Source organism: Streptomyces longwoodensis, from assembly GCF_001514125.1.
Taxonomy (GTDB): Bacteria; Actinomycetota; Actinomycetes; order Streptomycetales; family Streptomycetaceae; genus Streptomyces; species Streptomyces longwoodensis.
Window position 1 is genome coordinate 1 of sequence record NZ_KQ948550.1, and the last position, 115,343, is coordinate 115,343.

A 115,343-nucleotide genomic window follows, 5' to 3' on the forward strand; every position below is an offset into this window, starting at 1 on the left:
CCCCCTACGCGTGAGGACCCCCGTGACCGACCCCCTGCACACCGAGCTGCTGGAGATCGCCCAGGAGGCCGCCCGCAGGGCCGGCGCCCTGCTGCGCGACGGCCGGCCCGCCGACCTCGCGGTCGCCGCGACCAAGTCCAGCCCCATCGACGTGGTCACCGAGATGGACATCGCCGCCGAGAAGCTGATCACCACCCTGATCGCCGACCGGCGCCCCGACGACGGCTTCCTCGGCGAGGAGGGCGCCTCCGGCGACGGCACCAGCGGCGTCCGCTGGGTGATCGACCCGCTCGACGGCACGGTCAACTACCTCTACGGCCTGCCCACCTGGGCCGTGTCCATCGCCGCCGAGCAGGACGGCGAGACCGTCGCCGGCGTCGTGGAGATCCCGATGCGCGGCGAGTCGTACCACGCGGTGCGCGGGGGCGGGGCGTGGGCCACCGGTGCGTGGGAGGGCACCCGCGCCCTCGCCTGCCGTCCGGCCCCGCCGCTGGACCAGGCACTGGTGTCCACCGGCTTCAACTACGTCACCGAGGTCCGCACCCGCCAGGCCGAGGTCGCCGCCCGCCTCGTCCCGCTGCTGCGGGACATCCGGCGCGGCGGCTCCGCGGCGGTCGACCTGTGCGACGTGGCCGCAGGCCGCCTGGACGGCTACTACGAGCGCGGGCTGCACCCCTGGGACCTCGCGGCGGGGGACCTCATCGCCCGGGAAGCGGGCGCCCTGACCGGTGGACGCCCCGGAGAGCGTCCCTCGCACGACCTGACGATCGCCGCCACCCCGGGCGTCTTCGAGCCCCTCCAGCGGCTCCTGGAGGACTTCGGGGCCTGGCGGTAGCCGCCCGGAACGCCGACGGGCCCCCGGTGCTGGATTCACCGGGGGCCCGTCGGTCCACGAACTGGTCAGAAGCTGATCGCGCCGACCTCCACACCGTGCTCGGCCGCGAGGCGGCGCAGGTCGTCGAGCTCGCCCTGCTCCACCTCGACGAGGAAGTCGTCGCCTTCGTCCCTAGCCCGCGTCAGGTCGGACTCGGTCGTCTTTATGCGCTGCAGAAGTCCCGTAGTGAATGCGTCCATGCTGCGCCCCCTCGTCCTGGGTCGTGGGTCGATGGCACGGGGGTGTGCCGTACGGAAGGGGCGATCACGTCTCCAACAGGGTGCCCAGCGCTGCCCTGCCGGGCGGCGACGGTGCCGGACACCCACGCCCACTCTGCGTAGCAGCGGATGAGATGCACCGCATGGTGGTGCGGCACGTGCAGAGCGTGATCGCGGGGTGTAAAGCGTCCTCCCCCCGCTCCCTTCCACGGAAACCTCAACCCCCGGAGAAAATCCGGCATTCCCGTGACCCACACCCCGTTCGGGAGCGGCCCTCACCCGCCCCTCACCCGTCTTACTGCCGACTTATGGCCGAAAAGGGCAGGATGGAGGCCACACCCCCAGCAGACGCTGCCCGCGTGCGCCCCACGCGCTACGCGGGTGGACACAGGAAGGACATGCCACGTGCGCGTACTCGTCGTCGAGGACGAGCAGCTGCTCGCCGATGCGGTGGCCACCGGACTGCGCCGGGAGGCCATGGCCGTCGACGTCGTGTACGACGGTGCGGCCGCCCTGGAACGCATCGGCGTCAACGACTACGACGTGGTCGTCCTCGACCGCGACCTCCCGCTCGTGCACGGCGACGACGTGTGCCGCAAGATCGTCGAGCTGGGCATGCCCACGCGCGTGCTGATGCTCACGGCCTCCGGCGACGTCAGTGACCGCGTGGAGGGACTGGAGATCGGCGCCGACGACTACCTCCCCAAGCCCTTCGCCTTCAGCGAGCTGATCGCACGCGTGCGGGCCCTCGGCCGGCGCACCAGCGTGCCGCTGCCGCCCGTGCTGGAGCGCGCCGGGATCAAGCTCGACCCCAACCGCCGCGAGGTCTTCCGCGACGGCAAGGAGGTCCAGCTCGCGCCGAAGGAGTTCGCCGTGCTGGAGGTGCTGATGCGCTCGGAGGGCGCCGTCGTCTCCGCGGAGCAGCTGCTGGAGAAGGCCTGGGACGAGAACACCGACCCGTTCACCAACGTCGTGCGGGTCACCGTGATGACGCTGCGCCGCAAGCTCGGCGAGCCCCCGGTGATCGTCACCGTGCCCGGCTCCGGCTACCGGATCTGATCCCGTGGCCACCACCCCCGCGCCCCCTCAGGCGCCACCGAAGCCCACCTGGGACCCCCGGCGAGCGGACCCCCCGTTCCCCTGGCTGCGCCCCACCATCCGCATACGGCTCACGCTGCTGTACGGCGGCATGTTCCTGATCGCCGGCATCCTGCTGCTGTCGATCATCTACCTGCTGGCCGCACAGGCGCTGAGCACGGGGAACGAACCCCTGTTCAAGATCGCGGGTGGCACGGACATCAAGGTCACCAGCGACAACTGCCCCGCCGTCACCACGGGCAACCTGACGCTGCCCGAGTTCAACGATGCGATCAGTGCCTGCGTCGACAGCCAGCGCCAGGTCGCCCTGGACCACCTGCTCAGCCGCTCCCTGCTGGCCCTGCTCGGCCTCGCGGTCATAGCGTTCGCGTTCGGGTACGCCATGGCCGGCCGGGTGCTCTCCCCGCTCGGCCGCATCACGCGCACGGCACGCGCGGTGGCGGGCTCTGACCTGTCCCGCCGCATCGAGCTGGACGGCCCGGACGACGAGCTCAAGGAGCTGGCCGACACCTTCGACGACATGCTGGAGCGCCTCCAGCGGGCCTTCACCGCCCAGCAGCGCTTCGTCGGCAACGCCTCGCACGAGCTGCGCACGCCCCTGGCGATCAACCGCACGCTGCTCGAGGTGCACCTGTCCGATCCGCACGCGCCCGTGGAGCTCCAGCAGCTCGGCAAGACGCTGCTGGCCACCAACGAGCGCAGCGAACAGCTCGTCGAAGGGCTGCTGCTGCTCGCCCGCAGCGACAACCAGATCGTCGAGCGCAAGCCCGTCGACCTCGCCGAGGTCGCCGGACAGGCCATCGACCAGGTGCACGGCGAGGCGGAGGCCAAGGGTGTCGACCTCCGCGGCAAGCGGGAGACCGCCGTCGTCCAGGGCAACGGCGTCCTGCTGGAGCGCATCGCGCTGAACCTGGTGCAGAACGCGGTGCGCTACAACGTCCCCGAGGGCGGCTGGGTCGAGGTCACCACGGAGGTGCAGCACGGCCAGGCGGTGCTGGTCGTCTCCAACACGGGGCCGGTCGTGCCGGCGTACGAGATCGACAACCTCTTCGAGCCCTTCCGGCGTTTGCGCACGGAGCGGACGGGCAGCGACAAGGGTGTCGGACTCGGCCTGTCGATCGTCCGGTCCGTGGCACGGGCCCACGGCGGACACATCGCGGCACAGCCGAGGGAAGGGGGAGGTCTCGTGATGCGGGTCACACTGCCCCTCTGAATTCGTCGCGCCGACACCCAGGGGACTGTTCGCTTCGAGCGGAATTCTCGCGGCCTCCGCTCGAGCCGCCCGTGTGTGATCGATCACAAGCGCGAATTTCCGGCCATCTACTCTCCGTGATCATGTGGGCTGCCCGGAAGCCGGGAAAGTCCCCGTTTTCGGGGGTGCATATCACGGGAAGTACACGGTGAGACGCCTTTGAAGTGCGGCATGGGAACCGTGTACGGTCCGCTTCGCCATCCAAGCCGATCACTCTTGAGGGGTCCGGTTGGGTGTCGATTGAGTAACAGACCTTGATGTGAGGCAAAATCTCCGCCTCAGGTCGGGCACAAGTCCGGCCTCTCACGCGTTACGTGCGCTGGAGACACCGCAGACACCCAGAGGGGGAGAGCGACATGGCTACCGACTACGACACTCCACGCAAGACCGACGACGACGTCGACTCCGACAGCCTCGAAGAGCTGAAGGCCCGGCGGAACGACAAGTCGGCGTCCTCCGTCGACGTCGACGAGTTCGAGGCCGCCGAAGGCCTCGAGCTGCCCGGAGCCGACCTCTCGAACGAGGAGTTGGCCGTCCGAGTGCTGCCCAAGCAGCAGGACGAGTTCACGTGCATGAGCTGCTTCCTGGTGCACCACCGCAGCCAGCTGGCCAGGGAGAAGAACGGCCAGCCGATCTGCCGCGACTGCGACTGAGGGCGGGTCGGCCGTGACTGGCTCGACCCCTCCTCGGAAGCGCCGCTTCCACCTTCGGGGAGCGGACAAGGGGGCCGTGGAAGGCCCCCACGGCGTGCGTGACGACGAGCGAGGCCCCACCGGCAAGGGAGCGGTCCCTGCGGGAGCGGCCTCGCTCGAACCGGCGGACGACCGGGACGACGTCCCGGCGCCGACGGCGAGCCCCGCGCCCGTCGCACGGCGACGGGCCGTGGCGATCCGCGAGAAGGCCCGGGACCTGGCCCGCGAAGGCGCCCGCAAGGGCGGCAACCGCGCCAGGGCGGCCCTGGGGCACCTCGCCGACCGGATCATCGACATAGCCCCCAGGATCCCCGTACGGGACCTCGAGGCGCTGCGCAGGCAGTTCCCCGGCCTCGGGCCCGAGCAGCTCGCCGACAAGCTCGTGGCGGGCGCCGCGGCCGCCAGCGCCACCGTGGGAGCCGGCGTCGGCGCGGCGGCGATGCTTCCCGTGCCCCCGGCCATGCCCACCGAGCTGGCCGCGGAGATCACCGGCGTGGCCGCGATCGAGCTGAAGCTGATCGCCGAACTCCACGAGGTCTACGGCCTGCGACCGCCGGGCGGTCTGAAGGACCGCAGCACCGCCTACCTGCGCTCCTGGTCGGGCGAGCGCGGCGTCGACGTGCTCAAGCCCGCCTCCTTCAACGCCGCGCTCGGCGGCCCCATGAAGCGCGAACTGCGCCAGCAGATCATGAAGCGCATGGTGCGCGACCTGCCCAACCTGATGCCGTTCATGGTCGGCGCCGCCGTCGGTGCCGTGATGAACCGGCGGGACACCAGGAAGCTCGCCGCCAAGGTCCGCGCCGACCTGCGCCGGCTCCAGGTGCCCTGGGACGCCCTGCCCGCACTGCCGCCGCTGGAGACACCCGCCGACCCCGTGACCCTGGGCGACGTCACCAGGGAACTCGGCCGCGGAAAGACTTCGTAAAGACGGAGCGGACGCCCGCCGCCCACTCGCCCGGCGACCCATCCCGCACGCACGCGCGAGGACGCACCCCGGGCGAACGCGCGACGACATGCCCGGCGAGCACGCGCACGCGTGCGCGGGGACGACCTAGGCGACGGCCTCGCGCGCCGCCTCCAGCGCCTGCGCCAGCCGCTGCGGGTCCCGGGTCGACAGGTAGAGGTACGGCGTCGGGTCCTCGGGGTCGGTGACCTCGACCTTCAGCGCCGTGGGGATGTAGGAGCGCAGCAGCAGGAAGGCGCGGGTGTCGGCCTTGTACGTGCGCCAGGCGCGGGCCTCCTCCGCGTCCAGCACCTCCGTCGCGCCCAGGGCGGTGACCGGGATCCTGGCCTCGCCCGCGATCAGCGAGTCACCCACCACGCGGATGCGCAGCGAACCGTAGGAGCTGGCCATGACGGCCGCCACGGCGGTGCCGCCGACCAGGCCGCCCAGCAGCGGCAGGGTCCCGAACGGCAGCAGGACGAGGGCCATCGCGAGGCCCACGAGGAACGAGATCAGCCACCACGAGCGCGGTGCGGTGAGACGTTCTTCGTACGGGGTGGCGGAGGACTGCATGGAACCAAGCTTGGCACGGTGTCCGGGGATCGCCGACGCGCGGGTAAGGTCTGCGCCTGTGAGTGGTACTTCCCCAGCTCTTCAGCCCCCGGCCGACGCCGTTGCACCGGTACGGCACCCCGACGCCCCCGCGCCCGGGGAGCTGCTCGGTGCCCACTACGAACACTGTTTCGGATGCGGTGGCGGTCAGCCCCACGGGCTGCACCTGGAGGCACGGGCCGGCGAGGGCGTGACCATCGCCGCCGAGTTCACCGTGCGGCCCGCCCACCAGGGGGCGCCCGGTCTCGCGCACGGCGGTGTGCTCGCCTCCGCGCTGGACGAGACGCTCGGCTCGCTGAACTGGCTGCTGCGCACCATCGCGGTGACCGGCCGGCTGGAGACCGACTTCGTCCGCCCGGTGCCCGTCGGGACCACGCTCCACCTCCAGGCGGAGGTCACCGCGGTCGCCGGACGCAAGATCTACGCCACGGCGACCGGGCGGATCGGAGCCCCCGACGGACCGGTCGCCGTGCGGGCCGACGCCCTCTTCGTCGAGGTGAAGGTCGACCACTTCGTGCAGCACGGGCGCGAGGAGGAGATCCAGGCCGCCATGAGCGACCCGGACCAGGTCAGGCGGGCCCGAGCGTTCGAGGTGAACCCGTGAGCCGCGCCCCCCTGGAGGTGCTGCTCCGGCGCGTGGACCCCGACGTACCGCTTCCGGCGTACGCGCACCCCGGGGACGCGGGAGCCGATCTGCGCACCACCGAGGCCTGTGAGCTGGAGCCGGGTGAACGGGCCGTTCTGCCCACGGGGGTGTCCATCGCCCTGCCCGAGGGGTACGCGGCCTTCGTGCACCCGAGGTCGGGGCTCGCCGCCCGGTGCGGCGTCGCCCTCGTGAATGCCCCGGGGACGGTTGATGCCGGGTACCGTGGGGAGATCAAGGTGATCGTGGTGAATCTCGACCCGCGCGAGACCGTGCGGTTCGAGCGCTTCGACCGGATCGCCCAACTGGTCGTCCAGCAGGTCGAGAGGGTCCGCTTCCGCCAGGTCGCGGAGCTTCCCGATTCGGCGCGGGCCGAGGGGGGCTTCGGGTCCACCGGTGGCCATGCCGCCGTGGCCGGCACGAACAGCACAAGCGGTGACGCCGCCGAGGGCGGCACGACGGGTGGGTATCGATACGCTTCGGTCGTATCCGACCGGGAAGGACAGTGACGTGTTCGGACGTCGCAACAAGAAGGGTGCCGCCGAGGACGCGGCCGGCGAGGCCGAGCAGGTCGTCGACAGTGTCGACACTGAGGCGGACGACGAAGGGGCCGAGCGCGAGCGCGTACGCCTCGAGCCCGAGCCGCGGCCGGACGGGCCCTGGGACAGCACCGAGGTGCGCGACCCCGCCGAGGGGCGCGTGGACCTGGGCGGACTGTTCGTGCCGGGTGTCGACGGCATGGAGCTGCGGGTGGAGGTCGCGGGCGACGCCATCGTCGCGGCGACCGTCGTCCTGCGCGACAGCGCCGTCCAGCTGCAGGCCTTCGCCGCACCCAAGCGCGAGGGCATCTGGGGCGAGGTGCGCGAGGAGATCGCCGCGGGCATCACCCAGCAGGGCGGCATCGTCGACGAGGTCGAGGGACCGCTGGGCTGGGAGCTGCGCGCCCAGGTGCCGGTGCAGCTGCCGGACGGCACGGGCGGCTTCCAGGTCGTGCGGTTCGTCGGCGTGGACGGCCCGCGCTGGTTCCTGCGCGGGGTCATCTCCGGCCAGGGCGCGGTCCAGCCGCAGGCGGCGGGACTGCTCGAACAGATCTTCAGGGACACGGTCGTGGTCCGCGGCGAGGGCCCGATGGCGCCCCGCGACCCGATCGTGCTGAAGCTGCCCAACGACGCCCAGATGGTGCCGGAGGGTGTCCAGCAGCAGGACGAGGGCTCCCGCTTCGCCGGGGGCATGGGCCAGTTGCAGCGCGGACCGGAGATCACCGAGGTCCGCTGACCGCGAGCGACACGGAGGGCCGCACCCCGCACGGGGTGCGGCCCTCCGCCGCGTTCCCGTGGTCGCCGAATTTGTCATGCGCGCGTCCTTGACGGCCTTTTGGTCCGTACCTAGGGTCTCCGCTCAACGCGGCGTTCACAAGAACGCCTTGCGTTCACGTATGAGAACGGAGTCGCCATGCGTCGGACCGCTCTGCTCGGCGCCGTCAGCGCCCTGGCCCTCGGCCTCCTCGCCCAGCCCGTCACCGCACCGCGCGCCGAGGCCGCCCCCACCACGTTCGCCCACCCCGGAGTCACCGTCTCCCGGGCCCAACTCGACTTCGCGCGCAGCAAGGTCGAGGCCGGCGCCCAGCCCTGGAAGAGCGCCTTCGACCAGCTGCTGGCGAGCAAGTACGCCAGCCTCGACCGCACGCCCAAGCCCCGCGCCGTCGTGGAGTGCGGCTCCTACTCCAACCCCAACTACGGCTGCACCGACGAGCGCGAGGACGCGATCGCCGCGTACACCGACGCCCTCGCCTGGTACGTCACGCGCGACGACCGGTACGCCAAGAAGGCCATCCAGCTGATGGACGCCTGGTCCGCCGTGATCCAGGACCACACCAACAGCAACGCGCCCCTGCAGACCGGCTGGGCCGGCTCCTCCTGGCCCCGGGCCGCCGAGATCATCAAGTACACGTACACCGGCGGCTGGCCCAACTCCGGCCGCTTCGCGACCATGCTGCGCACCGTCTACCTGCCCGAGGTGATCAACGGCTCGAACTCCAACGGCAACTGGGAGCTGTCCATGATGGAGGCCGCCGTCGGCATCTCCGTCTTCCTCGAGGACCGGGCGTCGTACGACAAGGCCATGGCGACCTTCCGCACGCGCACCGCCGCCTACGTCTACCTCGCCTCGGACGGCGACCTGCCGAAGACCGTGCCGAGCCAGAACCTCACCACCCGGGACAAGATCGTCGCCTACTGGCAGGGGCAGTCGACCTTCGTCACCGGCCTGACCCAGGAGACCTGCCGCGACTTCACCCACACCGGGTACGGCATCTCCGCCATCTCGCACATCGCCGAGACCAGCCGCATCCAGGGGCAGGACCTGTACGGCACGGACGTCGGCGAACGGCTGCGGCAGGCCCTCGGCTTCCAGTCCAAGTACGAACTCGGCACGGCCGTCCCCAGCTGGCTGTGCGGCGGCTCCCTGAACCTCGGGCTCGGGCCGGTCACCGAGGTCGGCTACAACGCCCTGCACAACCGGCTGGGCATCGCCATGACGAACACCCAGACGCTGAACCAGCGCAACCGGCCCGCCGGCAGCAACAACCTGTTCGTGGCCTGGGAGACGTTGACCCACGGCGACAATCCGGCGTGAGGAACGGTGGGCCGGCGCCGTGACCTGGTGGAACCGGCCGCGGGACCGCTGGGACGATCCCCGGCAATCGAGGGACCGATCCGCCGGGCGATCCGTGAACCGATCCCGGGGGCTCGTCCGATGAAGAGGTGAAGGCGGGCACGGCCGTCGAGGGGCCGGGCGGACGTCGCGATACTGACGCCCGGCCCGCGGGGCCACGGGGGACCAACGGAACTGCTGCGGGCCGTCGTGCGCAGCGAGGGCGTCACCGCCCTGGTCGCACGCACGACGCGACCCTGCTGGACCTGGCCGACCGGGTGCCGGAGCTGAGCGACGGGGAGATAGCGGAGCGGGGGGAGCGGGGGGAGCGGGCGGAGACGGTCGGGGCGGGGTGACGACTCGGGCGCCGCCGCGGGGAGCGGGAGTGGAGGCGGGCGCCGGGAAGCGGGGCGGAGGGGTCGGTGTGGGGCGCGTGGGGGTGGCGGGGTTCCGGGGCGGGCCCGGGGGCCGTGGAGCTGAGAGGCCGTGGGGTCGGCGGGGCGCGTCAGGGTTGCGTCAAGGACGCCCCGCGGGACGGTCCGCGTCCCGTTCGCCGGGGTCCGTGGTCGTAAGGTCGACGCTGCGTGGGCGGGAAGCACGGGAAGACAATGGGGCCATGGCACGCGGCAAGCTTCGGATCTACCTCGGTGCGGCACCGGGCGTCGGCAAGACGTACGCCATGCTGTCGGAGGCGCACCGCCGGGTGGAGCGGGGCAAGGACTGCGTGGTGGCGTTCGTCGAGCACCACGGCCGGCCGCGCACCGAGGTGATGCTGAGCGGTCTGGAGCAGGTGCCCCGCAAGGAGCTGGCGTACCGGGGCACGGCGTTCACCGAGATGGACGTGGACGCGGTGCTGGCCCGCCGCCCCCGGGTGGCCCTGGTGGACGAACTGGCCCACACCAACGTCCCCGGCTCCCGCAACACCAAGCGGTGGCAGGACGTCGAGGAGCTGCTCGCGGCGGGGATCGACGTGGTCTCCACCGTGAACATCCAGCACCTGGAGTCCCTGGGCGACGTCGTGGAGTCGGTCACGGGCGTACGGCAGCAGGAGACCGTGCCCGACGAGGTGGTGCGCCGCGCCGACCAGATCGAGCTGGTCGACATGTCGCCCGAGGCCCTGCGACGGCGCATGGCGCACGGGAACGTCTACCAGCCGGACAAGGTCGACGCGGCCCTGTCGAACTACTTCCGGCCGGGCAACCTCACCGCGCTGCGCGAGCTCGCGCTGCTGTGGGTGGCCGACCGGGTCGACGAGTACCTCCAGCGCTACCGCAGCGAGCACCGGGTCTCCAAGATCTGGGGGTCACGCGAGCGGATCGTCGTCGGGCTGACCGGGGGTCCGGAGGGGCGGACGCTGATCCGGCGGGCGGTCCGGCTGGCGGAGAAGGGCGCCGGCGGCGAGGTCCTGGCCGTGTACGTCGCCAGCAGCGACGGTCTGACCTCCGCCTCGCCGAAGGAACTCGCCGTGCAGCGCACCCTGGTCGAGGACCTGGGAGGCAGCTTCCACCACGTGGTGGGCGACGACGTCCCGGCCGCGCTGCTGGACTTCGCCCGCGGGGTGAACGCCACCCAGATCGTGCTCGGCTCCTCGCGCCGCAAGACCTGGCAGTACGTCTTCGGGCCCGGCGTCGGGACCACGGTGGCGCGGGACTCGGGCCCCGACCTGGACGTGCACATCGTCACCCACGACGAGGTGGCCAAGGGGCGCGGGCTGCCGGTGGCGCGCGGGGCGCGGCTCGGGCGGGCGCGCGTGGTGTGGGGCTGGCTGGTCGGTCTGGGCGGGCCGGTGGCCCTGGCGCTCGGGCTGAACGCCGTGGACCTCGGGCTCGCCAACGACATGCTGCTGTTCCTGACGGTGACCGTGGCGGCGGCGCTGCTCGGCGGACTGCTGCCCGCGCTCGGCTCGGCGGCGCTGGGCTGTCTGCTGCTGAACTACTTCTACACACCGCCCCTGCACCGCTGGACGGTCGCCGACCCCAAGAACATCGTCGCCATAGTGATCTTCGTCGGGGTCGGGGTGTCGGTGGCGTCCGTGGTGGACCTCGCGGCCCGGCGCACCCACCAGGCGGCGCGGCTGAGGGCCGAGTCGGAGATCCTGTCCTACCTCGCGGGCCACGTGCTGCGCGGTGAGACCAGCCTGGAGGCGCTGCTGGAGCGGGTGCGGGAGACGTTCGGGATGGAGTCGGCGGCGCTGCTGGAGCGGACCGACGACCTGGCGCCGTGGACCTGCGCGGGACGCGCGGGTGTCGGCGGTCCGGTCGAGCGGCCCGAGGACGCGGACGTCGACGTGCCGGTGGGGGACCACATGGCGCTGGCGCTGACCGGGCGGGTGCTGCCCGCGGAGGACCGCCGGGTGCTGGCCGCGTTCGCCGCGCAGGCCGCGGTCGTGCTGGACCGGCGGCGGCTGCGGGAGGAGGCCGACCGGGCCCGGGCGCTGGCCGAGGGCAACCGGATCCGCACGGCGCTGCTGGCGGCCGTCAGCCACGACCTGCGCACCCCGCTGGCGGGCATCAAGGCGGCCGTGTCGAGCCTGCGCTCGGACGACGTGGCGTGGTCCGAGGAGGACCAGGCGGAGCTGCTGGAGGGCATCGAGGCGGGCGCGGACCGGCTCGACCACCTCGTGGGCAACCTGCTGGACATGTCCCGGCTCCAGACCGGCACGGTCACCGCGCTGGTGCGGGAGATCGACCTGGACGAGGTGGTGCCGATGGCGCTCGGCGGGGTGGCCGAGGACAGCGTGGAGCTGGACGTCCCGGAGACGCTGCCCATGGTCGCGGTGGACGCCGGGCTGCTGGAGCGGTCGGTGGCCAACCTGGTGGAGAACGCCGTGAAGTACAGCCCGCCCGGCCGGCCCGTCCTGGTCGCCGCCAGTGCCCTCGCCGACCGGGTGGAGGTGCGGATCGTCGACCGGGGGCCCGGAGTGCCGGACGAGGCCAAGGAGCGGATATTCGAGCCGTTCCAGCGCTACGGCGACGCCCCGCGCGGGGCCGGGGTCGGCCTCGGCCTCGCGGTGGCCCGCGGCTTCGCCGAGGCGATGGGCGGCACGCTCACGGCGGAGGACACGCCGGGCGGGGGGCTCACCATGGTGCTGACCCTGCGGGCGGCGGGCGCGGGGGAGGGTGCCGTGGGGGCGGCAGAGCCCGCCGAGCGCGCCGACGACCCGACCGGCGCCCGCGCCGCCGGCCCCCGGGCCTCCGGCGGCCCTCAGGCCCCCGGTGACCCCCGGACTCCCGGCCGCGCCGGCCGCGTCGACCCCCCTGACCGCCCCGGCCGGCGTGATCCGGCCGGGCGGACCCCGGCTCCCTCGGAAAGGCAGGCTTCATGACCCGGGTGCTCGTGATCGACGACGAGCCGCAGATCGTGCGGGCCCTCGTGATCAACCTCAAGGCCCGTAAGTACGAGGTCGACGCCGCCCACGACGGCGCCACCGCCCTGCGGCTCGCGGCCGCTCGCCACCCGGACGTGGTGGTCCTGGACCTGGGACTGCCCGACATGGACGGCGTCGAGGTGATCAAGGGGCTGCGCGGCTGGACCCGGGTGCCGATCCTGGTGCTGTCCGCGCGGCACTCCTCGGACGAGAAGGTCGAGGCGCTGGACGCGGGCGCCGACGACTACGTCACCAAGCCCTTCGGGATGGACGAGCTGCTGGCCCGGCTGCGCGCCGCCGTCCGGCGTGCCGAGCCTGCCGGGGGCGAGGAGGAGGACGTGATCGTGGAGACGGCCGAGTTCACCGTGGACCTGGCCGCCAAGAAGGTCGACCGGGGCGGGCGGGACGTCCGGCTCACGCCGACCGAGTGGCACCTGCTGGAGGTGCTGGTGCGCAACACCGGCCGGCTGGTCGGCCAGCGCCAGCTCCTCCAGGAGGTGTGGGGGCCGTCGTACGGGACGGAGACCAACTACCTGCGGGTCTACATGGCCCAGCTGCGCAGGAAGCTGGAGGCGGACCCCTCGCACCCGAAGCACTTCATCACCGAGCCGGGGATGGGGTACCGGTTCGAGCGGTAGCCCCGGGCTGCCACCGGGGCTACGGCCGGGTGGGCGGCCCCCGGTACGCTTCAGATATGAGTGCTGTTCCTCGTTCCGAAAAGCCGGTGGGCCGGTTCCGGCGCATGCTAGACCGGCTCTCCTCGTCGCAGGAGGACCTGGAGTCCGAGGAGCTGCGGGAGGACGCCGAGACCGTCGGTTGCACCCGTATCGGCGACTGTCAGGACCGCCAGATAGTGACGGTTACTGGTACCTTGCGCACGGTCACCCTGCGGCCGCGTGCCGGAGTCCCGGCCCTGGAGGCCGAGCTGTTCGACGGCTCCGCCGCGTTGGACGTGGTGTGGCTGGGCAGGCGTTCGATAGTCGGCATAGAGCCGGGGCGCAAGCTGCTCGCATCGGGCCGGATCTCGATGAGCCGGGGCCGCCGGGTGCTGTTCAACCCGAAGTACGAACTGAGACCCCTCGGTAGGGAGTAGCCGGTGACGTCGCTCGACAAGCCGACCGACAACACATCCGCGGACGACGCCCGGGCGGTGACGGAGGCCGCGCTGTTCGAGGCGTTCGGCGGCGTGCGGGGTATGGTCGAGACGGTGCTGCCCGGCCTCCTCTTCGTCACCATCTTCACGATCAACAAGGACCTGCACTGGTCGGCGATCGCCGCACTGGCCGTGTCGCTGGTGCTGGTGGTCGTGCGGCTCGCGATGAAGGACACCGTCAAGCACGCGTTCAGCGGGGTCTTCGGGGTCGTCTTCGGTGTGGTGTTCGCCATGTTCACGGGCAACGCCAAGGACTTCTACCTGCCGGGCATGCTCTACACGCTGGGGCTGGCGCTCGCGTACATCGTCACCACGCTGGCCGGGGTGCCGTTGATCGGGCTGATCCTCGGGCCGGTGTTCAAGGAGAACCTGTCCTGGCGCAAGCGCAATCCCGGGCGGAAGAAGGCGTACGCCAAGGCCAGTTGGGCCTGGGGTCTGATCCTGCTGGCCAAGTGCGCGGTGCTCTTCCCGCTGTACTGGTGGGCGGACACGACGCAGCTGGGCTGGGTGCTGGTGGCGCTGAAGATCCCGCCGTTCCTGCTGGCGGTGTGGCTGACGTGGGTGTTCCTGGCGAAGGCGCCCGCGCCGATCGACGTGTTCGCGGAGATGGAGGCGGCGGAGAACGCTGCGCGGGCCGAGGAGGAGTCGGCGTCCCCCGGCGTCGGCGGTCGGCACCGTCGGGACGGCTGAGCGTCCCTGGGGGCTCCGCCCCCAGACCCCCGGCCCCTGCCCACCCACCACCCGACTCGGTGGGTCAAAAGTGCAAGTACGAGAAGGGCGCCCCGCGGCTCGCGGGGCGCCCTTCTCGGCGTGTCACGCCTCCGGGGCGTCCTCGCGGCGGACCGAGAGGAGGTCCTCCAGTTGTTCCTCGCGGGCCTGGGCCGCGACGAAGAGGAGTTCGTCGCCCGGCTCCAGGGAGTCCTCGCGGGACGGGGTGAGGACGCGGGTGCCGCGGATGATGGTGACCAGGGACGTGTCCTCGGGCCACTCCACGTCGCCGACCTGCGTGCCGGCCAGGGCCGACTCCTCGGGCAGGGTCAGCTCGACCAGGTTGGCGTCGCCGTGGCTGAAGCGGAGCAGTCGGACCAGGTCGCCGACGCTCACCGCCTCCTCGACCAGGGCGGACATCAGGCGGGGGGTCGACACGGCGACGTCCACGCCCCAGGACTCGTTGAAGAGCCACTCGTTCTTCGGGTTGTTCACCCGGGCGACGACGCGCGGGACGCCGTACTCCGTCTTGGCGAGGAGCGAGACGACGAGGTTGACCTTGTCGTCGCCCGTCGCGGCGATCACGACGTTGCAGCGCTGGAGCGCGGCCTCGTCGAGGGAGGTGATCTCGCAGGCGTCGGCGAGCAGCCACTCCGCCTGCGGGACGCGCTCGACCGAGATCGCGGTCGGCGCCTTGTCGATCAGCAGGACCTCGTGGCCGTTCTCCAGCAGCTCGCCCGCGATCGAACGGCCCACGGCGCCGGCTCCGGCGATGGCGACCCTCATCAGTGACCGCCTTCCTCGGGACCCTTGGCGAACGCCGCCTCGACCGTTTCGACCTCGTCGGTGCGCATCATCACGTGCACCAGGTCCCCCTCCTGCAACACCGTCTGCGAGGTGGGGAGGACCGCCTCGCCGAGGCGGGTGAGGAACGCCACGCGGACGCCGGTCTCCTCCTGGAGCCTGCTGATCTTGTGGCCGACCCAGGCGGGCGAGGTGTGCACCTCGGCGAGCTGGACGCCGCCCGTCGGGTCCGTCCACAGCGGCTCGGCCCCGGACGGCAGCAGCCGGCGCAGCATCTGGTCCGCGGTCCAGCGGACCGTGGCCACCGTCGGGATGCCCAGGCGCTGGTAGACCTCGGCGCGCCGGGGGTCGTAGATGCGGGCGGCGACGTTCTCGATGCCGAACATCTCCCGGGCGACCCGGGCGGCGATGATGTTGGAGTTGTCGCCGCTGGACACGGCCGCGAAGGCACCGGCCTCCTCGATGCCGGCCTCGCGCAGGGTGTCCTGGTCGAAGCCGACCCCGGTGACCCGTCGGCCGCCGAAGGAGGAGCCGAGGCGCCGGAAGGCGGTGGGGTCCAGGTCGATCACGGCGACCGTGTGCCCCTGTTGCTCCAGGGTCTGGGCGAGAGCGGAACCCACTCTGCCGCAGCCCATGATGACGATGTGCACGACCGTCCTTCCGGTGTCAAGAGTTGTCGACGTGGCTTTGACCAGGGTCTCAGACCGGCGACAAAGCTACACAGGTGCGGTGGCGCGTGGGCACCCCTATGACGGGTTACCCGGGGTCCGGGACCGCGCGGTCGGTCCTCGCCCGGACGCGGGCGCCGTTTACGGGGGTGGCCGGTGGGCGGCCTCCAGTTCGAAGGCCTACGATCCTCTGTTGTGTCCAAACTGACCGACGTGCCCAAACGGATCCTGATCGGGCGCGCACTGCGCAGTGACCGGCTGGGCGAGACCCTCCTGCCGAAGCGCATCGCCCTCCCCGTCTTCGCTTCCGACCCGCTGTCCTCCGTGGCGTACGCGCCCGGGGAGGTGCTGCTGGTCCTGTCCATCGCGGGCGTGTCGGCGTACCACTTCAGCCCGTGGATCGCCGTCGCGGTGGTCGTGCTGATGTTCACCGTGGTCGCCTCCTACCGGCAGAACGTGCACGCCTACCCCAGCGGCGGCGGTGACTACGAGGTGGCGACGACCAACCTCGGTCCGCGGGCCGGCCTGACGGTGGCGAGCGCGCTGCTCGTCGACTACGTCCTCACGGTCGCGGTCTCGATCGCCTCGGGCATCGAGAACCTGGGCTCGGCGATCCCGTTCGTCGTCGAGCACAAGACGGCGTGCGCCGTCGCGGTGATCGTGCTGCTGACGCTGATGAACCTGCGCGGGGTGAAGGAGTCCGGCAAGCTCTTCGCGATCCCGACGTACGTCTTCGTCTCCGGCGTCTTCATCATGATCCTGTGGGGCGCTTTCCGGGGGCTGGTGCTCGGGGACACCATGCGGGCGCCGACGGCGGAGTTCCACATCGAGGCCGAGCACCAGGGGCTGGCCGGGTTCGCGCTGGTGTTCCTGCTGCTGCGGGCGTTCTCCTCCGGCTGTGCCGCGCTCACCGGTGTCGAGGCGATCTCGAACGGCGTCCCGGCCTTCCGCAAGCCCAAGTCGAAGAACGCGGCGACCACGCTCGCGATGATGGGCCTGCTGGCCGTCACCATGTTCTGCGGGATCATCGTGCTCGCCCTGGTCACGGACGTCCGGATGGCGGAGAACCCGGCGACGGACCTGCTGAAGAACGGGTTCCCGGTCGGTTCCGGTTACGTCCAGAACCCGGTGATCACCCAGGTCGCCGAGGCCGTCTTCGGCAAGGGCAGCTTCCTGTTCCTCGTGCTCGCGGCGGCCACCGCGCTGGTGCTGTTCCTCGCGGCGAACACCGCATACAACGGCTTCCCGGTGCTCGGCTCGATCCTCGCCCAGGACCGCTACCTGCCCCGCCAGCTGCACACCCGGGGCGACCGCCTCGCCTTCTCCAACGGCATCGTGCTGCTGGCCGGCGCCGCGACCTTCCTGGTGTGGATCTACGGCGCCGACTCCACGCGGCTGATCCAGCTCTACATCGTCGGCGTGTTCGTGTCCTTCACGCTCAGCCAGACCGGCATGGTCCGCCACTGGAACCGCCACCTGGCCACCGAGACCGACCCGGCCAAGCGCCGCCACATGATCCGCTCCCGCGCGATCAACACCTTCGGCGCCTTCTTCACCGGCCTGGTCCTGGTCGTGGTCCTCGCGACCAAGTTCACGCACGGCGCCTGGGTCGCCCTGCTCGGCATGATGATCTTCTACGCCACGATGACGGCGATCCGGCGCCACTACGACCGGGTCGCGGCCGAGATCGCCGCGCCCGAGGGCCCCAGCGACGACAGCGTGCGCCCCTCCCGCGTCCACTCCGTGCTGCTGATCTCCAAGATCCACCGGCCGACGCTGCGGGCGCTCGCCTACGCCAAGCTGATGCGCTCGGACACCCTGGAGGCGCTCACCGTCAACGTGGACCCGGCCGAGACCAAGGCCCTGCGCGAGGAGTGGGAGCGCCGCGGCATCGACGTACCGCTGAAGGTGCTGGACTCCCCGTACCGGGAGGTCACCCGGCCGGTGATCGAGTATGTCAAGAGCCTGCGCCGGGAGTCGCCGCGCGACGCGGTGTCGGTGATCATCCCCGAGTACGTGGTCGGCCACTGGTACGAGCACCTGCTGCACAACCAGAGCGCGCTGCGCCTGAAGGGCCGGCTGCTGTTCACGCCCGGCGTGATGGTGACGTCGGTGCCGTACCAGCTCCAGTCGTCCGAGGCCGCCAAGCAGCGCGCCCGCAAGCGGCAGGAGTGGAGCGCCCCGGGTTCGGTGCGACGCGGCCCGGCGACGGAGCGCGCCAAGGAGCACAGCGGCCGGGAGTGAGACGGCGGGGGCGGGCGGCACGGGGCAGGGGGCGCGGCCACGTAGACTGGTGGGCTGTTGTCGGCGGTCGTCCGCGCGGCCGTCGGTGGTCACCCGCGGTCGTGAGGTCGTCGGTGGTCGCCCGCGGTCGTGAGGTCGTCGGTGGTCGCCCGTGGCCCCGCGCGGGCCGCGCCGCCTTCCGTGCGCCCGTCCGCCGCCTTCCCGCCCCGTCCGCCCCCTTTCGTCATCTGGAGTCACCCCACCATGCAGGCAGAACCGAAGACGTCGCTGGTGGGGGAGGAGTACGAGGTCGAGATCGGCCCCGTCGCCCACGGCGGCCACTGCATCGCCCGTACGTCCGAGGGGCAGGTGCTGTTCGTCCGGCACGCGCTGCCCGGTGAGCGGGTGGTGGCCCGGGTGACCGAGGGCGAGGAGGGCGCCCGGTTCCTGCGCGCGGACGCGGTACGGGTGCTGGAGGCGTCCAAGGACCGGGTCGAGCCGCCCTGCCCGTTCGCCGGGCCCGGCCGCTGCGGCGGCTGCGACTGGCAGCACGCCAAGCCGGGCGCCCAGCGGCGGCTCAAGGGCGAGGTGATCGCCGAGCAGCTGCAGCGGCTCGCGGGGCTGACCCCCGAGGAGGCCGGCTGGGACGGCACGGTGATGCCCGCCGAGGGCGACAAGGTACCCGCGGGGCAGGTCCCGCAGTGGCGCACGCGCGTGCAGTACGCCGTCGACGCCTCCGGCCACGCCGGGCTGCGCCGGCACCGTTCGCACGAGGTCGAGCCGATCGACCGCTGCCTGATCGCGGCCGAGGGCGTGAGCGAACTGGGCGTCGAGAAGCGCGACTGGTCCGGGATGGAGTCGGTCGAGGCGATCGCGGCCACCGGCTCCCAGGACCGGCAGGTCATCCTCACGCCGAAGCCGGGCGCCCGGCTTCCGATCGTCGAGCTGGACCGGCCGGTGTCGGTCATGCGGGTCGGCGAGAAGGACGGCGGCGTGCACCGCGTCCACGGGCGGCCCTTCGTCCGCGAGCGGGCGGACGGCCGGACCTACCGGGTCGGCAGCGGCGGCTTCTGGCAGGTGCACACGAAGGCCGCGGACACCCTGGTGACCGCCGTGATGCAGGGCCTGCTGCCCCGCAAGGGCGAGACGGCCCTCGACCTGTACTGCGGCGCCGGCCTGTTCGCGGGCGCGCTCGCCGACCGGCTGGGCGAGCAGGGCGCGGTCCTCGGCATCGAGTCCGGCAAGCGGGCCGTCGAGGACGCCCGGCACAACCTCGCCGACTTCCCCCGGGTGCGCATCGAGCAGGGCAAGGTCGAGTCGGTCCTGCCGCGCACCGGCATCACCGAGGTCGACCTCGTCGTCCTGGACCCGCCCCGCGCGGGAGCGGGCCGCAAGACCGTGGAGCACCTGTCGTCCCTCGGCGCCCGCCGCATCGCGTACGTCGCCTGCGACCCGGCCGCGCTGGCCCGGGACCTGGCGTACTTCCGCGAGGGCGGGTACCGGGTGCGGACGCTGCGGGCGTTCGACCTGTTCCCGATGACGCACCACGTGGAGTGCGTGGCGATCCTGGAGCCCGCTGCGAAGGGCGTCTGAGCTGCTGCGGACGGTACGGCACCGTCCCTCTCCGCGGAGGGACGGCCGGGACGAGCCGCACCACCTGCTCCCTGGGTGTTCCGCCCCGGCCGCGACAATATCTGTACCCGCCGGCTGAGGTTTGAAAGAAAATCGCGGACAGATTCCCTGCCGTAAAAACAGAGCGGAATTGCGGCAGCGCGCATCGGCCCCTGAGGCGTGCTACTGTCGTTCTCAGTTGCAGTTGTGGTTCCCAAAACTTCAGTGCCTCCGCCCGGTTCTGTTCAGGCGGAAGCACTTTCGTGTGCCCGGTCTTTTTCCGGTGGGGTGATCATCGCGGCGACACGGCGGCCGTACAGTGCGGGCGCCGATGCACTGCCCCGAAGGAGAAATGACATGGCTGCCGGTACCGTGAAGTGGTTCAACGCGGAAAAGGGCTTCGGCTTCATCGAGCAGGACGGCGGCGGCGCCGACGTCTTCGCCCACTACTCGAACATCTCCGCCCAGGGCTTCCGTGAGCTGCTCGAGGGTCAGAAGGTGACCTTCGACATCGCCCAGGGCCAGAAGGGCCCGACGGCCGAGAACATCGTTCTCGCCTGACGCTCACGCACAATCTGTAGCTGGGGCCCGCATCCTTCGGGGTGCGGGCCCCAGCTGCTCGCGTTTTCGCTCGAATAGTGCGCCCTCTCGGCGCCGCTCGCATCCAGCGCGTATGCGCCCGCACGGATTTCACCGTCGGCCGGATTCGCTTTCGCATTCCACCGGCCTGTTCTTGCAATTCTCCAAGCTGCTCGATGCTGCGGGAATTCCTTGATATGCGCCGTCTCGAGGAAGGTTCCCGCATGAACCGCACACGCACGAACGACCGCTTCGCCCGCACCCGTTCCGGGGGGTTCGGCCGTCGGCCCGCCGCGGTCCAGGGGGAGTTCGCCCTCCCTGAGACGAAGACTCCCGCGCTTCCCGCCGTGGAGGTGTTCGCCGACCTCGGCATGCCCGGGGCGCTGCTGGCCGCGCTCGGATCGCAAGGCGTGACCGTGCCCTTCCCGATCCAGGCCGCAACGCTGCCGAACACCCTCGCCGGCCGGGACGTGCTCGGCCGTGGCCGCACAGGCTCCGGCAAGACCCTCGCGTTCGGGCTGGCGCTGCTGGCCCGTACGGCCGGGCAGCGTGCCGAGGCCCGGCAGCCGTTGGGACTGGTCCTCGTGCCCACCCGTGAGCTGGCGCAGCAGGTCACCGACGCGCTGGCCCCGTACGCCCGTTCCGTGAAGCTGCGGCTCGCCACGGTGGTGGGCGGGATGCCGATCGGCAGGCAGGCGAGCATGGTGCGCGGTGGCGCCGAGATCGTCGTCGCCACGCCGGGACGCCTCAAGGACCTCATCGACCGCGGCGACTGCCGACTGGACCAGGTGTCCATCACCGTCCTCGACGAGGCCGACCAGATGGCCGACATGGGCTTCATGCCGCAGGTCACCGAGCTGCTCGACCAGGTCCGTCCCGAGGGCCAGCGCATGCTGTTCTCCGCCACCCTCGACCGCAACGTCGACCTGCTCGTGCGCCGCTACCTCACCGACCCCGTCGTGCACTCCGTCGACCCCTCGGCCGGCGCGGTCACGACGATGGAGCACCACGTGCTGCACGTCCACGGCACCGACAAGCAGACGGCCACCACCCAGATCGCCGCCCGGGACGGTCGCGTGATCATGTTCCTCGACACCAAGCACGCCGTCGACCGCCTCACCGAGCACCTCCTGAACAGCGGGGTACGGGCTGCCGCCCTGCACGGCGGCAAGTCGCAGCCGCAGCGCACCCGTACGCTGACGCAGTTCAAGACCGGTCACGTCAATGTCCTGGTGGCCACCAACGTCGCGGCTCGCGGCATCCACGTCGACCACCTCGACCTCGTGGTCAACGTCGACCCGCCGACCGACCACAAGGACTACCTCCACCGCGGTGGCCGTACGGCCCGCGCCGGAGAGTCGGGCAGCGTCGTCACGCTGGTCACCCCTGACCAGCGCCGTGGCATGACACGCCTCATGGCAGCGGCCGGCATCGTCCCGCAGACCACCCAGGTCCGTACCGGCGGAGATGCACTGCGCCGCATCACCGGCGCCCAGGCACCCTCCGGCATCCCGGTCGTCATCACCACACCGGTGGCCGAGCGCCCCAAGAGGCGCGGTACCGCTGCACGCGGCCGAGGCCGTGCCGTCCCTGCGGCCCGCCGCGCACCCGTCCGTGAGCAGTCCGTCGCCGGCGCGGCGGCCTAGGGCCGGTGGATCACCCTGTCCCGCTCTCCGGGTACCGTCAGGGTATGAGCCATCCGCACCCCGAGCTGAAGTCCGCCCCGCCCCTTCCCGAAGGAGGGCTGCGGGTCATCGCCCTGGGTGGCCTCGGCGAGATCGGGCGCAACATGACCGTGTTCGAGCACGCCGGCAAGCTGCTGATCGTCGACTGCGGCGTGCTGTTCCCCGAGGAGACCCAGCCCGGCGTGGACGTGATCCTGCCGGACTTCACCTCGATCCGGGACCGGCTGGACGACGTCGTGGGCATCGTCCTCACCCATGGTCACGAGGACCACATCGGCGGCGTCCCGTACCTGCTGCGCGAACGGCGCGACATCCCCGTCATCGGGTCCAAGCTGACGCTGGCGTTCCTGGAGGCGAAGCTCAAGGAACACGGGATCCGGCCGCGCACGGTGCGGGTACGGGAGGGCGACCGGCGCGGCTTCGGGCCCTTCGACTGCGAGTTCGTGGCGGTCAACCACTCCATCCCGGACAGCCTGGCGGTCGCGATCCGTACCCGGGCCGGGATGGTGCTGCACACCGGCGACTTCAAGATGGACCAGTTCCCCCTCGACGACCGCATCACCGATCTGCGCGCCTTCGCCCGTCTCGGCGAGGAGGGCGTGGACCTCTTCCTCACCGACTCCACCAACGCCGAAGTACCCGGCTTCACCACCTCCGAGCGGGAGCTGAACCCGGCGATCGAACAGGTGATGCGCACCGCGCCGCGCCGGGTCATCGTCTCCAGCTTCGCCAGCCATGTGCACCGGATCCAGCAGGTTCTGGACGCCGCCCACCAGCACGGCCGCAAGGTCGCCTTCGTCGGCCGGTCGATGGTCCGCAACATGGGCATCGCCCGTGACCTGGGCTACCTGAAGGTCCCGTCCGGTCTGGTCGTGAGCACGAAGGAGCTGGAGAAGCTCCCGGACCACAAGATCGCCCTGGTGTGCACCGGTTCCCAGGGCGAACCGATGGCCGCACTCTCGCGGATGGCCAACCGCGACCACATGATCCGCATCGGCGAGGGCGACACCGTCCTGCTCGCCAGCTCGCTCATCCCCGGCAACGAGAACGCCATCTACCGCGTGATCAACGGGCTCACCCGGTGGGGGGCCCACGTGGTCCACAAGGGCAACGCCAAGGTGCACGTCTCGGGGCACGCCAGTGCCGGCGAACTCGTCTACTGCTACAACATCGTCAAACCCCGCAACGTCATGCCCGTGCACGGCGAATGGCGCCACCTGCGGGCCAACGGCGACCTCGCGATCCGTACCGGTGTCGACCCCGAACGGGTCGTCATCGCCGAGGACGGCGTCGTCGTCGACCTGGTCGACGGGCGCGCGTCCATCACCGGCAAGGTCGCCGCGGGCAACGTCTACGTGGACGGGATGGAAGTCGGCGGCGCCACCGAGGCCTCCCTCAAGGACCGCCTCACCCTCGCCGCCGAAGGCGTGGTCACGGTGGTGGCGATCGTCGACGCGGACACCGGCGCCCTCGCCGAGCCCCCCGACTTCCTGGCCCGGGGCTTCGTCCACGACGACGCCACCTTCGAGCCGGTCGTCCCCGTCATCGAGAAGACCCTGGCCACCGCAGCCGAGGAAGGCGTCGGGGACGGGCGCCAACTCGAACAACTCCTGGCCCGCGCCGTGGCGAACTGGGCGTTCCGCACCCACCGCCGCAAGCCCCTCATCATCCCCGTCGTCATCGACGCCTGAACGAACGGTCCATGGGGGTCGGGCCCATACGCATCGCGCCGGCGTTCGTCGTCAGCGGGCCGGACGGAGCCGTGGCCGTGGTGCCGTGGTCGAGATGCGCGGGGGCTCGGCCCGTCGGATGGTGGAGACATGAACCACCACCGCCAGTCCCAGAGGACGATCGACATCAACACGCGGCTCGTGACGACCGGCGTCGTGCTCACCGCGGCCGGTGCCGTGGTCGCGTGGGCCGGCATGGCCATCGCGGCCGCCGCCGTGGCCGCGGCCGGCCGTCGGCTGATCCGCGAGATGGACGTGCCCCCGAGCCAGCAGGCGGCCATGAAGTTGCACCAGGCCAAGGAGGCGTCGCGGGCCGGCCTCCAGGCGTGGCACGCCACGTCCGAACCGCGCGGCTGAACCGGGCGGCTGAACCGGGCGGCTGAGCCGGGCGTCCGAACCGCGCGGCTGAGCAGGGCCGTCCGCGGTCGGTGGCGCGGCGCCGTGACGCCGCCAAGCGACTGACGCCCGTGGCGGGTCGCCGTACGGGCGCGCGCGTGGCTGCCACCATGCGGCCATGGCACCTCCCGCGGACGTTGCCGCGCAGCCGGCGAGCGAGCGGCTCGTCCTGCTGACGCTGGCGTCGGGTCAGTTCCTGATGGCCCTCGACAGCTCTGTCATGAACGTGTCGATCGCGACCGTGGCCCAGGACCTGGACACGCAGGTGACCGGCATCCAGGGCGCGATCACGGCGTACACCCTCGTGATGGCGATGTTCATGATCCCCGGGGGCAAGATCGGCGCGCTGATCGGGCGCAGGCGCGCCTTCATGATCGGCTGTGCCGTCTACGGCTGCGGCTCCCTGACGACGGCGCTCGCGCCCGACCTGACCGTCCTGCTGATCGGCTGGTCGTTCCTCGAGGGCATCGGGGCGGCGCTCATCCTGCCGGCGATCGTGACGCTCGTGGCGAGCAACTTCGCCGTGGAGCGCCGTCCCGCCGCCTACGGTCTCGTCGCGGCCGCGGGAGCCGTGGCCATCGCGCTGGGACCCCTCATCGGAGGACTCGCGACCACCTACTTCTCCTGGCGCTGGGTCTTCGCCGGCGAGGTCGTGATGGTGCTCGTCATCCTGGTGTTCGCCCGTCGCATCACCGACGCGCCGCTCGGCGAACGCGCTCGGATCGATCTCTTGGGGGTCCTCCTCTCCGCCCTTGGACTCGGGACCTTCGTCTACGGGGTGCTCCGCTCGGACGAGTGGGGCTGGTTCCGGCCCAAGCCCGACGCCCCCTCCTGGCTCGGCGTCTCCCTGGTCGTGTGGCTGGTGCTGGTCGGCCTGCTGCTGATCTGGCTCTTCCTGCGCTGGGAGGCCCGCACGGCGCGGCAGCGGCGGGACCCGCTCGTCGACCCGGCCATGTTCCACAACAGGCAGCTCACCGGCGGCCTGACGATGTTCTTCTTCCAGTACCTGGTGCAGATGGGTGTCTTCTTCGTCGTACCGCTGTACCTGTCCGTCGCGCTGGGACTGTCCGCGCTGAAGACCGGCGCGCGCATCCTGCCCCTGTCGGTGACGCTCCTGGCGGCGGCGATCCTGATCCCGCGGTTGCTCCCGGACGTCTCGCCGCGCCGGGTGGTGCGGTGCGGGGTGCTCGCGCTGCTCGCGGGCGCGGTGATCCTGATGGCCGCGCTCGACGCGGACGCCGGCGGGGAGATCGTCACCGTTCCGCTGCTGCTCATCGGGCTCGGCATGGGCGCCCTGGCCTCCCAGCTCGGTTCGGTCACCGTGTCCGCCGTGCCGGAAGCGCAGAGCGCGGAAGTCGGCGGCGTCCAGAACGCCGTCACCAACCTCGGCGCCTCCCTCGGTACCGCACTCGCCGGGTCCATCATGATCGCCGCGCTCACCTCGTCGTTCCTGACGACCGTCGAGCAGAATCCGGCCATCCCCGACCAGGCCAAGAGCCAGGCGTCCGTCCAGTTGCAGAGCGGAGCGCCCTTCCTGTCGGACGCCCAGCTGGAGAAGGCGCTCGACGACGCCGGGGTGAGTGAGCAGACGTCCCAGGACGTGCTGGACGCGAACGCCGAGGCACGGCTCGACGGCCTCCGGGCGGCCCTCGCCGCCCTCGCGCTCGCCGCTCTCCTCGCCCTGTTCTTCACCTCGCGGATCCCGGCGACGCAGCCCCGGGCGCCGAGGGCTTAGCGCTGGGAGCGGCGGTCACGGTCGCCTTCGAAACATTCGAGTGATGGGGACCGCCTTGCGCTGTGATGCCTGTTCGCCAGGTGGTTCGGCTATGGGGTAGCCACGGTAACAGGTTGTTGAACTGCGGTGATGGGCAACTCCCTGGCGCCTTCAGGCTCGACTTGTTTCCGAAACAATGTCGAAACTGTTGACGAGAGCATGACGTCATACGAACACTGTGGCCACCGAGCGACAGCCACTCATCGGGAGGACCCATGCAGTACGACGGCTCGCAGCAGGACCAGGTCCAGCAGAGCCCCGCCCCCTTCAGCAGCCTGAGCCGGCGAGGCTTCCTCGGTGGCGCCGGCACCGTCGCCCTCGCCACCGCGTCGGGGCTGCTGCTGCCCGGCACCGCCCACGCCGCCACCACCATCACCACCAGCCAGACCGGCTACGACGGCCTGTACTACTCGTTCTGGACCGACGGCGGCGGCTCCGTCTCCATGACACTCAACGGCGGCGGCAGCTACAGCACCCGGTGGACCAACTGCGGCAACTTCGTCGCCGGCAAGGGCTGGAACACCGGCGGGCGCCGGACGGTCCGCTACACCGGCTACTTCAACCCGTCGGGCAACGGCTACGGCGCGCTGTACGGGTGGACGTCCAACCCGCTGGTCGAGTACTACATCGTCGACAACTGGGGCAGCTTCCGGCCCACCGGCGAGTACCACGGCACCGTCTCCAGCGACGGCGGCACGTACGACATCTACCGGACGACGCGCTACAACGCCCCCTCCGTCGAGGGCACCCGCACCTTCAACCAGTACTGGAGCGTCCGGCAGACGAAGGTGACCAGCGGCTCGGGCACCATCACCACCGGCAACCACTTCGACGCCTGGGCGCGGGCGGGCATGGGCCTGGGCCAGTTCAAGTACTACATGATCCTCGCCACCGAGGGTTACCAGAGCTCCGGAAGCTCGACCATCACGGTCAGCGGCTGACTTCCGCCCACACCGTCTTGCCCGGCGCGCCCTCCCGCGGGGCGACCGCCCAGCGGGCCGCCAGCCCCGCGACGATCAGCAGGCCGCGGCCCGACTCCGCGTCGCCGGGCGGTTCCTGGCCGGAGAGCAGGGGGACGCGCTCGGCGCGGGTGTCGGTGACCTCCACGCGCACGGTGTCCGTGCCGTGGAGGAGCCGGACGTGGAAGTCCCGCCCCGCCACGTGCCCGTGCCGGACGGCGTTGGCCGCCAGCTCCGCCGTGATCAGCGTGACCGCGTCGTTGACCCGGCCGCCGTACGGGTGCCCCCACGCGTCGAGTCGGTGGGCCACGAGTCTCCGCGCGAGGCGCGCGCCCCGCGGTGAGGAGGTGAACGCCATCGCGAACTCGTGGTGTGCGGGCACCCGGGGGGTGGAGATTCGGCTGTTCATGTGGCCCACGGTGCCGGTGCCGCCCTAGCGTGAACAGCTACGGCCCGCACACGAGGAGTTGCTGTACGTGGCGTGTGTGCGGGTGTAGGCGGCGCGGGGCGTGACGGTCGGCGTGGGGGTGCGTTGGCCGGGGGAGGTGGTGTGCGATGGCCGAACCGGCGGGACGGGTGGACGGGACGTCCAGCGACGCTGACGAACCGGAGGCCGGCGGCTCCGGGGTTCTGCGGGTCTTCGGGCGCCAGTTGAAGCGGTTCCGGGTGCGGGCCGGTCTGGAACGGCCGGAGTTCGGCTCCCTGACGGGCTACTCCGTCTCCACCATCGCCGCGTACGAACAGGGACGCCGGGTGCCTCCGCCCCGGTTCATCGACCAGGCCGACGAGGTGCTGGACGCGGGCGGGGTCCTCCAGGAGATGAAGGAGGAGGTGGCCCGGGCACAGTACCCGGCGTTCTTCCGGGACGCGGCGCGGTTGGAGTCGGAGGCGGTGGAGTTGCACGTCTACGACACCCACCTCATCAACGGACTCCTGCAGACCGAGGAGTACGCCCGGGCCGTGTTCACGATGCGACGGCCGTTGCTCAGTGACGAGACGATCGAGGAGCGGGTCGCCGCACGTCTGGCACGGCAGAAGATCTTCAGCCGCTTGCCGATGCCGACCATGAGCTTCGTCATCGAGCAGTCCGTGCTGACACGCCCCCTGGGCGGTGTGCCCGTGATGCGCGGGCAGTTGGAGCAACTGCTGCTGCACGGCCGACGGCGCAACGTCGAGATCCAGATCATGCCGAACGTGCGGGACGAGCATGCCGGCCTGGCCGGTCCTTTCACCTTGATCGAGACGCAGGATGCGCGGAGGATCGCCTACGTGGAGGCGTACAAGGACAGCCGCCTCTACACGGACCGGGGCACCGTTCGTGAGCTGGAGGAGCAGTACGGTCTGCTCCGGGCGCAAGCGCTCACGCCCCGCGAGTCGTTGACCCTCGTCGAGGAACTGCTGGGAGAGACATGAACGTCGATGTCGAGGAAGTCGTCGCGTGGCGCGCGAGCAGCTACAGCAGTGGTGAGGGTGGTCAGTGCGTCGAGGTGGCCCTGTTGCCCCACGCCGTCCGCGTGCGGGACTCCAAGGACACCAGCCGGGCCCTCGTTCCCGTCACCGCCTCCGCCTGGTCGGCGTTCCTCGGGTTCGCCGTTCGGTAGGCGGCCCCGTCACGCGGACAGTGCCGCCGACAGCATCCGCCGCACGACGGACGTCAGTTCGCTCACGTCCGGTGCCGGGCGGGTCGCCGCCGTCGCGCCCGCCAGGCGGTCGTACAGCAGGCCGTCGGTCCACGCGACCAGCAGGTCCGCCGCCGAGGTCGGGTGAGGGGCGCCGAGGCTCTCCAGCAGGGCGGCCGCCCGTGCGCGGGCCGCGAGCCCGGCGGTGTGCAGGTCGGCGCGCAGTTCCGGGCGGCGGGCCGCCTCCAGGCTGAGCTCGAAGCGCGCCAGTTGGCGGTTGCGGTCCGCCGTCAGCCAGTGGTGCAGCAGCGCGGCGAGCGCCTCCGCCGCGGAGTCCGGGTCCGGGCTGCCGTACCGCGCTTCCCAGCGGTCCACGTCGGCGACCGTCACCTCGGCCAGGCGCAGGTAGCAGGCGCCGATCAGGGCGCTGCGCGTGCGGAAGTAGTACGACGTGCTGCCGGCCGGCAGTCCCGCGGCGGCGTCGACCGCGCGGTGGGTCAGCCCCCGCAGTCCGGCGGTGGCCACGGTGTCGATGGCCGTGTCGGCGATCAGCTCTCGGCGGTCGGGGAGGGGCACGGCCGACACCCTACAGGTGTAGAGTCCTGGTCACCGCTCTACATCTGTAGAGGGTCGAGTGGTGCGGGTGCGGGGAGGCGGTTGTCGTGGGGGCTCGGCATGTTGTCGTGGCCGGAGGCGGGATCGGCGGACTGACGGCGGCGGTGGCCCTGAGCCGTCACGGATGGCGCGTGACCGTGTGCGAACGGGCCCCCGCGCTCACCGGGGCCGGGGCCGGCATCGTGCTCGCCCCCAACGCGTTGCGCGCCCTGGACTCGATCGGCGTGCCCACCGGGGTGTGGGCCGGGGACGCCCCGCTCGGTACGGTCGGGCTGCGCACGCCCGACGGTGCCTGGCTGAGCCGGGCCGACAGCCGTGCCCTGGTGGATCGTCACGGGCTCTCCTCGTGTGCCGTGCACCGCGCCGTGCTGATCGACGCCCTCGCCGCCGCCCTCCCGCCGGGCACCGTACGCCTCGGCGTCCCGGTGACCGGCGTGGACGACGCCCGGGGCCCGGTGCGCGTGCGGACGACGGCGGGCGACCTGGACGCCGACGTCCTCGTGGCGGCCGACGGCCTGCGCAGCGTGCTGCGCGCACAGCTCTTCCCCGGGCACCCCGGGCTCCGGCACGCCGGTGAGGCCGGGTGGCGGGCGGTACTGCCCGGTGCCGGCCTGCCTCGCCCGCAGGCGGCCGAGACCTGGGGCGCGGGCGAGCGGTTCGGCGTCGTTCCCCTCGTCGACGGCCGGATCTACGCCTACGCCACCGCCGTCACCGGTCCCGCCGCGCGACCGGCCGACCACCACGCCGACCTCACCCGGCGCTTCGGCGCGTGGCACGATCCGATCCCCGCGCTGCTGGACCGGCTCGACCCGCGCCACCCCGAACCGGTCGGCATCCTCCACCACGACTTCCACGAACTGGCCGTGCCCCTGCCCCGGTTCCACGCCGGGCGGGTGGCCCTGCTCGGTGACGCCGCCCACGCGATGACGCCCAACCTGGGGCAGGGCGGCTGCCAGGCCGTCGAGGACGCGGTGGTCCTGGCGCACCTCCTCGCGCGGGGCACCGACGTACCGGCCGCGCTCGCCGCCTACACGCAGGCCCGGCACCGGCGCACGGTCCGGATCGGCCGACGTTCCCGGCGCGTCGGTGAACTCGCCCGGCTGTCGCACCCCTTGGCGGTGTCCCTCCGGAACCTCGCCGTACGGGCCACGCCGCGGGCGGCCACGGTGCGGGCCCTGGACGAGGTCCTGGGCTGGCAGCCCCCTCCCGGCCCGTCGCCGGCCACGGAGGCGGGCGGCGCGTGACGGGCGGGGCATGACGGCGGCGCGTGACGGCGGCGCACACCGAGGGCCGTCGCCATGACGGCGACGGCCCTCACCCCCCGGCGGAATCCGTCAGGCGCGGCTCCACTTCTGGTTGCTGCCGCCCGAGCAGGTGTACAGCTGGATCAGCGTGCCGTTCGCCGTGCCGGCTCCGACCGCGTCCAGGCAGAGGCCCGACTGGACGCCGACGATGGAACCGTCGGAGTTCAGGCGCCACTTCTGGTTGTCGCCGCCCCAGCAGCTGTAGATCTGCACCCGGGTGCCGTTGCCGGTGCCGCCGGCGTCCAGGCACTTGTTGCCGTAGACCTTGAGCTCACCGGCGTCGCTGAGCGTCCACTGCTGGTTGGTGGCGCCGTTGCAGTCGTACAGCTGGACCTGCGTGCCGTCGGCGGTGGCGGCGTTGGGCACGTCCACGCAGCGGCCCGAGCCGACGCCCTTGATCTGCGTTCCGCCTCCGGTGGGCGGCGGCGTGGTGGTGCCGCCGTTCAGCGCGTTGAGGACCGCCGTGTAGGCCGGCTTCTTGCTGCCGTCGCCGTTGAACAGCAGCGGCGAGTCACCGGAGCGCCAGGAGTCGGTGTCGCGCACGCCCCACACGGTGATGCCGAGGCAGCGCGAGACGGCCAGGCAGTCGTTGGTCACGGCGGCGTAGGTCGAGGACGACGCGCCCTGGATGTCGAGCTCGGTGATCGCGACGTCGACGCCGAGGGCGGCGAAGCTCTGCAGCGTGGTGCGGAAGTTGCTGTTGTACGGACTGCCGCTGTTGAAGTGCGACTGGAAGCCGACGCAGTCGATCGGCACGCCGCGCTGCTTGAAGTCGCGGACCATGTTGTACACGCCCTGGGTCTTCGCCCAGGTCCAGTTCTCGATGTTGTAGTCGTTGTAGCAGAGCTTGGCCGCCGGGTCGGCGGCCCGCGCGGTGCGGAAGGCGACCTCGATCCAGTCGTTGCCGGTGCGCTGCAGGTTGGAGTCCCGGCGCCCGCCCGAACCGTCGTCCGAGTAGGCCTCGTTCACGACGTCCCACTGGGCGATCTTGCCCTTGTAGTGGGCCATCACGCCGTTGATGTGGTCGATCATCGCCTGGCGCAGCGAGCTGCCGCTGAGGCTCTGCATCCAGCCGGGCTGCTGGGAGTGCCAGGCCAGCGTGTGGCCGCGCACCTTCTTGCCGTTCTGCACGGCCCAGTTGTAGACGCGGTCACCGTTGGTGAAGTTGAACTGGCCCCGCTGCGGCTCGGTGGCGTCGATCTTCATCTCGTTCTCGGGCGTCACCATGTTGAACTCGCGGTTCGCGATGGTCGTGTATGCCGAGTCGCCCAGCCTGCCCGAGGCGATGGCGGTGCCGAAGTAGCGGCCGCTCTGCGCCGCCGCGGCGCCGAGCGTGCTCTCGGCGGCGTGTGCGGTCGGGGGAGTGACCAGTGCGCTCACGACACCGAGGACGCCGACGACCACCGCTAACAGCAGGCCGCGGATCTTCCGCCGGACCACGGGTCCGGGAAGGGCGTACGAGCCCATGACTGTGCCTCCAAGGGTAGGGATCGGGGAATGACGATCGAAGGTTGACGAGGCATCGTCAAGGCTCTGCGCAGAAAAAGTTTCCGTGAGATGTTCGAAACTTTCGAGATCGGTGGTATGGAGGCTGACGCGCCAACGTTGTCGCCGTGGCCGGGGGTCGATGCATCGCCACGTCACCCGGTGTACAGCATTCCTGGCGAATGTTTCGCATACGGCCGCGATCCGTGCGAGAGGTATTGACGCCACCCGTCCGCTTCCCAATCATCGGGTTGCTCGACCGCTCGACTCCTGTTCGACATTCCGAACGTCCACTCGAGGTTGAGGAAGTCCCCCATGCACAGAGGAAGTTTCAGCCGCAGGCACCCGTCCGCGGTGGTGGCCGCCGCGGTCGCGGTGCTGGCCGCCCTGGCGGCGATGCTGGTCGCCACCCCGGCCCAGGCGGCTTCCACGGGCGCCCTGCGCGGCGCCGGTTCGAACCGGTGTCTCGACGTCGTGGGCGGCGGCCAGACCGACGGCACGCTCGCGCAGCTCTACGACTGCTGGGGCGGGACCAACCAGCAGTGGACCCTGACCGACGCCAACCAGCTCACCGTGTACGGCTCCAAGTGCCTGGACGTCCCCGGCCACGCCACCACGGCCGGGACCCGGGTGCAGATCTGGACCTGTTCCGGCGGCGCCAACCAGCAGTGGCGGGTCGGCTCCGACGGCACGGTCGTCGGCGTGGAGTCCGGGCTGTGCCTGGAGGCCGCCGGCGCCGGGACGGCCAACGGCACCGCGATCCAGATCGGGACGTGCAACGGCGGCAGCAACCAGAAGTGGTCCGGCCTGTCCGGCACGCCCCCGACCGGCGACTGCTCCCTGCCGTCGACCTACCGGTGGTCGTCGACCGGCGCGCTCGCCCAGCCGGCCAACGGGTGGGCCGCCGTCAAGGACTTCACGAACGTGACGTACAACGGCAAACACCTGGTCTACGCGTCGAACGTGTCCGGGTCGTCGTACGGGTCGATGATGTTCCAGCCCTTCACCAACTGGTCGGACATGGCGTCGACCGGCCAGACCGCGATGAACCAGTCCGCGGTGGCGCCCACGCTGTTCTACTTCGCGCCCAAGAACATCTGGGTGCTGGCCTACCAGTGGGGCGCGTGGCCGTTCATCTACCGCACGTCGAGCGACCCCACGAACCCCAACGGCTGGTCCGCTCCGCAGCCGCTGTTCACCGGCAGCATCTCCGGCTCGGGCACCGGCCCGATCGACCAGACCCTGATCGCCGACGGCCAGAACATGTACCTGTTCTTCGCCGGTGACAACGGCAAGATCTACCGTGCGAGCATGCCGATCGGGAACTTCCCGGGCAGCTTCGGCTCGTCGTACACGACCGTCATGAGCGACACCCAGGCCAACCTGTTCGAGGCCGTCCAGGTGTACAAGGTGCAGGGCAAGAGCCAGTACCTCATGATCGTCGAGGCGATGGGCGCCAACGGGCGCTACTTCCGCTCCTTCACGGCCTCCAGCCTGAGCGGCTCGTGGACCCCGCAGGCCGCCAGCGAGAGCAACCCCTTCGCGGGCAAGGCCAACAGCGGTGCCTCCTGGACCAACGACATCAGCCACGGTGACCTGGTCCGCAACAACCCCGACCAGACCATGACCATCGACCCCTGCAACCTGCAGTTCCTCTACCAGGGCAAGTCCCCGAGCGCGAGCGGTCCCTACGACCAGCTGCCCTGGCGGCCGGGTGTCCTCACCCTGCAGCGCTGACCCTCCCGGTCCCCGTACCGCGGAACCCCGGCCGTGCGGCGGCCGGGGTTCCGCCCGTGCCCCGGCGGGGCCGTCCTCAGCTCACCAGGCCCAGCCGGGCGGCGGTCACCCCGGCCTCGAACCGGCTGGAGGCGCCCAGCTTCTCCATGATCTGGTTCAGCAGGCGGCGCAGCGTGCGGTCGGAGCAGGCCAGCCGGCGGGCGATGGTCTCGTCCTTGGCCCCGGTGGCCAGCAGGACCAGCACCTCACGCTCCTGCGCGGACAGTTCGCAGGCGGCCCGCCCGCGTGCGGCCTGGCGCTCGGTGTGCGGCTGGGCCGGGTCCCAGGCGTGGGTGAAGACCTTGACGAAGCCCTGGGCGACACGCGCGCTGTGCAGGATGATGTCGCCGCCCTCGCCCTGCGGTCCCGGTCCGGCTCCGATGACGACCGTCGCCCGGTCCAGGATGTTCATGTGCAGCGGCACCGTGGGCGCGACCCGCACCTCCCCCCCGGCCTCGGCGAGGGCGTGGAGGTAGCGGGCGGAGGCCTGTGAGCGCACGGCCTGCTGGGAGGTCAGCATCCGCATCCTGACCCCGCGCGCCAGCATGTCCAGGTCCGCGGTGAGGCTGGACTCCAGGACCCGCGGGTCGGGGAAGCCGTTGCGCATCGCCAGGAACTCGTCCGTGCCGACCGAGTCCAGGGCCTCCAGCCGCTGCCGGGTGAGCGAGCGGTCCGTGAAGTACTCCAGCTCCACGGCCTCCCGGGAGGCGTGCCGCGGGGCCGTCAGCAGGGACAGCAGGTCCTCCAGCGCCCGGGTCTCGCGGCCGAGTTCCTCGGCCGTCTCCCGCAGCCGCCGCCCGTGTTCCAGCAGGACGGTGCGCATGGCCCGTTCCGGCGGGTTGAGCCGCTCACCGCCCGGGTCCACGAGCCGCCGCTCCCTCAGCCACCGTCCTAACTCGGCGGATATCTCGTTGAGTTCGCCCTGTTCCGCCGTGAAGTCCCGTGCCCCCGACGCCGCGATCCGCTCGAGCAGGGCCAGGTAGGCCTCCCTGGGTTCCGGGGCGGTGGGCTGCCGACTGCCCCGAGGGTTCTCTGCCGCACGCATGCGGGCACCTTACGGGCGCCCGTCGGGGCGGGGCCAGAGACGCGGTCCGGCCGGATATGCCCGGCAATGGCACTGGCCGGTAGCGGACGCGCCGAATTCGGACAGGACCGGCAGGGCGGCCTGTCGCTAGTCTCTTCGCCGCCCGTCCAACTCCTCGCGTTCCGGTGCGCAACTCCCCGTCCACGCAGTACCGGAGGCCGTCGAGGGGGCGGGGGCAGACCTCAGAACCGGTCCGGCACCTCGACTCCCTGATTGACATGCGCATGATTTACCGGGGGCCGGACCGCCCACCTGGATCACCACCCCACAAGGAGCCACGGTGCCCAGAAGACACACCCTCGTCGGCGTCGCGCTGGCGATGACCCTCGGCGCGGCGGTCATACCCGCCACCGCCTTCGCGGCGGACACACCCACGGCCGCCGGATCCGACCCGGCGCCCACCCCGCGCAGCCTGGCGGTGGCCGCCGCCGACAAGGCGGCCACCAGCGGATTCGACGCCCTGGCCAAGGGCCCCTCCGAGCGGTACGACCGGGGGCAGGTCACCCCCTGGGTCGGCGGCCTCTACTCGATCGCCTACGAGCGCACCTACCGCGGCCTGCCGGTCGTCGGCGGCGACGCCGTGGTCCTGGCCGACGGCAAGGGCCGCGTCCGCGCCGCCTCCTCGGCCACCAAGGCGAAGATCGCGGTCGCGACCACGGCCCGCGTCAGCGCGGCCACGGCCGAACGGACCAGCCGTGCGCAGCTCCCGACCGTCCGCGAGGCGCAGGCACCCCGCCTCGTCGTCCGCGTGGCCGGCGACCGGGCGCGCCTCGCCTGGGAGACCGTGGTGACCGGCGCCACCCGGACCGCCCCGAGCCACCTGCACGTCTGGGTGGACGCCCTCACCGGCAAGGTCCTGGGCACCCAGGACGACGTGCGGGCCGGCAGCGGCACCAGCAAGTGGAACGGCCCCAGCCCGCTGTCCATCGACACCACCGCCTCCGGCGGCTCGTACTCCCTGCGCGACCCCAACCGCCCCGGGCTCACCTGCTCCGACTACAGCACGGGGTCGGTCTTCACCAAGTCCACGGACTCCTGGGGCACCGGCAACCCCACCAGCAAGGAGACCGGCTGCGTCGACGCGATGTGGGGGGCGCAGAAGGAATGGAACATGCTCCGGGACTGGCTGGGGCGCAACGGCCATGACGGCAACGGCCGCAGCTGGCCGGTCAAGGTCGGGCTGAACGACGTCAACGCCTACTGGGACGGCTCCAGCATCTCGATCGGCCACAACAACGCCAACGAGTGGATCGCCGCGATGGACGTCACGGCCCACGAGTTCGGCCACGGCATCGACCAGTACACGCCCGGCGGCGCCAACAACGAGGCGGGCCTGGGCGAGGGCACCGGCGACATCTTCGGCGCGCTGACCGAGGCCTACGCGGGCGAGCCCGCCCCGTACGACACCCCGGGCGACTACCTGGTCGGCGAGATGATCAACCTGGTCGGCCAGGGCCCGATCCGCAACATGTACGACCCCTCCAAGCTCGGCGACCCCAACTGCTGGTCCTCCGCCATCCCGAGCACCGAGGTGCACGCGGCCGCGGGCCCGCTGAACCACTGGTTCTACCTGCTGGCCGAGGGCTCCAGCCCCGGGGGCGGCAAGCCCTCCAGCCCGACCTGCAACAGCTCCACGGTCACCGGCATCGGCATCCAGAACGCCGGCAAGGTCTTCTACGGCGGCATGCTGCTGAAGACCAGCGGCATGACCTACAAGAAGTACCGCACCGCGACGCTGACCGCGGCGAAGAACCTGGACGCCACCTGCGGCCTGTTCACCCGGACCAAGGCCGCCTGGGACGCGGTGAGCGTCCCCGCGCAGACCGGCGACCCCACCTGCAGCGGCACGCCCGGCCAGGACTTCTCGATGACGGTCACCCCCGCCACGGGCAGCGTCGACCCGGGTGCCTCCACGACCGCCACCGTCGCCACCACGACCACCAGCGGCAGCGCGCAGACCGTCGCCCTGACCGCCACCGGCGCCCCCGCGGGCGTCACGGTCTCCTTCAGCCCGGCCTCCGTCACCTCCGGCGCCAGCGCCACGATGACGGTCGCCACGACCTCCTCGGCCGTCCCCGGCACCTACACGATCACCGTCCAGGGTGACGGCGTGGCCCACCACACCGCGCAGTACCAGCTGACCGTCAAGGGCGCGGGCGGCTGCACCTCCACCCAGGTCATCTCCAACGGCGGCTTCGAGAGCGGCACGTCGCCGTGGACCGGTGACACCGGCGCCATCGGCACCTTCAGCGGCCAGAGCGCGCACTCCGGCACCCGCTACGCCTGGCTCGCCGGCTACGGCTACGCCGCCACCGACACCCTCAACCAGACGGTGACCGTCCCGGCCGGCTGCACCCGGGCCACGCTGAAGTACTGGCTGCACATCGACACCGCCGAGTCGGGCTCCACGGTGTACGACACCTTCCAGGTCAAGGTCAACGGCACGGCGAAGCAGTCGTACTCCAACGCCGACGCGGCCGGCGGCTACACCGAGCGCAGCCTCGACCTCAGCCCGTACCTCGGGCAGCAGGTGACCCTCACCTTCACCGCCACCGAGGACGCGAGCCTGCAGACCAGCTTCGTCGTCGACGACGCCACCCTCACCACGAGCTGACACCACGAGCTGACACCGCCGGGCGGGAGGCGGGGCGCCACCCACGCCCCGCCCCCCGCCCTCCGCCACCTCACGAAGGACACACGGTGTTCCGACGATTCGTCCCGACCAGCTCCACCCCGGCCGGCCGCACCCCCGCCCGCCTGACCCTGACCGGCCTCACCCTGGCCGCGACCCTGGGCCTCGCCGCGCTGCCCGCGAGCGCCGCGCCCGCCCCCGACAGCCACCGCACCGCGACCCCGCCGGCCGCCGCCGCGCTCGCCGCGGCCGCCCCCGACATCGACGTGACCAAGGTGCAGGCGCACCTGACCGAGCTGAACGCCATCGCCGGCCGCAACGGCGGCACCCGCAGGTCGACCGGCCAGGGCTACCGCGACTCGGTCGCCTACGTGAAGGGCAAGCTCCAGGCGGCCGGTTACACCGTCTCGGAGCAGGCCTGCACGTCCGGCTGCACCAGCGGCGCCGGCCCCAACCTGATCGCCGAGTGGCCCAAGGGCGACGCGTCGAAGGTCTACATGTTCGGCTCCCACCTGGACAGCGTCGCCGCCGGACCCGGCATCAACGACAACGGCTCCGGCAGCGCCACCCTCCTCGAAGTCGCCCTGAAACTGGCGGAGACCAACCCCACCATGGCGGCCCGCGTCCGCTTCGGCTGGTGGACGGACGAGGAGCAGGGCCTCAACGGCTCGGACTTCTACGCCCGTTCGCTGACCAGCGCGCAGCGCTCGGCGATCAAGGCGTACTACAACTTCGACATGGTCGCCTCACGCAACGGCGGCTACTTCATCAACCACATCACCTCGGCGGCCGCCGCGCCGATGAAGGCGTACTGGGACTCGCTGAACCTCCAGCCCGAGGAGAACGTCGAGGGCGCCGGCCGCTCCGACGACTACTCCTTCGAGAACTACGGCATCCCCACCTCCGGTTACGCGATGGGGGCGAGCGCCCGCAAGACCTCGGCGCAGGCGGCCAAGTGGGGCGGCACGGCGGGCGCGGCGTACGACAGCTGCTACCACTCCTCCTGCGACACCACCGCCAACATCAACGCCACCGGCCTGGACCGCAGCGCCGACGGGGTCGCCTACACGCTGTGGACGCAGGCGGTCTCGACGACCGTCCCCGCGAACGACTTCTCCCTCGCGGTGAGCCCCGCCTCCGGCAGCACCGCCCCGGGCACCTCCCTGACCACCACGGTGTCCACGGCCACCACCAACGGCTCCGCGCAGACGGTGAACCTGTCGGCCTCGGGCGCCCCGTCGGGCGTCACGGTCTCCTTCAGCCCGGCCTCGGTGACCTCCGGCGCCTCCTCGACGGCGACGGTCACGGTCGGCTCCTCGGTCCCGCCCGGCACGTACACCCTCACGGTCACCGGCACCGGGACCACCTCCCACACCGCCCCGTTCACGCTGACGGTCACCGGTTCGGGCGGCTGCACGGCCACGCAGGTGATCTCCAACGGCGGCTTCGAGAGCGGCACGTCGCCGTGGACCGGTGACACCGGCGCCATCGGCACCTTCAGCGGCCAGAGCGCGCACTCCGGCACCCGGTACGCGTGGCTGGCGGGCTACGGCTACGCGGCCACCGACGCCATCACCCAGACGGTGACGATCCCGGCCGGCTGCTCCACGGCCACGCTGAAGTACTGGCTGCACGTCGACACCGCCGAGTCGGGCTCCACGGCCTACGACACCTTCCAGGTCAAGGTCGACGGGACCGCGAAGCAGTCGTACTCCAACGCGAACGCGGCCGCGGGCTACACGCAGCGGAGCCTGGACCTCACCCCGTACGTCGGCCGGCAGGTCACGCTGACCTTCACGGCCACCGAGGACGCGAGCCTGCAGACCAGCTTCGTCGTCGACGACGCCACCCTGACGACCGGCTGAGCCGGCGGCGGGGCTGCCACCGGTCCGCCCGTTGGCTAGGGTGGCCGGTGGCTCCCGTCCGGGGCCGGGGGTGAGCAGGGGAGGGCTCCGTGGGGGGAGCGACCACCAGGACGGCACCAGGGGCGCGCGAGGGGTCCGCGGACGCCGTGCTGCCGCCCCCGCTGCGCCCGCTCCTCGGGACCGTCGCCGTGCTCGCCGCGCTCGTGGTCGCCGTGCTCGGGATGATGTACGCCGGACACGGCGCGCCCGGGCGGGTCGACGGGTGGTTCGTCGACCCGGCCGCGGACAGCGTGCGGCCCCCCTGGCGGTACCCCGCCCGGGTCCTGGACTTCCTGGGGGAGCCGGCCGGGTCCGTGCTGCTGGTCGGGGCGCTCGTGGCCGGGTGCCTGCTGCTGCGGCGGCCCCGCGGGGCCGTGCTCGTCGTCGCCGCCGCGTGCGCGGCCGTGGGGACGGCCACCGTGCTCAAGCACGTGGTGGGCCGCACCATCCACGGCCCCGGCAACCTGTCCTACCCGAGCGGGCACACCGCCTTCGCCACCGCGCTGGCCCTCGCGGTGGCGCTGGTCGTGACCGGCCGGCGCCGCTCGGGCAGGGCGGCCGGCACGGCCCTCGTGCTCGGCGCGTCCCTGGCGGCCGGGGCCGCCATGGGCTGGGCCCAGGTCGCCCTGGGCGCCCACTACCCGACGGACGCCCTCGGCGGCTGGTGCACCGCGCTGGCGGTGACACCCCCCACCGCCCGCCTCGTCGACCGGCTGGCCGGCCGCCCGCCCGGCCGGCGGCCCAGCTGACGGCGCCTCAGGCCCGGCGCCGGAACACCGGCTTCACCGGGCGGCCCCCCAGCCAGGGCGTCGGGTCGCCGGCGTCCAGCGCCTTGCGGTAGACCGCGCACGCCTGGGCCACCGCGTCCACCGTGTGCTCGATGTCCGCCTCGTCGAGCGCGCTGCTCACCACGAACGACGGCGCCAGCACCCCGCCCGCGAGCAGGCCGCGCAGGAACAGCGTGCGGTACTCCTGCGAGGGGCGGCCCCGTTCGTCGAGGGTGGCGAAGACCAGGTTGCTGGCCCGGCCCCGCACGACGACGTGGTCGCCGACGCCCATGGCGGCCGCGGCCTCGCGGACCCCGGCGGCCAGGCGCTCGCCGAGGGCGTGCAGACGGGCCGTGACGCCTTCCTCGACGTAGGTCCGCAGCACGGCCATCGCCGCCGCCAGGGAGTGGGTCTCCGCGCCGTGCGTGGTGGACAGCAGGAACACCCGGTCGTCGGAGTGCCGCAGCCCGCCCCGCTCCATCAGCTCGCGGCGCCCGGCCAGCGCGGAGACGGCGAAGCCGTTGCCCAGCGCCTTGCCGAACGTCGAGAGGTCGGGGACGACGCCGTACAGGCCCTGGGCGCCCGCCTCCGACCAGCGCAGACCGGTGATCATCTCGTCGAAGACCAGCACGCAGCCGTGCCGGTCGGCCAGGGCGCGCAGGCCCTCCAGGTACCCGGCGGGCGGCTCGGTCTGGGTGGCGGCCTCCAGGATCAGGCAGGCGACCTCGCCCTCGTACCGGGTGAGCAGCTCCTCCGTGGCGGCCAGATCGCCGTAGGGGAAGGTCACCGTGAGCTCGTTGGTCGCGTCGGGAATGCCGGCGGAAAGCGGGGTCGTGCCGATGAACCAGTCGTCGACCGAGAAGAACGGCTGGTCGGCGCACAGGGCGACCCGCGATCGCCCGGTGACGGCACGCGCCAGGCGCACCGCGGCGGTGGTCGCGTCGGAGCCGTTCTTCGCGAACTTCACCATCTCGGCGGTCGGCACCGTGGCCAGGAAGCGTTCGGCCGCCTCCAGCTCCACGACCGACGGCCGCACGAAGTTGGCGCCGCGGTCGATCTCCCGCCGCACCGCCTCCGTCACGCGCGGGTGCGCGTGGCCGAGGCTGACCGAGCGCAGGCCGGAGCCGTACTCGACGTACCGGTTGCCGTCGACGTCCCACACGTGGGCGCCGCGGCCGTGGCTGATGACCGGGGCGAGGTGCTCGGGGTACTGGTCGTCCCCCTTGGCGTAGGTGTGGGCGCCCCCGGGGACCAGGCTGTGCAGTCGTTCGTTCGCCGCCCGCGAGCGGGGCAGGTGGAACTGGTCAGTGTCCAAGCCGACTTCATCCTCTCTGGCGTTGCTCCAGGACCTCGGCGAGGCGTGGTGCCCCGCGGTCCCGCTGGGACATCGACGTGACCGGCAGCGGCCAGGGGATGGCGAGCTCCGGGTCGTCGAAGGCGATCGTCACGTCCTCGGCCGGGTCGTGCGGGCGGTCGATGCGGTACGACGTGTCGGCGGTCGCGGTGAGCGCCTGGAAGCCGTGCGCGCAGCCCGCCGGGATGTACAGCGTCACCTGGGTGTCGCCGGACAGCTCGAAGGAGGCCCGGCCCAGGTAGGTGGGCGAGTCGGGCCGCAGGTCCACGACCACGTCGAAGACCGCGCCGGACGAGCAGCGCACCAGCTTGGCCTCGCCCGCGCCGGAGCGCAGGTGCAGTCCGCGCAGCACGCCCCGGACCGAGCGGGACAGGCTGTCCTGGACGAAGGCGGCCGGGTCGATGCCCACCGAGCGGACCACGTCGGCGTCGAAGGTGCGGCAGAAGAAGCCGCGTTCGTCGGTGTACGGCGTCGGCTCGAACAGGTACGCGCCGTCGATCTCCGGGACCTCGATGGCCTTCATGCGCTCTCCCGCGGGCTGGGGGTGTGGCCGGCGGTCCCGAACAGGGCCGCGGACAGGGCGGTGAACTGGTGCTCCAGCCGCCGTGCGGCGGCGGCGTTGCGCTCGGTGAGGGTCCGGCGCACGTCGGGGGCGTGCTTCTCCAGCGCCCGGAACTGCTCGAGCAGCCGCTCGGGGTCCAGGGCGCGCGCCGGGTGGCAGTACGCGTCCATGCCCATGCCGGCCATGAGCGCCTCGCTCTTGGCCGCGTAGGTGACGGCGAGCGTGGGCGTCGCGGTCTTCAGCGCGCAGATCAGGTTGTGGTAGCGGATCGCCACCACCGCGTCGGCCTGCGCGGTCTCGGCCATCAGGTCGGCCAGGGACGCCGTCCCGGCGGCGGTGACCAGGGGCGAGGGGACCGCGTCGAGGACGGCCGCGACCACCGTCGCGTCGCACCGGTCGCCGGTGAGCAGCCGCACCGGCCGGCCCTCCTCGACCAGCGCGCGCACGAAGCGGACCGTGCCGTCCAGGTAGCGCGTGTGGATCTCGTCGGCGCGGGCGCGGTCGTCGTCGCCGCCGTGGAAGTCCATGACGCCCACGCAGACCCGGCCCGTGGAGCCGGGCACCGGGTCGGCCGGCGGCACCGGCAGCGAGAACGCGAGGTCCGGGTGGACCTCGTCGCGCGAGGTGTCCACGCCCATCTCCCGCATCGCGTCCCGGGACGGGGCGTCGCGGTACGACCGGTACGCGGCCAGCCGCGCCGCCCAGCGCACCAGGGCACGCGTCGACCGGTTGCCGATCGGGGCGGCGCCCACGCCGACCAGCGCGACCCGGGTGCCCAGCAGCCGGCCGCTCGCGCAGAGCAGGAACAGGGCGTACGGGAAGCCCCACGGCCGCAGCGGCAGCGTGGCCTCCAGGACGCCCATGCCCGGCACGACCACCACGTCGTGCCGGCGCACCCAGGCGGCCGTGCGGACGACGTCCACCAGCTTGCCCAGGCCCTTGCCGACGACCGCGCCGGCCCGCGAGGCGGTCCGGTACTCGCCGCGGTACCAGTGCAGCCGGGTCGCCGGGATGCCGAACCGGGCCGTGACGGCCTCCGGCCCGCCGCACAGCGCGTCGACGGACGCCCCGGGGTGCGCGGTGCGCAGGTACCCGAGCACCGCCTCCAGCGACCCGTCGTTGCCGAGGTTGCCCGAGCCGAGCAGGCCGAACAGCCCGACCCGGGGCGCACGCCTCACGCCCGTCGCCCCTCGCGGCCGGCGACGAGCGCGTCGACGGAGACGGTCACCCGGCCCGGGTCGACCGGGGCGCGGTCCTCGACCCGCTCGCCGGCGCCCGGCCGGGCCCGGCTGGTCAGCCACGCGGCGAGGTGGCGGTGGCACTCGCGCTTCTCGGCCGGGGACAGCGGCGCCCGCCGCACGGCCGAGAAGAAGCCCCACACGTACTCGGCGAGCAGCCGGGGCGTCGGGTGCAGCCGCCCGGCCCGGCGCGGGTCCAGGTTGACGCACCGCGAGCGCTTGGACGGGTTCGCCCGCTCGGCGCGGGTGGGGTGGTCGCGGCGGAAGTACAGCAGCTCCGGCACCTGGTGGAAGCGCCCGTGCAGGGTCAGTTCGGCGACGTAGGTGCGGTCGGCGTGGTGGTAGCTGTCCATCGGCTTCACCCGGCGCAGCACGTCGGTCCGGATCACCCCGTAGAAGTCGTCGCCGCCCGGCTCGAACAGCAGGCTGCGGAAGCGCTCCGGGGCGTGCGGCGAGCCGGTGGCGAGCGTGTACGCGTACGGCACCGTCACCCGGCCGTCGCCGTCGATGACCGCCTGGTCGGTGTGCGCGAGGATGACGTCCGGGTGCTCGTCCAGCGCCCGTACGCAGCGCTCCAGCAGGTCGCGGCCGTAGAGGTCGTCGTGCGAGGCCCACTTGAACAGCTCGCCGCGGGCTTCGGCGAGCACGTGGTTGTGGTTCGGGGTGGCGCCGATGTTCCGGGGCAGCCGCAGGTACCGGATGCGGGAGTCCTTCGCGGCGTACGCGCGGCAGATGTCCTCGGTCCTGTCGGTCGAGGCGTTGTCGGAGACGACCAGCTCGTAGTCCTCGTACGTCTGGCCCAGCAGGGCGTCGAACGACTCGGCCAGGTACTCCTCGCCGTTGTAGACGGGCAGGCCGATGCTCAGCCTGGGGTGCGCGGTCATGGGGTCCTCACTTCGGGAACGGACAGGAGGGGGCGTTCGCGCAGGGCCGACCGCAGCTGCAGCCACCACAGGGCCGAGCCGCCGACGGTCGCGGCGGCGACGCCCCAGGCGGAGCCGACCGTGCCGGCCGCGGCCGCCCCGCCGAGGCCGCCGCCGACGTAGGCGGCGGACGCGAACAGCTGGCAGCGCAGGCTGCGCCGGGCCGCGCCGAGCGCGCGCAGCCCGGCCGCCGCGCCGGTGCCCAGTCCGGCGCCCGCGACACCGAGGGTGATCGGCACGATGAGCCGTGAGGCGGACGACCAGACGTCGCCGAGCACCAGCTCGCCGAGCCGGCCCGGCAGCAGCAGCAGCGCCCCGCCCCACAGCAGCGCGGCGCCGGCCTGGCCGCCGCCCAGCAGCAGGCAGAACGGGCGGAGCCGGTGCGGGGCCTGGCGCAGCACCCGGGCCGCCTCCGGGACGGTGACCAGCGACAGGCCCATCAGCACGGCGAGGAAGGGGCCCATCAGGAGCTCGGCGCCCCGCACCGCGCCCACCGCGCCGACCCCGACGATCGCGCCGAGCCCGTACGCCCGCAGCTGGCTCGCGCCGCTGAGGCTGACGTTCTCGACGAGGTACCGGTAGCCCAGGTCGCGCTGCTCGCGCAGCCACCCGCGGGCCCGGGCCGGACCGGGCCGCACCCCGGACTGGAGGCAGCCGTACCCGGCGGCCACCCAGGCGGAGGCGCCCCAGGCCAGCACGAACGCGGCCACGGTGCCCACGTGGGCCGCCACCACCATGGCCGGGACCAGCGCCACGCACCACACGAGGTCGTTGACGAACGCCTTGCGCCCGGCGCCCGCCGCGAAGAACGAGAACCGCCAGGCGTCCTGCAGCAGCAACCCCGGCAGCGTGAGGCCGAGGCACAGGAACGCGGGCCCCACCCGGCCGCCGACCGCCGGTCCGGCCACCGCGCAGACCGCGCCGATGGCCGTGCCGACGCCCAGCGCGGTCCCCGTCGAGCGGACCACCGCCGCCCGCCAGGAGTCCTCCGGTACACCGCTGAAGCGCACCACGAGCGGGTCGGTGGCCAGCCCGCGCGAGACGTTGAGCACCACGCCGTACGTCACCCAGGCCAGGCTGAACACGCCGAACGCGGTCACCCCCAGCGAACGGGCCACGTAGACGCCCACCACGAAGTTGCTGATGCTGGAGGCCGCCTGGTCGGCCAGGCCCCAGGACAGCCGCCCGGCGAGGGCACGCCGGCCGCTGCGCCCGGCCGGCGCGGTCTCCCGCGCCGGCGGCGCCGTCTTCTCCCCCTCGGTGGTCATCGGTCTCACGCCTTGATCAGTCCGGCGCCGTGCAGCGCGTCCGCCGCCGCGGCGACGGTGGCGAACGGCAGCCCGGACCGCTCGGCGACGTCGAGCAGACCGTGCTCGCCGTCGGAGAGGCTGAGCACCCAGAGCATCGCCATCTGGGCCTCCTTCGCGTCGCTGCGGCCGCCGAGCGCGTCGTACAGCCCGCGCCGGCCCAACTGGGGTTCGCCGTAGGGGCTGAGGTTGACGTACGCCCGGTCCCGGTCCAGCACGGAGAACGCCTCGCGGCACACGGCGAGCGTGTCCTCCATCGCCTCGGGCGAGACGAAGCCCAGGTCGTCCGCCGAGGTGTGGTACTCGGGGTAGCCGGCGTACGGGGTCCGGCTGAGCGAGCCCACCCCGAGGTCGAACCCGGGGGAGCAGAACTGCCGCTCGTCGTAGCCGTACGGGGTGAACTCGGTGACGCGGTGCGGCCGTCCGGAGGCGTCGAGCACGTGCCGCATCACCCGGTCGATCCCCGCGTCCCCGCGCCGGCTCCGCTTGTACGTCAACTGCCCCGAGTCACCGGCGCAGGCCAGCACGAGCCCGTGCCGGACCCGCTCCACCCGCTCCGCGTTGCGGGCCAGCCAGGTGATGGCGCCGATGGTGCCGGGCGCGAACAGGAACCGGTACGTGTAGTACGGCGTGCCCTCCGCCAGCGCCCGGGCCAGGTACGTGGCCACCGCGATGCCGGCCAGGTTGTCGTTGGCCAGCGACGGGTGGCAGACGTGGCTGGAGACGATCACCTCGTCGGACACCTGGCCGGGCACCACGTGCTCGGCGTAACTGAGGTGCCCGTCGGCGAGGGTGGAGTCGATGCGCACCTCGTAGTCGCCGTCGGGCAGCGCGTCCAGGGTCTCCTGCGCCAGGCAGAAGCCCCAGTCGGGCCGGTAGTAACTCGTGCGGTAGGGAATCCACGTGGGGTGCTCGGGCAGGGTGTGCAGGTGCTCGCGCAGCTCGGACAGCGGCATGGTGCGCGCCACCGGCACGCTGTAGCCGAGCACGTGCAGGCTGGACGCGGCGAAGTCGACGACCCGGCGGCCGGTGGCGTCGGCGACGTACGCGTCACGGATGTTCCACTCCTGGGGCACCGTCCAGTCGAGCACCTGGGTGCCCGTCGGGACCTCGTGCCGCTGGAGCGGGATGTACTCGCCGACGATGTCCAGGGTGGCGCGCACCCCGTCGCCGGTGATGCTCCGGCACAGCGGGTACATCCGCTCCACCAGCGCGTACATCTCCTCGCCGGTTCCGGTCACGCGCGCCACCGCAGGGTGTCGTCGACCGTGCCCGCCCCGGACGCCGCGCGCAGCACCGCCAGCCGGGTGAAGCGCTGCTCGAAGGCCTCACGGGTCAGCCCGTGCGCGCGGTAGGCGTCGGCGAGTTCGAGCGCGCCCCGCTTGACCGTCCACTCGCAGTCGAAGCCCGGGACGGCCGCGCGGAACCGGGAGAAGTCCACCCGGTAGGACCGCGGGTCGGCGCCGTTCTCGCCGGTGATGACCACCTCGGAGCCCGGCACCGCCTCCGCGACCTGCGCGGCGATCTCGGCGACCGTCACGTTGTTGGTCTCGCTGCCGATGTTGAACGCCCGGTCGTGCACCGCCTCGCGCGGCGCGGTCAGCGCGGCCGTGAACGCCCGCGCGATGTCGGCCGCGTGCACCAGGGGGCGCCACGGCGTGCCGTCGGACAGCACCAGCACCTCGCCGGACAGCAGCGCGTGGCCCACCAGGTTGTTCAGCACGATGTCCGCGCGCAGCCGCGGCGAGAACCCGAACGCGGTGGCGTTGCGCAGGTACACGGGGCTGAAGTCGCCGTCGGCCAGCTCGTGCAGGTCGTCCTCGACGCGCACCTTCGACTCCGCGTACGGCGTCACCGGGCGCAACGGGGCTTCCTCGGCGACCAGTTCGTCGCCGCCGGCGGCGCCGTACACCGAGCAGGTCGACGCGTACAGGAAGCGGCCCACCCCGGCGTCGCGGGCGAGGCGGGCCAGCCGTACCGACGCGTGGTGGTTGATGTCGTAGGTGAGGTCGGGCGCCAGCGCGCCCAGCGGGTCGTTGGACAGCGCCGCCAGGTGGATCACCGCGTCCACCCCCGCCACGTGCTCGGCGGTGACGTCGCGCAGGTCCACCCGGTGCCCGGGCGGGTCGGCGGGCCGCGGGCCCAGCACGCAGTCGGCGAACAGTCCGGCGTCCAGGCCGACGACCTCGTGCCCGGCGGCCGCGAGGACCGGGGCCATCACGGTGCCCAGGTAGCCCTGGTGTCCGGTCAGGAGTACGCGCATGGTTCAACCCCCCAGGTTGAGCGTGAGTTTGGTGACGGCGAACGCCTCGGCGTAGCGCGCGTGGCATTCGATGCCGCGGATCCGTGCCAGCCCGAGGAAGGCCTCCCGGTCGTACCAGGGCCGGCCGCGCTGCGAGGGGTAGTGCTCCTGGAGCAGGCGCACCTTGTCCTCGGCGGTCTCGGGCGACAGCGGCTGGTAGGCCGCCGGACGGCCGAGGTCGCCGTCCCACTTGACGATCTCGTAGCCGAGGACCAGGTGGTCGCGGAAGGCGGTCGGCACCAGCTGGGCCAGGTGACGGTGGTCCTGGTGGGCGTCGTCGGTGCGCGGGGCCAGGACCAGGTCCGGGTCGCCCTGTGCGCGCAGCTCCTCGACGGCGGCCTTGGCCTCGTCCCAGTGCACCGGGACCCGCCCGTCGGGCAGCTTGAGCACGGTCAGCCGCAGGTCGGCGCCCGGGCAGAAGGCGGCCAGCGCGGCCCGCTCCTCCTCCTCGCGCTCCCCGCCGCCGCCGGTCAGCACCAGCGCGTCCACCCGCAGGCCCGGCCGGGCCCGGCAGAGCGTCAGCAGGGTGCCGCCGGCGCCGATGGCGATGTCGTCGCAGTGCGCGCCCACCGCCACGATCCGGTCGACGCGTCCCGCGCCGAGCCGGATCACGCGGTCCCCACGGCGACGGGCCGGCCCGCGTCGTCCCGCTCCCACACGGCCCACGGGCGCTCGCCGCGGGTGTACGCCTCGTCGAGCGCGGCGCGCTCCTTCACCGTGTCGGTCGGCTTCCAGAAGCCGCGGTGCTGGTGGGCCACCAGCCGCCCCCGCTTGGCGAGTTGCGCGCAGCCGTCGGCGACCAGGTCCCCGCCCTCGGGGATGTGGTCGAAGACCTCCTGGCGCAGCACGAAGTAGCCGCCGTTCTCCCACAGCGGCAGCTCGCTCACCGGGGTGATCCCGCCGACCAGGCCGTCCTCGCCCAGCTCCACGCAGTGGAACGACGACTGCGGTGGCACCACCATCATCGACGCGCCCGCGTCACGCCGGGAGAACCGGTCGATCATCTCCGGCAGCGGGGCGTCGGTGAGCACGTCGGCGTAGTTGGCGAGGAACATCTCGTCGCCGTCCAGGTAGGGCCGCACCCGGCGCAGCCGCTCGCCGATCGGCGACTCGATGCCGGTCTGCACGAACGTGATCGTCCAGGAGGCGATGTCGGTGGACAGCAGCTCCGTGCGCCCGCCGCGCAGCACGAAGTCGTTGGACGTCGTCTCCTCGTAGTTGAGGAAGAAGTCCTTGATGTGGTGGGCGCCGTAGCCGAGGCACAGGATGAACTCGGTGTGCCCGAAGTGCGCGTAGTAGCGCATCACGTGCCAGATCAGCGGGCGCGGACCGACCATCGCCATCGGCTTGGGCACGTCGTCGGCGGACCCGTTGCGCATCCGCATCCCGTAACCGCCGCAGAACAGCACGACCTTCATGACGTCACCTCGACAATGCTCAGTTCCGGGATGGGGAAGACGAGCCGGCCGCCCCACTCGTGCACGTACGACAGCTGCTCGACCAGCTCGGCCCGCAGGTTCCAGGGCAGCACCAGCACGTAGTCGGGCCGGTCGACGGCAATCTGCTCGGGCGGCAGGACCGGGATGCGGGTGCCGGGGGTGAACCGGCCGTGCTTGTACGGGTTGCGGTCGACCGTGTACGGCAGCAGGTCGGGCCGGATGCCGCAGTGGTTGAGCAGGGTGTTGCCCTTGCCGGGGGCGCCGTAGCCGACGACCGTCTCGCCGCGCTCGGCCGCCTCGATCAGGAACTTCAGCAGGTCGCGGCGCACCTTGGCCACCCGGGCGGAGAACTCCGTGTACCCGGACAGCTCCTGGAGCCCGGCGGCCTTCTCCCGGGCCAGCACGTCGGCCACCCGGTCGCTGGGCTCGCCGGCCACCTCCTCGGGGCGGGCCCACAGCCGGATCGAGCCGCCGTGCGTGGGCACCAGCTCGACGTCCACCAGGGCCAGTCCGCCGCTCGCCAGGGCCCGGACCGCGGCCGCGACCGTGTAGTACTGGAAGTGCTCGTGGTAGATCGTGTCGTACTGGTTCTCCTCGATCAGCGTCAGCAGGTGCTGCACCTCGATCGAGACCCAGCCGTCGTCGGCGACCAGGGCCCGCAGGCCCCGGGTGAAGCCGATGACGTCGGGGATGTGCGCGTACACGTTGTTGGCGACGACCAGGTCCGCCGGGCCGTGCTCGGCGCGCACCCCGGCGCCCGTGTCCGGGTCGAGGAACGCGGTGAGCGTGGGCACGCCCGCCTCGCGCGCCGCGGCCCCGACGTTCACCGACGGCTCGACGCCCAGGCAGCGGATCCCCCGGTCCACCACGTGCTTGAGCAGGTAGCCGTCGTTGCTCGCGACCTCCACCACGAACGCGTCGGGGCCGAGGCCCAGCCGTCCGACCGCGCCGTCGACGAAGGCCCGCGCGTGCTCCACCCACGACGTCGAGTACGAGGAGAAGTACGCGTACTCCTGGAACGTCTCCTCCGGTGTGATCAGCGGCGGGATCTGCGCCAGCCAGCAGTCGGTGCACACCCGCAGGTGCAGCGGGTACGCCGGCTCCGGCCGGTCGAGCTGGTCCGCGGCGAGAAAACTCTCACACGGTGGTGTGGCCCCGAGGTCGACGACGCTGGCCATCGCCTCCGAGCCGCACAGTCGGCATCGTGTCATCTGCTGTCCCCATCCCCCCTGCCCGCGCGGGAGTCCCCACCGCGAGCCAGTGCCGACCGCCCCGCGATCGCGGTGCGGTACTCCTCCAGCAGGCGCTCCAGCCCGACGGCCGGGCTGAAGTCCTGTTCGTACCGGCGCCGGGCCGCCCGCCCCATCTCCCGGCCCCCGTCCGGCGCCGCCGTGATCCGGCGCAGACGGGACGCGAGCGACGCGGCGTCGTTCGGCCGGTGCAGCAGGCCGGTCACCCCGTCCTCGACGAGTTCGACGAAGGCGCCGTGCCCGGCGGCGACGGTCGGCACGCCGGCCGCCATCGCCTCCACGACCACCAGCCCGAACGCCTCCAGCCAGGTCGACGGCGCGACCACGGCCACCGACCGCGCGATGGCCTCGCGGCACTGCGCGGTGTCGTACAGGCCGACGTAGCGCACGTCGTCCCGGCCGGCCGCCCAGGCCGTCACCTCCGGCTCCAGCGGGCCCGTCCCGGCGATCACCAGCGGCACGCCCACCCCGCCGTCGGCGGCGAGCGCGTCCCACGCGGCCATCAGCAGCCGTACGCCCTTGGCCTCCGCGAGCCGCCCCAGGTACAGCAGGTGCTCGCCGGGCTCGGTGCGCACGGTGCCCGGGTCGGGCACGAAGTTGTGCTTCACCGCGAGCCGTCCGGCGGGCATCCCGGCGCGGACCAGCACGTCGCGCTGGGCCGCCGAGATGCACAGGAACCGCTCCACGCCCGACCACCAGCGCCGCCGGTTGGCCGACAGGCTGACCGCGAGCGGCACGGTCGCCAGGCGCGAGCCCCGGTAGCAGCCGTGCCGCACGGCCGGCAGCGGCGTGGCCCCGACGCACTCGGCGCACGGCCGCCCCTCCCGCTGCAGCGTGCCGGGCGGGCAGACCTGGGTGTAGTTGTGCAGCGTCGCCACGGCGGGCACGCCCGCGTCGGCGCAGGCGGCCAGCACCGCGGGGGACAGCAGCGGGAAGACGTTGTGGACGTGCACCACGTCGGGCCGCTCGGCGCGCAGCCGAGCCGCGAGCTCCGTGCGCACCCCCGGGTTCCACGGCACCAGCAGCGGCACCGCGGCCTTGCCCAGCAGGGACCGGCCGGCGATGTCGTCGCTGCGCCGCTCGAACACCCCGACCCGGTGGCCGCCCTCGCGCAGCAGGGCCACCTCCTGGTCGACGACCTTGTTCTCGCCGCTCGGCTGCGCCGAGCCGTAGCGGTTGTGCACCACGAGCACGTGCATGGTCAGGACACTTCCGTTCTCCGGGCCCACGTGGGGACGCGTCGGCGGGGCACCCCGGGCGCCGGCGGCGGACCGGCCGGGACGGGCGTCGCCAGCAGCGAGGCGGCCACCGTGAGGTGCAGCAGGTACGGGGAGGCGTCGCCCAGTCCGGCCTCGGTGTACGACGCGATCGCGCAGTAGCTGATCAGGAAGATCGCGCAGGCCCGCGCCAGCGACGGCGGCCGCAGCAGCGCCACGCCGCCCAGCACCAGGACGATCGCCGCCACCAGGCCGACGCCGATCGCGCCCTGCTCGTGGTAGACGGCCAGCCAGCTGTTGTCGATCGGCAGGCCGCCGTACGACTTGTCGCCCAGGCCCACCCCGAACAGGTACTCGGTGGTGCTGCGGGGCGCCGACAGCAGCGCGTCCCAGACCTTGGCCCGGCCGGTGAGGCTGGTGAAGTTCTCCTTGCTCTGCCCGCGCAGGAACCACGCCTGCAGCGCGGAGCCGAGCACCACCGCGGTCACCGTGCCGCCCACCACCGCCCAGGCGAAGAACCGGCGGGCGGCGGCGCTGGTCAGCACCAGCGAGCCGATGGCCAGCGCCAGCCCGAGCAGCAGGCCCAGGGTGGCCGTGCGGGTGTGGGTCAGCGCGAGCAGGACCAGGGACGGCACGATCACCACGGTCGCGCTGGTCCGGTCGGTGCGGCGGCCCATCAGCAGCAGCACGGTGAGCCCTATGATCACCGCCGCGTACTGGCCGATCTGCGGCGGGGTGAGCGGCCACAGCGCGCCGACCAGCCGCCCGCCGTACAGGTCGGGCAGGGCGGCACCGGGGGAGAGCACCAGACCGGCGGCGACCGAGCCGAGCACCGCGAAGTACATCCGGATGTGGTGCCGCACGAACGTCATGTCGCCGTCCCACCAGCGGCTGACCAGCCACAGCGTGCCCACGAACACGGCCAGCCGGAAGCAGCGGAACAGCGCGCCGAACCCCGACTCCAGGTGCACGCTGGAGATCACGCTCAGCGCCAGCAGCAGCGTGAGCAGCAGCAGGAAGGCGCTGGACCGCACCCGCAGCCGCAGGTTCAGCGCGAGCGCCAGGGTGAACGCGGCGACCAGCGAGCCCATCGTGACCATCTGGATGAGCGAGCGGGGCAGCGGCACGATGGTCTTCGCCCCGGCGGAGCCCAGGGTGTTCAGGACCAGCAGCCCCCACACGACCGCCACCGGCGCCGGCGTGGGCTCCGTGCGGATCTCCTCGGCCGTTCCCGTGCGCATCTCAACCACCGTCCCCGGCGCGGAAGGTGCTGCCCGCGTCCTGCTGGTAGGGAGCGCCCTGCCACTGCGCGAAGTCCAGGACCCGGCTCGGGTCGAGCGCGACGAACGTCCACGGCCCGACGTAGGTGTTGTCGTGCCAGCGGTTGTGCTGCTGGAGCGTGACGGCCCGGGCCACCCCCTCGCCCTTGTACGGCGACCAGTCCGGGTAGGTGCCGTAGTTGGCCAGCACCGCCATGCGGTCGCACTTGACCGTGCAGTCGACGACCGACTTGTCCAGTTCGAAGCGGTTGTCGTGGATGTCCACCCGCTGGGTCTTCCACCGGCAGTCCGCGTACAGCGGCGCCGACGCGATCGCCGGCCGGGCGCAGCGGGACGTCTTGCCCACCAGCAGCGTGCAGTCGCCGGAGGAGGTGTTGGCCGGGCTGTTGCAGAACCGGTCGGCGTTCTCCCACAGGGTGATGCCGGACCAGTTGTCCTCCAGCGTGTTGCGGTAGACGTCGATCCTGTCGGTGCGGGCCTTGACCCGCGGTTCGCCGCCCGACTCGGACAGGTAGACCGTCGCGAACGGGAAGCTGTCGCCGCGGTCGGCGTAACCGCGGCCCTCGACCCAGTTGTTGCGCCGGACGACGTTGTCGCGGATCACCGCGTTGTAGCTCGTCTCGTAGATCAGCGCGGCCCCGTCGTTGGACTCCAGCACGTTGCGCTCGATGCGGAAGTCGTTGTTGTTGGTGTCGGCCCACAGCCCGGCCCCGCGGTTGTCGTGCACCCAGTTGCCGCGCACGTCGGCGCCGTCGACGGCCCAGAACTTCACGCCGCCGGTGCAGCCGCAGCCCGGCCGCTTCTTCTCCCAGTCGCCGGTGTTGTTTCCCGTGATCTCGTTGCCCTCGACCAGCAGCCCGGTGATGCGGCCGCCGGACTTGTAGGCGTTCAAGCCGTACTGGCCGTTGTCGCGCAGGCAGTTGGCGCGCACCCGCTGGCGGGCGCCGGCCATCAGCCCCGCACCGGAGTTGTCGCGGATCACCGAGTGCTCGATCTCCCACCCGTCGGCCGAGTCGTGGTTGACCACGCCCTCGTCGTGCGGCGCGACGAAGCCCCGCACGGTCAGGTACCGCAGGGTGACGTCACGCGCGGTGCCGCCGAACGCGTACTGGTTGGTCTTCCGGCCGTCGAGCACCGCACCCGGCGCGCCCAGGTAGGTGTCGCCCTCCTTGGGGATCACCTGGGCGTAGCGGTCGGCCTCGAGGCGGTGCGTGCCGGAGCGCAGCCAGAACGTCGTGTGCGGCGGGCTCTTGGCGGTCTTCGCCGCCAGGTCGCCCGGCACCGCGGGGTCGACGGTCACCGCGCCCGCGGGCGCCGTCGCCGGCCCGGCCCCCGGGTGCGCGCACACCCGGGCCACGGACGCGGCGGACGGCGCGGCAGCGGTCGGCCCCGGCCGCTGCGTGCTCGCCGTGCTGGTGTCACAGCCGGCCACCGCCAGCAGGACCAGCGCCGACGCCACCGCGGGCCACCCCCGGGCCCGCCCCTTGATCCCCACGCGCCCCCCTAGCCGCGGAACGTCAGTACGGTCGTGAACCCGCGCGTGCCGTCGGCGGAGCCGGTGCCGAGCAGCGTGGTGGCGGGTTCCTTGCGGCCGAAGCCGGCCGAGTACCAGCCCAGCGGCGGGTCGCTCTCACCCCGGTGCGCCGCCCAGGCCAGCTGACCGGGCAGGTCGAGCACCGCGGAGCGGTCCTCGCCGTCGCACATCCAGGTGAGCAGGGCCCGGTGGCCCGTCAGCTCCGCCGTGACCGCGGGGCCGAGGTGGAACGCCAGGCGCACGGCCCGGCGGTCGCCGCTCAGCTCGTCGACGATCGTCAGCTCCCGCCGCTGCGGCGCCAGTTCGACCCGGCGGCGGTGCACGGACGGCCGGTAGCCGTCGTGCTCGGCGCTCCAGCGGTCCGCGTCCGCGGCCAGCACCCGGCTGCGCGCCTGCCGGGTCCACAGGAACGGCCCGCCGGAGACGGACTGGTCGGTGCCGTCGACCTCCAGGGTGTTGTGGCCGAGGGTGGAGCGGAAGTACCGCCGCCACTCGGGCTGTCCGTGGTAGCAGTACGTCCCCGGGTCGGCGAGCACGTCCACCCCGTCGTGCCGGACCTCCACCGACAGGGCGTCGGCGTGCGCGTGCGCGGCGATGGACAGGAACCCGTGCGGGCCGCCGTCGCAGCGGCACCAGATCTCACCCCGGTCCCGCTCCGGGCTGCGCAGGATCGTCAGGCCCGCGTCGGCGAAGTGGGCCGGCCGCCGGTCCGGGCGGGCCACCGCGCTGCCCCGGCCCGGGTAGGGCCGCACCAGCGCGGCCAGCAGCGGCGTGCGCACGTCGGTGCCGGTCACCGCGGGCCACCAGGGCAGCCGGCCGAACACGGCGTCCCCGGTGGACAGCAGCGAGCCCCAGCGGTCGGTGCCCGCACCGTCCACGACCAGGCCGTACCCGTCGTCCGCGTCGCCCTGCCGGGGCGGCCGCAGCCGGCGGTCCACGACGGCCGCGAGCGCGTCGGTCATCCGCAGCAGCACCCGCCGGACCGACGCCGGCACCGGCACGCCCGCGGCGTCCGCCTCGGCCACCGCGGCCAGGCCCAGCTCCAGCACCAGACCGTGGTACTCGGTGGCCAGTTCCCGGTTGAGCCCGGAGGCGAAGGTGTTGGCGCGCAGCTGCCGCTCCAGCGACCGCAGCGCGTCGGCGCGCCAGCGCGGCGAGGACGGGAACCAGGCGAACGCGCAGGCCGCGGCGAACTGCCCGGCGGCCTCGGCGACGACGTGGTTGTTGGCCGAGGACCCCCGGCTGGGGAAGGCGGCCAGCCAGCGCTGGTGGTGCCAGATCTGGTGCAGCGCCACCGGGTTGTCCTCGAACAGCGCGGCCGCGCCCGGCCAGCCGTCCAGCAGGCGGCGCACCCACACCCAGGACAGCAGCCGGATGCCCAGCTCGATCCCGCTGACCCAGTGCACCCCGCGCAGCGGCGGGTTGGCCGTCCACCACGACCGCAGGTGCGCGGCCACCCGCTCGGCGTACCGCTCGTCGCCCGTGACGGCGTAGGCCGCGGCGAGCACGGTCAGGTACTGGTGCCGGGACGGCTCCCAGATCTGCTTGACGTCCCCGATCGCCTCCTCGTCCCGGTACGGCACGTCGAAGGCGTAGCCGCCCGGGGCCCGGCGCCCGGTCTTCGGGTCGTACGACCAGTCCGGGTCGATCAGGTCGTCGCGGTCCACGCCGAAGAAGACGGCGTGCCCGGCCATCAGCCGGTCGGCCTCGGCGAGGAGCCGCTTCACGGCGTCCGGCGGCACCTCGGCGAGCGTCCCCGCGGGCAGCACGGCGGTGAACCGCACGCCGGTCACGCGCGGGCCGTCCGGCGGCGGCGCCGCGCGCCAGCGCCGCCTGCGCAGCGTGTCGCCCACCCGGCCGCCGACCTCCGTCGGCCCCATCCGGGACAGCCGCCGCAGGTACCAGCCCGCGCCCATCGACGCCCGGGTCATCGCGCCCCCGCCAGCGTCACCGGCGCGCCGCCGACCAGGCTGGCCCGCACGGCGAGGGTGGCCGCCGTGGTGGCGACCAGCGACTCCAGCGGCACCGGCATCGGCCCGCCGGTGCGCACCGCCCGGACGAACGCGGCCAGTTCGGCGTTCTGGCCCTTGTCCCGGGCCTTGGGCAGCCGGGAGCTGACCCACCGCTTGGGGCCGTACACCGAGGCCCGCACGAAGTCGTCCAGGCGCAGCGCGCGCCCGTCCGCGATCAGGTCCAGCGTCTCCTTCGGGAAGCCGGACGGGCCCGAGGTGACGTAGCTGATGGTGGCGGTGGAGCCGTCCGGGTAGCGCAGCACGACCTGGAGGTCGTCGTTGCCGGACGGCGCGGTCGCCCACACCGACACCGGGTCGGCGTCCAGCAGCCAGCTCGCCGTGTCGATGAAGTGCCCGCCCTCGCCGACGAACCGGGTGCCCTCGGAGCCCTCCTGGAGGTACCAGCTGCCGTGGTCGAGGCGGCCCGCGTTGACCAGGTAGCGCAGGGCGGCCGGGCCGGTCCGGGTGCCGAACCGCCGCCGGGCGTCGTGCAGCAGGGGCGCGAACCGGCGGTTGAAGCCCACCTGGAGCCGGTCGTTGCCGGACTCCTCCACCGCCGCGACCACGTCGGCCAGTTCGTCCTCGGTGAGGGCGAGGGGCTTCTCCACGAACACGGCCTTGCCGGCCAGCAGCGCCCTGCGCGTCAGCCCGGCGTGCGAGCTGTGCCGGGTGACGACGAACACCGCGTCGACGGACGGGTCGCCGAGCACCGCGTCGAGGTCGGTGGTCGCGTGGGCGAAGCCGAACTTGCGCTGCGCGTTGGCCGCGGACAGCGCCGTCGTGGTGACGACCGTGGACAGCTCGACGCCCTCGCGCCGCGCCAGGTGCGGCAGCAGCATCGACGACGCGTAGTTCCCGGCGCCGACGAACGCCAGCCGTACCGGCGCCCCGGCCGCCCGGGCGGGCGCGGACGCCGTGCCGCCGGTCCGCCGCACCGCGGGCACGGCCACCGACGGGGCCTGCGCCGCCCCGGCCTCCGTCCCCTGCTCCTGCTCCTGCTCGGGGTAGCGGAACAGCACCGCCACGGCCTTCAGTTCGCCGTCCTTCAGCCGCTGGTACGTCGGCACCGCGTCCTCGAAGTCGGCGACGTGGGACACCAGCGGCTCCACGTCGACGCTGCCGCGCGCGACGAGGTCGAGGAAGCACGCCAGGTTGCGGCGCTCGGTCCAGCGCACGTAGCCGATCGGGTAGTCCCGCCCCTGGAGTTCGTACTCCGGGTCGTAGCGGCCGGGCCCGTAGCTGCGGGAGAAGCGGACGTCGAGTTCCTTCTCGTAGTAGGCGTTCCACGGCAGGTCCAGGCGGCACTTGCCGATGTCGACGACCCGGCCGCGGTCCCGGCACAGCCGGGCGGCCAGCTCCACCGGCTGGTTGCTGCCGCCGCCCGCGGCCAGGTACACCTGGTCCACGCCGTGCCCGCCGGTGAGTTCGGCGACGGCGACCTCCACCGCCGCCGAACCGGGGTCGCCGCAGGCCGCCGCGCCCAGCCGCTCGGCCAGCTCGCAGCGCGCCGGGTCGGGGTCGGCCCCGACCACCCGCACCCCCGAGGCGGCCAGCAGCTGCACCACCAGCTGGCCGATCAGGCCCAGCCCGATGACCAGCGCCACCTCGCCCAGGTGCGACTCGCCCTGGCGCACGCCCTGCAGCGCGATCGACCCGACCGTGCCGAACGCGGCGTGCCGCGGCGCGAGTCCGTCCGGCACCGGGGTGTAGAGGTTCTTCGGCACCCAGTTCAGCTCGGCGTGCAGCGCGTGCTCGTTGCCGGCGCAGGCCACCAGGTCGCCGACCTTCACGTCGTCGATCCCGGCGCCCACCTGCTCCACCACCCCGCACAGCGAGTAGCCCAGCGGCGTGTACGAGTCGAGCTTGCCCATCACCTTGCGGTAGGTGGCGGGCAGCCCGTTGGTGGCGACGCTCTGCGCGACCTTGGCCACCTGGTCCGGCCGGGAGCGGGCCTTGCCCAGCATCGACATCCCGGCCTCGGAGACCTTCATCAGCTCGGTCCCGGTGGAGATCAGCGAGTAGGAGGTCCGCACCAGCACCCCGCCCGGCTTGCAGCCCGGCACCGGCACGTCCAGGAGCGCCAGCTCGCCGCTCTTGTAGTTCTGTACTACCTGTTTCACCGAAGTCCTCTTGTCTCTACGCCGTCGCGGGGGAGTCCTGGCCGGACCCGGAGGTCGCGCCGCGGTACCAGTACTCGAGGGTCAGCACGTGCCACAGATGCTTGGAGAAGTCCCGCTGCCCGGCGGCGTCCTCGGCGACCATCCGCCGCAGCGCGTCCCGGCGCAGGAACCCGGACCGCACGAGCAGGCCGTCCTCGACCACCTCGCGCACCAGCGGCGACAGGTCCCGGCTCATCCAGGCCCGCAGCGGGGCGCTGAACAGGCCCTTGGGCCGGTAGACGATCTCCCGCGGCAGGACCGAGGTGGCCGCCTCCTTCAGGACCGCCTTGCCCTGCCGCCCGGCGATCTTGCGCGCCCCGGGCACCGCGAACGCGGCCCTGACCACCTCGACGTCCACGTACGGCACCCGCACCTCGGTCGACGCGGCCATGCTGGAGCGGTCCGTGTACGCGAGGTTCAGGCCCGGCAGGAACATCCGGGCGTCGGCCAGGCACATGCGGTTCACGAAGTCGTCGAGGTCGTTGTCCTCGTAGACGTCCGCGTGCTCGGTCAGCACGTCGTCGACCGTGCCGGCCAGGCCGGGGTCGATCAGGCCGAGCAGGTCGCCCCGGTCGTACATGGTGTAGCTGCGCCGGAACGCCGTCTCCTCCGGCAGGTCCGCGAAGGACAGGAACCGCTTGGCGAACCGCACCGAGCGGTACCCGCGGCGGCTGGTCGCCACCGGCAGCCGGTCGACCACCGCGGCCGCCCCGCGCCGCAGGGGCCCGGGGACGCGCTGGTAGCGCAGCGCGATCAGGTTGGCCAGGTGCTTGCGGTACCCGGCGAACAGCTCGTCGGCGCCCATCCCCGACAGCATCACCTTGACCCCGGCCTCCCGGGCGGCCGAGCAGATCAGGAACGTGTTGATCGCGGCCGGGTCGCCGATCGGCTCGTCCAGGTGGTACGTCATCCGCGGCAGCAGGTCGAGCACGTCCGGGGCGATCTCGATCTCGTGCAGGTCCACGCCGAACCGCTCGGCCACCTGCCGGGCGTAGCGCAGGTCGTCCGGCATCGCCTCGAACCGGGCGTCCTCCGCGCGGAAGCCGATCGTGTACGCCGAGATCCCGGGCCGCCCGCGGGCCGCCAGCGCGGTCAGGTAACTGGAGTCCAGCCCGCCGGACAGGAACGTGGCCACGGGCACGTCGGACAGCAGGTGCCGCCGGGTCGACTCCTCGATCACCGCCGCCAGGTCCGGCAGGTCCCCGTCCAGGGCCCGCTGCCGCCCCTCGGCGGCGACGTCCCGCAGGTTCCAGAACCGGCCCCGCTCGACCCGCCCGTCCGGCCGGCACCGCAGCCAGCTGCCGGGCGGCAGCTTCTCCGCCTCGCGGAACGCGCACCGCGAGTCCGGCACCCAGTAGTACAGCAGCGACGCCACCAGCGCCGCGTGGTCCACGTCCAGCGACCCGCCGGTCACCGCGGCGAGCGCCTTCAGCTCCGAGGCGAACACCAGGCCCTCGCCGCGCCGCAGCAGGAACAGCGGCTTGATGCCGAGCTGGTCGCGGGCCAGGACCAGCTCACCGGTGCGCTCGTCGAACACCCCGAGCGCGAACATGCCGCGCAGCCGGGGCAGGCAGTCCGTGCCCCAGCGCCGCCACGCCTCCAGCAGCACCTCGGTGTCCGAGGTCCCGCGGAAGCGCACCCCGGCGCCCTCCAGCTCGGCCCGCAGTTCCGGCGCGTTGTACAGCTCGCCGTTGTACGTCAGGACGAGGCCGTCCTTGGCCATCGGCTGGGCGCCGGTGTCGGACAGGTCGATGATGGCCAGCCGCCGGTGCCCGAGGTGCACCTCGCCGTCCCCGGCCGGGTGGCTGTACCGGCCGGCCCCGTCCGGGCCGCGGTGGGCCAGGACGTCGGTGAGCCGGTCGGTCACGGCCTTCCCGTCCGGCCACCGGTACGTGCCTGCGATGCCACACATGATTACCGAGCCTCCTGGTCGCTGTCCGGGACCCCCGCGGCCCACATCGGCCGGCGCTCCGCGCGCCGCAGGCCGTCCCCCACCGCCTGGACGGCGTGCGGGGCGCCCGCGCCGTTCTGCCGGGCCGGCCGTTCGCCCTGGCCGCGCAGCGCGGTGTGCAGCCCGTCCCACAGGGTGCCGTCGGTGCGGTCCTTCGGGTCGGGGTCGATCAGCACCACGCCGACCACCGGGATGCGCTGGTCGGCGAGTTGCCGGGCCACGGTGTGCAGCCAGGCGGCGCTGCCGTGGCCGGCCCGCACGACCAGCACGGTCCGCGTGCCGAGGTGGCGCAGGTCCGTCCACGCGGTGCCGGGCGCCACCGAGCCGACGCCGATCAGGCGCTCCTGGGGCGCGGCGGCCGGGACGCGCTCGCCGCCGACCACGGCCGGGTCGCCCGGCTTGGTGCGGCGGCCGCGCAACTGGGTGCCCGGCAGCCCGTCGACGAGGGTCACCGGGCCGTCCGCGGCGACCTCCCGGGCCAGGTCCACGGCGATCGTGGTCGCGGGGCGCGCACAGCCCAGCTCCAGCAGCGACACCGGTTCCGCGGACCCGCGCACCGTGCGGGCCAGGGACGTGGTGAGCCGGGCCCGGGCCGTGCGGACCCGCCGACGCTGCCACGGCCACGTCGAGCGCAGCGGCAGCTCCGCGACGACCGAGGCGCCGAGGTGCGCGGCGATGTCCCGGCGCAGCACGGGACGGTCCGCGACCACCGTGCCGACGGCGGCCACCGCGAGCCCCAGCACGAGGCCGAGGACGAGGCCGATCACGCCGTTCGTGGCGGCGGACCTGGGCAGTGAGTGCCGTACCGCGCGCGGGTCGTCCACGATCTGGGTGCGCGCCACCAGCTGGGGCGTGCCCACCCGGGCCTCCGCGGCGCGCTGGGCGAAGTCGGCGATGCGCGAGGTGAGTTCGGCGCGGCGGGCGAAGAGCGTCTCCAGGTTCGCGGCCGCCTTCGGGCCGGTCTCCTCGGAGCCGTCCCCGATCGCCTTGTTGACCTGGGCGAGTTCGCCCTGGAGCCGGTCGCGCTGGTCGAGCAGGCTCTTGGCCTCGGCGTCGGCGGCCTGCTGCATCCGGCGCACGTGGTCGGCGACGAACGCGTCGGCCAGCGCCTTGGCGCGCGCCTCGGCGTCGGCGTCGCTGTCGCCGGTCACCGTGATCTGGAGCAGGTTGTTGGTCAGGCCCAGGCCGCTGTAGTCCTTCAGGAAGTCCTCCGGCGCCTCGGAGGACCTCAGGGTCCGCAGGGCCTGCTCGGCGATGCGCGTGGTCTGCAGCAGCGCCGCGTCGGTGCGGATCAGCGTCCCGGGGTCGTTCGGCTGGTCCTCCTGGTGCGCGACCAGGACCTTGGTCACCGCGGTCGGCGGGGGCGGCAGCAGGACCGCGACCGCCACACCCAGCAGCAGCCCCAGCAGGGCCGCCGAGCTCCACAGCCGGCGGCGCCTGCGCACCGCCACCACCAGGGACTGCAGGTCCAGCAGCGGGGTGGGGGCCGGCGACTGGGGGGTCGTACTCGTTCTCACCGTGCAACTCCTGTCGCGTCGTCGGCGCCCGCGAGCACCGGCGTGACCGCGTCCCGGGGACGGTCGGCCGACCGCGCCGGACGGGCCGGGGACGTGCCGACGAGGACGACGCCGACGACCTCGTGCCGGGCGTCGGCACACGCCTCGGCGACACCGGCGAGCTCCGCCGTGGTCCAGTGGCCCGGGCTGAGCACGACCAGCGCACCCGACTCGGTGTCGCGGTCCGGCACCAGCGGCCGGTCCACCCCGACCTCGACCACCCGCAGCCGCGGGTCGCCCCCCGCGGCGGCCACCAGCTGTCCGGCGGCCCGCAGGGCGCCGGCGTCGCCCTCCGGGACGACGGCCAGCAGCCGCCGCGGCGCCGGCACCCGTTCCCGGAGGCGGGCGCACACCCGCCGGTAGCGGACCTGCCGGCTCGCCTCGTCGCCGGACGGCGGCGGGGCGGGCACGTCCCACCGGACGTCCAGGCCCAGCAGCCGGCGCGCCCGGGCCCGCGCACCGCGCGCCTCGGGCCGGTGCGCCTCCCGCTCCGCGGGCACGTCGACGGTGCCCAGCGAGGTCGAGCCCAGCGCCTCGGCGATCTCCGGCTCGGTGCGCGGCCGGCGGCTCATCCGCGCGGCGGTGAGGTGCCCGATCAGCGCGACGAGGAAGAACAGCAGCGCCCCGCCGGCGACCAGCTGCCACCGGGTGGGCGGGGCCTCGCCGGTCGGGCGCGGCGCGGGCCCCATCACGACCAGGCCCGCCTTCGTGGCGGACGGGTCGGCCTCCTCCAGCTTGTTCATGGCCTCCTGGAGGGTGGTGCGCAGCTTCTCCAGGTCGGTGCGGGCCTGCACGCTCTCCACGGTCTGCCCCGGGTCGGCCGCGTCGGCCAGCTCGGTGATCCGGCTGCTGGTCTGCGCCACCATCTGCCGCAGCGCCGTCAGTTGCGCCGCCGCCTCCGGGTCGTCGTTGTCACCGACGACCTGCGCGGCGTAGCCGACGAACTGCCGCGCCACCTGGTCGGCGAGCTGCTGGGCGCGCTCCGGGGTCTCGGCCGTGCCCGAGATCGTGACGATGTTGCCGTCCGCGGCCTGGGCGCTCACCCGGTCCCGCAGGTCCCGGCCGTCGACGCCCTCCCAGTGGAGGGTGGCGGCGGCCCGGTCGACCACCACCGAACTGGTCGCGATCTCCGTCTGCGTCAGCAGCGCACGCTCCTCCCACGCACCCGGCAGCAGCACCGACGCGGACGTCGTGTACCGGGGCGGGAACAGCAGCGAGACGCCGTAGCCGACGAGCGCGCCCACCAGGGTGAGCACGGCGAGGAGCCGCCAGCGCCGGCGGAGGATCCGCCCGATCGTGACCAGACGTATGGTGTCGTCGCTCAACGGCGCGACCTCCTTGCAGCCTTGCTGTTCTCGTCGTTCTTCTCGCAGGCCGCGGCGTAGGCCGCGAGCAGCGCCGCCTGCGAGTTGCGCCAGGACAGCGGGCCGCCGACCCGCTCCCGGCCGATCTCCCCCCGCCGGGCCCGCTGTTCCGGGTCGTCCAGCAGCACCGCCACCAGCTTGGCGAACTCCGCCTCGTCGTTGGCGGGCGCGTACAGGGCCGCCTCGCCCGCGGAGACCCGCGCCTCCTTCAGCTCGAACGACACCATCGGCCGGCCCATGACCATGTACTCCAGGACCTTGTTCATGGTCGACACGTCGTTGAGCGGGTTGTGCGGGTCGGGGGAGAGGCAGACGTCCGCCGTGGACAGGTAGCGCACCAGGTCCTCGTCGGGGATGCGCCCGGTGAACTCGACCTGGTCCGCGAGGCCGAGCCGCCCCGACAGCTCCACCATCTCGTCGAAGGTGTCACCGGCGCCGACGAACACCGCGTGCCAGTCGGTCCGCACCGCGCGCAGCTCCGCCAGCGCCCGCAGCGCGTAGTCGACGCCGTCCTGCGGGCCCATCACGCCCAGGTAGCACAGCAGATGGGGCTTGCCGCGCTTGAGCTCCGGCTCGGGCGGCACGGGACGGAACCGGTCGGTGTCGGGTGCGCTGCGCACCACGAACACGTCCTCGGGCGCCTTGCCGCCCCGGCGCACGGCGACGTCGCGGTAGCTCTCGTTGGTCGCGATCACCACGTCGGCCGCCCGGTAGGTGCGCCGTTCCAGCGCGCACACCGCGCGGTAGAGCAGGTCCTCGCCGCGCCGGAACCGGGACAGGTACAGCTCCGGCACCAGGTCGTGCTGGTCGAAGACGAAGCGCGCGCCGCGTCGCTTCAGCCACAGCGCGGGCAGGAACAGCAGGTCGGGCGGGTTGCAGGCGTGCACCACGTCGACCGGGCCGACCTTGCGGGCCAGCCGCAGCGTGTGCCACAGCGCCGCCCCGTACTCCCGCACGTAGCCGGCCGGTCCGCCGGTGGCCGCGCGCAGCGGGTAGCGGTGGATGCGCACCCCGTCGACGACCGCCTCCGCCTCCGTGTCCCGCTTGGTCCCGCGGGGGCAGATGACGTCCACCGTCCAGCCGGCGTCGCGCAGCGTCGTGCACTCCTGCCACACCCGCCGGTCGAAGGGCACCGACAGGTTCTCCACCAGGACCAGCGCGCGCCGGCCCGGCCGTGCACCGTCACCCGACGGTCCGTCACCCCACGCGTCGCCGAGCGACCGGTCACCAAGCAAGGCCCATGTACCCCGGTTCGGCCCGGCGCGCGTCGGCGTCGGGGAGGCGGACGAGATCGACGATCACCGGGCCGTCGCCGTGGGGCAGCGCCGACACGACGGCCGGGTCCCGGGTGCCGACCAGGCACACCTCGGCGTGGTCGAGGACCTCCTCGACGGAGTCGGCGAGGAGCTGCGCCAGGTGCGGCAGCCGGGTCTCGATGTACTCGCGGTTGGCGCCGAGCAGCCGGGACAGGCTCACGTTGGCGTCGTAGATCTTCAGGTCGTAGCCCTTGCCGAAGAGGCGCTCCGCCAGTTCCACGAGCGGGCTCTCGCGCAGATCGTCGGTGCCGGGCTTGAAGGACAGCCCGAACAGGCCCGCCCGGCGCTTGCCGGTGCGTTCGACCATCTCCACCGCCCGTTGCAGGTGGTCGGAGTTGGAGGGCAGCACGTGGGACAGGATCGGCACCGACACGTCGGCCCGCTGCGCCGCGTGGACCAGGCTGCGCAGGTCCTTGGGCAGGCAGGAGCCGCCGAAGGCGAACCCGGGCCGCAGGTAGGCGGGGCTGATGTTGAGCTTGCGGTCGGCGAGGAACACGTCCATCACCTGGTGCGAGTCCACGCCGAGCGCCTGGCACACCGCGCCGAACTCGTTCGCGAAGCCGATCTTCAGGCCGTGGAACGCGTTGTCCGCGTACTTGATCGCCTCGGCCGTCGGGACCGGCACCCGGAACACCTCGCCGGGCAGGCCCTCGTAGAGCGCCAGCACCACGTCGCCGCTGGCCGCGTCGAGTTCGCCGACGACCGTCTTCGGCGGGTCGAAGAAGTCCCGCACGCTCGTGCCCTCGCGCAGGAACTCCGGGTTGACCGCGACCCCGACGTCCACGCCCGCGGTGCCGCCGACGTTCTTCTCCAGGATCGGCACCAGCAGGTTCAGGCAGGTGCCCGGGAGCATGGTGCTGCGGAAGACGACGGTGTGGCGCGGCCCCCTCTTCTCCTCGCCCCCCTCCGCCAGGGCCGCGCCGATCTCCTCGGTGACCCGTTCCAAGTAGGTGGTGCACAGGCTGCCGTTGGCCTCCGAGGGCGTGCCCACGCAGACCAGCGACACGTCGCTGTTCAGGACGGCCTCGCGGACGTCGCGGGTGGCGCGCAGCGCGCCGCTGCGCACCACGTCGGCGATCAGCTCGCCGATCCGCTCCTCGACCACCGGCGCCTTGCCGTCGTTGACCAGGTCGACCTTCACCTGGTTGACGTCGACGCCGATGACCTCGTGGCCCATGCCGGCCAGGCACGCGGCCGACACGCAGCCCACGTAGCCGAGCCCGAAAACGCTGACTCTCATGACCCGTTCCTCCCCCCAGGCAGGCCCCGTGGCCTGCGGTTCGCGCGTCCCGCCGTACGGCGGCCCCCACGCATCAGTACGCGCCCTGCCCGTAGAGCACCGCGCGCAGCGTCTTCCACAAGATCACCGTGTCCAGGGCGAGCGACCAGTCCTCGACGTACCGCAGGTCCAGCCGGACGGCCTCCTCCCACGACAGGTCGCTGCGGCCGCTGATCTGCCACAGCCCGGTCAGCCCCGGCTTGACCAGCAGCCGCCGCCGGATGTCCGGGTCGTACGCCGCGCACTCCTCCGGCAGCGGCGGCCGCGGCCCGACGAGCGACATCGACCCGGTGAGCACGTTGAACAGCTGCGGCAGCTCGTCCAGTGAGTACCGGCGCAGCACGCTCCCGACCCGGGTGACCCGCGGGTCGCGGCGCATCTTGAACAGCGGCCCCGCACCCTCGTTGAGGGCGGCCAGCCGGGCCCGGGCCTGGTCGGCGCCGACGACCATGGTGCGGAACTTCAGCATGGTGAACTCGTGGCCGTCCTTGCCGACCCGGCGCTGCCGGTAGAACGCCCCGCCCCGGCTGTCCACCAGCACCAGCAGCGCGACGAGCAGCATCAGCGGCCCGAACGCCAGCAGCAGCACGGCCGCGCCCAGCCGGTCGACGACGCCCTTCACGGCCCGGCGCCCCCCGGTGAAGGTGGGCATGCTCACCCGCAGCAGCGGGATGCCCAGCACCGCGTCGACGTGCAGCCGCGGTCCGGCCACCTCCATCAGCACCGGCGCCACGACCATCTCGGCGTCGCTGCCCTCGAGGTTCCAGGCCAGTCGCTGCAGCCGGTCCGGCGACCAGTGCGGGTCCGGGGTGACCGCGACGACGCGGTAGCCGTCGCGGTGGACGTGCTGGGCCACGTCCGTGAGCCGCCCGACCACGGGTACGCCGTCCAGCAGGTCGCCGTCGAGCGTGATCCCGTCGGTCGTGCAGACCGCGTCCACCCGCCAGCCGAGGTGCGGGAACTTGCGGGTCCGGGTGATCAGGTCCCGCACGGTGGCCGCGCTCCCGGCGGCGAGCACCGGACGCAGGCACCTGCCTTCCTTGCGCTGCTTGTGCAGCCACAGCCGCAGCACGTACCGCGCGGTCATGGTGACGAGCGCGATCGCCGGTATGGCGACGAAGATCCAGAGTTTGATGTTGCGTGAGGTCAGCGCGATCCCGCCGAGCGCGAGCACGACGGTCGCGGTGAACAGCGAGCGCCCCAACCGGCGGAATTCCTCCGCCCCTTGACCGAGTACGGCCGGTGCCCAGGCCCGGCTGACCGCGAGCGACGCCAGCACCAGTAATTCGGTGCCGAAGGCGAGGATCCCCCATTTCTCGTGCCAGTTGGCCGCGTCGCGGGCCCCGAAGAAGTTTCCGATCCCGGCCACCACGCACGCGGTGGCCACCGTGTCACTGGTGATCACGGTACGTCTGTACCGCTGCTCCCAGTCGATCGCGGGCCGGCCGATCGTTCCGTCCGCCAAGCGCCCGCGCGCTGACGGAACCGGGCTGACAAGTCCCCCTTGCCGCACAGAACCCCCCAGGTTCCCAGTGATTCGACGTGTTCGCCCCACACTGTTGGCTCCCCATCGGGAGGCCCCCGCCTCCCGCGCCGCGCTGTTCCTCCCCCCGGGAGGCCCCCGCCCCCCGTACGTGACATGCCGGCTACTGCAGAGCTGTGTGATCAACCCACTCTGGCGACAACGGACTTCCCAGGGTCCCGCCAGACGTACGAGATGCACCGGAACCCGTCGAACCCCCGGTGCTCCCCGCACCCAGGGCCCCCCTCGGGCTCCTGAAACCGATCACCCCCACGCCCGGCACGGGTAGCGACTGCTTCTCCGCAGCGCCGGGCCTAAAGATCATTACAGGTCGCCTCGGGCTCGAACGCCCGAAGCACGGTCAATCTAGACCATCGGGACCGGTATGAAGAGAGGATGTGTGAGATTTGTGTTCAAGCTTTGGGGTTCCGCTTGTGGGGCCACCGGGACCCGACGAGGTCCCGCGGCCCTCGTGACGGGAGGGGCGGGCGGTCCGGCGGGATGGGCATGAGGCGTCCGCCGACCTCCCACAGGTGTTCGAGATGTCACCCGCGCCCGCGTCGGGACGCGCGCGCCGGAGGCGGCGCGGGCGCACAACTGAACCGCCTCCGCTTCTGAGTTGGCCGGATCGCGCACGGTGCGCGCGGCCTCCGCGTCGTGTTTGTCGTCGCCCCTGACGGTCACGCGATACGGGGGGCGCCTCCCTGGAGCGCCGAGGTGCCTCCTCCGCCAAGAGGGGGGCACGGGCCGCCGGGTACGCGGTGTGTGGTCCCGGTGCCCCCGGCCCGGTCGCGCACCGTGTCGCTGTTGGGCCGTACGGGTGACGTGGCGTAAGAATTGGCTGGTGCAGGCAACGAACGCGAGTCAGGTCAGGGGGATCCGGTGAACCGGTACGACGTCACCGACGAACAGTGGGAGGGGCTCGCCCAGGTCGTGCCGCTGCGGGGCCGGGACGCCTGGCCGTCCGCCGTGGACCACCGCTCCCTGCCCGACGCCGAGACCGAGACCCGGCGCCGCTTCGTCGTGCTGCGCGTCAACGTGTTCGCCGACGCCCGCGAGGTGGCCGAGACCCTGATGTCCGGCATCCCGGTGCTGCTCGACCTCACCGGGGCGGAGGGGGACGTCGCCAAGCGCGTCCTGGACTTCTCCACGGGTGTCGTCTTCGGCCTGTCCAGCGGCATGCACCGGGTCGACCGCAACGTGTTCCTGCTGACCCCGCCGGGGACCGAGGTGAGCGGGCTGATGGAGGGCGCGGGGGTCTGAGGGGGCGCGTGGAGGGCGCGCTGCGGACCGTCCCGCGCCGCCCCTGCTCCTCCGGCCGTTCCGCGCGCCGCCCGATCGTGGGAACGGCCTCCGGGCGGAACGGTTCCGCGTGGCCGCCCGGCCATAGCGTCCCGGCATGACCGTTCCGCGCGGGTCCTCCGCCTCCCTGCCGGGTGCCCTCCCCGACGCGCCCGCCGGTGCCGCCGCGCACGGTGCCGGCGGTGCCACGGGTGCGACCCAGGACGACACGGCCCGCGTCCCCGCGCAGGCCGGGCGCCCCGATCCGGCCCGGCAGCGGGGCGACGGGACGGGGGCGCACCCGGTGCGGCCCCGGATCACGGAGCTGCGGCTGTCCGCCTTCGCCGGGCACCGGCGCACCACGCTGCCGCTGGGCGCGGTCACCGTGCTGGCGGGCCGCAGCGGCAGCGGCAAGACCAGCGCCCTCCGGGCCTGCGCGGCCCTCGCCCGGCTCGCGGGCGGCGCGGTCCTCGCCGAGGTGTTCCCGGACGCCGCCGCCTGGGTGCCCGACCGGGCCCGCCCCGACGCGCAGCGCCGGCGCGGCTTCCGCATCGGCTGCACGGCCGACGGCCCCGAGGGCCCCGTACGGCTCGACCTCGCCGTCCAGGCCGAACCGGAGCTGCGCGTCGTCGGCGAGCGGCTGACCGCGGGGGACCGCGTCCTGCTGGAGACGGCCCTGCGCGACCCCGGCCGGCCCACCGTCCAGGCCGCCTGGCACACCGCGGGCTCCGCCCCCGTCACCCGCGCCCCGCTCCCCGGCGACCGCCTCGGCACGGCCCTGCTCCCGCTGCGCGTCGCCGGCAAGACCGACGGCCAGCGCCGGGTGCTCGCGGCCGCCGAGCAGATGGTCGTCGCCCTGCGCTCCGTGTACGCCTGCGAGCCGCGCCCCGACGCGATGCGCGCCCCCGTCCCGACCGGCACCGGTCACCTGCTGACCGGGTGCGACAACCTCGCCGACGTCCTGTGGCGGACCCGCGTGGAGTGCGGACGCCGGCACGCGCTGCTCGTGGACGCCGTCCGGGCGGGGTGCGCCGGGCCCGTGACCGACCTGCGCGCCGAACCCCTCGGCGACGGCACCGTGCGCGCCGTCCTGGACCGCGGGGCGGGGCCGGCCACCGCACTCGCCCGCCTCGGCGACGGCGAACTGCGCTACCTCGCCCTCGCCCTGGTGCTGCTCACCGGCCCCGGCGTGCTGGACGTCGACACCCCCGGCGAGGTCCCGGACGCGATGCGCACCCTCACCGTCCTCGCCGACGGCTTCGACCGCGCCCTGGACCCCGCCCAGCGCTCCGCCCTGCTCGGTCTCGCCGGGCGGATGGGCGAGCGCGGGCACATCCGCTGCCTCGCCACCGTGAGCGACGGCTCCTGGGCGGCCGGGGTGCCCGGGGTGACGGTGGTAGACCTGGAGCCGTGACCGAAGAGAACAGCCCGCCCGACCTGCCCGCGCTCCAGCGCCGGCTCGCCGAGTTCGCCGCCGCCCGCTCCTGGCAGCCGTACCACACGCCCAAGAACCTCGTCTCCGCGCTCAGCGTGGAGGCGGCCGAACTGGTCGAGGTCTTCCAGTGGTTGACCCCCGAGCAGTCCGAGCGGGTCATGGACGACCCGGACAGCGCGCACCGGGTCACCGACGAGGTGGCCGACGTCCTCGCGTACCTGCTGCAACTGTGCGACGTGCTGGGCATCGACCCGCGCGCGGCGCTCGCCGCGAAGATCGAACGCAATGAACTCCGGTTCCCGGTAGGCGGGAACGGCGACTGATCGACACTACTCTCCGTAGCCGTCTGGCGCTTCGAGACCGATTTGTTGTCCAGTATTTTCCGTCTTTCTCTGGTATCAGGTCTCAATGAGTCTCACTCTGGGTAGTGGACACATGAGTTCGGTCGGACGCGCGAGGGGCGCGCGCCGGGGACGGACGGGGGCGGCGCATGGAAGCAGTGCGGCTCATCCAGGCGAGCAGGCGCGCGCTCGCGGGCAGTGTCGGCGAGGCGGAGGTCCTGACGGAGGTGTGGCAGGCGCACACCCTGGCCCAGGCGATCGGCAGCCGCCTGGCCGTCTCCGGCCCGCCCGAACTACGCGGTGAAGCACTGGGGTTGACCGAGCTGGCCGGCCGGGGCTGCGGGGTGCTGGACACCCCCGACCTCGACGAGGGCGACTTACGGGCGGCCCGCCTGACCGAGCTGGAGGACGCCCGGGAGACGCTGCTCTGCCTCGGCGGACTGCTCGGCGAGATCGGCATCGTCCTCGTCTGCCTGGCCGGCGGGGTCGACGAGGGCACGTACTGGCAGTGCATCGAGTCCATCGACGCCGCCGACGAGTCCCGCGACCGGGTCCTGGAGATGCTCCGCAAACTGGCGGCCCGCGAGGAGGCCCTGCCGGACCGCTGAGCCGCAGGTCGCCGGGGATCTGCGACACGGGGGACCGGTGGGGCCCGGCGCCGCCCCGGGAGGCAGGATGGGGAGCATGGATCTTCGCATCTTCACCGAGCCCCAGCAGGGCGCCACCTACGACACCCTGCTCACCGTGGCGAAGGCCACCGAGGACCTCGGCTTCGACGCCTTCTTCCGCTCCGACCACTACCTGAAGATGGGCGAGGTGGACGGCCTGCCCGGCCCCACCGACGCCTGGATCACCCTCGCCGGACTGGCCCGCGAGACCCGGCGCATCCGGCTCGGCACCCTGATGACCGCCGCCACCTTCCGCCTGCCCGGTGTGCTCGCCATCCAGGTCGCCCAGGTCGACCAGATGTCCGGCGGCCGCGTCGAACTCGGCCTCGGCGCGGGCTGGTTCGAGGAGGAGCACACGGCGTACGGCATCCCCTTCCCGAAGGAGAAGTTCGGCCGCCTGGAGGAGCAGCTGGAGATCGTCACCGGTCTGTGGGGCACCCCGCCCGGCGAGACCTACGACTTCCACGGCACGCACTACGACCTCACCGGCTCGCCCGCGCTGCCCAAGCCCGCCCAGGAGAAGATCCCGGTGCTGATCGGCGGCCACGGCGCGCAGCGCACCCCGCGGCTCGCCGCCCGCTACGCCGACGAGTTCAACATGCCGTTCTCCTCCGTCGAGGACAGCGAGCGGCAGTTCGGCCGGGTCCGGGAGGCCGCGCGTGCGGCCGGCCGCGACGCCGACGAGCTGGTGCTGTCCAATGCGCTGGTGGTCTGCGTCGGCAGGGACGACCAGGAGGTCGCCCGCCGCGCCGCCGCCATCGGCCGCGAGGTCGACGAGCTGAGGACCAACGGACTGGCCGGCTCCCCGGCCGAGGTCGTCGACAAGATCGGCCGCTACGCCGAGGTCGGCTCCCGCCGGTTCTACCTCCAGGTCCTGGACCTCGCCGACCTGGACCACCTGGAGCTGATCGCGTCCCAGGTGCAGTCGCAGCTGTGACAGTGCTGTGACCGGAACTGTGGCGTCCGTCACCCCGTCGGGGCCGGTGCCCTGATGGGGTGACGGGATGCCCCGCCCCGCGCCCCTCCTGCTCCCGGCCCTCTCCGCAGCGGCCCTCTCCGCCGTCCTGCTGCTGACGACGGCCTGCGGCACCGAACACGCCGGCCGGGGCGTCGACGCGGCGGCCGCCACCCCGGGCGCGCGCAGCGCGGTCACCGACCCGCCCGTGGACGGCGTCCGCGTCACCTCCGTCACCCTCCCAGCGGACCCGGCCCCGTCCCCGACGCGCGGCGGCCCCGGCGTCCACGCCGACCCGCTGCCCGCCGGCACCCCGGGCGCCCCCGGCGCCACGCGCGTCTCGGCCGCCTACGAGGTGACCAACAGCGGGTCCGTGGCGATGACGTACACCATCGTCTTCACCTTCGCCGACGCCACCGGCGGGGCGATGGACAACCGGACGCGGACCGTGCCGGGCGTCGGCCCCGGCCGCACCGTGCGCGGCACGGTGACGATGGAGGCGCTGCCACCGGGCGCGTCCTCCGTGACCCGGGTGAAGGTGCTGCGCGTGACGAAGGTGCCCGCGAGCGAGGCGCCCGCCGCCCCCGGCGTCTGCCCGCCCTCCGGGATCCGGGTCACCGCGGACGACGGCGACGCCGCGATGGGCCTGCGCGTGGTCGGCCTGCGCCTGGACAACTGCGGCACCCGCGCGGTCGCCCTCGACGGCTACCCGGACCTGACCGTCCTGGACGCGGACCGCGAGCCGGTCGACGGCGTCCGTGTCCTGCACGGCAGCGGCGGCATCGCCACCGTCACCGGCTTCGACGACCCGCCCCGACCCTTCACGCTCGCACCGGGCCGGAGCGCGAGCGCGGGACTGATGTGGCGCAACACCACGGGCTCCGGCGCGGCCGTCGACGCCCCCTACGTCCGGGTGCGCGCCCTGCCCGGCGCCGACCCGGTGACCGTGACGCCCCACCTCGACCTCGGCACCACGGGCAGGCTGGGCGTCAGCGCCTGGAAGCCCGTCCCGTAGCGCGCGGCCGGGGCCCGCGGGCCGCCGCGAAATATTCAGCAGTGCGTGCGAAGACCCGACGGTACGTTGGGGGCACGCTCGACCCCGCTGCGGCGAACGCCGCAGCTCATCCCATACGTTGAGGCCAGGCCACCGTGTTCCTGACGATCAGTACCACCGGTACCCCGGAACGCCCCGCCACCGACCTCGGGTTCCTGCTGCACAAGCACCCCGACAGGGCGCAGGCGTTCTCCACCTCCTACGGCAGGGCGCACGTCCTGTACCCCGAGGCGGACCCGCAGCACTGCACGGCGGCGCTGCTGCTGGAGGTGGATCCGGTGGCCCTGGTCCGGCGCGGCCGGGGCAAGAACCGCGGCGGGGCCCCCGACGCGGCGCTCGCCCAGTACGTCAACGACCGCCCCTACGCGGCCTCCTCGCTGCTCGCGGTCGCGCTGAGCGCCGTCTTCTCCAGCGCGATGCGCGGCGTGTGCGCCGCTCGCCCCGAGCGGGCCGCCGAGCCGCTGCCGCTGCGCATCGAGGTGCCCGCCCTGCCCGCCCGCGGCGGACCCGCCCTCGTACGGCGCCTGTTCGAGCCGCTGGGCTGGACGGTGACCGCCGAACCGGTCCCGCTGGACACCGAGTTCCCCGAGTGGGGCGACTCGCGCTACGTGCGCCTCGTGCTGGAGTCGGCGGAGCTGACCCTGTCGGCGGCCCTGCGGCACCTGTACGTGCTGCTGCCGGTCCTCGACGACGCCAAGCACTACTGGGTCGCGCCCGACGAGGTCGACAAGCTGCTGCGGGCAGGCGAGGGCTGGCTGCCCGGCCACCCGGAGCAGAAGCTGATCACCAGCCGCTACCTGTCCCGCCGCTGGTCGCTGACCCGGCAGGCGAACGAGCGGCTGGAGCTGGTGCGGCTGGCCGAGACCGACGACAGCGAGGTCGAGGAGATCGACAACGCGGTCGGCGAGGACACGGAGACGGAGGAGAAGCCGACCCCGCTGGCCGTGCTGCGCCGCGAGGCGATCCTCACCGCCCTCACGGAGTCCGGCGCCGCCCGGGTGCTCGACCTGGGCTGCGGCCAGGGCCAGTTGGTGCAGGAACTGCTCCGGGACGTCCGGTTCACCGAGGTCGTCGGCATGGACGTGTCCGTGCGGGCGCTCACCATCGCCGCGCGGCGCCTGAAGCTGGACCGCATGGGCGAGCGGCAGGCCGCCCGGGTCCGGCTGCTGCAGGGCTCGCTCGCCTACACCGACAACCGGCTCAAGGGCTACGACGCGGCCGTGCTCAGCGAGGTGGTCGAACACCTCGACCTGCCCCGGCTGCCCGCGCTGGAGTACGCCGTGTTCGGGCACGCCCGCCCGCGCACGGTGATCGTGACCACCCCGAACGTCGAGTACAACGTCCGCTGGGAGTCCCTCCCGGCCGGGCACGTCCGGCACGGCGACCACCGCTTCGAGTGGACCCGCGCCGAGTTCCGCGCCTGGGCCGGCGCGGTGGCCGAACGGCACGGCTACGACGTGGAGTTCCGGCCCGTCGGACCGGACGACCCCGAGGTGGGTCCGCCCACCCAGCTGGCCGTGTTCGGCGCCAGGACCGTGAAGGAGGCGAAGGCCGCATGACCACCGGGACCCCGCAGGGACGGCTCCTGCCCGTCACCGACCTCTCCCTCGTCGTGCTCGTCGGCCCCTCCGGCTCCGGCAAGTCGACGTTCGCCCGCCGCCACTTCAAGCCGACCGAGGTCATCTCCTCGGACTTCTGCCGCGGCCTGGTCAGCGACGACGAGAACGACCAGAGCGCCACCCGGGACGCCTTCGACGTCCTGCACTACATCGCGGGCAAGCGCCTCGCGGCCGGCCGGCGCACCGTCGTCGACGCCACCAGCGTGCAGAAGGAGGCCCGCCGGCAACTGATCGACCTGGCACGGCAGTACGACGTGCTGCCCATCGCGATCGTGCTGGACGTGCCCGAGGAGGTGTGCGCCGAGCGCAACGCGTCCCGCCCCGACCGCGCGGACCTGCCCCGCCGGGTCGTCCGCCGCCACACCCGCGAACTGCGCTCCTCCCTGCGCCACCTGGAGCGCGAGGGCTTCCGCAAGGTGCACGTGCTGCGCGGCGTGGAGGAGGTCGAGCACGCCACCGTCGTCACCGAGAAGCGCTTCAACGACCTGACCCACCTGACCGGCCCGTTCGACATCATCGGTGACATCCACGGCTGCGCGTCCGAACTGGAGGCGCTGCTCGGCAAGCTGGGCTACGTCGACGGCGTGCACCCCGGCGGCCGCACCGCGGTCTTCGTCGGCGACCTCGTCGACCGCGGCCCCGACAGCCCGGGCGTGCTGCGCCGGGTGATGGCGATGGTGAAGTCGGGCAACGCCCTGTGCGTGCCCGGCAACCACGAGAACAAGTACGGCCGCCACCTCAAGGGCCGCAAGGTCCAGCACACCCACGGACTCGCCGAGACCGTCGCGCAGATGGCCGGCGAGAGCGAGGAGTTCGTCGCCGAGGTGCGGGAGTTCATCGACTCGCTGGTCAGCCACTACGTCCTGGACGGCGGCCGGCTGGTGGTCTGCCACGCGGGCCTGCCCGAGAAGTACCACGGCCGCACCTCCGGCCGGGTCCGCTCGCACGCCCTGTACGGCGAGACCACCGGGGAGACCGACGAGTTCGGCCTGCCGGTGCGCTACCCGTGGGCCGAGGACTACCGCGGCCGGGCCGCCGTGGTCTACGGCCACACCCCCGTCCCCGAGGCCACCTGGCTGAACAACACCATCTGCCTGGACACCGGCGCCGTCTTCGGCGGCAAGCTGACCGCGCTGCGCTGGCCGGAGCGCGAGCTGGTCGACGTACCGGCGGAGCGGGTCTGGTACGAGCCGGCGAAGCCGCTGCGCTCCGAGGCGCCCGGCGGCCAGGACGGCCGGCCGCTGGACCTGGCGGACGTGCAGGGGCGGCGGGTCGTGGAGACGCGGTACCAGCCCCGGATCACGCTGCGCGAGGAGAACGCGGCGGCCGCCCTGGAGGTGATGAGCCGCTTCGCGGTCGACCCGCGGCTGCTGCCGTACCTCCCGCCGACCATGGCGCCGACGGCGACCTCGACGGTGGACGGCTACCTGGAGCACCCGCTGGAGGCGTTCGCGCAGTACGCCGCCGACGGGGTCGAGCGGGTCGTGTGCGAGGAGAAGCACATGGGCTCGCGGGCCGTGGCGCTGGTGTGCCGGGACGCGGAGGCGGCCCGCAGGAGGTTCGGCGTCGACGGTCCGACGGGCTCGCTGTACACCCGTACCGGCCGCCCCTTCTTCGACGACCCGGCGACCACGGAGGCGGTCCTGGACCGGCTGCGCGCCGCGGTCGGCGCGGCCGGCCTGTGGACGGAGCTGGACACGGACTGGCTGCTGCTGGACGCCGAGCTGATGCCCTGGTCGCTGAAGGCGTCCGGGCTGCTGCGCGCGCAGTACGCCGCGGTCGGCGCCGCGTCCGGCGCGGTGTTCCCGGACGCGCTGGCCGCGCTGCGGGGCGCGGCGGCGCGCGGGGTGGACGTCGGCGACCTGCTGTCCCGGCAGCGCGAACGGGCCGCCGACGCGGCCGCGTTCACCGCCGCCTACCGCCACTACTGCTGGACCACCGACGGCCTGGACGGCGTGCGGCTCGCGCCGTTCCAGGTCCTCGCGGTCCAGGGCCGCAGCCTCGCGGGCCTGCCCCACGACGAGCAACTGGCCGTGCTGGACCGGCTGGTGGAGCACGACGGCAGCGGCCTGCTGCACACCACCCGGCGCCTGTACGTCGACACCGGCGACCCGGAGTCGGTGCGGGCGGGCGTCGACTGGTGGCTGGAGATGACCGGCCGCGGCGGCGAGGGCATGGTCGTCAAGCCGCTCGGCGCGCTGGTCCGCGACGGCGAGGGCCGCCTGGTGCAGCCGGGCGTGAAGTGCCGGGGCCGGGAGTACCTGCGGATCATCTACGGCCCGGAGTACACCCGCCCCGACCACCTCGCCCGGCTGCGGGGCCGCTTCCTGCAGCACAAGCGGTCCCTGGCGCTGCGCGAGTACGCCCTGGGCCTGGAGGCCCTGGACCGGCTGGCCGGGGGCGAGCCGCTGTGGCGGGTGCACGAGGCGGTGTTCGGCGTGCTGGCCCTGGAGTCGGAGCCGGTCGACCCGCGGCTGTGAGACACCGCGCGCCCGCCGCCCGCGCCCCGGTCCGCCGGGCGCGGGCGGCGGGCCTCAGTCCACCAGCCGCAGCCGCCGGGCGCACACGCCCACCTCGACGGTCTGGCCCCAGGTGAGGTCGAGGGCGTCGGTCTCCATGCCGTCGCCGAAGACGACCAGGCGCTCCGACTCGACCGTCAGGCGCAGCCGGGCGGCGGCCGTCAGCTCCCCGGCGACCAGCGCGGTGCCGGTCGCCGGGGAGGGCCACGCCTCGCGCACGAACCACAGCAGGCGGTCCTCGGTCGGCGCGGGCAGCCGCAGCGAGGCGTGCCGCTCCTGCCACACCGAGCGGATCCAGCCGGTCGCGCCGGTGCCGGTGCCGACCAGCACCCCCGAGGAGGCCTGGGCCTCGACGACACCCCCGTCGCCCTCGAGGCCCAGGCGGTAGCGGGCGGTCCGGTGACCGGCGGCGCCGAGGTACACCTCGTTCAGCGCCACCAGGCGCTGGGTGTCGTCGGCGACCGCCTCGACCATGGTCAGCCCGGCCGTCGACGCGCGGCCCTCCAGCGCCCCCGGGATCAGCGCCGCCGCGTCGGCCGGGGCGTGCCGGACCAGCACGCCGGGGTTGCGCCCCGGGTCGGTGTCGATGCCGATCACCGGCTGGTCCGACAGGTACTTGGCGACGTTCGCCACCAGCCCGTCCTGCCCGACCACGACCACCACGTCCTCCGGCGCGAACAGGAACCGGTCCAGGTCGGCCCGCTCCACCCGGGACTGGCGCCAGCTCAGCGGGATGGCCGCCGTCACCTCGGCCAGCGCCCGGCGGGTGCGGTGGTGGCGCTCGGCGACCTCCTCGATGTCCCGGCCCCGCGAGGCGAGGAAGAAGGCCGCCTGGCCGTGCGTGCCGTGCCGGCCCACCAGCTCCTCGTACTCCGTGGTGCGGTGGACCAGCACGGCCCGCGGGGCCAGGCTCACCCGCGGCCCCCGGGGGGTGTCCCGTCGACCGCGCCGGGCTCGCCCCGCCCGGTCGACGGGGCGCCGCCGAGCCGGCTGAGCAGCCCGGTGAGCACGTCGGGGGAGACGGTGACGCTGTCGATGTGCGGCAGGTTCTCCGCCAGCCGGGTGCCGGTGAGCGCGTGCAGCACGGCTACGTCGACGTCGGCGTGCACCCGCAGCCAGGCCGCCTGCGCCTGGGCGCGGGCCTCGCCCACCTCGCGGGCCGCCTCGGCCTCCGCGCGGGCCAGGCGCACCGCGCGGTCGGCCTCCGCCGCGGCGAGCCGGGCCGTGCGGGTCGCCTCCGCCTCCGCCAGCCGTTCGGTGCGCCGCGCCTCGGCGTCGGCCAGCGCCACCTGCCGGGCCGCCTCGGCCTCGGCGAGCCGCACCGCGCGGGACGCCTCCGCCCCGGCCCGTACCTTGTCGGCGGCCGCGCCCTCCTCGGCCTCGCGCCGGGTGTTGGCGCCGCGCTGCTCGACCAGCCGCTCCTCGCGCTTGGCCAGTTCGATCTGGCTGGCCAGCTCGTTCTCCGCGATGGCGCGCTCGCGTTCGACCGCCACCGCGCGCCGCTCGTAGGTGGCCCGGTCGGCCTCCTGCTGGATCTGCTCGCGGGCCGGAGTGCGCAGGGCCCGCTCGACCTCGGGCTCGGGGCGCAGCGCGACGACCCGGACGGCGACGACCTCGATGCCGGTGGCCGGCAGCCGGGGCTCGGCGGCCAGGCCGGCCGCGATCCGGTCGCGGACCGCGCCGACCCCGTCGACCAGCGCCGACGCCAGCGGGGTCCGGGCGAGGACCGCGAGGGCGTGCTGCTGGGCCGTCTCGGTCAGCAGCGTGCCGAGCTGTTCCAGGGGTGCGCCGCGCCAGATGCCGGTGTCCGGGTCGATGGAGAAGTCCAGGCGCGCGGCGGCGAGGGCCGGGTCGCCGACCCGGTAGGTCACGGTGGCCTGCACCGCCACGTCCTGGAAGTCGGCCGTGCGGGCGTGGAAGGTCATCGCCAGCTCGCGGTCGTCGACCGGGACCTCGGACAGCGCGGCGGTCAGGGAGCGGTACCAGAAGCTCAGCCCCGGGCCGTCGTGCACCAGCCGGCCCGAGCGGTGGTACCGGACGTGCGCCGTCGGCGCGCCGCGCAGGTGGCGCCAGCCCAGGCGCCGGGTGATGTCGGCCATGCGACCCCCTCGCTCATTCTCGTCATCGAGACGATAATCGTCCCGTCCGCTTGTCGTCAAGGGGACGAAAAAAGGGGGGCGGGGCAATGAGTCGCGGCGGAACCGGGGTGAACCCCCGCCTCCGCGGTCAGGATGAAGGCATGGGATTCCACGTCGACTCCGAAGCCGGGCGGCTGCGCCGCGTCATCCTGCACCGGCCGGATCTCGAGCTCAAAAGGCTCACCCCCAGCAACAAGGACGCGCTGCTCTTCGACGACGTGCTCTGGGTGCGCCGGGCGCGCGCCGAGCACGACGGCTTCGCGGACGTCCTGCGCGACCGCGGCGTCGCCGTCCACCTCTTCGGCGACCTGCTCACCGAGGCCCTGCACGTCCCCGAGGCGAGGGAACTCGTCCTGGACCGCGTCTTCGACGAGAAGGAGTACGGCCCGCTCGCCACCGACCCGCTGCGCGCCGCCTTCGACGCGCTGCCCGCCGAGGAGCTGGCCGAGGCCCTCATCGGCGGGATGACGAAGCGGGAGTTCCTGGAGGGGCACGAGGAGCCGGTCTCGGTGCGCTTCCACGCCATGGAGCTGGACGACTTCCTGCTGCGGCCGCTGCCCAACCACCTCTTCACCCGCGACACCTCCGCCTGGATCTACGACGGCGTCTCCATCAACGCCATGCGCTGGCCGGCCCGCCAGCGCGAGACCGTGCACTTCGAGGCGATCTACCGCCACCACCCGCTCTTCCGTGACGAGGACTTCCACCTCTGGTCCGAGGGGCAGGCCGACTACCCGTCGACCATCGAGGGCGGGGACGTGCTGGTGATCGGCAGCGGGGCGGTCCTCATCGGCATGAGCGAGCGCACCACCCCGCAGGCCGTCGAGATGCTGGCCCACAAGCTGTTCGCGGCCGGGTCCGCGCAGACCATCGTGGCCCTCGACCTGCCCAAGCGGCGCGCCCTGATGCACCTGGACACCGTGATGACGATGGTCGACGGCGACACCTTCACCCAGTACGCGGGCCTCGGCATGCTGCGGTCGTACACCATCGAGCCGGGCGTCGGCGAGAAGGAGCTGAAGGTCACCGACCACCCGCCGGAGCACATGCACCGCGCGATCGCCGCCGCCCTGGGCCTGAGCGAGATCCGGGTGCTCACCGCCACCCAGGACGTGCACGCGGCCGAGCGCGAGCAGTGGGACGACGGCTGCAACGTGCTCTGCGTCGAGCCGGGCGTCGTGGTGGCCTACGAACGCAACTCCACCACCAACACCCACCTGCGCAAGCAGGGCATCGAGGTCATAGAGATCCCGGGCAGCGAGCTGGGCCGGGGCCGCGGCGGACCGCGCTGCATGAGCTGCCCGGTGGAGCGGGACGCCGTGTGAGGACGGGGCGGGGCGGGAGTGGCCGTATATAAATTCTGTTCCTCGTATACACTTCCACCGTCATCCTGCCCCGCCCGCCTTCGTCCCCCCTGGAGCGCCCCCATGGCGACTGTCCCGACCGCCCTCGCCGGCCGCCCCTTCCTCAAGGAGCTGGACTTCACCGGGGAGGAGCTGCGCGCCCTGGTGGGGCTGGCCGCCGAGCTGAAGGCCGCCAAGAAGGCCGGGACCGAGACGCGCCGGCTCCAGGGGAAGAACATCGCCCTGATCTTCGAGAAGACCTCCACGCGCACCCGCTGCGCGTTCGAGGTGGCCGCCGCCGACCAGGGCGCCTCCACGACGTACCTCGACCCGGTCGGGTCGCAGATCGGGCACAAGGAGTCCGTGAAGGACACCGCCCGGGTGCTCGGCCGGATGTACGACGCCATCGAGTACCGCGGGGACAGCCAGGCCAAGGTGGAGGAGCTGGCCGCCTACGCCGGCGTGCCCGTCTACAACGGCCTCACCGACGACTGGCACCCCACCCAGATGCTCGCCGACGTGCTCACCATGACCGAGCACACCGCCAAGCCGCTCACCGAGGTCGCCTTCGCCTACCTCGGCGACGCCCGCTTCAACATGGGCAACTCCTACCTCGTCACCGGCGCCCTGCTCGGCATGGACGTCCGGATCGTCGCCCCCAAGACCTACTGGCCCGCCCAGGAGGTCGTCGAGCGTGCCCGGGAGCTGGCCGCGGCCAGCGGGGCCCGCGTCACCCTCACCGAGGCCGTCGAGGAGGGCGTCGCGGGCGCCGACTTCGTCGCCACCGACGTGTGGGTGTCGATGGGTGAGCCCAAGGCCGTCTGGGACGAGCGCATCGCCGCGCTCTCCCCGTACGCGGTGACCATGGACGTGCTGCGGGCCACCGGCAACCCGGACGTGAAGTTCCTGCACTGCCTGCCGGCCTTCCACGACCTGGGGACCAAGGTCGGCCGCGAGATCCACGAGAGCCACGGCCTGGGCTCCCTGGAGGTCACCGACGAGGTGTTCGAGTCGGCCCACTCGGTCGTCTTCGACGAGGCGGAGAACCGGCTGCACACCATCAAGGCGGTCCTGGTGGCCACCCTCGCCTGAGCCGAAAACGGCGGCCCCTAAGGGGTGTGCGGCCGCCACTGCGGCGGGACCGTCGCCAGCCGGAACCACACCGCCTTGCCGTTGTCGGTCGGGCGGTGCCCGCAGGACGAGCTGAGGGCGCGGATCAGCAGCAGCCCCCGCCCGTGCTCCTGCCAGGGGTCCGGCTCCCGGCCGGACGGGCGGGTCAGGTCGCCCGGCGGCGCCGGGTCCGGATCGTGCACCTCGACCCGGCAGCCGGTCGGCAGCAGCTCCACCACCAGCTCTATCGGGCCGTCCCCGGCGGTGTGCTCCACGGCGTTGGCCACCAGCTCCGCGGTGAGCAGCTCGGCAGTGTCGCTGTCCGCCCCGTGGGCCGGCTCCGTCAGCGCCGTGCGCACCAGCGCACGGGCCACGGGCACGGCCGCGGCGGAGTGCGGCAGCGCGATCCGCCAGGAGGCGGGCGAGGCGGGGGGTTCGTGCACAGCGAGTCCGTTCATGGCGCAGGGTCCTGCGAGCGTCGTCATCACGCGGTCCTGCTTTCCGACCTCAGGAATGGTACGGCGGCCCCCGGCAGGGGCGCACGACGGGCGCCGCACGGGACCGGCGGCCCCGCTACCGGGCGGCTTACCCGGGTGAACGCCCCGGCTCGTCCCGGCGATCCCGTTGTTACGGCCTTGTCGACGAGCGGTGACACCGCCGCCCACCCGTTCCGCGCCCACCTTGTGTCGCCCTCGTGACGACAGTCACGGACGGGTGATAGTTTCGACGGGTGAGTCCCTTCCTCGGATCCGCCGCCCGCACCGCCGACTGGGAGCACCTGCGCGTCGAGCACGACGACGGCGTGGCCACCGTGACCCTGGCCCGCCCCGACAAGCTCAACGCCCTCACCTTCGGCGCCTACGCCGACCTGCGCGACCTGCTCGCCGAGCTGGCCCGGGAGCGGTCCGTGCGGGCCCTCGTCCTGGCCGGCGAGGGCCGCGGCTTCTGCTCCGGGGGTGACGTCGAGGAGATCATCGGCGCCACCCTCGCCCTGGACACCGCCGAGCTCCTCGACTTCAACCGGATGACCGGCCAGGTCGTACGGGCGGTCCGCGAGTGCCCGTTCCCGGTGGTCGCGGCCGTGCACGGGGTGGCCGCGGGCGCGGGCGCCGTGCTGGCCCTCGCCGCCGACTTCCGGGTCGCCGACCCCACGGCCCGCTTCGCCTTCCTGTTCACCCGGGTCGGCCTGTCCGGCGGCGACATGGGCGCGGCCTACCTTCTGCCCCGGGTGGTCGGCCTCGGCCACGCCACCCGGCTGCTCATGCTGGGCGAGCCGGTGCGCGCCCCCGAGGCCGAGCGCATCGGCCTGATCAGCGAACTGGCCGAGGAGGGCCGGGCCGGCGAGGCCGCCGCCGCCCTGGCCCGCCGCCTCGCCGACGGCCCGGCCCTGGCCCACGCCCAGACCAAGGCCCTGCTGACGGCGGAGCTCGACATGCCGCTGGCGGCGGCGGTGGAACTGGACGCCGCCACGCAGGCCCTGCTGATGAACGGCGAGGACTACGCCGAGTTCCACGCCGCGTTCACGGAGAAGCGCACCCCGAAGTGGAGGGGGAGGTGAGGTCGCGATGCGTGTCGCGGTCATCGGCGGTGGTCCCGGCGGCCTGTACGCCGCGGCCCTGCTGAAACGTCTCGACCCGGCCCGCGAGGTGACCGTCTGGGAGCGCAACGCCCCCGACGACACCTTCGGCTTCGGCGTCGTCCTCTCCGACGAGACCCTGGGCGGCATCGAGCACGCCGACCCCGCCGTCCACGACGCCCTGCGGCGCCACTTCGTGCGCTGGGACGACATCGACGTCGTGCACCGGGGCCGGCGGCACACCTCCGGCGGCCACGGCTTCGCCGCCCTCGGCAGGCAACGGCTCCTGGACGTCCTGCACCAGCGCTGCCACGACCTCGGCGTCGACCTGCGCTTCCGCTCCCCGGCCCCGCACCCCGGCCGGCTGGCCGCCACGCACGACCTCGTCGTCGCCGCCGACGGGATCCACAGCACCACCCGGCAGACCTGGGCCGAGGCGTTCCGCCCCCGCGTCACCGCCCACCGCTGCCGCTACATCTGGCTCGCCACCGACTTCGCCTTCGACGCCTTCCGCTTCGAGATCGCCGAGACCGAGCACGGCGTGGTGCAACTGCACGCCTACCCCTACGCGCCCGACGCCTCCACCGTGATCGTCGAGATGCGCGAGGAGGTCTGGCGCGCGGCCGGCTTCGACGAGCTGGGCGAGGAGGAGTCCACCGACCGCTGCGCCAAGATCTTCGCGGAGGCGCTCCGCGGCCGGCCCCTGCGCTCCCACCGGTCGGCGTGGACGACGTTCCGCACGGTCACCACCGAGCACTGGTCGCACGGCAACGTCGTCCTCCTCGGTGACGCCGCCCACACCGCGCACTTCTCCATCGGCTCCGGCACCAAGCTCGCCGTCGAGGACGCCCTCGCCCTCGCCGCCTGCCTGCGCGAACACCCCGACCGCGACACGGCGTTGGCGGCGTACGAGGAGGAGCGCAAGCCGGTCGTGGCGTCCACCCAGCGGGCCGCCCGGGCGAGCCTGGAGTGGTTCGAGAACCTCGCCCTGTACCTCGACCAGCCGCCCCGCCGGTTCGCGTTCAATCTGCTCACCCGCAGCCGGCGCGTCACCCACGACAACCTCCGGCTGCGCGACGCGCGGTTCGTGGAGGCGGTGGAGCGCGAGTTCGGCTGCCCGCCCGGCACGCCCCCGATGTTCACGCCGTTCCGGCTGCGCGGACTGACCCTGCGCAACCGGGTCGTCGTCTCGCCCATGGACATGTACTCGGCGGCCGACGGTCTGCCCGGCGACTTCCACCTGGTGCACCTGGGCGCCCGGGCCCTCGGCGGTGCCGGGCTGGTGATGACCGAGATGGTGTGCGTGAGCGAGGAGGGCCGGATCACCCCCGGCTGCACCGGCCTGTACACGGGCCGGCAGGCCGAGGCGTGGCGGCGCGTCACCGAGTTCGTGCACACCCGGGCGCCGGGCACCGCGATCGGCGTCCAGCTCGGGCACTCCGGCCGCAAGGGCTCGACGCGGCTCATGTGGGAGGGCATGGACGAGCCGCTGCCCGACGGCAACTGGCCCCTGGTCGCGGCCTCCGCGCTGCCGTACCGGCCGGGCAGCCAGACACCGCGCGAGCTGTCCCGGGCCCACCTGACGGACCTGCGCGAGCAGTTCACGGCGGCGGGCCGCCGGGCCGCCCGGGCCGGGTTCGACCTGCTGGAACTGCACTGCGCGCACGGCTACCTGCTGTCCGGGTTCCTCTCCCCGCTCACCAACCGCCGCACCGACGCCTACGGCGGCAGCCTGGACCGGCGGCTGCGCTTCCCGCTGGAGGTGTTCGACGCGGTCCGGGCCGTCTGGCCCGACGAACGGCCCATGACGGTGCGCATCTCCGCCACCGACTGGGCCGAGGGCGGCACGAGCGCCGACGACGCCGTGGAGATCGCCCGCGCCTTCGCCGCGCACGGCGCCGACGCCGTCGACGTGTCCACCGGCCAGGTCGTCGCCGAGGAACGCCCGGAGTTCGGGCGGTCGTACCAGACGCCGTACGCCGACCGGATCCGGCACGAGGCGGGGGTGCCGGTGATCGCGGTCGGCGCGATCTCCTCCTGGGACGACGTCAACTCCCTGATCCTGGCCGGGCGCACGGACCTGTGCGCGCTCGCCCGGCCCCATCTGTACGACCCGCACTGGACGTTGCACGCCGCCGCCGAGCAGGGCTACTCCGGGCCGGGCGCCGTGTGGCCCGAGCCCTACCGGGCGGGCAGCCGGCGCCCCCGGACCGGACGCACGGACACCCCCAAACCCCGCCTCACACTGAACCCCTGAGAGCCCGTCAGCTGTTGGAGGCCGTCAGGCGTCCTGCCGGGGCACCCCCGCGAACTCCGCGCCCGCGTCCCGCAGCCGGCGGTGCAGGCCCCGGAACACCTCGGCCGAGCGCACGCCCGGCCAGTCGGCGGGCAGCAGCCGGGCGGGCAGGCCCGGGTCGGTGTACGGCAGGTGGCGCCAGGAGTCCAGGGCGAGCAGGTAGTCGCGGTAGGCCTCGGCCGGCGGGGTGTCCGCGCGCCGCTCCCAGGCGCGCAGGACCTCCTCGTGCCGGTCGAGGAACGCCTCGTGCTCCTTGGCGATGGCCGCCAGGTCCCACCACCGGGCCACGGACTCCACGGTCGCGGCGAAGCCCAGGTGCTCCCCGCGGAAGAAGTCGACGTACGGGTCGAGCCGCAGCCGCCGCAGGCTGTGCCGGGTCTCCTCGTACAGCCGGGCCGGGGCGATCCACACGCCGGGGGCCGCCGTGCCGAAGCCGAGGCCGGCCAGCCGGGAGCGCAGCACGTGGCGCTTCTGCCGCTCCGACTCCGGCACCGAGAACACCGCGAGCACCCAGCCCTCGTCGTCGGGCGGCGCGGACGCGTAGACGCGCCGGTCGCCGTCCTCGAGCAACTGCCGTGCCTCGGGCGAGAGCCGGTAGCCCGCGGCGCCCTCGGCGGTGCGGGCGGGCAGCAGCAGCCCGCGCCGTTTCAGCCGGGACACCGAGGAGCGCACCGAGGGGGCGTCGACGCCCACCGCGGCGAGCAGCCGGATCAGCTCGGCGACGGGCACCGGGCCCGGCGCGAAGCGGCCGTAGGCGCCGTAGAGGGTGACGATCAGGGACCGGGGAGCGTGCTGGTCGGACACGTTGATCATTTTAAGTCGTCGGCGTCACTGCCGGTCGCCCCCGGTGCGCAGGCGGAACCGCTGGAGCTTGCCGGTCGCGGTGCGCGGCAGCGCGTCCAGGAAGACGACCTCGCGCGGGCACTTGTAGGGCACCAGCTCCTGCCGGACGAAGCCGCGCAGCGCCTCCGCGTCCCGCCGGGCACCCCCGCGCAGCACCACGAAGGCGACCGCGACCTGCCCGCGGTCCTCGTCCGCGCGCCCGACGACCGCCGCCTCCACCACGTCCGGGTGGCGCAGCAGCGCCTCCTCGACCTCGGGTCCCGCGATGTTGTACCCGGCCGAGATGATCATGTCGTCGGCGCGCGCCACGTACCGGAACCAGCCGTCGCTCCCGCGCACGTAGGTGTCCCCGGTGACGTTCCAGCCGTCGCGCACGTAGTCGCGCTGGCGGGGGTCGGCGAGGTAGCGGCAGCCCACCGGGCCCTGGACGGCGAGCAGTCCGGGCTCGCCGTCGGGCACGGGCGCGCCGTGCGCGTCCTGCACCCGCGCCCGCCAGCCGGGCACCGGGAAGCCGGTGGTGCCGGGCCGGGCGTCCTCGTCGGCGGCCGACAGGAAGATGTGCAGCAGCTCGGTGGCGCCGATGCCGTTGATGATGCGCAGCCCGGTGCGCTCGTGCCAGGCGTGCCAGGTGGCCGCGGGCAGGTTCTCGCCGGCCGAGACGCAGCGGCGCAGGGACGACAGGTCGTGGGCCCCCGGCTCGCTCAGCATCGCCCGGTACGCGGTCGGCGCCGTGAACAGCACCGACACCCGGTGCCCGGCGATCGCGGGCAGCAGCTGCCGGGGGCCCGCCTGCTCCAGCAGCAGCGCGGAGGCGCCGGCCCGCAGCGGGAAGACCACCAGCCCGCCGAGGCCGAAGGTGAAGCCCAGCGGGGGACTGCCCGCGAACACGTCGTCCGCGCGCGGCTTCAGCACGTGCCGGGCGAAGGTGTCGGCGACCGCGAGGACGTCCCGGTGGAAGTGCATGCAGCCCTTGGGGCGGCCCGTGGTGCCCGAGGTGAACGCGATCAGCGCCACGTCGTCGCAGGCGGTGGCCACGGCCCGGTAGGCGCCCCCGGGTGCCGGGCGGCGCAGCAGGTCGTCGGGCGCGTCACCGCCGTACGTCGTGATCCGCAGGTCCGGCACCTCGGCCTTGGCGAGGTCGTCCACCGCCCTAACGTCGCACAGCGCGTGCCGCACCCGGGCGATCCCGCAGATCGTGCGCAGCTCCTGCGGGCGCTGCTGGGCGAGGACCGTGACGCACACCCCGCCCGCCTTGAGCACCGCGAGCCAGCAGGCGGCGAGCCAGGGGGTGGTGGGGCCGCGCAGCAGCACCCGGTTGCCGGGGACCACGCCCAGCCCGCCGGTCAGCACGTGCGCGATCCGGTCGACGCGGGCCCGCAGCTCGCCGTAGGTCCAGGTGCCGTCCGGGGTGCGGAAGGCCGGGCGGTCGTCGGGCGGGCCCTGCAGCAGCTCGGCGGCGCAGTTCAGCCGGTCCGGGTAGCGCAGCTCCGGCAGGTCGAGGCGCAGTTCGGGCCACTGCTCGGGCGGGGGCAGGTGGTCGCGCGCGAAGGTGTCGACGTGGGCGGAGTCGTGCATGTCCGTGCGCCCCCTTGCCGGTCCGGCGTCGTGGTGGGCTCGCCCGTCGAGCGTATCGTGTCGGTGACGGCAGTCAACGGGGCGCGATAAGGTCGGGGCAGTGCACGGGAGAGGGGACCGGCGATGCCCGCATTCTCGCTCGGACCGGAACGGACCGCCTGGTGTGCCGAGCTGCGCGCCCTGGCCGCCGACCGGCTGCGCCCGCTCGCCGGGAAGGGCGAGCCCGGCCGGGTCAACCGGCCTCTGGTGGCCGAACTCGGCCGACTCGGCCTGCTCGCCCGCCTGTTCACCTCCGGCGCCCTCGACCTGTGCCTGATGCGCGAGTCCCTGGCCCGGGTCTGCACCGAGGCGGAGACCGCCCTCGCCCTCCAGGGCCTCGGCGCGCACCCGGTGCACGCCCACGGCACCCCCGCCCAACGGCAGCGCTGGCTGCCCGCGGTGGGCGAGGGCCGCGCGGTCGCCGCCTTCGCGCTCAGCGAGCCCGGCGCCGGCTCGGACGCGGCGGCCCTGACCCTGACGGCCACGCCCGACGGGTCCGGCGGCTGGCGGCTGACCGGCGAGAAGACGTGGATCTCCAACGCCCCCGAGGCCGACTTCACCACCGTCTTCGCCCGGACCACACCCGGCGCGGGCGCCCGGGGCGTCACCGCCTTCCTCGTCCCCGCCGGCCGGCCCGGCCTCACCGGCACCCCCCTCGACATGCTCTCCCCGCACCCCATCGGCACCCTCCGCTTCGACGCCGTCCCGGTCACCCCGGACGACGTCCTCGGCGAGGTCGACGCCGGGTTCCGGGTCGCGATGGGCACGCTCAACCTGTTCCGGCCCAGCGTCGGCGCCTTCGCCGTCGGCATGGCCCAGGCGGCCCTGGACGCCACCGTGGAGTGGACCGCGCGCCGCGACGCCTTCGGCGGCAAGCTCAAGGACCTCCAGGGTGTCGCCCACCAGGTCGCCGAGATGGCCTTGCGCACGGAGGCCGCCCGCCTGATGGTGTACGCGGCGGCCACGGCGTACGACAGCGGTGCCCCGGACGTCCCCGGGCGCGCCGCGATGGCCAAGCTGCTCGCCACCGAGACCGCGCAGTACGTCGTCGACACGGCCGTCCAGCTGCACGGCGCACGGGCCCTGCAGCGCGGCCACTTGCTGGAGCACCTCTACCGGGAGGTGCGCGCGCCCCGCATCTACGAGGGGGCGAGCGAGGTCCAACGGGGCATCGTCGCCAAGGAGTTGTACCGGTCCCGCGAGGAGGGCGGCGCATGAGCGTGCAGCGGGTCAACCCGCCGGAGCTGTCCCCGCCGGCCGGCTTCTCCCACGCGGTGGTGGCCACCGGCTCCCGGGTGGTGTTCCTCGCCGGGCAGACCGCCCTCGACGGTGACGGCCGGGTCGTCGGGGCCACGCTGCCCGAGCAGTTCGAGCGGGCGCTGGCCAACCTGCTGACCGCGCTCGCCGCCGCGGGCGGCACACCCGCCGACCTCGCCCGGGTCACGGTGTACGTCACCGACGTCGCCGCCTACCGCGCCCACGCCGCCGAACTGGGCCGCGCCTGGCGCGCGTCGGCCGGGCGCGACTACCCGGCGATGGCCGTGGTCGGGATCGTCCGGCTGTGGGACGAGCAGGCACTGGTGGAGCTGGACGGCTTCGCGGTGCTGCCCGACTGAGCCGGGCGCGCCCCGCAGGTCGTCAGGCGGCGGTCGCGAGGGCGTCCGCCGGGAGCCGGTGCGGGGCGAGCACCCGGCCGTCCGGGAGCAGCGCACCCGAGTCGTCGAAGACGATCGTGCCGTCGCACAGCAGGTCCCAGCCCTGCTCGGGGTGCGCGGCGACGACGTGCGTGGCCCGGCTGTCGGCCGGCCGTCCGCTGGGCCGGGTCTGCGTCGGGGTCGGGTGGGAGCACATGGCGCACCTCCGCGTCGAGGGAGTGGGACCGGCCGTACGGGCCGTCCCGCCTGGACCGACGGTGCGCCCGCCGGGACCCGCCCCGCCAGGGGGTGCGGCGAAGCGTGACAGCACCCGGACGTCCCCGCGACCGTTCGCCCACGCACGTCGCGGACTCGCCACCGAAGGGGTGACGATCACGGCGGTCGGCACGGCCTCCCGGTAACCAGTGGAAGACCTCACACACCGCACCACCCCGCCCCACCCAGGAGGTCATCCCGTGTCCCTGCGTCCTCTGCGCCCTCTGCGTCCCCTGTTCGGCGCGGCCGCCGGCGCCGCCCTGCTGTTCACGGCCGTCGCCCCCACCGTCACGGCCTCGGCCGGCGTCCTCGAGTCGGTCACCGTCGACGCGGTCGGCCGGATCGCCCCGGACGGCACCGTCACCCTCTCCGGCACCTACCGCTGCCTCGGCAGCAGCGGCCCCGTCTTCGTCAGCTCCTCCGTCAGCCAGGACACCGCGCCGCGGACCCGCTACGGCATCGGCGGCACCCGCGCGGTGTGCGACGGCGCCGAGCACACCTGGCAGAACACCGGACGGCCGTCCGACACGCTCACCACGGCCGGGACGAGCAGCCCCCTGAAGGCGGGCGCGGCCCACGTCGAGGCCACGCTGATGGAGCTGCGCCCCCACGGCATCGTGCCGCTGCCCCACGTCCACGCGACGCAGGTGCAGGACGTCCAGCTGAGCGCGGTCTGAGCGACGGCCGGCCGGGTCCGGACCCTCGACGGGGCCCGGACCCCGCGCGGGATCGCCCGGCCCTTCCGGTCACCCGGTGCTGCACACCGTCCTGGGGGCCGCCCCGCCGCCCGCGGTGTGCGCGGACCGCGCGTCCTGCACCCGCTGCACGTCCTGGAGGAGACCGGCGATCCCCGGGTCCTGGCCGGCGGCGACCCGGGCGAGGGTCAGCAGCACCGCCTCGTAGAAGGCGTCCCGGACGGCAGGTGCCATGACGTCCGAGGCGTCGAGGCAGCGGGGGCCCGCACCGAGCCGCCGCGCGATCTCGCGGGCGACCGGCCCGCCCTCGGCCGTGACCCGGCGGTTCGCCGAGAAGACCCCCGCCCCCGCCAGCTCGGCCCACTTGCGCTGCCCCTGGGCGGAGGCCAGCCGGCGGATCAGTGCCCGGGCCCGGGGACTGTCGCCGAACAGCGCCGCGAAGTCGCCGGTGACCTCGTGGGCCCGCACCGGGCCGCCCCCGGGCAGCAGCGGAGCGGAGTCCGTCATGCGCGCGCGACCCGCCTCGCCGCCGTAGAACGAGGGCGCGAAGGAACCCTGGTGCTCCAGGGTGCACCCGCCCCAGCCGTCGAACAGCAGCCCGTTGCCGTCCGGGTCGCCGCGGTGGTCGGTCAGCAGGGCGTGCGCGGCCGCGCCCCGGTCCTGCCGGAGCAGCCCGGCCCACACCTCCCACGCCTCGCGCACCGGCGCACTCCGCCACCAGCGCGTGCCGCCTGCGCCCCGGGCCCACTGCTCGTAGACGTGCGGACCCGCCCGCTGGAGCACGAGGTCCTCGATCCAGTCGGTGCCGGGCCAGCCCGACGCGCCGTCGTCGCCCATGCCGAGGCACCAGCTCCGCAGGGGCGCCGGTCCCCGGGCCGGCGCCTCGTCCTGCCGGTACCAGACGACGCTCTTCAGGTCCGCCTTGACCGGGACCCAGTACAGGTGGTCCGAGGGCGAGCCGGCCGACATCCAGGGCGCGCCGTACTCCTGCGGGTCGTAGAGGTCGTCCAGCGGCTCCAGCAGGTGCTGGTCGGCGTACTCGGCGAGCTCACCGATGCCCGGCATGATCACGATGTCCGGGGGCTCGCCCGCCTGCACCTTGGCGAGCAGCACCTCCCGCTGGGCGGCGGTGCCCTGGTAGCGGAACGGGATGCCGAAGCCGCGCAGCAGGGTCTCGAACCGGTCCGCCTGCCCCGCCGTCCACGTCCCGAGGATCGTCACCGGCTCCTCCCGGTCGTGCCGCGCCCACAGCACCACCGTGGAACCGGCGGTGACCAGCAGCATCACCAGGGCGAGGACCAGTAGCTTGAACCGCCGGGTCACAGCCGCCTCCAGTAGTCCTTGTCGAGCCGCAGGCCCAGCCCCAGCGCGGGCAGTGCGACGGCCAGCAGGCTGCCGGTGAGGGTGGCCCGGTACACCCGGTCGGCCCAGGCGCCGTCGTCGGTGTCCTCCCGGACGTCCTCCGACCGCTTGGTGACGCGCTTCTGCGCATCGGCCGGTTCCGGGCCGACGCGCCGGGACACCTCGGTGATCTGCCGCAACCCCCCGACGGCCCGGGTGAGTCCGTCCTCCGTCGCCGACACCGTCATCAGCGGCACCACCGCGAGCAGCACGGTGAGGGCGAACGCCGCGAGCAGGTACGCGTTCCAGTCCCGGCCGCAGCGGTCGCGCAGCACGAACAGCGCCGAGAGCAGCGTCGACGCCAGTGCGGCCAGGGCGCATTCGGCGAGCCACCACACGCCGCGCTGCACCCCGCCCATGGCCGCCGTGGCCTCCGCGTGCCGCAACTGCACCCGTTGCAGGGCGTCCAGGCGGGGCACGAGCCCCACGCCCTCGCGGGTGAGCAGGGAGTGGGCCTCCTGGAGCTTCTGCTCGCGCATGAGGGGCTGGTCGCGGTAGAGGGAGGCGCCGAGGGTGAGCGAGTCGGTGTAGGTGGCGAGCAGGCCCTTGACGGTGCCGAGGTCCTGGTCCGTGCGGTCGGCGATCCGGGACAGGCCCTGGTCGGCGGCCGAGAGCTGGGACCGGTAGGTCTCGCCCGAGCCCGCGACCCCGATGAGGTTCCCGGCCACCAGCACGTGGACCTCCTGGTCGGCGCGCAGCGCCGCGAGCCGGGTGGCGGCCAGCCCCTGCACGGCCGGCGCCTCCCGGGCCGCGAGCGCGTCGGCGTTGCGCTGGACCTGCCGGCACGACAGGAACAGCGCGCTCGCCGCGACGGTCGCGAGCAGCACCAGCACCAGCAGGTGCACCTCCAGCAGCCGCCGGGTCCGCCAGGGGCGCAGGAGGTCGCGCCAGAGGGCGGCGGGGGAGTACCGGCGTCGGAGCGCGGCGGGGGAGCGCCGCTTCGTGGAGGTGGCGCCCCCGAACGGCGTGCGACCCCCGCCCCGCCCGCGCCCGAAAGGTGTACGGCCCCCGCCCCGCCCGCGCCCGGTGGTCGTCACCGCAGGGCCCTCCCGCACGCGATGCAGTAACGGGCCTCGCTCCCGGCCGGGTTGCCGCAGGCGCCGCAGTGCGGGCCCGGCCGGGACCCGGCGGTGTCGGGCAGCGGTGCGCCGGGACGGGACCCGGCGCGCAGGATCATCGGGCCGAGGGTGCCGGCGTCGACGGCGCGCGGCCGCACCCGTCCCGCGGACGCGTCCTCGATGTCGGCGACCGCCCGGATCTCGTCCAGCACCCAGTCCGTGCCGAACCGGGCCGCCAGCCGGGCGGCCTGCCCCAGGCAGTCCTCGGCGGTGGCCGGCCGGTCGTCGCGCAGGGCGGCGAGGCCGCGCCGCAGGGCATCGCGCATCCGGGCGGTGGCGTTGAGCTCGCGCACGCTGTCGGCGCCCGCCGGGACGTGGGGCGGGGACTGCCCGGGCAGGTGCCAGCGGGCGGTGACCGCCGCGTGGAAGTCGCCGATGGAGACCAGGGCGAACAGCAGCTCGGTCTCCAGCGGGTCGGCTCCGGAGTCGGCGACCAGGGTGAGCAGGTAGTCCCGCCGGCCCTGCTCCCACTGGTAGGTCGGGAAGCTCCAGCGGTGCGGCCGGCCGGGCTGGGGCAGACCGCCCAGGCGGTGCGGCCGGGGCGCCTTCTCACTGAGCGAGACCTGGCGCACGCACGGCCGCACGGTCACGTCGATCGGCAGCCGGGGCGTGTGCACCCGGCGCAGGCGCCCGATGGCGTCGGTGACCGCCCGGCCGAGTCCCTCGTCCACGAACTCGGCCGTCCCGTGCAGCCGTTCGGCGAGGGCCAGCAGCGGATCGGGGGACCAGTCCGTCCCCACGGCGAACACGTCACAGGTGAATTCACCGGCACACGCTTCCAGTTGCTCCTCCAGGCGGCTCTCGCCGGCCGCGCTGCTGCCGTCGGTGATCAGCACCAGGTGCCGTACGGACGCCGGCCGGCCGGCGAGCAGGGCGTGCGCCCTCGCCACCCAGGCGGCGTACCCGGCGGGGCGCGGCCCGTCCCGGTGCAGCGGCAGCGACCCCGTGACGAAGGCCGCCCGGCGCCGCTCGTCGTGGTCGGCGACGGCCCACTCCTCACCCCCGCGCGGATAGCAGCGGACCGGCTCGGGGCCGCTGCCCAGCACGGCGAAGGAGATGCGGTCGGGCAGGGCGCGCAGCGCCGCGGGCAGGGCGTGCCGGACGGCCGCCCGGTTCTCCTCGGCGACGTCCACCGCGACGACCACGGCGAGCTGGACCGCGGGCAGGTCGGTGGGGGCGCCGTCGGCGGACACGTCGACCCGCAGGTGCGCCTCGATCTTGGCGCTGCGGTGCGGGCGCAGGTCGCGGCCGAGGTCCACGTGGAGCCGGATGCCCGGCTGCGGCGGCCGGGTGAGGCTGCTCATGTCGTACGTCACCGCTCCTTCGCGCCGCCGTCCGGTCGGTCGTCGTCCGTTCCCCGCCGCCACGCCCCGAAGGGCCCGCGGCAGTCGCCGCGCCGTACGGTCAGAACACCGTCTGGGGCCGTACGGCGTGCAGGAGGTCCACCAAGTGCTCGTGCGCGGCGGGCTCCTCCTGGTGGTGGGCCGCCAACCGTGCGTACAGGGACTCCAGTTGTTCGCGCAAGACCCTCTCGGGCGCGCTGAGGCGGCGCAGGGCGCGGGCGTCGAGCCGGCCGCGCCCGCCGCCCGGGCCCGCGGGGCCGGGACGGTCGCCGAGGTGGTGCACCGCGTCCAGCTTCCACTCGTGGAACTCGGTGCGCAGGCGCAGCGCCTCGTCCTCGGACAGGCTCGGCTCCACGGCGCCCGGTCTGCGCCCCACCAGGCCGGCCAGCTCGGCCAGCGCCGCGTCGACCTCGGCGGGTACGGGCAGCGGGTCGCCGTCGCCGGGCAGCCGGGCCGCGCGGATGCGCAGGGCGGCGATCCGCGCGACGGTGTGGTCCAGCGTGCCCGGCCGGACCCGGCCGAGCACGTCCACGGCCGCCCGCCGGTCACGTGCGCGGAGCGCGAGCCTGGCCAGGCCCAGGGCGGCGCCGCCGTGCGCCGGATTGCGTGCGAACACCGCCTCGTACAGCTCCCGGGCGGTGGGCCCGGCCGCGTCGTCGCCGAGCCGCTCCGCGCAGTAGGCCAGCGCCAGCTTGGGGGCGTACTCGCCGGGGAGTTCGAGGTGGACCCGCGTGAAGTGGGCCTTGGCGTCGGCGACCGGGCGGGGGTCGCCGTCGAGTCCGGCGGCGCGCAGCGCGAGGAGGGCGCGGTGCCACTCCAGCCGCCACCGGCGCACGGCGGACGGGCCGGGGACGGAGTCCGCCGTGTCGAGTTCCTCCTGGGCCCGGTCCAGGTCCTGCCGGGTGTCGCGCCCCAGCAGGACGCGCACGTTGTGCAGACAGATCTCCACCGACCGCGGTTTCTCGCCCTCCTGCCGCAGGAGCCGGCCCGGGTCGTAGCCGCTGCTCACCTCGAACCGCGCGGCCTGCGGGTCGCCCGGGTAGGGCCTGGGCACCGGCAGACAGGCGGCGATCTCGGTGGGGGTGGGGGCGCCGGGGTCGAGCGCCGGCGCCACGGGCGGCTCGTACCGGTCGCGGCGGGGCCGCCCCAGCCAGTGCTCGATGCCGGGCACCGTGCCGAGCCGGGCGCCCAGCAACCGGGTGGACGGCCGGAAGTAGTCGGAGGGCTCGGGCGGGTCGCTCTTGCCACGCAGCGCCCGTATCTCCCGCAGGGCGCCGCGCAGTTGGCCGAGCATCTCGCGGGCGTCGGTGAAGCGGCGGCCGGGGTCGGTCCGTACGGCGCGGTCGACGACCCGCTCGAAGGACGCGGCGCCCAGTCCCGGGACCTCGGTGACGGCCCAGCGGGCGAGTTCGCGCAGGGTGACGCCGACGGTGTGCAGGTCGTGGGCGACGGTGGGCACGGCCGTCGTCCCCGTCTCCGGCGCCATGTAGTCGGGCGTCACGTGCGCGGGCGGCTGGGTCTGGCCCTGCTCGCGCATGCCGCCGAGGTCGATGACCTTGACGCCGTCCCGGTGGTGCACGACGTTGGACGGCTTCATGTCCCCGTAGACGAAGACGCGTTCGCCGTCGGCGTGCAGGTGGACGAACGCTTCGAGGATCTGGCAGCCGTACGTCGCGACGTGCTCGATGTCGAGGACGGCCTCACCGCGGCGGACCTCCTCCACGACCGCCGCGAGGGTGCCGTCGCCGACGTCGTCCATGACGATGTACCCGCCGGTGACCGTACCGCTGCCGTCGCCTCGGGCGACGAAGTCGCGGATCTGGACGATGCGGGGGTGACGGATGGCGACGAGGTTGCGGCGCTCCACGTCGGCGAGCCGCACACCGTCGTGCTCGTACCGGTTGAGCAGCCCCTTGACGGCGACGACGTCCCCGAGGTGGGTGTCCTCGGCGAGGTAGACCCAGCCCTGGCCGCCGTGCGCGATGGGCCCCATGATCCGGTACTGGTCGCGCAGCAGGTCCCCCTCGGCGAGCTCGGGCCGGTACGAGTAGCGCTCGCCGCAGGCCGGGCAGAAACCCCGGCTCGGCACCGGGCCCTCGGTGTAGGGCGGGGCGAAGGTGATGCCGCAGTCGGCGGACGAGCAGCTCATGCGGACGCGCAGCGGCGCCTCGGGACGCACGAGGCGTTCCGCGGCGGGACGCGGCTCCCGCTCGGGCAGCGCCAGCAGAGCGCGCGGGCCGTGCTCCCGCGGGTCGTCCGGCAGGGCGGGCAGCCCGGGCCCGTCCTGCGCGCGGCCGCACACGGCACAGTGGCCGCCGGCCAACAGGGTCCCGCCGCAGGGTGCTCCGCTGAAGCGGCGGTGCGGACAGGTCGTCATCCTGGCGTGCCCCTCCCGGTCATCGGCCCCCTCCGGTTCCGTGTCCCGCACGGTCGTCCTCCTCCCCGGCCGGGCGGTGCGGGGGCGCCGGCGCCGTGGCGGGAGGTGGAGCGCAGGCCCGTCGGCATCAACGCCCCCCGTGGCGGTCGAGGTCGGCGCGCAGCGTCCTGATCAGGGCGCGCAGCCGGGCGAGTTGCCGGTGCGGGTCCCGCTCCTCGTCGATGCGGCGGCGGGTGACCCGGTGCCGCTCGGCGGTCTCGGCCACCGGGCCCAACGAGGCGCTGTCGACCACGTCCAGGCGGATCGACCGGCTCAGCTCCACGCGCTGGAGACGGTCGAGCAGCGCGTCCGCCCGGTGCAGGAGCGCGGGCCGCAGGAGCCGGTCGCAGGCCTCGTCCCAGCCCGGCCCGCCCTCGCGACGGAAGACGAGCAGCAGCCGGAAACCGACGGACCGCAGCCGTTGCAGGACGTCGATCAGGGCGCCCGGCTGCGGCTCCTCGTCGAGGCCGTCGACGAGGAGGGTGACGGGCCGGGCGGGTGGGTCACCGGCTGCCGGGACGGCCCGACCGGGTGCGGGGGCGTGACCGGCCGCCCGATCGGCCCGGCCGGGTGCGGGTGTACGACCGGCCGCCGGAGCGGCTCGGCCGGCTGTGTCCGTGCGACCGGTCGCCGGAGCGACCTGGCCGGCTGTGTCCGTGCGACCGGTCGCCGGAGCGGGCCGGGGCCCGGCGCCGCGGAGCCAGTCGTAGTACGCCAGGTACGCGCCGGCCGGGAAGGCGATCCGGCCCAGGGCGTGGTCGATGAGGTCCGGCACGCGGGCGCCGCCGCGGTGGACGACGTCGGCCCGGTGGGTGAGGTGGCGCAGCGAGCGTTCCTTGCCGCCGCCCGGGGGCACCACGGTGATCTTCACCGGGTCCTCGTCCGGGTGGTCGAACCACCGGGTCACCCGTGCCTCGAAGCCCCGGTCCCAGGCGTCGGGCCGGCTCAACTCCGCGACGTACGGCGACAGTCGGGCGATGCGGTCGACGGGGATCAGGTACGAGAAGGCGAGCCGGTTGTCCTCGGGGAGGAAGGCGCCGAGGTCGCCGCGCCAGCTGACGACGAGCCCGACGACGCGGACCGGCCGGTCCTCCCGCGGCCGGGTGCACACGGCCGCGCCGCTGAAGCCCTCGCGCACCACGTCCGCCTTGGTGACGGCGTCGAGCTGGACCAGCTCACCGCTGGCCCCGCCGATGCGCCCCCACAGGCTCATCCCCTCGTCGAAGCCGTCGGCATAGCCGGTCGCGTACACCTCCATGCCGCCCCACACCCCGGGGTCCAGCGGGGCGGGGCGCGCCTGGGGCCGCGGGCTGTCCAGGCGCAGTACGGCGACGTCCTCGCCGTCCGCCCGTTCCGGCAGCCAGCCGCCGGGCAGGACGCGGGCGCGGACCGGGGCGAGCGCGCTGTTCTCGGCGAACTCGGCCCACAGCACGGCGTCCGGGCGGCCCACCACGTGCGCACAGGTCAGCGCCGTCCACTGGTCGACGAGCACACCGGCACCGCAGACCGGACCGTGCGCGTCGTCGCGCCGCAGCCGCAGTCTCCAGTCCGCACGTAACTCCCCCATGTCATCTCACACTACGGCCACAGCGGGGTGCGTCCCTAGACTCGGGAGCAGGCTGCTCGACACGCATGTGGCCAGGAGTTGACCGACTCGGTGCTCAACTTCGGCCAGGACTGGGCTGTTTGAGTCATCTGAAGATCAATAACCTGGCTCCCGAGTCCCGTAGTCGACCTCGAGGAGTCCCGTGTCCGTCGCACCGCAGCTCCCTGACATCCTTTCGCCCGAGTTCGCCGCGGACCCCTACCCGGCGTACGCGGTGATGCGGGAGAGGGAGCCCCTGATCTGGCATGAGGCCACCCGCAGCTACATCGTCTCCCGCTACGAGGACGTCGAGCGGATCTTCAAGGACAAGAAGTCCGAGTTCACGACCGACAACTACGACTGGCAGCTGGAGCCGGTGCACGGCAGGACGATCCTGCAGATGAGCGGACGGGAGCACGCGGTGCGCCGGGCCCTGGTGGCGCCCGCCTTCCGCGGCAGCGACCTGAGGGAGAAGTTCCTGCCGGTCATCGAGCGCAACTCCCGCGAGCTCGTCGACACCTTCCGCGCCGCCGGGTCCGCGGACATCGTCAGCGACTACGCGACCCGCTTCCCGGTCAACGTCATCGCCGACATGCTGGGGCTGGACAAGGCCGACCACGCCCGCTTCCACGGCTGGTACACGGCCGTCATCGCCTTCCTGGGCAACCTCGCGGGTGACCCGGACGTGACGGCGGCCGGCGAGCGCACCCGGGTCGAGTTCGCCGACTACATGATCCCGGTCATCAAGGAGCGGCGGGAGAAGCCGGGCGACGACCTGCTGTCGACGCTGTGCGCCGCCGAGGTGGACGGTGTGCGGATGAGCGACGAGGACATCAAGGCGTTCTGCAGCCTGCTGCTCGCCGCCGGCGGGGAGACCACGGACAAGGCGATCGCCGGCATCCTGGCCAACCTGCTGACGCACCCCGAGCAGCTGGCGGCCGTGCGCGCGGACCGGAGCCTGATACCGGCGGCCTTCGCGGAGACCCTGCGCTACACCCCGCCGGTCCACATGATCATGCGGCAGTCCGCGGTGGACGTGGAGGTCAGCGGCGGAACCATCCCGGCCGGGGCGACGGTCACCTGCCTGATCGGCGCCGCCAACCGCGACGAGCGGCGCTTCAGCCATCCGGACCGCTTCGACATCTTCCGCGACGACCTCAGTACGACGTCGGCGTTCTCCGCCGCCGCCGACCACCTCGCCTTCGCGCTCGGCAGGCACTTCTGCGTCGGCGCGCTGCTGGCCAAGGCCGAGGTGGAGACCGGGGTGAACCACCTGCTGGACGCCATGCCCGACCTGCGTCTGGCCGACGGCTTCGACCCGGTCGAGCAGGGCGTGTTCACCCGCGGCCCGCAGTCGCTGCCGGTGCGCTTCACCCCGGTCACCGCCTGAAGGGCGCGGACTCCCGGCCCCCGAGGGGGCCGGGTCCCGGTCCCCGGCCCGTCGACGGTGCCCGGCCCGCCTGGGGTCCCCGGCCCGTCGGCAGTCCCCGGCCCGTGGGCGGTCCCCGGCCCGTCGGCAGTCCCCGGCCCGCGTCGGTTCAGCGCACCGCCGGGGTGAACTCCACCGGCAGGGACGTCAGTCCACGCATCCAGATCGACGGACGCCAGGTCAGCTCCTCCGGCTCGACGCCCAGCACGAGGTCGGGAAGGTGCTCCATCAGCGTCTCCACCGCGGTGCGTGCCATGACGTCCGCCAGCAACGGCGCCGGGTACGGGCAGCGGTGCTCGCCGTTGCTGAACGACAGGTGGGCGGAGTTCTCGGCGCCGACGTGCGACTCGGGCCAGATCTGCGGGTCGGTGTTGGCCGCCGCCAGACCCAGCACCACGCAGTCGCCCTCACGGATGAGCCGCCCGCCCAGCTGGGTGTCACGCACCGCCCAGCGGCCGATGAAGTTCTGGGTCGGCGTGTCCAGCCACAGCACCTCGTTGAGCGCGTCGCCGACGCTGACCCGGCCGCCGGAGACGTTGACCGCGAACCGCTCGTCGGTCAGCAGCAGGCGCAAGGTGTTGCCGATCCAGTTGCCGGTGGGCTGCTGGGCCGCCGCGATGACCGAGATCAGGTCCTGGACGACCTCCTCGTCGGTGAGGCCGGCCGGGTCCAGCAGCATCCGCGAGGTGACGTCGGGGCCGGGCCTGTCCCGCTTGTCCTTCACGAGCTGCATGATGCGCTCGCCGACCCGCCCGTAGGCGGCCACCGGGTCGTCGCCCTCACCGGCGTCCAGGGAGATCCGCAGGTCGTCGACGAGTCGCTCGGTGTCCGCGCCGCCCTGCTCCATGCCGCACATCCACAGCACCGCACGAGCCGGCAGGGCGTGGGCGTACCCGCTCATCAACTCGGCCTGCCCGCTGCCCGCGAAGCGGCCGATGAGCTGCTCGGCGATCAGCTGGCACTCACGGGCCAGCTCGAACTGGTCGACGCCCTCCAGCGCGTGCGTGATCACTCCCGCCCGGCGCTGGTGCTCGGCGCCCTCGGTGAACAGCACCGACGGCTGGTGGCCCACGAAGGGGAGCAGCGGCCAGTCCGGCGGGATGTGCGGCCACTGGTTCCAGCGCCGCGAGTCCCGCGCGAACAGCTCGTCGTGACTGGTGACGAACGACACCTCGGGGTAGCCCAGCACCAGCCAGGCCGGGATGTCGTTGTCCAGCAGCACGGGTGCGACCGCGCCGTGTTCGCGGCGCAGCGTCCGGTAGAGCTGGGAGGGCGTCTGCTGGTACTCCAGGCCGCCCAGGGGCACGGCCCGGGAGTGTGCGGGGCAGCCGGGCGGGGGAGTGGCGGCCCCCGACGGGGAGGCGGCGGTGTCGCTCATGGGGTGCCCTCCTGGGACAGTGCCAGTGCGTACAGGTGGTCCACCAGGCAGATGAGGACCTCCTTGCAGGACGACCTCAGCCGCGCGTCGCAGTCGATCATCGGCACGTGCTCGCCCAGGGCGAGCGACTGGCGGATCTCCTCCAGGGAGAAGCGGCGGTCGTCGCCGTCGAAGCGGTTGACCGCGACCACGAACGGCGTGCGGTGGTGCTCCAGCCGGTCGATCGCGTACCAGGAGTCCTCCATGCGGCGGGTGTCCACGAGGACCACGGCGCCGAGCGTGCCCGAGAACAGGCGGTCCCACAGGAACCAGAACCGCTCCTGCCCCGGTGCGCCGAACAGGTAGAGCACCATGTGCTGGTTGAGGCTGATGCGCCCGAAGTCGAAGGCGACGGTGGTGGTGGTCTTCTGCTCGACGCCCGTCGTCTCGTCGACGCCCCGTCCCGCCTGCGTCATCACCTCCTCGGTGTTCAGCGGCCGTATCTCGCTGACCGAGCGCACCAGGGTGGTCTTGCCGACGCCGAAGCCGCCCACGACGACGATCTTCAGGCCGGTCTCGGCGGCATCGGCCAGCGGTGTGCGCTGCAGCGGCAGCTCAGAGGTTACGGAGCCCATGGAGGACCTCCTGGAGCAGTGCGGTTTCGGGGAGGCCCGCGACGGATGCGGCGGCGCGGGGATGACGGGCGCTTACCTTGCCCATGTCGTGCAGGTCGCCGAGCAGGATCCGTACCACGGTGACGGGCAGCGCCAGTTCCGCCGAGATCTCGACGACCGCGGTGGGGTGCCGGCACAGCTCCAGGATGCGGACGTGCTCCGACTGCATGCCCTGGGTGGGCTCGCTCTCGCTGACGACCAGGGTCACCAGGTCGAACGAGTCGTCGGCCTCGCTGCGCCCACCCGTGACCATGTACAGCCGGTCGGGATCACCGACGTCCACGGGTTTGCGGATCACGCGGTGGCACCCCTGCCGGCGGGGGTGCGCGGCTCGGCCCGCAGGTGGTCGCCGATCTGCTCGACCAGCTCGGTCATCTGGTGGCCCACCACCCCCGGGTCGGCGCTCTCCTCGGCCACGACGGCGAGGTGCGCGCCCTCGCCGGCCTCCACGATGAACAGCAGGCCGCCGTGGAACTCGGTCATCGAGTGCCGCACCCCGCCGGTGCCGTCACCGAACTCCACCGAGGCGCCCTGCGACAGGGCCTGGATGCCGGAGCAGATGGCCGCCAGCTGGTCGGCCTGGTCGAGCGTCAGGTGCGGCGTCCAGCACAGCTTCAGTCCGTCCCGCGACAGGACCAGGGCGTGGCGGGTGCCCGGCGTGCGCTCCAAGAGGTTCGTCAGCAGCCAAGTCAGGCTGGTGTCAGTGGTCTCCATGGTGGGTGGGGCCGGGCGCGGACCGGTCAGGGCCCACCCGGCCCGTACCTCCAATCAGGCGAGGTGGGGCAACAGGTGCAGGAGTGGTGGCCGGACGGGAGCGCCCGCGAAGGCCGGGTCGGGGAGGGGCTACTCGTCGTGCGGGGCCGGCCGCGGGTCCTCGGTGCCGGACGCCGCGCCGTGCCGGCCGCGGTGGAAGGCGCCGAACCGGCTGCCGGCGTCACGCGCCGGACCCGGCGCCGGCTGCGTGCCGGACGGGGCGGCGTCCGGCCGCTGCCGTTCGCGCTCCGCCTCGGCCATGGTGCGGCCCGGGGCGCGCACGGGCAGACCCCCCGGGGTGGCCGCCCGTCCGCCGGCCGCGCCGACGGGGCGGGCGGGAGCGGTGTCCGCGTCGGGTGTGCGGGTGCGCACCGGCAGGGGCTCGGCGGCCGCGGCCACCGGTTCCGGCACGGCCACCGGTTCCGGCACGGCCACCGGCGCCGGCCCCGAGTCCTGGTCGCGCCGGGACCGCTCGGCCACGACCGGCTCGCGCTGCTGGGCCACGAGCTGCGGCGGCAGGAGCACCACGACGCCGGTGCCGCCGCGCGAGGAAGGACGGTAGTTGACGCTGATGCCGTACTTGACGGCGAGCCGTCCCACCACCGCCAGGCCCAGCCGGGTGCCCTGCAGCGAGGCCAGGTCGGTGACCTTGCCGGACACGGCCTCCTCCGCACGGCGCATGGCCGCGTCGGACATCTTCAGTCCGCTGTCCTCGATGGTGACGACGAGGCCGGCGCTGCGCTCCTCCACATAGACGTGGACCTCGTCGATGGGCGGCGAGAAGTTGGCGGCGTTGTCCATGAGTTCGGCCAGCAGGTGCATCACCCCTTCGGCGGCGAAGCCGGAGAGGGCGGCCTTGCTGGAGTTGTGCAGGCGCACCCGCCGGTAGGCGGCGATCCGGCCCACGGCACCGCGCAGGATGCTCTCCACCACGATCGGCTTGTTCCACACCCGGCTGGAGCGCCCGCCCATCAGCAGGGCGAGCCGGTCGGTCATCAGCCCCAGCTGCGAGGTGCTGTGGTCCAGGCGCAGCAGGTCACCGAAGACTTCCCCGCCGTGCCGGTCCTGCATGTCCCGCAGGTCGGCGAGCATGCTCACGGTCTTGGCCTGCACGCGGCTGAGGGCCTTGGCGGACGCGGCCTGCGCGGCAGCGGAACGCCGTTCGCTGTAGGCGAGTTCCCGCACGAACCACTCGGCCGGATCACGCAGCAGCCCGCTGCGCGGCCACTCGAACCGGGTCAGCACGGTGTCGGCGGAGCTGCCCTCCCGCAGCAGCGCCACCGCCGCCGGGAGGGTCTGCGTGGTCAGGCGCTCCAACTCGGCACTGCCCTGTGCCAGTTCCTCGCGCAGCGCCCGCAGTTCACCCTCGGCCCCGGTGGCGCGCCGGTGCGCCGCGGCCACCTCGGTGACGAACACCTCCGCCAGCTGGCGCAGATGAGGGTCGGACGGCGCGCTCGCGTGCGCCAGTGCGTCGGCGGGCCGCGCGCCGCCCTTGATCTGCCGCACCAGGCCGGGCAGCGTGGCGTTGACCAACTGGGACAGCTCCGCGCCCCGTTGCATCCAGTGGTTACGGGCCGTCTCCAGCTCTCCGCCGCGCGAGGCGGCCTCCCGGCGTGCCCGGCGCAGCGACCGGGCCGTCACGGCGACCACGACCGCCAGGCACCCCCACGCGACGGCCGCGGTCCCTGCCACCCAGCCCCGCGCCCCCGCCGGGGCGACGACGACGGCCACCGCACCCCCCACGGCGGTCACGAGCAGAGCGGCGGGGAACGCGACCGGCAAGGAGCGCGCCCCCTTCACGCTCCGGCGCTGGCGGGGGCGAGCAGGCACTGGCATTCCGCGGTCCCTCGGTCCTCGAGAACAGGAGTCGTGGTGACGACCGGACGTCGTCGGCGACCCGGAGGGCACCGGGCGACACCCGTCACCCCTCCGGATCAAGCACGCCGCTCATGCTAGCCACGCGTCCCCGTCCGCATCCCGGCCGAAGGGCCCGGCCCCGTCACGGGTTCACTTCGTCGCGAAACGATCTCACTGACACCGGCATGTGACAGGCGCGCGTGCCCGACCATGACCGTCGTGAAGCCGCAAAGAAGCCCATACCGCCCGAAGCGGGGGATCCACGAGGGGCGGTGACCGACCGAACGGGGCCCGTCTGACGCGCATTTCCGGTCAACCGGCCGCCCTCACCCGCCCGGAACCGGACCGGGGAATCCGCACACTCCCGGCGAAGCGCCCCCCGGCACACCCGCCGCCGTGTCCGAGCCGGACCGGGAAACCGGGGTGCCCGACCGGTGATGCGCGGAACACCTCCGCAACACCGGCTCAATGCTCACCAGTTGCTCACAACCCTGGGCGGGATGCCGTCGCATCCCGTCCGAGTCGATGCCCGGACGGGATGCGACGGCATCAGCGCGTCAGATGTCCCGAAAGATCTCGATCTGCGCCCCGATCGAGTTCAGGCGCTCGGCGAGGTCCTCGTACCCCCGGTTGATGACGTAGACGTTGCGCAGCACCGACGTGCCCTCCGCCGCCATCATCGCGAGCAGCACGACCACCGCCGGGCGCAGGGCCGGCGGGCACATCATCTCGGCGGCGCGCCAGCGGGTCGGGCCCTCGACCAGCACCCGGTGCGGGTCGAGGAGCTGGAGCCGGCCGCCGAGGCGGTTGAGGTCGGTCAGGTAGATCGCGCGGTTGTCGTAGACCCAGTCGTGGATGAGGGTCTGGCCCTGCGCGGTGGCCGCGATGGCCGCGAAGAACGGGACGTTGTCGATGTTCAGGCCGGGGAACGGCATCGGGTGGATCTTGTCGATCGGCGCCTCCAGCTTGGAGGGGCGGACCGTCAGGTCGACCAGGCGGGTACGGCCGTTGTCGGCGACGTACTCGGGCGTGCGGTCGTGGTCGAGGCCCATCTCCTCCAGCACCGCGAGCTCGATCTCCAGGAACTCGATCGGCACCCGGCGCACCGTCAGCTCCGACTCGGTCACCACCGCGGCGGCCACCAGGCTCATCGCCTCGACCGGGTCCTCGGAGGGGGAGTAGTCCACGTCCACGTCGATCCGCGGCACGCCGTGCACGGTGAGCGTGGTCGTGCCGATGCCCTCGACCTCGACGCCCAGCGCCTCCAGGAAGAAGCACAGGTCCTGGACCATGTAGTTGGAGGAGGCGTTGCGGATGACGGTCACGCCGTCGTGGCGGGCCGCGGCGAGCAGCGCGTTCTCGGTGACGGTGTCCCCGCGCTCGGTCAGCACGATGGGACGGTCCGGGCGGACGGAGCGGTCGACGACGGCGTGGTACTGGCCCTCGGTCGCCGCCACCTCCAGGCCGAACCGGCGCAGCGCGATCATGTGCGGCTCGATGGTCCGCGTGCCCAGGTCGCAGCCGCCGGCGTAGGGGAGCATGAAGCGGTCCATGCGGTGCAGCAGCGGGCCGAGGAACATGATGATGGACCGGGTGCGCACGGCGGCCTCGGCGTCGATGGCCGCCAGGTTCAGGTCGGCCGGCGGCACGATCTCCAGGTCCACGCCGTCGCTGATCCAACGGGTGCGCACGCCGATGGAGTTGAGGACCTCCAGCAGGCGGTAGACCTCCTCGATGCGCGCCACCCGGCGCAGCACCGTGCGCCCGGTGTTCAGCAGGGAGGCGCACAGCAGGGCCACGCAGGCGTTCTTGCTGGTCTTGACGTCGATGGCGCCGGACAGCCGGCGCCCACCGACCACGCGCAGGTGCATCGGACCGGCGTAGCCCAGTGAGACGATCTCGCTGTCGAGGGCCTCACCGATTCGGGCGATCATCTCAAGGCTGATGTTCTGGTTGCCGCGCTCGATGCGGTTGACGGCGCTCTGGCTGGTGCCGAGCGCCTCGGCGAGCTGCGTCTGCGTCCAGCCCCGGTGCTGACGGGCGTCACGGATGAGCTTGCCGATGCGTACGAGGTAATCGTCTGACATGAGGTTGAGGTTATCTCAGATATGAGATGGCGCCTCTTGGGGGGTCCGTTCGGGTGACGGGATGTCAGTGCCCGCCGCCCTTGCGGGTCTTCCGCCACCCGAAAGGTCCGGGCAAATCCATCGATGTCGTACGACGTCCGGTGCTGCTGTGGGTGTGCCGGGGCCCGTTCTTGCCGCCGGTGGTGATGGACCACGAGCGCTTGTTGATGTTCAGGCGTACCCCGGGAAGGATCTGGAAGCTCTTGCGGAAGGTGAGGGGCATCGGGCCTCCTTGCGGTCCGGTTCGGTTCGTTGGACTGCGGTTACCCCGGCTTCCCGAAATGAGACGCCCCGCGTCCCGTGCGCGAACTGGCGAGTCCCCGTGCACGCGTTGGTGCCTCCGGCCTGCGGCCCGGACCTACGGTGACGGACGACCTTCCCCGCCGCCGCGGAGCGTCCCGGCGGCGGTACGTCACGACCTCAGGGGGAACCACTCATGCGCCGTCGCAGTCTCGGCGTCCTCGCCGCAGCGGGTGCACTCGCCGCGTCCGTCGGGGTCTCCGCCCCGGCCTCGGCCGACGTCTCGCACCCCACCTGCCCCAGGGGGGCCTTCTGCGCCTACTCCGCGACCTTCGAGGGCGGCCGTCTGCTCCTCGCGACCCAGGCCAACTGGTCCGGCACCCTCACCAACGTCCAGTCCACCTTCAACAACGGCTACCCCGACCCCGGCGCCGACCACGTCCAGCTGGGCTACACGGCGGGCGGCGTCAGCTACTCCACCTGCATCCACTACGCCCCCGGCAGCGGCCAGTACGCGCACCAGTGGAACAACATCACCATCAAGTCGGTGAGGTGGCGCGGCGAGTGCTGACCCGGCTCGCCGTCACCGGCCCCCACCGTCCACCCGACACCGCTCGAGGAGCCCGGATGCGCCTGCGCGAGCGCGCGGCAGCGGCCGTCATCGTGAGCAGCGCGATCGTCGCCGCGCTCGCTCCCCAGGCCATGGCCGCCCCGATGCCGTGGGAGACCAGCAGGACACCCACGACCCTCACCCATCACCGAACGCCCGCCGGCAGCGGCACGGTCACCGTGCTGTGCGCGCCCCCCTGCTACCAGTAGGGGCCGGGCGCCCGTCCACTCACAGGGGGATTCACATGCGCATGCACAGGGCTGCCACCGGTGCGGCCGCGGTACTCGTACTGGCCGGAGGGGGCATCCTCATGGGTGCCGCCGGGGCCCAGGCCGCGCCGACGGCCTGCCACACGGTGATCAGGGTCGTTCCGGTCACCGTTGTCGTACCCCAGCAGGTGTACGAGAACGGGCACTGGGTGACCAGGTACGTCCCCGTGACCCGCTACGACACCATCTCGACGATCGTGTGCGACTAGCACTCGTCCCGGACAACACCCACGGCCACGCCCCGCAGCAGCCGGGACCGCTGCGGGGCGCGGCCGCGATGCCACCCGTCACCGCCCAGCCGCGCCCGGCCGCCGCCGTGCGACCCGGCAGCCGGACGACACCTCCGCCCGCGACCAAGCGGCACATCTCTGCCTACGACCGGACGGCACCACCGCCACCCGCCGGACGGCCCGCCGCACCCCCCACCCCCGCCCGGGCATGACCTTCCCGCCCTCATGTACTAGAGTTATCTCGACATCGAGATATCTGCCGAGGCGCACCGCAGCCGCACGCACATCGGTCTGGCAGTAAGGGTTACCTAACTTAGCCTAACCTCAGCGCACGGGTCGAGCCGGCGTGGCGGCAGGATCGTGGTGGTACGCGCACATCAATGAAGGAGACTGTCGTGTCGGCGAACAGCTTCGACGCCCGCAGCACGCTGCAGGTGGGCGACGAGTCGTACGAGATCTTCCGGCTGGACAAGGTCGAGGGCTCCGCGCGCCTTCCCTACAGCCTGAAGGTGCTGCTGGAGAACCTGCTCCGCACCGAGGACGGCGCGAACATCACCGCCGACCACATCCGCGCCCTCGGCGGCTGGGACTCCCAGGCCCAGCCGTCCCAGGAGATCCAGTTCACGCCGGCCCGCGTGATCATGCAGGACTTCACCGGCGTGCCCTGCGTCGTGGACCTCGCCACCATGCGCGAGGCCGTCAAGGAGCTCGGCGGCGACCCGGCCAAGGTCAACCCGCTCTCCCCGGCCGAGCTGGTCATCGACCACTCCGTGATCGCCGACAAGTTCGGCACCCACGACGCCTTCGCCCAGAACGTCGAGCTGGAGTACGGCCGCAACCGCGAGCGCTACCAGTTCCTGCGCTGGGGCCAGACCGCCTTCGACGACTTCAAGGTGGTCCCGCCGGGCACCGGCATCGTCCACCAGGTGAACATCGAGCACCTGGCCCGCACGATCATGGTCCGTAACGGTCAGGCCTACCCCGACACCCTGGTCGGCACCGACTCGCACACCACGATGGTCAACGGCCTGGGCGTCCTCGGCTGGGGCGTCGGCGGCATCGAGGCCGAGGCCGCGATGCTCGGCCAGCCGGTCTCCATGCTCATCCCGCGCGTCGTCGGCTTCAAGCTCACCGGCGAGCTGCCCACCGGCACCACCGCCACCGACCTGGTGCTCACGATCACCGAGATGCTGCGCAAGCACGGCGTGGTCGGCAAGTTCGTCGAGTTCTACGGCGAGGGCGTCGCCGCCACCTCCCTGGCCAACCGCGCCACCATCGGCAACATGTCGCCGGAGTTCGGCTCCACTGCCGCGATCTTCCCGATCGACGGCGAGACCCTCAAGTACCTGCGCCTGACCGGCCGTTCCGAGCAGCAGGTCGCCCTGGTCGAGGCGTACGCCAAGGAGCAGGGCCTCTGGCTGGACCCGAAGGCCGAGCCGGACTTCTCCGAGAAGCTCGAGCTGGACCTGTCCACCGTCGTGCCGTCCATCGCCGGCCCGAAGCGCCCGCAGGACCGCATCGAACTGTCGCGCGCCGCCGAGCAGTTCGCCGCCGACGTGCTCAACTACGTCGAGGCCGGCGTGACCGGCGGCGACGACCGCAAGCCGGGCGTCCCGCAGCAGGAGCAGCCGCACGGTGTGCAGTCCCCGGTCGACGAGGCGTCCGCCGAGTCCTTCCCGGCCTCCGACGCCCCGGCCTACGGCAGCGACGACAACGGCGCCGGTGCCCCGCAGCACTCCGCCGTCGTCGCCGGCTCCGGCCCGTCCAACCCGGTGCGCGTCACGGCCCCCGACGGCTCCAGCTACGAGCTGGACCACGGCGCGGTGACGGTCGCGGCCATCACCTCCTGCACCAACACCTCCAACCCGTACGTCATGGTCGCCGCCGCGCTCGTCGCGAAGAAGGCCGTGGAGAAGGGCCTGACCCGCAAGCCGTGGGTCAAGACCACGCTGGCCCCGGGTTCCAAGGTCGTCACCGACTACTTCGACAAGGCGGGCCTGACCCCGTACCTCGACAAGGTCGGCTTCAACCTCGTCGGCTACGGCTGCACCACCTGCATCGGCAACTCCGGCCCGCTGCCGGAGGAGGTCTCCAAAGCGGTCAACGACAACGACCTCGCGGTCACCTCGGTGCTGTCCGGCAACCGCAACTTCGAGGGCCGGATCAACCCCGACGTCAAGATGAACTACCTCGCCTCCCCGCCGCTGGTCGTCGCGTACGCCCTGGCCGGCTCGATGAGGGTGGACATCACCAAGGACGCCCTGGGCACCGACCAGGACGGCAACCCGGTCTTCCTGAAGGACATCTGGCCCTCCGAGGCCGAGGTCAACGACGTCGTCGCCAACGCCATCGGCGAGGACATGTTCGCCAAGTCCTACGCGGACGTCTTCGCGGGTGACGCCCAGTGGCAGGCGCTGCCCATCCCGACCGGCGACACCTTCGAGTGGGACGCGGAGTCGACCTACGTCCGCAAGCCCCCGTACTTCGAGGGCATGGGCATGGACCCGGAGCCGGTCTCCGACATCACCGGCGCCCGCGTCCTCGCCAAGCTGGGCGACTCGGTCACCACCGACCACATCTCCCCGGCGGGCGCCATCAAGGCCGACACCCCGGCCGGCAAGTACCTCACGGAGCACGGCGTCGAGCGCCGCGACTTCAACAGCTACGGCTCCCGCCGCGGCAACCACGAGGTCATGATCCGCGGCACGTTCGCCAACATCCGCCTGCGCAACCAGATCGCGCCGGGCACCGAGGGCGGCTACACCCGCGACTTCACGCAGGACGGCGGTCCGGTCTCCTTCATCTACGACGCCTCCCGCAACTACATCGAGCAGGGCGTCCCGCTGGTCGTCCTGGCCGGCAAGGAGTACGGCTCCGGCTCGTCCCGCGACTGGGCCGCCAAGGGCACCGCGCTGCTCGGCGTGAAGGCCGTCGTCGCCGAGTCCTACGAGCGCATCCACCGCTCGAACCTCATCGGCATGGGCGTGCTGCCGCTGCAGTTCCCGGAGGGCCAGTCGGCCGAGTCCCTCGGCCTGACCGGCGAGGAGACCTTCTCCATCACCGGCGTGGAGGAGCTCAACAACGGCACCACCCCGCGCACGGTGAAGGTCACCACCGACACCGGTGTGGAGTTCGACGCGGTCGTCCGCATCGACACCCCCGGTGAGGCCGACTACTACCGCAACGGCGGCATCATGCAGTACGTGCTGCGCAGCCTGATCCGCAAGTAGGCACCGCCCGTACGGCAGTCGGGGGCCGCGTTCCGGGTGACCGGGGCGCGGCCCCCCGCCGTTCACGGAGACGTGTCGGTGCGCGAAGCGTTTACAGCGACGTCGATCGGCGCTACCTTCCGCCCGGGAGGTGGGAGCGCTCCCATAGGCGGACCGGAACCCGCCGGGTCCGCTCCCGCCTCCGTCACCCGCAACGGACCCGGTGGCCGATGAGCCGATCGGCCACCGGGTCCGCGAGTCGGCCGACCGGACGGGGGAGTGGGTCGGCCGAGGGGATCCCCCGGAGCCGGGCGGTGCCACGGCCGGGGGAGGGGTGCGGGGACGACGTCGTCGTCCGACAACGTTGTCCGCTGGTGGTCGTAACCGACTGTATCACCCAACGATCACTCAACGGCCATGCCTGGCGCGTGAGTTGGCTCGCACCGGGCGCCGCGCACCCGTGCCCGCCCTGCGTCGGCAGGGCGGGCACGGGAGGTCGGCGCCGTTCGCGGCGCGCCTACGACAGCAGCTCGACCTCCGTCAGGCGGGCCTCCCCGGCGAACACCAGCCGGTAGTGCCGGTACGCGCCCGGGTGGGCGACCGAGAAGGCCCGGGTCTGGCGGTTCCACGCGAAGGTCTCACCGGTGCGCCGGTCGAGGTCCGTCCAGGCCGTGCCGTCGGCGGAGCCCTGGAGGGTCCAGCCGGCCGGGGCGCGGGCCGCCTCGTCGGACGTCAGGGTGTAGCGCACCGCCCGCGTGTCCCGGGCGACCGGCAGGTCGACCGTGCCCGACACGTCCTGGCCGGTCGCCGAGGTGTCGTCGAACAGGGCGCCGTCGCCCGCCAGGGCGTCCTGCCGCGGCGTCGGCACCTTGTCGTCCCGGGTGATCGACACCGGTGCCGCGTCCTTCCCGCTGCCCCAGGCCGAGGGGCGCGGTCCCATGGTGAACTCCAGCACCGCTCCCTTCGCCAGCAGGTCGTGCGGCAGCGCCGTGGACGTCCAGGCGCGGCCGTCGACCTTCAGCCCCTGCACGTAGACGTTGCGCGTGCTGTTGCCCGGTGCCTCCACCACGAGGTCCTTGCCGTTCTCCAGGTGCACGGTCGCCTTGGTGAACAGCGGTGAGCCGACGGCGTACTCGCCGCTGCCCATGACCAGCGGGTAGAAGCCGAGCGCCGAGAACAGGTACCAGGCCGACTGCTCGCCGTTGTCCTCGTCGCCGTGGTAGCCCTGGCCGATCGAGCTGCCGGTGTACAGCCGGGACAGCACCTCGCGCACCTTGGCCTGGGTCTCCCAGGGCCTGCCCGCCGCGTCGTACATGTAGGTCACGTGGTGCGCGACCTGGTTGGAGTGGCCGTACATGCCCATCCGCACGTCCCGCGCCTCCGTCATCTCGTGGATGACGCCGCCGTACGACCCGGCGAACTCGGGGGAGGCGGTCTCGGGCGTGGCGAAGTAGGTGTCCAGCTTCTGCGCCAGCTTGTCGCGCCCGCCGTACAGGTTGGCCAGGCCCCGGGTGTCCTGCGGGGCGGTGAAGGCGTAGCCCCAGCCGTTGGTCTCGGTGTAGTCGTAGCCCCACACGCGCGGGTCGTACCGGTCCGACGGCACCCGCCAGGCGCCCTTCTCGTCGCGGCCCTGGAAGAACCCGGCCCGGGAGTCGAAGAGGTGGACGTAGCCGAGGGCGCGGTCCATGAAGTACGCCGACTCCTCGGCGTAGCGCTTCTCGCCCGTGGTCCGGTACAGCTGCTGTCCCATCCGGGCGATGCCGTAGTCGTTGAGGTAGCCCTCCAGCGCCCAGGACAGCCCCTCGTGGGTGGCGGTGCCGGTGTAGCCGAGGAACGGCGAGGTCGCCATGCCCTTGCGGCCCACGCCCGACGACGGCGGCACCACCGTGGCGTTCTTCAGCGCCGCCTCGTACGCGGCCCGCGCGTCGAAGGGGACGCCCTTGACGTAGGCGTCGGCGAAGGCGACGTCCGAGGAGGTGCCGGTCATCAGGTCGGCGTACCCGGGGGAGGACCAGCGTGAGATCCACCCGCCGTCCCGGTACTGCTGCACGAACCCGTCGGTCAGCTCGCCCGCCTGAGTGGGCGTCAGCAGCGCGTACGCCGGCCAGGCGGTGCGGTAGGTGTCCCAGAAGCCGTTGTTGACGTACACCTTGCCGTCGACGATCTTCGCCCCGGTGTGCGTCGGCGTGTCCGTGCCCGGCATCGGCGAGAACGGCGAGGCGTACCGGTACGTGGAACCGACCTTCTCGAAGCCCGAGTTGGGGTACAGGTAGAGCCGGTAGAGGCTGGAGTACAGGGTCGTCAGCTGGTCCCGCGTGGCGCCCTCGACCTCCACCTTGCCCAGCAGCCGGTCCCACTGGTCGCGCGCCCGGTCCCGCACGGTGGTGAAGTCCGTGCCGGCGGGGATCTCCTGGCGCAGGTTGTCGCGCGCCTGGTCCACGCTGATCAGCGAGGTGGCCAGCCGCAGGGAGACCGTGCGGTCGGCGCCCGCGTCGAAGCGCAGGTAGCCGCTCGCACCGCTGGACGCCCCGTCCTTCACCGGCGCGTCGAACTCGCCGTACACGAACAGCCGGGTGGCCCCCGTCGACAGCCCCGACTTCACGTCCGAGTAGCCGCTGACCACACCGGCCGCCCGGTCCAGCGTCAGCCCCGCCTGGTCGGTCACGTTGTCGAAGACCACGCTCGCGTCGTCACCGGGGTAGGTGAAGCGCAGCATCGCCGCGTGGTCGGTCGGCGCCATCTCGGCCCGCAGTCCGTTCTCGAACCGCACCCCGTACAGGTACGGCCGGGCCGTCTCGTTCTCGTGCCGGAACGCCAGGGCCCGCGCCGCCCGGCCGGTGGGCGGGACGCCCGGCGCGGCGGACGGCATCAGCTGGAAGGTCTGCCGGTCGCCCATCCACGGACTCGGTTCGTGGCTCGCGCTGAACGCCTGGATCTCCGGCAGGTTGTCGGCGTTGTTGGCCCGCGCGTAGTCGTACAGCCAGCTCAGCGACGAGGCGTTGGTCACCGGTGTCCAGAACGTGAAGCCGTGCGGCACGGCCGTCGCCGGGAAGGTGTTGCCGCGGGAGAAGGAGCCGCTGGAGTTCGTCCCCCGGGTGGTGAGCGCGTAGTCGGACAGGTGCGCCGCGGGGCGGTCGGGCGCGGCCGTCCGCAGGCTCACGTCGTCCAGCCAGCCCCGGAAGCGCGCCGGCCCGGCGGGGGAGTCGTAGCCCAGCAGGATCCGGTCGACGGTCTTGCCCGCGGCGACCGAACCGATCCGCGCGACCACGTCGTTCCACTGGTTGACGTACAGCACCTTGGCCGTGCCCTGCCCGCGCGGCGACAACGGGAAGCCGTGCTGGTCCGCCGCCCCGAGGTCGCTGAGGTAGGTGCCGTCGGTGAACGCCAGGTCCACGGCCACGTTCGTGGCGTCGTAGTCGCGGTCGCCGTCCGCCATCGCCGGGAAGATGCGGTACGCCAGTTCGGTGCGGCCGGTCACCCGCACGTTCACGTCGAAGACCTTGTCGTAGGCGTACGCCCGCCCCGCCGTCGTGTGGCGGCCCGCGTAGCGCAGCGCCCGGCGGCCGGTGAACCCGGCGCCCGCCTTGGCCGTGGGGGAGCCGCTCGGGCCCCGGTCCACGACCGCCAGCATGTCCGGCGGGACCGGTCCGCTCGGGCCGCCCGTGCCCAGCCGCACGTCGGCGAGCTGGAGGATGCCCGCGCCGTGGTTCGCGGTGATCTCCAGCCGCAGGTGCCGGTACGCCACGTCGGAGGGGGTGACGGCGAAGGTCCTGGTCTGGAACCGCTCACCGAAGTCCTCCCCCGAGCGGCTGTCCAGGTCGGTCCAGTGCGTTCCGTCCTCGGAGCCCTTCAACGTCCAGGCGGCCGGGTCGCGTTCGGCGGCGTCGTTGGCCGACGTCAGCGCGTAGGAGGCCAGGCGGACCGGCTGGTCCAGGTC

The 115,343-nt window shown here is 73.3% G+C and carries 94 protein-coding genes and 3 pseudogenes (1 of these 97 running past the window's edge); 49 read left to right on the forward strand and 48 right to left on the reverse strand.

The window, feature by feature from the left end; translation table 11 throughout:
- Positions 1–22: 22 nt before the first annotated feature.
- Positions 23–835: an inositol monophosphatase family protein gene (locus AQJ30_RS05015; RefSeq protein ID WP_067229086.1), complete on the forward strand. Its 813-nt coding sequence runs from the start codon at positions 23–25 to the stop codon at positions 833–835.
- A 65-nt stretch (positions 836–900) separates the two neighbouring features.
- Here AQJ30_RS05015 and AQJ30_RS38665 read toward each other — a convergent pair whose 3' ends face one another.
- A complete protein-coding gene (locus tag AQJ30_RS38665) occupies positions 901–1,074 on the reverse strand; it encodes a hypothetical protein (protein WP_169808461.1) in 174 nt (57 codons plus the stop codon).
- Positions 1,075–1,497: 423 nt separating this feature from the next.
- Between AQJ30_RS38665 and AQJ30_RS05020 the strand changes: the two genes are divergently transcribed.
- From AQJ30_RS05020 to AQJ30_RS05035, 4 genes are all read left to right on the forward strand, one after another.
- Complete coding sequence (locus AQJ30_RS05020; RefSeq protein WP_003993508.1) at positions 1,498–2,151, forward strand: response regulator transcription factor; 654 nt, start codon at positions 1,498–1,500, stop codon at positions 2,149–2,151.
- 4 nt (positions 2,152–2,155) lie between these two features.
- The gene (locus AQJ30_RS05025; RefSeq protein WP_067229090.1) at positions 2,156–3,403 is read left to right on the forward strand and encodes a sensor histidine kinase; all 1,248 of its coding nucleotides are present in this window, start codon (positions 2,156–2,158) and stop codon (positions 3,401–3,403) included.
- A gap of 395 nt (positions 3,404–3,798) precedes the next feature.
- On the forward strand, positions 3,799–4,095 hold the full coding sequence (locus AQJ30_RS05030) for a DUF4193 domain-containing protein (protein WP_043504706.1): 297 nt from the start codon (positions 3,799–3,801) through the stop codon (positions 4,093–4,095).
- 13 nt (positions 4,096–4,108) lie between these two features.
- On the forward strand, positions 4,109–5,059 hold the full coding sequence (locus AQJ30_RS05035; RefSeq protein WP_079083845.1) for a hypothetical protein: 951 nt from the start codon (positions 4,109–4,111) through the stop codon (positions 5,057–5,059).
- A gap of 126 nt (positions 5,060–5,185) precedes the next feature.
- Here the strand turns inward: AQJ30_RS05035 and AQJ30_RS05040 are convergent, their stop codons facing one another.
- Complete coding sequence (locus AQJ30_RS05040; protein WP_067229093.1) at positions 5,186–5,650, reverse strand: DUF3093 domain-containing protein; 465 nt, start codon at positions 5,648–5,650, stop codon at positions 5,186–5,188.
- 58 nt (positions 5,651–5,708) lie between these two features.
- Between AQJ30_RS05040 and AQJ30_RS05045 the strand changes: the two genes are divergently transcribed.
- From AQJ30_RS05045 to AQJ30_RS05080, 9 genes and pseudogenes are all read left to right on the forward strand, one after another.
- Positions 5,709–6,293 carry a PaaI family thioesterase gene (locus tag AQJ30_RS05045; protein WP_067229096.1) on the forward strand — a complete coding sequence of 195 codons (585 nt, stop codon included), beginning with the start codon at positions 5,709–5,711 and terminating at the stop codon, positions 6,291–6,293.
- Entirely contained in the window at positions 6,290–6,841 is a 552-nt protein-coding gene (gene dut, locus AQJ30_RS05050) for a dUTP diphosphatase (protein ID WP_067229099.1), read from the forward strand. Before AQJ30_RS05045 ends, dut begins: the two co-directional genes overlap by 4 nt.
- 1 nt (position 6,842) lies before the next feature.
- Positions 6,843–7,607 (forward strand): DUF3710 domain-containing protein, encoded by a 765-nt coding sequence (locus tag AQJ30_RS05055; protein WP_067229102.1) that lies wholly within the window; start codon positions 6,843–6,845, stop codon positions 7,605–7,607.
- Between the two features lie 177 nt (positions 7,608–7,784).
- Entirely contained in the window at positions 7,785–8,966 is a 1,182-nt protein-coding gene (locus AQJ30_RS05060) for an alginate lyase family protein (protein ID WP_067229104.1), read from the forward strand.
- 210 nt (positions 8,967–9,176) lie between these two features.
- Positions 9,177–9,340: pseudogene (locus tag AQJ30_RS39125) on the forward strand (ABC transporter ATP-binding protein); the annotation flags it as partial.
- A 260-nt stretch (positions 9,341–9,600) separates the two neighbouring features.
- Positions 9,601–12,309, forward strand: a complete 2,709-nt coding sequence (locus AQJ30_RS05065; RefSeq protein ID WP_067229106.1) for a sensor histidine kinase — start codon at positions 9,601–9,603, stop codon at positions 12,307–12,309.
- Complete coding sequence (locus AQJ30_RS05070) at positions 12,306–12,989, forward strand: response regulator (protein WP_067229109.1); 684 nt, start codon at positions 12,306–12,308, stop codon at positions 12,987–12,989. Before AQJ30_RS05065 ends, AQJ30_RS05070 begins: the two co-directional genes overlap by 4 nt.
- Positions 12,990–13,045: 56 nt before the next feature.
- On the forward strand, positions 13,046–13,444 hold the full coding sequence (locus AQJ30_RS05075; protein ID WP_067229113.1) for an OB-fold nucleic acid binding domain-containing protein: 399 nt from the start codon (positions 13,046–13,048) through the stop codon (positions 13,442–13,444).
- Between the two features lie 3 nt (positions 13,445–13,447).
- Positions 13,448–14,194: a DUF3159 domain-containing protein gene (locus AQJ30_RS05080; protein WP_067229116.1), complete on the forward strand. Its 747-nt coding sequence runs from the start codon at positions 13,448–13,450 to the stop codon at positions 14,192–14,194.
- Between the two features lie 123 nt (positions 14,195–14,317).
- Here the strand turns inward: AQJ30_RS05080 and AQJ30_RS05085 are convergent, their stop codons facing one another.
- Both AQJ30_RS05085 and AQJ30_RS05090 read right to left on the reverse strand, forming a co-directional pair.
- Complete coding sequence (locus AQJ30_RS05085) at positions 14,318–14,998, reverse strand: potassium channel family protein (RefSeq protein WP_067229119.1); 681 nt, start codon at positions 14,996–14,998, stop codon at positions 14,318–14,320.
- On the reverse strand, positions 14,998–15,666 hold the full coding sequence (locus AQJ30_RS05090; RefSeq protein ID WP_067229122.1) for a potassium channel family protein: 669 nt from the start codon (positions 15,664–15,666) through the stop codon (positions 14,998–15,000). Before AQJ30_RS05090 ends, AQJ30_RS05085 begins: the two co-directional genes overlap by 1 nt.
- A 213-nt stretch (positions 15,667–15,879) precedes the next feature.
- Here AQJ30_RS05090 and AQJ30_RS05095 point away from each other — a divergent pair, with 213 nt between their 5' ends.
- The 8 genes from AQJ30_RS05095 (at position 15,880) to AQJ30_RS05130 (ending at position 26,623) form a co-directional block, all read left to right on the forward strand.
- Positions 15,880–17,928 carry an APC family permease gene (locus AQJ30_RS05095; protein ID WP_067229125.1) on the forward strand — a complete coding sequence of 683 codons (2,049 nt, stop codon included), beginning with the start codon at positions 15,880–15,882 and terminating at the stop codon, positions 17,926–17,928.
- Positions 17,929–18,171: 243 nt separating this feature from the next.
- Complete coding sequence (locus AQJ30_RS05100) at positions 18,172–19,500, forward strand: class I SAM-dependent RNA methyltransferase (RefSeq protein WP_067229127.1); 1,329 nt, start codon at positions 18,172–18,174, stop codon at positions 19,498–19,500.
- 375 nt (positions 19,501–19,875) lie between these two features.
- Positions 19,876–20,079, forward strand: a complete 204-nt coding sequence (locus AQJ30_RS05105; protein ID WP_031136836.1) for a cold-shock protein — start codon at positions 19,876–19,878, stop codon at positions 20,077–20,079.
- A 242-nt stretch (positions 20,080–20,321) separates the two neighbouring features.
- A complete protein-coding gene (locus AQJ30_RS05110) occupies positions 20,322–21,743 on the forward strand; it encodes a DEAD/DEAH box helicase (protein ID WP_067229130.1) in 1,422 nt (473 codons plus the stop codon).
- Positions 21,744–21,787: 44 nt separating this feature from the next.
- A complete protein-coding gene (locus AQJ30_RS05115; protein ID WP_067229133.1) occupies positions 21,788–23,473 on the forward strand; it encodes a ribonuclease J in 1,686 nt (561 codons plus the stop codon).
- 129 nt (positions 23,474–23,602) lie between these two features.
- Positions 23,603–23,869, forward strand: coding sequence for a hypothetical protein (locus AQJ30_RS05120; RefSeq protein WP_067229136.1), 267 nt, complete (start codon positions 23,603–23,605; stop codon positions 23,867–23,869).
- Between the two features lie 157 nt (positions 23,870–24,026).
- Complete coding sequence (locus AQJ30_RS05125) at positions 24,027–25,643, forward strand: MFS transporter (protein WP_067229139.1); 1,617 nt, start codon at positions 24,027–24,029, stop codon at positions 25,641–25,643.
- A 254-nt stretch (positions 25,644–25,897) separates the two neighbouring features.
- Positions 25,898–26,623 (forward strand): glycoside hydrolase family 11 protein, encoded by a 726-nt coding sequence (locus AQJ30_RS05130; protein ID WP_067229141.1) that lies wholly within the window; start codon positions 25,898–25,900, stop codon positions 26,621–26,623.
- Here the strand turns inward: AQJ30_RS05130 and AQJ30_RS05135 are convergent.
- Complete coding sequence (locus AQJ30_RS05135; RefSeq protein WP_067229143.1) at positions 26,613–27,050, reverse strand: ATP-binding protein; 438 nt, start codon at positions 27,048–27,050, stop codon at positions 26,613–26,615. The genes AQJ30_RS05130 and AQJ30_RS05135 overlap by 11 nt on opposite strands.
- Before the next feature lie 146 nt (positions 27,051–27,196).
- On the opposite strand from AQJ30_RS05135, the gene AQJ30_RS05140 reads away from it, so the two are divergent.
- Both AQJ30_RS05140 and AQJ30_RS05145 read left to right on the forward strand, forming a co-directional pair.
- Positions 27,197–28,054: a helix-turn-helix domain-containing protein gene (locus AQJ30_RS05140; RefSeq protein WP_067229146.1), complete on the forward strand. Its 858-nt coding sequence runs from the start codon at positions 27,197–27,199 to the stop codon at positions 28,052–28,054.
- The gene (locus AQJ30_RS05145) at positions 28,051–28,242 is read left to right on the forward strand and encodes a DUF397 domain-containing protein (RefSeq protein ID WP_067229148.1); all 192 of its coding nucleotides are present in this window, start codon (positions 28,051–28,053) and stop codon (positions 28,240–28,242) included. The genes AQJ30_RS05140 and AQJ30_RS05145 overlap by 4 nt, the downstream gene beginning before the upstream one ends.
- A gap of 9 nt (positions 28,243–28,251) precedes the next feature.
- Here AQJ30_RS05145 and AQJ30_RS05150 read toward each other — a convergent pair whose 3' ends face one another.
- Positions 28,252–28,836, reverse strand: coding sequence for a TetR/AcrR family transcriptional regulator (locus tag AQJ30_RS05150; RefSeq protein ID WP_067230839.1), 585 nt, complete (start codon positions 28,834–28,836; stop codon positions 28,252–28,254).
- An 86-nt stretch (positions 28,837–28,922) separates the two neighbouring features.
- On the opposite strand from AQJ30_RS05150, the gene AQJ30_RS05155 reads away from it, so the two are divergent.
- Positions 28,923–30,119 carry an FAD-dependent monooxygenase gene (locus AQJ30_RS05155; RefSeq protein WP_067229150.1) on the forward strand — a complete coding sequence of 399 codons (1,197 nt, stop codon included), beginning with the start codon at positions 28,923–28,925 and terminating at the stop codon, positions 30,117–30,119.
- 90 nt (positions 30,120–30,209) lie between these two features.
- On the opposite strand, the gene AQJ30_RS05160 is transcribed toward AQJ30_RS05155, so the two are convergent.
- Positions 30,210–31,646: an endo-1,4-beta-xylanase gene (locus tag AQJ30_RS05160; protein WP_067229154.1), complete on the reverse strand. Its 1,437-nt coding sequence runs from the start codon at positions 31,644–31,646 to the stop codon at positions 30,210–30,212.
- Positions 31,647–31,979: 333 nt separating this feature from the next.
- Between AQJ30_RS05160 and AQJ30_RS05165 the strand changes: the two genes are divergently transcribed.
- Positions 31,980–33,401, forward strand: coding sequence for a non-reducing end alpha-L-arabinofuranosidase family hydrolase (locus AQJ30_RS05165; RefSeq protein ID WP_067229156.1), 1,422 nt, complete (start codon positions 31,980–31,982; stop codon positions 33,399–33,401).
- A 76-nt stretch (positions 33,402–33,477) separates the two neighbouring features.
- Here AQJ30_RS05165 and AQJ30_RS05170 read toward each other — a convergent pair whose 3' ends face one another.
- Positions 33,478–34,485 carry a helix-turn-helix transcriptional regulator gene (locus AQJ30_RS05170; RefSeq protein WP_067229158.1) on the reverse strand — a complete coding sequence of 336 codons (1,008 nt, stop codon included), beginning with the start codon at positions 34,483–34,485 and terminating at the stop codon, positions 33,478–33,480.
- A 358-nt stretch (positions 34,486–34,843) separates the two neighbouring features.
- On the opposite strand from AQJ30_RS05170, the pseudogene AQJ30_RS05175 reads away from it, so the two are divergent.
- The 3 genes and pseudogenes from AQJ30_RS05175 to AQJ30_RS05185 form a co-directional block, all read left to right on the forward strand.
- Positions 34,844–36,676, forward strand: a pseudogene (locus tag AQJ30_RS05175) (M4 family metallopeptidase); the annotation flags it as partial.
- Between the two features lie 731 nt (positions 36,677–37,407).
- Positions 37,408–39,021, forward strand: a pseudogene (locus tag AQJ30_RS05180) (M28 family metallopeptidase); the annotation flags it as partial.
- A gap of 89 nt (positions 39,022–39,110) precedes the next feature.
- On the forward strand, positions 39,111–39,809 hold the full coding sequence (locus AQJ30_RS05185; protein WP_245726817.1) for a phosphatase PAP2 family protein: 699 nt from the start codon (positions 39,111–39,113) through the stop codon (positions 39,807–39,809).
- 7 nt (positions 39,810–39,816) lie between these two features.
- Here AQJ30_RS05185 and AQJ30_RS05190 read toward each other — a convergent pair whose 3' ends face one another.
- The 21 genes from AQJ30_RS05190 to AQJ30_RS05290 all read right to left on the reverse strand — a co-directional run bounded on the left by AQJ30_RS05190 (position 39,817) and on the right by AQJ30_RS05290 (position 67,383).
- Positions 39,817–41,142, reverse strand: coding sequence for a glutamate-1-semialdehyde 2,1-aminomutase (locus tag AQJ30_RS05190; RefSeq protein ID WP_067229166.1), 1,326 nt, complete (start codon positions 41,140–41,142; stop codon positions 39,817–39,819).
- Between the two features lie 7 nt (positions 41,143–41,149).
- The gene (locus AQJ30_RS05195) at positions 41,150–41,704 is read right to left on the reverse strand and encodes a dTDP-4-dehydrorhamnose 3,5-epimerase family protein (protein ID WP_067229168.1); all 555 of its coding nucleotides are present in this window, start codon (positions 41,702–41,704) and stop codon (positions 41,150–41,152) included.
- On the reverse strand, positions 41,701–42,921 hold the full coding sequence (locus tag AQJ30_RS05200; RefSeq protein ID WP_067229171.1) for a polysaccharide pyruvyl transferase family protein: 1,221 nt from the start codon (positions 42,919–42,921) through the stop codon (positions 41,701–41,703). Before AQJ30_RS05200 ends, AQJ30_RS05195 begins: the two co-directional genes overlap by 4 nt.
- Positions 42,918–43,865 (reverse strand): glycosyltransferase family 2 protein, encoded by a 948-nt coding sequence (locus AQJ30_RS05205; protein ID WP_067229173.1) that lies wholly within the window; start codon positions 43,863–43,865, stop codon positions 42,918–42,920. The genes AQJ30_RS05200 and AQJ30_RS05205 overlap by 4 nt, the downstream gene beginning before the upstream one ends.
- Positions 43,862–45,172 carry an MATE family efflux transporter gene (locus tag AQJ30_RS05210; protein ID WP_067229175.1) on the reverse strand — a complete coding sequence of 437 codons (1,311 nt, stop codon included), beginning with the start codon at positions 45,170–45,172 and terminating at the stop codon, positions 43,862–43,864. Before AQJ30_RS05210 ends, AQJ30_RS05205 begins: the two co-directional genes overlap by 4 nt.
- A gap of 5 nt (positions 45,173–45,177) precedes the next feature.
- Complete coding sequence (locus AQJ30_RS05215; protein ID WP_067229178.1) at positions 45,178–46,461, reverse strand: DUF4910 domain-containing protein; 1,284 nt, start codon at positions 46,459–46,461, stop codon at positions 45,178–45,180.
- The gene (locus AQJ30_RS05220) at positions 46,449–47,474 is read right to left on the reverse strand and encodes an NAD-dependent epimerase/dehydratase family protein (protein WP_067229180.1); all 1,026 of its coding nucleotides are present in this window, start codon (positions 47,472–47,474) and stop codon (positions 46,449–46,451) included. The genes AQJ30_RS05215 and AQJ30_RS05220 overlap by 13 nt, the downstream gene beginning before the upstream one ends.
- A gap of 3 nt (positions 47,475–47,477) precedes the next feature.
- Positions 47,478–48,125 (reverse strand): PIG-L deacetylase family protein, encoded by a 648-nt coding sequence (locus tag AQJ30_RS05225; protein WP_067229182.1) that lies wholly within the window; start codon positions 48,123–48,125, stop codon positions 47,478–47,480.
- Complete coding sequence (locus tag AQJ30_RS05230; protein ID WP_067229185.1) at positions 48,122–48,931, reverse strand: glycosyltransferase family protein; 810 nt, start codon at positions 48,929–48,931, stop codon at positions 48,122–48,124. Before AQJ30_RS05230 ends, AQJ30_RS05225 begins: the two co-directional genes overlap by 4 nt.
- Positions 48,928–50,163, reverse strand: a complete 1,236-nt coding sequence (locus tag AQJ30_RS05235) for a class I SAM-dependent methyltransferase (RefSeq protein WP_067229188.1) — start codon at positions 50,161–50,163, stop codon at positions 48,928–48,930. Before AQJ30_RS05235 ends, AQJ30_RS05230 begins: the two co-directional genes overlap by 4 nt.
- Positions 50,160–51,401: a glycosyltransferase gene (locus AQJ30_RS05240; RefSeq protein WP_067229191.1), complete on the reverse strand. Its 1,242-nt coding sequence runs from the start codon at positions 51,399–51,401 to the stop codon at positions 50,160–50,162. Before AQJ30_RS05240 ends, AQJ30_RS05235 begins: the two co-directional genes overlap by 4 nt.
- Positions 51,402–51,403: 2 nt before the next feature.
- Positions 51,404–52,660, reverse strand: coding sequence for a hypothetical protein (locus AQJ30_RS05245; RefSeq protein WP_067229193.1), 1,257 nt, complete (start codon positions 52,658–52,660; stop codon positions 51,404–51,406).
- A 1-nt stretch (position 52,661) separates the two neighbouring features.
- A complete protein-coding gene (locus AQJ30_RS05250) occupies positions 52,662–54,194 on the reverse strand; it encodes a right-handed parallel beta-helix repeat-containing protein (RefSeq protein ID WP_067229196.1) in 1,533 nt (510 codons plus the stop codon).
- Between the two features lie 8 nt (positions 54,195–54,202).
- Entirely contained in the window at positions 54,203–56,164 is a 1,962-nt protein-coding gene (locus tag AQJ30_RS05255; protein WP_067229197.1) for an alginate lyase family protein, read from the reverse strand.
- On the reverse strand, positions 56,161–58,365 hold the full coding sequence (locus AQJ30_RS05260) for a bi-domain-containing oxidoreductase (RefSeq protein ID WP_067229200.1): 2,205 nt from the start codon (positions 58,363–58,365) through the stop codon (positions 56,161–56,163). The genes AQJ30_RS05255 and AQJ30_RS05260 overlap by 4 nt, the downstream gene beginning before the upstream one ends.
- A 16-nt stretch (positions 58,366–58,381) precedes the next feature.
- Entirely contained in the window at positions 58,382–60,316 is a 1,935-nt protein-coding gene (gene asnB / locus AQJ30_RS05265) for an asparagine synthase (glutamine-hydrolyzing) (protein WP_067229202.1), read from the reverse strand.
- A gap of 2 nt (positions 60,317–60,318) precedes the next feature.
- Positions 60,319–61,872: a Wzz/FepE/Etk N-terminal domain-containing protein gene (locus AQJ30_RS05270; protein WP_067229204.1), complete on the reverse strand. Its 1,554-nt coding sequence runs from the start codon at positions 61,870–61,872 to the stop codon at positions 60,319–60,321.
- The gene (locus AQJ30_RS05275; protein WP_067229207.1) at positions 61,869–63,236 is read right to left on the reverse strand and encodes a Wzz/FepE/Etk N-terminal domain-containing protein; all 1,368 of its coding nucleotides are present in this window, start codon (positions 63,234–63,236) and stop codon (positions 61,869–61,871) included. The genes AQJ30_RS05270 and AQJ30_RS05275 overlap by 4 nt, the downstream gene beginning before the upstream one ends.
- Positions 63,233–64,510, reverse strand: coding sequence for a glycosyltransferase family 4 protein (locus AQJ30_RS05280; RefSeq protein ID WP_067229210.1), 1,278 nt, complete (start codon positions 64,508–64,510; stop codon positions 63,233–63,235). Before AQJ30_RS05280 ends, AQJ30_RS05275 begins: the two co-directional genes overlap by 4 nt.
- The gene (locus AQJ30_RS05285; RefSeq protein ID WP_067229212.1) at positions 64,500–65,831 is read right to left on the reverse strand and encodes a nucleotide sugar dehydrogenase; all 1,332 of its coding nucleotides are present in this window, start codon (positions 65,829–65,831) and stop codon (positions 64,500–64,502) included. The genes AQJ30_RS05280 and AQJ30_RS05285 overlap by 11 nt, the downstream gene beginning before the upstream one ends.
- 73 nt (positions 65,832–65,904) lie before the next feature.
- On the reverse strand, positions 65,905–67,383 hold the full coding sequence (locus AQJ30_RS05290) for a sugar transferase (RefSeq protein WP_067229215.1): 1,479 nt from the start codon (positions 67,381–67,383) through the stop codon (positions 65,905–65,907).
- A gap of 891 nt (positions 67,384–68,274) precedes the next feature.
- Here AQJ30_RS05290 and AQJ30_RS05295 point away from each other — a divergent pair.
- The 8 genes from AQJ30_RS05295 (at position 68,275) to AQJ30_RS05330 (ending at position 77,225) form a co-directional block, all read left to right on the forward strand.
- The gene (locus AQJ30_RS05295; RefSeq protein WP_067229217.1) at positions 68,275–68,655 is read left to right on the forward strand and encodes a cell division protein SepF; all 381 of its coding nucleotides are present in this window, start codon (positions 68,275–68,277) and stop codon (positions 68,653–68,655) included.
- A 136-nt stretch (positions 68,656–68,791) separates the two neighbouring features.
- Entirely contained in the window at positions 68,792–70,087 is a 1,296-nt protein-coding gene (locus AQJ30_RS05300) for an AAA family ATPase (protein WP_067229219.1), read from the forward strand.
- Positions 70,084–70,431 carry a nucleotide pyrophosphohydrolase gene (locus AQJ30_RS05305; RefSeq protein WP_067229221.1) on the forward strand — a complete coding sequence of 116 codons (348 nt, stop codon included), beginning with the start codon at positions 70,084–70,086 and terminating at the stop codon, positions 70,429–70,431. The genes AQJ30_RS05300 and AQJ30_RS05305 overlap by 4 nt, the downstream gene beginning before the upstream one ends.
- A 167-nt stretch (positions 70,432–70,598) precedes the next feature.
- Entirely contained in the window at positions 70,599–71,057 is a 459-nt protein-coding gene (locus AQJ30_RS05310; protein WP_079083847.1) for a DUF6099 family protein, read from the forward strand.
- 76 nt (positions 71,058–71,133) lie between these two features.
- On the forward strand, positions 71,134–72,054 hold the full coding sequence (locus tag AQJ30_RS05315) for an LLM class F420-dependent oxidoreductase (RefSeq protein ID WP_067229224.1): 921 nt from the start codon (positions 71,134–71,136) through the stop codon (positions 72,052–72,054).
- A gap of 67 nt (positions 72,055–72,121) precedes the next feature.
- Positions 72,122–73,087, forward strand: a complete 966-nt coding sequence (locus tag AQJ30_RS05320; protein WP_067229226.1) for a DUF4232 domain-containing protein — start codon at positions 72,122–72,124, stop codon at positions 73,085–73,087.
- Between the two features lie 134 nt (positions 73,088–73,221).
- Positions 73,222–74,685 carry a 3' terminal RNA ribose 2'-O-methyltransferase Hen1 gene (locus AQJ30_RS05325; RefSeq protein ID WP_067229229.1) on the forward strand — a complete coding sequence of 488 codons (1,464 nt, stop codon included), beginning with the start codon at positions 73,222–73,224 and terminating at the stop codon, positions 74,683–74,685.
- Entirely contained in the window at positions 74,682–77,225 is a 2,544-nt protein-coding gene (locus AQJ30_RS05330) for a polynucleotide kinase-phosphatase (protein ID WP_067229232.1), read from the forward strand. The genes AQJ30_RS05325 and AQJ30_RS05330 overlap by 4 nt, the downstream gene beginning before the upstream one ends.
- Positions 77,226–77,279: 54 nt before the next feature.
- On the opposite strand, the gene AQJ30_RS05335 is transcribed toward AQJ30_RS05330, so the two are convergent.
- Together AQJ30_RS05335 and AQJ30_RS05340 are read right to left on the reverse strand one after the other, a co-directional pair.
- Positions 77,280–78,179, reverse strand: coding sequence for an NAD(+)/NADH kinase (locus AQJ30_RS05335; RefSeq protein WP_067229235.1), 900 nt, complete (start codon positions 78,177–78,179; stop codon positions 77,280–77,282).
- Positions 78,176–79,363 carry an SPFH domain-containing protein gene (locus AQJ30_RS05340; protein WP_067229236.1) on the reverse strand — a complete coding sequence of 396 codons (1,188 nt, stop codon included), beginning with the start codon at positions 79,361–79,363 and terminating at the stop codon, positions 78,176–78,178. Before AQJ30_RS05340 ends, AQJ30_RS05335 begins: the two co-directional genes overlap by 4 nt.
- A 140-nt stretch (positions 79,364–79,503) precedes the next feature.
- Between AQJ30_RS05340 and AQJ30_RS05345 the strand changes: the two genes are divergently transcribed.
- Complete coding sequence (locus tag AQJ30_RS05345) at positions 79,504–80,727, forward strand: arginine deiminase (RefSeq protein WP_067229239.1); 1,224 nt, start codon at positions 79,504–79,506, stop codon at positions 80,725–80,727.
- 102 nt (positions 80,728–80,829) lie between these two features.
- Positions 80,830–81,837 carry an ornithine carbamoyltransferase gene (gene argF, locus AQJ30_RS05350; RefSeq protein WP_067229241.1) on the forward strand — a complete coding sequence of 336 codons (1,008 nt, stop codon included), beginning with the start codon at positions 80,830–80,832 and terminating at the stop codon, positions 81,835–81,837.
- A 17-nt stretch (positions 81,838–81,854) separates the two neighbouring features.
- On the opposite strand, the gene AQJ30_RS05355 is transcribed toward argF, so the two are convergent.
- Entirely contained in the window at positions 81,855–82,313 is a 459-nt protein-coding gene (locus tag AQJ30_RS05355) for an ATP-binding protein (protein WP_067229244.1), read from the reverse strand.
- A 272-nt stretch (positions 82,314–82,585) separates the two neighbouring features.
- Here AQJ30_RS05355 and AQJ30_RS05360 point away from each other — a divergent pair, with 272 nt between their 5' ends.
- Together AQJ30_RS05360 and AQJ30_RS05365 are read left to right on the forward strand one after the other, a co-directional pair.
- Complete coding sequence (locus tag AQJ30_RS05360) at positions 82,586–83,413, forward strand: enoyl-CoA hydratase family protein (protein WP_067229247.1); 828 nt, start codon at positions 82,586–82,588, stop codon at positions 83,411–83,413.
- Positions 83,414–83,420: 7 nt separating this feature from the next.
- Positions 83,421–85,688 (forward strand): bifunctional salicylyl-CoA 5-hydroxylase/oxidoreductase, encoded by a 2,268-nt coding sequence (locus tag AQJ30_RS05365; RefSeq protein ID WP_067229249.1) that lies wholly within the window; start codon positions 83,421–83,423, stop codon positions 85,686–85,688.
- A gap of 24 nt (positions 85,689–85,712) precedes the next feature.
- On the opposite strand, the gene AQJ30_RS05370 is transcribed toward AQJ30_RS05365, so the two are convergent.
- Positions 85,713–86,540 carry a PaaX family transcriptional regulator gene (locus AQJ30_RS05370; RefSeq protein WP_067229252.1) on the reverse strand — a complete coding sequence of 276 codons (828 nt, stop codon included), beginning with the start codon at positions 86,538–86,540 and terminating at the stop codon, positions 85,713–85,715.
- Positions 86,541–86,555: 15 nt separating this feature from the next.
- Entirely contained in the window at positions 86,556–88,145 is a 1,590-nt protein-coding gene (locus AQJ30_RS05375; RefSeq protein ID WP_067229255.1) for an AMP-binding protein, read from the reverse strand.
- A gap of 123 nt (positions 88,146–88,268) precedes the next feature.
- Here AQJ30_RS05375 and AQJ30_RS05380 point away from each other — a divergent pair, with 123 nt between their 5' ends.
- Both AQJ30_RS05380 and AQJ30_RS05385 read left to right on the forward strand, forming a co-directional pair.
- Positions 88,269–89,402 (forward strand): acyl-CoA dehydrogenase family protein, encoded by a 1,134-nt coding sequence (locus tag AQJ30_RS05380; protein ID WP_067229257.1) that lies wholly within the window; start codon positions 88,269–88,271, stop codon positions 89,400–89,402.
- Positions 89,399–89,800, forward strand: coding sequence for a RidA family protein (locus AQJ30_RS05385; RefSeq protein WP_067229260.1), 402 nt, complete (start codon positions 89,399–89,401; stop codon positions 89,798–89,800). The genes AQJ30_RS05380 and AQJ30_RS05385 overlap by 4 nt, the downstream gene beginning before the upstream one ends.
- 22 nt (positions 89,801–89,822) lie before the next feature.
- On the opposite strand, the gene AQJ30_RS05390 is transcribed toward AQJ30_RS05385, so the two are convergent.
- The gene (locus AQJ30_RS05390) at positions 89,823–90,035 is read right to left on the reverse strand and encodes a DUF5999 family protein (RefSeq protein ID WP_067229262.1); all 213 of its coding nucleotides are present in this window, start codon (positions 90,033–90,035) and stop codon (positions 89,823–89,825) included.
- Between the two features lie 259 nt (positions 90,036–90,294).
- Between AQJ30_RS05390 and AQJ30_RS05395 the strand changes: the two genes are divergently transcribed.
- Positions 90,295–90,771, forward strand: a complete 477-nt coding sequence (locus AQJ30_RS05395) for a DUF6299 family protein (RefSeq protein ID WP_245726818.1) — start codon at positions 90,295–90,297, stop codon at positions 90,769–90,771.
- 69 nt (positions 90,772–90,840) lie between these two features.
- Here the strand turns inward: AQJ30_RS05395 and AQJ30_RS05400 are convergent, their stop codons facing one another.
- The 5 genes from AQJ30_RS05400 to AQJ30_RS39130 form a co-directional block, all read right to left on the reverse strand.
- Positions 90,841–92,112, reverse strand: coding sequence for an extracellular solute-binding protein (locus tag AQJ30_RS05400; RefSeq protein ID WP_067229264.1), 1,272 nt, complete (start codon positions 92,110–92,112; stop codon positions 90,841–90,843).
- Complete coding sequence (locus tag AQJ30_RS05405) at positions 92,109–93,227, reverse strand: hypothetical protein (RefSeq protein WP_245726819.1); 1,119 nt, start codon at positions 93,225–93,227, stop codon at positions 92,109–92,111. The genes AQJ30_RS05400 and AQJ30_RS05405 overlap by 4 nt, the downstream gene beginning before the upstream one ends.
- Entirely contained in the window at positions 93,224–94,612 is a 1,389-nt protein-coding gene (locus AQJ30_RS05410; protein WP_067230852.1) for a vWA domain-containing protein, read from the reverse strand. Before AQJ30_RS05410 ends, AQJ30_RS05405 begins: the two co-directional genes overlap by 4 nt.
- A 100-nt stretch (positions 94,613–94,712) precedes the next feature.
- On the reverse strand, positions 94,713–97,028 hold the full coding sequence (locus AQJ30_RS05415) for a tetratricopeptide repeat protein (protein ID WP_067230855.1): 2,316 nt from the start codon (positions 97,026–97,028) through the stop codon (positions 94,713–94,715).
- Between the two features lie 127 nt (positions 97,029–97,155).
- Complete coding sequence (locus tag AQJ30_RS39130; protein WP_245726820.1) at positions 97,156–98,634, reverse strand: S1 family peptidase; 1,479 nt, start codon at positions 98,632–98,634, stop codon at positions 97,156–97,158.
- Positions 98,635–98,815: 181 nt separating this feature from the next.
- Between AQJ30_RS39130 and AQJ30_RS05425 the strand changes: the two genes are divergently transcribed.
- A complete protein-coding gene (locus AQJ30_RS05425; RefSeq protein ID WP_067229267.1) occupies positions 98,816–100,042 on the forward strand; it encodes a cytochrome P450 in 1,227 nt (408 codons plus the stop codon).
- A 148-nt stretch (positions 100,043–100,190) separates the two neighbouring features.
- Here the strand turns inward: AQJ30_RS05425 and AQJ30_RS05430 are convergent, their stop codons facing one another.
- From AQJ30_RS05430 to AQJ30_RS05460, 7 genes are all read right to left on the reverse strand, one after another.
- On the reverse strand, positions 100,191–101,459 hold the full coding sequence (locus AQJ30_RS05430; protein ID WP_067229270.1) for a cytochrome P450: 1,269 nt from the start codon (positions 101,457–101,459) through the stop codon (positions 100,191–100,193).
- Positions 101,456–102,073, reverse strand: a complete 618-nt coding sequence (locus tag AQJ30_RS05435; protein ID WP_067229272.1) for a GTP-binding protein — start codon at positions 102,071–102,073, stop codon at positions 101,456–101,458. Before AQJ30_RS05435 ends, AQJ30_RS05430 begins: the two co-directional genes overlap by 4 nt.
- Entirely contained in the window at positions 102,054–102,410 is a 357-nt protein-coding gene (locus tag AQJ30_RS05440; protein WP_067229275.1) for a DUF742 domain-containing protein, read from the reverse strand. Before AQJ30_RS05440 ends, AQJ30_RS05435 begins: the two co-directional genes overlap by 20 nt.
- Positions 102,407–102,826: a roadblock/LC7 domain-containing protein gene (locus AQJ30_RS05445; RefSeq protein WP_067229278.1), complete on the reverse strand. Its 420-nt coding sequence runs from the start codon at positions 102,824–102,826 to the stop codon at positions 102,407–102,409. The genes AQJ30_RS05440 and AQJ30_RS05445 overlap by 4 nt, the downstream gene beginning before the upstream one ends.
- A 129-nt stretch (positions 102,827–102,955) precedes the next feature.
- Positions 102,956–104,701 carry a sensor histidine kinase gene (locus tag AQJ30_RS05450; RefSeq protein WP_107119490.1) on the reverse strand — a complete coding sequence of 582 codons (1,746 nt, stop codon included), beginning with the start codon at positions 104,699–104,701 and terminating at the stop codon, positions 102,956–102,958.
- 578 nt (positions 104,702–105,279) lie between these two features.
- On the reverse strand, positions 105,280–106,809 hold the full coding sequence (locus tag AQJ30_RS05455; RefSeq protein ID WP_067229280.1) for a helix-turn-helix domain-containing protein: 1,530 nt from the start codon (positions 106,807–106,809) through the stop codon (positions 105,280–105,282).
- 64 nt (positions 106,810–106,873) lie between these two features.
- Complete coding sequence (locus AQJ30_RS05460) at positions 106,874–107,071, reverse strand: DUF4236 domain-containing protein (protein ID WP_067229282.1); 198 nt, start codon at positions 107,069–107,071, stop codon at positions 106,874–106,876.
- Between the two features lie 213 nt (positions 107,072–107,284).
- Here AQJ30_RS05460 and AQJ30_RS05465 point away from each other — a divergent pair, with 213 nt between their 5' ends.
- The 4 genes from AQJ30_RS05465 to AQJ30_RS05480 all read left to right on the forward strand — a co-directional run bounded on the left by AQJ30_RS05465 (position 107,285) and on the right by AQJ30_RS05480 (position 111,427).
- Positions 107,285–107,659, forward strand: a complete 375-nt coding sequence (locus tag AQJ30_RS05465) for a peptidase inhibitor family I36 protein (protein WP_067229285.1) — start codon at positions 107,285–107,287, stop codon at positions 107,657–107,659.
- 56 nt (positions 107,660–107,715) lie between these two features.
- Positions 107,716–107,907, forward strand: a complete 192-nt coding sequence (locus AQJ30_RS05470; protein ID WP_067229287.1) for a hypothetical protein — start codon at positions 107,716–107,718, stop codon at positions 107,905–107,907.
- Between the two features lie 35 nt (positions 107,908–107,942).
- The gene (locus AQJ30_RS05475) at positions 107,943–108,176 is read left to right on the forward strand and encodes a hypothetical protein (protein ID WP_067229290.1); all 234 of its coding nucleotides are present in this window, start codon (positions 107,943–107,945) and stop codon (positions 108,174–108,176) included.
- A gap of 416 nt (positions 108,177–108,592) precedes the next feature.
- On the forward strand, positions 108,593–111,427 hold the full coding sequence (locus AQJ30_RS05480) for an aconitate hydratase (protein ID WP_067229293.1): 2,835 nt from the start codon (positions 108,593–108,595) through the stop codon (positions 111,425–111,427).
- Between the two features lie 496 nt (positions 111,428–111,923).
- Here AQJ30_RS05480 and AQJ30_RS05485 read toward each other — a convergent pair whose 3' ends face one another.
- Positions 111,924–115,343, reverse strand: partial view of a GH92 family glycosyl hydrolase gene (locus AQJ30_RS05485; RefSeq protein ID WP_425424132.1) — the 3' portion only. It continues 324 nt past the right edge of the window; only the last 3,420 of its 3,744 coding nucleotides appear in the window; its start codon lies off the right edge, out of view; it ends in the stop codon at positions 111,924–111,926.

Excerpts from the sequence above, each read along its gene's own strand:
- AQJ30_RS05255 (WP_067229197.1), bottom strand. The coding sequence starts at position 56,164 with ATGACCCGGGCGTCGATGGGCGCGGGCTGGTACCTGCGGCGGCTGTCC.
- AQJ30_RS05165 (WP_067229156.1), top strand. The coding sequence starts at position 31,980 with ATGCACAGAGGAAGTTTCAGCCGCAGGCACCCGTCCGCGGTGGTGGCC.
- AQJ30_RS05205 (WP_067229173.1), bottom strand. The coding sequence starts at position 43,865 with ATGACCGCGCACCCCAGGCTGAGCATCGGCCTGCCCGTCTACAACGGC.
- AQJ30_RS05475 (WP_067229290.1), top strand. The coding sequence starts at position 107,943 with ATGCGCATGCACAGGGCTGCCACCGGTGCGGCCGCGGTACTCGTACTG.
- AQJ30_RS05340 (WP_067229236.1), bottom strand. The coding sequence starts at position 79,363 with ATGGCCGACATCACCCGGCGCCTGGGCTGGCGCCACCTGCGCGGCGCG.
- AQJ30_RS38665 (WP_169808461.1), bottom strand. The coding sequence starts at position 1,074 with ATGGACGCATTCACTACGGGACTTCTGCAGCGCATAAAGACGACCGAG.
- AQJ30_RS05130 (WP_067229141.1), top strand. The coding sequence starts at position 25,898 with ATGCAGTACGACGGCTCGCAGCAGGACCAGGTCCAGCAGAGCCCCGCC.
- AQJ30_RS05235 (WP_067229188.1), bottom strand. The coding sequence starts at position 50,163 with ATGACACGATGCCGACTGTGCGGCTCGGAGGCGATGGCCAGCGTCGTC.
- AQJ30_RS05430 (WP_067229270.1), bottom strand. The coding sequence starts at position 101,459 with ATGAGCGACACCGCCGCCTCCCCGTCGGGGGCCGCCACTCCCCCGCCC.
- AQJ30_RS05460 (WP_067229282.1), bottom strand. The coding sequence starts at position 107,071 with ATGCCCCTCACCTTCCGCAAGAGCTTCCAGATCCTTCCCGGGGTACGC.
- AQJ30_RS05315 (WP_067229224.1), top strand. The coding sequence starts at position 71,134 with ATGGATCTTCGCATCTTCACCGAGCCCCAGCAGGGCGCCACCTACGAC.
- AQJ30_RS05455 (WP_067229280.1), bottom strand. The coding sequence starts at position 106,809 with ATGTCAGACGATTACCTCGTACGCATCGGCAAGCTCATCCGTGACGCC.
- AQJ30_RS05110 (WP_067229130.1), top strand. The coding sequence starts at position 20,322 with ATGAACCGCACACGCACGAACGACCGCTTCGCCCGCACCCGTTCCGGG.
- AQJ30_RS05210 (WP_067229175.1), bottom strand. The coding sequence starts at position 45,172 with ATGACCACCGAGGGGGAGAAGACGGCGCCGCCGGCGCGGGAGACCGCG.
- AQJ30_RS05380 (WP_067229257.1), top strand. The coding sequence starts at position 88,269 with ATGCCCGCATTCTCGCTCGGACCGGAACGGACCGCCTGGTGTGCCGAG.
- AQJ30_RS05075 (WP_067229113.1), top strand. The coding sequence starts at position 13,046 with ATGAGTGCTGTTCCTCGTTCCGAAAAGCCGGTGGGCCGGTTCCGGCGC.
- AQJ30_RS05445 (WP_067229278.1), bottom strand. The coding sequence starts at position 102,826 with ATGGAGACCACTGACACCAGCCTGACTTGGCTGCTGACGAACCTCTTG.
- AQJ30_RS05115 (WP_067229133.1), top strand. The coding sequence starts at position 21,788 with ATGAGCCATCCGCACCCCGAGCTGAAGTCCGCCCCGCCCCTTCCCGAA.
- asnB (WP_067229202.1), bottom strand. The coding sequence starts at position 60,316 with ATGTGTGGCATCGCAGGCACGTACCGGTGGCCGGACGGGAAGGCCGTG.
- AQJ30_RS05370 (WP_067229252.1), bottom strand. The coding sequence starts at position 86,540 with ATGATCAACGTGTCCGACCAGCACGCTCCCCGGTCCCTGATCGTCACC.
- AQJ30_RS05310 (WP_079083847.1), top strand. The coding sequence starts at position 70,599 with ATGGAAGCAGTGCGGCTCATCCAGGCGAGCAGGCGCGCGCTCGCGGGC.
- AQJ30_RS05230 (WP_067229185.1), bottom strand. The coding sequence starts at position 48,931 with ATGAAGGTCGTGCTGTTCTGCGGCGGTTACGGGATGCGGATGCGCAAC.
- AQJ30_RS05345 (WP_067229239.1), top strand. The coding sequence starts at position 79,504 with ATGGGATTCCACGTCGACTCCGAAGCCGGGCGGCTGCGCCGCGTCATC.
- AQJ30_RS05105 (WP_031136836.1), top strand. The coding sequence starts at position 19,876 with ATGGCTGCCGGTACCGTGAAGTGGTTCAACGCGGAAAAGGGCTTCGGC.
- AQJ30_RS05385 (WP_067229260.1), top strand. The coding sequence starts at position 89,399 with ATGAGCGTGCAGCGGGTCAACCCGCCGGAGCTGTCCCCGCCGGCCGGC.
- AQJ30_RS05320 (WP_067229226.1), top strand. The coding sequence starts at position 72,122 with ATGCCCCGCCCCGCGCCCCTCCTGCTCCCGGCCCTCTCCGCAGCGGCC.
- AQJ30_RS05240 (WP_067229191.1), bottom strand. The coding sequence starts at position 51,401 with ATGCACGTGCTCGTGGTGCACAACCGCTACGGCTCGGCGCAGCCGAGC.
- AQJ30_RS05300 (WP_067229219.1), top strand. The coding sequence starts at position 68,792 with ATGACCGTTCCGCGCGGGTCCTCCGCCTCCCTGCCGGGTGCCCTCCCC.
- AQJ30_RS05450 (WP_107119490.1), bottom strand. The coding sequence starts at position 104,701 with ATGCCAGTGCCTGCTCGCCCCCGCCAGCGCCGGAGCGTGAAGGGGGCG.
- AQJ30_RS05355 (WP_067229244.1), bottom strand. The coding sequence starts at position 82,313 with ATGAACGGACTCGCTGTGCACGAACCCCCCGCCTCGCCCGCCTCCTGG.
- AQJ30_RS05470 (WP_067229287.1), top strand. The coding sequence starts at position 107,716 with ATGCGCCTGCGCGAGCGCGCGGCAGCGGCCGTCATCGTGAGCAGCGCG.
- AQJ30_RS05375 (WP_067229255.1), bottom strand. The coding sequence starts at position 88,145 with ATGCACGACTCCGCCCACGTCGACACCTTCGCGCGCGACCACCTGCCC.
- AQJ30_RS05160 (WP_067229154.1), bottom strand. The coding sequence starts at position 31,646 with ATGGGCTCGTACGCCCTTCCCGGACCCGTGGTCCGGCGGAAGATCCGC.
- AQJ30_RS05285 (WP_067229212.1), bottom strand. The coding sequence starts at position 65,831 with ATGAGAGTCAGCGTTTTCGGGCTCGGCTACGTGGGCTGCGTGTCGGCC.
- AQJ30_RS05125 (WP_067229139.1), top strand. The coding sequence starts at position 24,027 with ATGGCACCTCCCGCGGACGTTGCCGCGCAGCCGGCGAGCGAGCGGCTC.
- AQJ30_RS05220 (WP_067229180.1), bottom strand. The coding sequence starts at position 47,474 with ATGCGCGTACTCCTGACCGGACACCAGGGCTACCTGGGCACCGTGATG.
- AQJ30_RS05060 (WP_067229104.1), top strand. The coding sequence starts at position 7,785 with ATGCGTCGGACCGCTCTGCTCGGCGCCGTCAGCGCCCTGGCCCTCGGC.
- AQJ30_RS39130 (WP_245726820.1), bottom strand. The coding sequence starts at position 98,634 with ATGGGGGAGTTACGTGCGGACTGGAGACTGCGGCTGCGGCGCGACGAC.
- AQJ30_RS05030 (WP_043504706.1), top strand. The coding sequence starts at position 3,799 with ATGGCTACCGACTACGACACTCCACGCAAGACCGACGACGACGTCGAC.
- AQJ30_RS05085 (WP_067229119.1), bottom strand. The coding sequence starts at position 14,998 with ATGAGGGTCGCCATCGCCGGAGCCGGCGCCGTGGGCCGTTCGATCGCG.
- AQJ30_RS05415 (WP_067230855.1), bottom strand. The coding sequence starts at position 97,028 with ATGACGACCTGTCCGCACCGCCGCTTCAGCGGAGCACCCTGCGGCGGG.
- AQJ30_RS05410 (WP_067230852.1), bottom strand. The coding sequence starts at position 94,612 with ATGAGCAGCCTCACCCGGCCGCCGCAGCCGGGCATCCGGCTCCACGTG.
- AQJ30_RS05040 (WP_067229093.1), bottom strand. The coding sequence starts at position 5,650 with ATGCAGTCCTCCGCCACCCCGTACGAAGAACGTCTCACCGCACCGCGC.
- AQJ30_RS05135 (WP_067229143.1), bottom strand. The coding sequence starts at position 27,050 with ATGAACAGCCGAATCTCCACCCCCCGGGTGCCCGCACACCACGAGTTC.
- AQJ30_RS05245 (WP_067229193.1), bottom strand. The coding sequence starts at position 52,660 with ATGCGCACGGGAACGGCCGAGGAGATCCGCACGGAGCCCACGCCGGCG.
- AQJ30_RS05070 (WP_067229109.1), top strand. The coding sequence starts at position 12,306 with ATGACCCGGGTGCTCGTGATCGACGACGAGCCGCAGATCGTGCGGGCC.
- argF (WP_067229241.1), top strand. The coding sequence starts at position 80,830 with ATGGCGACTGTCCCGACCGCCCTCGCCGGCCGCCCCTTCCTCAAGGAG.
- AQJ30_RS05390 (WP_067229262.1), bottom strand. The coding sequence starts at position 90,035 with ATGTGCTCCCACCCGACCCCGACGCAGACCCGGCCCAGCGGACGGCCG.
- AQJ30_RS05330 (WP_067229232.1), top strand. The coding sequence starts at position 74,682 with ATGACCACCGGGACCCCGCAGGGACGGCTCCTGCCCGTCACCGACCTC.
- AQJ30_RS05195 (WP_067229168.1), bottom strand. The coding sequence starts at position 41,704 with ATGAAGGCCATCGAGGTCCCGGAGATCGACGGCGCGTACCTGTTCGAG.
- AQJ30_RS05435 (WP_067229272.1), bottom strand. The coding sequence starts at position 102,073 with ATGGGCTCCGTAACCTCTGAGCTGCCGCTGCAGCGCACACCGCTGGCC.
- AQJ30_RS05065 (WP_067229106.1), top strand. The coding sequence starts at position 9,601 with ATGGCACGCGGCAAGCTTCGGATCTACCTCGGTGCGGCACCGGGCGTC.
- AQJ30_RS05365 (WP_067229249.1), top strand. The coding sequence starts at position 83,421 with ATGCGTGTCGCGGTCATCGGCGGTGGTCCCGGCGGCCTGTACGCCGCG.
- AQJ30_RS05170 (WP_067229158.1), bottom strand. The coding sequence starts at position 34,485 with ATGCGTGCGGCAGAGAACCCTCGGGGCAGTCGGCAGCCCACCGCCCCG.
- AQJ30_RS05465 (WP_067229285.1), top strand. The coding sequence starts at position 107,285 with ATGCGCCGTCGCAGTCTCGGCGTCCTCGCCGCAGCGGGTGCACTCGCC.
- AQJ30_RS05100 (WP_067229127.1), top strand. The coding sequence starts at position 18,172 with ATGCAGGCAGAACCGAAGACGTCGCTGGTGGGGGAGGAGTACGAGGTC.
- AQJ30_RS05140 (WP_067229146.1), top strand. The coding sequence starts at position 27,197 with ATGGCCGAACCGGCGGGACGGGTGGACGGGACGTCCAGCGACGCTGAC.
- AQJ30_RS05145 (WP_067229148.1), top strand. The coding sequence starts at position 28,051 with ATGAACGTCGATGTCGAGGAAGTCGTCGCGTGGCGCGCGAGCAGCTAC.
- AQJ30_RS05120 (WP_067229136.1), top strand. The coding sequence starts at position 23,603 with ATGAACCACCACCGCCAGTCCCAGAGGACGATCGACATCAACACGCGG.